Genomic DNA, 113,925 nt, shown 5'->3' on the forward strand with positions numbered 1-113,925 from the left:
GATTCTGCGTCACACGCCTTATTGGGTGTGGATCGTGTTGGGTTACCTGATTTATGCCGGCGTAAAAGCCAGCCAGCCACGGCAGCAATCGCTGGCACGGATGTTAGTTGTGCCGACCATTTTCATGGTGTGGGGCATCAGCGCGATTTTTCATACGCTGCGGCTCCCGCTTGCGGCGGCGGGAGGATTTCTGCTGGCGTTGATCATCGGGCTAGGCATCGGATGGGCGTGGGGGAAAACGTCAGGAACCTACTTGCCGGAATCGCGCCATTTTCAACGCACCGGTTCGTGGTGGTCGCTGGTCTTGATGCTGCTGACGTTTTGTTCTCACTTTTACTTTTCCGTCCAGTTGGCTCTGTTTCCCGCGTTGGCGCATGACCCTGTATTCTGCCTGCTGTCCGGCGCGGCAAGTGGGATTACTGCGGGGATATTCAGCGGCGTCAGTCTGCGTTTGCTCAACCACATGCGCAAAATAAGACCGTCTCTGACGTAACATGATAAAAAACAGTAGGTTGCTCAAACCGTCTGTCAACATTTGTCACAAAGCTTTTCTGCTGTATGAGTGCGCAGGGAAGGGCGGTAAATTATAATGCCGATGCCCATCCCTTTTATTTAACAGAATACTGTTTAAGTTATTGAAGAATGACTAAAAATTTTAAGCTTTCTCTTTTTGGCCTGTTGGTGCTATCAACCCATGCTGTGATGTTGCCTCAGGCTGTGGCGAAAGCGCCGACGTACTCCGCTGGCACTGCGCATCAGGAAATTGCTTCCGGTAGCGCCATGGTGGTGGATCTGCGTGATAACCACATCCTTTATTCCAGCAATCCTGATGTGGTGGTGCCGATTGCTTCGGTGACGAAACTGATGACGGCGCTGGTGGTGCTGGATGCCAATCAACCGCTGGATGAAATCATCTCTGTCGATATCAGCCAGACGAAAGAAATGAAAGGGGTCTACTCGCGCGTTCGTCTGAACAGTGAGATCAGTCGCCGTGACATGCTGCTACTGGCGCTGATGTCTTCAGAAAACCGCGCGGCGGCCAGTCTGGCGCACCACTATCCGGGCGGCTATCAGGCGTTTATCCGCGCGATGAATGCTAAAGCCCGTGCGTTGGGGATGGCCCACACGCGCTATGTGGAGCCGACCGGGCTGTCCATCAATAATGTCTCGACTGCCCGCGATCTCACCAAACTCCTGATTGCCAGCAAGCAATATCCGCTGCTGGGCCAGTTGAGTACCACTCAGGAGAAAACGGCGACGTTCTCCCACCCAGCGTACAGCCAGCCGTTCAGAAACACGAACCATCTGGTCTATAAAGAGGACTGGAGCATTCAGCTTACTAAAACGGGCTTCACGAATCAGGCAGGGCACTGTCTGGTGATGCGTACGGTCATTAATCAGCGGCCTGTTGCGCTGGTGGTGTTGGATGCCTTCGGTAAATACACGCACTTTGCGGATGCTAACCGCCTGCGTAAGTGGATTGAAACCGGTAAGGTCAGCGAGGTGCCTGCCGCCGCGTTGAGCTATAAGAAACAAAAATCACTGGCTTCTCGCCAACCGCAGAGCATGGCGAGTATCGAAACCGAATAATCAGTATTCCCCTTCCTGATGGTTTGGAAGGGGATGTCTTGACGGTGGCTGAACGGGCCACCGCTTGACGGGCTGTCACGCTCGAGCGCGAAAATCCTCTATCACTTCACCCGCTTTTTTCACTTCGTCATCATGCGCAGCTTCACGCCAGGTTTCCGCTAACGCATCCTGTAGCCAACGCTGCATGGCAGGCTGTGCTAACAGATGCTCACAATAGGCAGTGGCTTCCGGCGAAACGGGAAGTTGATAGGTTTTGATACGGAAGACAACCGGCGCAAAGAAGGCGTCCACGGCCGAAAACTGTTCTCCTGCCAGAAACGGTCCGCCAAAGCGCGTTAGTCCTTCCTGCCACAGTTCGCAGGTGCGGTTAATATCGTTACTGAGGGCAGGCGATATCTCATTCATTTTAACGCGCACGCCGCAACTCATGGAGCAGATATTACGCAGCTCGGTAAAGCCAGAATGCATTTCGGCAGCGGCACAGCGTGCCCAGGCGCGGGTTTTGGCATCAGCAGGCCAGACGCCGGGATGTTGTTCAGCCAGATATTCGGTAATCGCCAACGAATCCCAGACGGTGGTTTCGCCATCGATCAGGCAGGGAACTTTTGCCGTCGGCGAAAAGGCCTTAAAGGTCGGCTGTGACATGCCCGGCGCAAAGGCAACCAGTTTCTCTTCGAAAGGAATCGACAGTGCTTTCAACAGCACCCACGGACGCAGTGACCAAGAGGAATAGTTTTTATTGGCGATATACAGCTGATACATGTCTGATGCTCCTTGTGTTAACGAAGCCTTAGCATTAGCACGAAAGGTAGGAGAAATCATCCTCCTCTCCGTGGCTCGTCTATCGGTTTTGCGCATTGCTGTCAGGATGATGGTGCAAACTGAATGTGGGGAATGTGAGTTTTGCGTATCGTTTAGCATTATTCTTGCAGTTTTTATTAAATGAAACCTCAACAAATGCACTATATTACGCGCTGTGCATTTGAGTGCGTCGGTGCGGCAACCACTATCGGGAAGCCTTATTCGCTTAAGGCAGGAGAAGGTGTTTTTCGCCTTGTCAGAGAAGGGATGTGACCGTCGGAATCTTCAACCTGTCTTGTGCTTCAGCGCGCTGTTCTGACTCTGACGCCTGGATTGACTGGGTCTTTATAACGAATGAAATGGCTTACTTCACTGACTATAGCAATTGGACTTGCCTGTAATCCGGCGTTTGCGCAGGAGCTGACGTCTGCGCCTGCCTCAATATCGCCTTCACATCAACAACGTGATGCGTTTGTCACGGATCTGCTGAAGAAAATGACGTTGGAAGAGAAAATCGGCCAGCTCCGATTAATCAGCGTCGGGACGGATAACCCGAAAGAAGCCATTCGGGAAATGATCAGAAACGGCCAGGTTGGCGCGATTTTTAATACAGTGACCCGTCCAGATATCCGTGAGATGCAAGATCAGGTGATGCAGCTCAGCCGCCTGAAGATCCCGCTGTTTTTCGCCTACGATGTGGTGCATGGTCAGCGCACGATTTTCCCTATCGCGCTGGGGCTGGCTTCCAGTTGGGATATGGACGCGATTGCGAAAAGTGCGCGCGTAGCGGCGTATGAAGCGACGGAAGACGGCCTGAACATGACTTGGGCGCCGATGGTGGATATCACCCGCGATCCACGCTGGGGTCGTGTGTCAGAAGGCTTCGGTGAAGATACCTGGCTGACCAGCAAAATTGCCGGTGTGGTAGTCAAATCCTTTCAGGGCGATGACGTAACCGGACGCCACTCGCTGATGACCAGCGTAAAACACTACGCGCTCTACGGTGCGGTGGAAGGTGGACGTGACTATAACACCGTGGACATGAGCCCTCAGCGCATGTTCCAGGACTATATGCCGCCTTACAAAGCGGCGATTGACGCGGGCAGCAGCGGCGTGATGGTCGCGCTGAACTCAATCAACGGTACGCCAGCTACTTCCAACAGTTGGTTGCTGAAAGACGTTCTGCGCGATCAGTGGAATTTCAAAGGCATTACCATTACCGATCACGGCGCGATTAAAGAACTGATTAAGCACGGCGTGGCCAGCGATCCGCGTGATGCATCGCGTCTGGCGATTAAATCTGGTATCGGCATGAGCATGAGCGACGAGTATTTCGTGCGCTATCTGCCTGAGCTGGTGAAAAGCGGGGCGGTGAGCGTGCAGGAGATTGACGATGCCAGCCGTCAGGTTCTGAACGTGAAATATGATATGGGGCTGTTTGAAGATCCGTATCGTCATTTGGGGTCAGTCGGTTCCGATCCGGTAGATACTAACGCGGAAAGTCGCTTACACCGTCTGGATGCGCGTGACGTGGCGCGTAAGAGTCTGGTGCTGTTGAAAAACCGCCTGCAAACGCTGCCGTTGAAGAAAGAAGGCACGATTGCCGTTGTGGGGCCATTGGCTGACAGCCAGCGCGATACGATGGGAAGCTGGTCTGCTGCGGGCGTCACGAAACAGACGATTACCGTTTATCAGGGCCTGAAGAATGCTGTCGGCGATAAAGCCACCATTCTCTATGCTAAAGGTGCCAACGTCAGTAATCACAAGGGCATTATCGATTTCCTGAATCAGTATGAAGATGCCGTTCAGGTGGATCAACGTCCTCCGCAGGTGATGATCGATGAAGCGGTAGCAGCAGCGAAGAAGGCGGATGTCGTCGTCGCGGTTGTTGGTGAAGCGGCCGGGATGGCGCACGAAGCGTCCAGCCGTTCGAACATCGACCTGCCACAAGGCCAGCGTGACCTGATTGCCGCGCTGAAAGCCACGGGTAAACCGCTGGTTCTGGTGCTAATGAACGGACGCCCTCTGGCGCTGGTGCGTGAAGATCAGCAGGCTGATGCGTTACTGGAAACCTGGTTCAGCGGTACGGAAGGTGGCAATGCGATCGCCGATGTGCTGTTTGGTGACTATAACCCGTCTGGCAAGTTGCCGATGTCATTCCCGCGTTCCGTCGGCCAGATCCCGATTTATTACAATCACCTGCCGTCCGGCCGCCCTTACACGCCGGAAAATCCAGGCAAATATACCTCTCACTACTACGATGAGGCCAACGGGCCGCTCTATCCGTTCGGTTACGGCCTGAGCTACACCACGTTTAGCGTGTCAGACGTGCGTTTGTCCAGCCAGACGATGAAGCGTAACGGCACGATCACCGCCAGCGTAACGGTGAAAAACACCGGCAGCCGCGCAGGGGAAACGGTAGTCCAGCTGTATCTCCATGATGTGGTGGCTTCCATCAGCCGTCCGCTGAAAGAACTGCGTGGTTTTGAGAAAGTGATGCTACAGCCGGGAGAATCCCGCACGGTCACCTTCACGCTCGATCAGGACGCGCTGAAGTTCTACAATGCCCGCATGCAGCAGGTGGTGGAACCCGGTAAGTTCAATGTAATGATTGGTCTGGATTCACAGCGTGTGAAGAGCGATAGCTTCACCCTGCTATAATGATGTTTGTCTCGCCGCCGGGAATACAATACTGGCGGCGAGACGAATTGTGATGACCGTAATACAGTGTAATTGTCGGAGAATCAGGGATTGCAGGAGAAAGGTATGCCGTTGACTGAAGTGGTGCTGGTTGATGAAAATGACAGGCCAACGGGCGTAATGGAAAAGCAGGAAGCGCATGTAAAAGGAGCATTACATCGTGCGATTACCGTCTATGTTTTCAACTCTCGCCAGCAGTTGTTATTGCAGCAGCGCGCAGAGGAGAAATATCACAGCGGCGGTTTATGGAGTAACACCTGCTGTAGTCACCCTGCGCCCGGTGAAGAGACGTTGCAGGCAGCACATCGCCGCTTGTATGAGGAAATGGGGTTACGCTGTGCGCTGACGCCGATGTTTACGCTGACCTATCGTTTGCCGCTGGATAACGGGCTGATTGAACATGAACTGGGGCATGTGTATTTTGGCGTGACGGACGATGTGCCGCAGATAAATCCCGATGAAGTGTCGAACTATGTATACCAGTCGATAGACGAGATTGCCCAGCAGATGGTGGCGACGCCCGAACAGTTTACAGCCTGGTTCCAACTGACCTTCGCACGTATTCCTGAGTACTGGCAGACGTTTCAGTCAGAGCAATCATCTTAGTTAAAACAATCACATTAGTTAAAACAGTCGCATTAGTTAAAAAATCACGTTAGCTCGAACAACCACGTTAATTGCCGTGTTTCCGTGTGGCACCGTTCGTGCGTTAGTGTATTGGTGCCGTAAGAATAGAGTGCGCACGGCGGGCCGAAAGCCTCAGCCCGAGTGCACGATAATAATGTAACCCACCAGCATCATGCCGGAGATGCCACCTAAGGCAAGCAGGGCAAAGAGACTGATAATACCGATTTTTTTAAGAGTCATCAGGTTATCCTTTTGTTAATTGCCCCGAATTATAAAGCCTTCCGCCCATGAAACAAGGCTAAAACGTTCCGCGCTTTTTAACTGCCCTTCATTACCGAAATAACAATTACCGAAATAACAGCAGTAGACCGAAAAACATCAGAATGACACCGGCTCCGCGTTCAATCGGGTTAAGCCAGCGGGTTAAACGCTGCTGAATCAGCGGGCGAGCGATCAGCGCGGCGATCAACAGATCCCACACCAGAACGACAGAAAACATCCAGCTACCGCTGACGACTTGCTGCGTAGGTGTCACATGTTGCCCAAGAATACTGGTCATCAGACTGATGTAGAACAGCATGTTTTTGGGGTTCAACAGCGCCGAGCCAAGTCCCAGCAGGACTTGTTTACGCAGCGTTGGGCAGCGTTCGGACTGCTGTTCCGCCCGTAGCGATAGCACAGAACGACTTTTCACTAACTGATAGCCAACCCAGAGCAGATAAGCGGCACCGGCTAATTCGATGAGGGTAAACAGCGTGGGCGAATGTTGAATGCCTGCCCAGCCGATTGCCGCCAGCAGAATATAAACGCCGTTGCCCAGCGCGATGCCCAGACAAATTCCCGCACTGCCGCGCAGCCGGTAGCGAATGGCGTAGGCTGTCAGCAGAAAGAAGTCTGGGCCAGGGCTCAGTAGCGCCACAAAATGCGCCAGCGCCAGAGCAGGAAAGTGAGTGGGAAAGAGAGAATCGGCGGAAAAAAGGGTGCTGATAAACATGATATTTCTGACCTCGATAAGTAATCGAGGTCAGTCTAGACAAGGTGTTCGGCTATTTATTGTCAAATATTGATCGCGCGTACTGACCCGGTGTCGCGGCGGTGTATTGCACAAACGTTTTGTGAAAATGGCTTTGATCGCAGAAGCCGCTTTGATAGCTGGCATCAACCAGTGGCGTGCCCTGTTTCAGCAGCGATTTGGCATACTCAATGCGGGCATTATTCAGGAATGCCATCGGTGTAATGCCGGTATCGTGACGAAACTGTCGCACGATGGTTTCACGTCGCAGGTTCAGTTCCTCCGCCAGCGTTTCCAGCGAGGGTGACTCTTGTAAATTATTCAGCAGACGTTCGCGTACGTGTCGCGTCGTGGTTTGCGAAGCATGATGGGGTAAGGCGGGTAAACAGGATGGCGCAGGCTGGCAATATTGTCGCCAAATGGGTTCGAGCATCGCTTTGAGCTGATTATCTGCCGCTGTCATGTCTCCCCGATACAGCAGGGCAACCACGTGCTGATAACGTATAAACAGGGCGGGATCGCGCAGAATAACGCGGTTGCAATGCAAGGTCTCCGCCTGATAACCACAGTGAGCTGCGATCTGATCGAGACACCATACGGTATCCAGATAAAGCATGTGATAACTGCGTGTTTTTCCGGGAAGTGGATTACAGCTGTGCGGCTGTTGAGGATCGATGAAGATCAGATCGCCAACCTGTAAGTGATAGGTTTCGTTGCGGTAATGGCAAAGCGTTTCGCCGTGTTCTATCGCGCCAATCGAAAATTGTGCATGGCTGTGTGTTTTATAGGCGTGGCTGCTGTGACGCGTGCTGCGGCTTTCAACATGCGGTAGTCGTGGCGAAAACCAGTACGATTGGTTAATGGCGTGGACTGAAGACATAACTTACCGCTCGTGACAAATAGGGGGCTTAACCCTAATCGCTGGGCAGACGATTGTCGAGGTCGGAATGGTCACGAACGTGATATCGGCTGACGTCGCCGGGCGTCTGTGGGACAATGGCGGCCAGATTACCCAGATACAGAGTATGCATGACGCTGTCCCCCGCAATAAAATTGCAGATTGGTCAATGGTATAAGGCCCTGCAAGAGCAAATCCCGGATTTTATTTCCCGCGTTCCCCAGCGACAGATGATTGCCGAAGTGGCGAAAACGCTAGCGGGTGATTACCCGCGCCATTTGGCTATTGAAGCGCCAACCGGCGTCGGGAAAACGCTTTCTTACCTGATTCCGGGTATTGCGGTAGGGCGTGCGGAGGACAAAACGCTGGTGGTCAGCACCGCGAATGTGGCGTTGCAGGATCAGATTTACAGCAAAGATTTGCCACTGTTGCAGAAGTTTATTCCCGAACTGAAATTCACCGCTGCATTTGGCCGCCGTCGTTATATTTGCCCACGTAATTTGGCGATGCTGGCAACCGATCCCGATGCGCAGGGGGATTTACCGCTCTTTCTGGATGATGAACTGATGTCCGCCAGCAAGGAGGAAAAACGTACCTGTGTGCGGCTTGAAAAAGCGCTGCAAGGTCATGCCTGGGATGGGCTGCGCGATCATTATCAAGATTCAATTGACGATAGCCTGTGGCAGAAATTGTGTACGGACAAAGCGAACTGTCTCGCGCACAACTGTCATTATTACCGCGAGTGCCCGTTCTTTATCGCCCGGCGTGAGATCGAGCAGGCCGATGTTGTCGTCACCAACCATGCGCTGGTGATGGCGGCGATGGAAAGCGAATCGGTACTTCCTCCTCCTAAGAATCTCCTGCTGGTGCTCGACGAAGGCCACCATATCCCCGACGTTGCCCGTGATACGTTGGAGATGTCTGGCGACATTCATCCGGCGTATATGATGGCGCAACTGGAACAGCTGGTACAGCTTATCGGCCAGTGCATGGCGCAATTTGCCCCTAAGTCACCGCCGCGACTCGCTAACAGCGAGCGGTTAACCAGCCACTGTGAGGAGATCCGCGAGTGCGTGCTGTCTTTCTCGAAAATGTGCGGGCTGTTTCTTCCGCATGACGGGCAGGAAACCGAATACCGTTTTGCGATGGGCAAAATGCCGGATGAAATGCGTGAACTCTGCGTGCGGTTGTTCAAACTGACGGACACGCTGCGGGCGCTGGTGGAGTATATGCTTAACGATCTCAGCGAGAAAACCGGCAAGCATGACGTGGTGCGGGTCTATCAGGCATTACTGAAAATGAGTCGTCAACAGGGCTATCTTGAAGCGCTGAGTAAACTGTGGCGATTGGCAGCGATGGAGAAATCATCGAACGCACCGGTCTCCAAATGGATCACGCGGGAAATGCGCGATAACCAGCCGCATCTTCACCTGCACTGTGCGGGCATTCGCGTCTGCGATCAGCTTGAAAGGCTGCTGTGGGGGAAGGTATCGCACGTTGTGATGACCTCGGCAACGCTGCGCTCGCTGAACAGTTTTTCTCGTATACAGGAGCTTTCTGGCCTGAGCGAGCAGGAAGGGGACACCTTCATCGCGCTGGATTCGCCGTTCAACCACCGCGAGCAGGGGCGTCTGGTGATTCCCAAAATGCGTTATGAACCGCTGATGGAATCTGAAGCGCAGCATATTGCTGAAATGGCGCAATTTTTCCGAGCAGAGCTAAAACAGGATAAGCATAAAGGGATGTTGATGCTGTTTGCCAGCCAGCGTGCGATGCAGTTCTTTCTGACGCAGGTGACCGATTTACGCCTGATGCTGCTGGTTCAGGGAGATAAGCCGCGCTACAGGCTGGTCGAGCTACATCGTCAGCGGGTACAGGAAGGCCAGACCAGCGTGCTGATTGGTTTGCAGTCCTTTGCGGAAGGGTTGGATCTGAAAGGGGAGCTCCTTACTCAGGTGCATATCCATAAAATTGCGTTTCCGCCTATCGATAGCCCGGTCATTCTGACGGAAGGCGAATGGTTAAAAAGCCTCAAACGGCATCCGTTTATCGTACAAAGTTTGCCCAGCGCCTCGTTTAACCTCATCCAGCAGGTTGGACGCCTTATTCGTAGCCATGACTGCTTTGGTGAAATCGTCATTTACGATCGTCGCCTGTTGACTAAAGGCTATGGCGCACAGCTGCTGGCGGCGCTGCCCGTCTTCCCGATTGAACAACGGGATATGCCATAACAAATTCTTCTATATCAGTCCCCCGAATAAGGGGGTAATTAGTCCCTATTTAGCGCTATATTTTTTTATTCTTATTTGTTAGATTTGTCTCGGAACAGCAAGGATGCCGTTAATACGTGTGACAAAGTATGTCATTACGTGGCGCGGTTTTATCAACCAAGGACAGGAACCGTGATGAAAATTAACGCAGTGAATAACAATTCCTTCCTTTTCAAAAATGAATGCCGCTTGGCATCCGTTTCTCTTGCTGTCTATCTCAATACCAATAATAAAAATTAGTCACCGTGACTTTATTATTTATCATTTGATAATAACGAAAATAATTGTCGTTTTTTCTTAATTATTTCCTTATAGAGATAATTTTTATTTATATGTGTTTTTTGGATATAAATATTTTTAGTGAGCGTTATCTACCCAGGAGACGATTAGACCGCGGCCACACGCGGTACATGCAATACCGCTATTGCATGAAGGGATTTAGGATTCTGATCATCCCGATCAGACTTATGGAGAAGAAAAGATGGCTTTACGAGATTTACAAGATGAAGACACGGTAACATCCGCATTGGATGCGACTGGTACGGGATTGAACGATGTGGCTCCACTGTTTTATAACCATGTTCGTGGTGGTGATGTCGTTTTGTCGGGTAAACCTTCTTTCACCAGCGAAGAGGCTGGCTGGGAAATTGTCCGCGACGGTCTGACCTGGAATGGCACGAACGTATTCGGTAAATCCGCTAATTTGACCTATTCGTTCTTACAGAACGTGCGGTCTATCCCTTCTGGCGATCAGGGTTTTGTGAAATTCAGCGCAGCTCAGGAACAACAAGCTAAGCTGTCTCTACAATCGTGGTCAGATGTCGCTAATATCACGTTTACTCAGGTTAGCCCTACCCAAAAAGCCACCATCACGTTCGGTAACTACACCCGTGATTCAAGTGGCCGGATGGACTACGATACTCAGGCTTACGCCTATATGCCGGGTAACCATTCGGCAGCGGGCTCGACTTGGTATAACTACAACGCTGACACGGTGCGTGACCCAACGACGGAGTATGGCAAGCAGACGCTGACACATGAAATCGGCCATGCACTGGGGCTGAATCACCCTGGTGATTACAATGCGGGTGAAGGTAACCCGACCTACAACGATGTGACTTATGCGGAAGATACACGTCAATATAGCCTGATGAGCTACTGGAGTGAGCACAATACCGGTGGTGACTTCAAGGGGCACTATGCTGCTGGTCCGTTGATTGATGATATCGCAGCGATTCAACTGCTGTACGGTGCGAATATGAACACGCGTACTGGTGATACGGTATACGGTTTCAATTCCAACACTGGCCGTGACTTCTATACCACCAACAGCAATAGCCAGAAACTGATCTTCTCCGTCTGGGATGCCGGCGGTAACGATACGTTTGATTTCTCTGGTTACAGAGACAATCAGACTATCGATCTGAATGAAGGTCGTTTTTCTGATGTTGGTGGCCTGAAAGGTAACGTGTCTATTGCTCATGGCGTCACAATTGAAAACGCGATTGGCGGCTCTGGCAACGATATTATTATCGGCAACAGCGCGGATAATATTTTGCAAGGTGGTGCTGGTGCCGATACGTTGACGGGGGGGGCTGGCAGCGATACTTTCGTCTACACCAAAGCGAGCGATTCTTCATTGAAGCTCGGGAACGATACGATTACTGACTTTGAGCGCGGTATCGACAAAATCGATCTGTCTGCACTGAATACTAAAGGTGATTTGCAGTTTGTTGAAAATTATTTCACTGGCCGTGGTACAGAAGTGATTCTCAACTGGGACGAAAGTAGCAATATCAGCAAGTTGTGGATGCATTTTGAAGGGCAAAGCACCACCGATTTTTTGATCGAAATCGTTGGGCGTCCATCTGTTGAAACGGATTTTATTGTGTAAGTTAATAAGGACGGGGAAACCCGTCCTTTTCTGTTATCGACTTGGGGCCACTATGAAAAAGTTAATCATCGCGGCGCTGTTAAGTGCAATAAGCGGAGGATGTATGGCGAGTAGTTTGAAGTTGCCTTCAGCAAGTGAGCTAAGCGGCGTATGGCAATTGCGTGGCGGGGAACAGCAGTGTGAGGTTGTGCTGCACAATACGCCGTTAGTGGATAACACCTGGCGTCTTGAGGGTGATGCGCCGTGTTTAAACGCGCTGCTATCTGATGTGCCAGCGGGCTGGAGGCCTACGCCGGACGGTATCACGCTGACGAAAGAACAGGGTCAATCCGTGGCGTTCTTTAGCAAGGAAAAAGAGGGCTATACGCTGATATTGCCTGATGGCAGTACGCGTACGTTGCATAAACAGCCCTGACAGGAGAGGCAAACGCAGTGAGTCAACTAGCAAATAAGGAACGTTCGTTGTTGAGTATACTGCGTCCTTTCCGGCGCAGCTTTTGGAGCATTGGGATTTTCAGCGCCATCGTTAATCTACTGATGCTGTCGCCTTCGATTTATATGCTGCAGGTTTACGATCGTGTACTGGCTTCGGGAAATGGCACCACGTTGCTGATGCTCACTCTGCTGATTGCCGGCCTGGGGATATTCATGGCGGCACTCGAATGGGTGCGAAGTCTGGTGGTCGTGAGACTCGGTACCCGTATCGACCTACAGCTGAATCAACAGGTTTTCAACGCCGCATTTGAGCGCAATCTGGAGGCCGGTGAGGCCAAAGCGGGTCAGGCGCTGAACGATCTCACGCTACTGCGGCAGTTTATTACGGGCAACTCACTGTTTGCCTTCTTCGATATTCCCTGGTTTCCCTTCTTTTTACTGGTGCTGTTCCTGATCCATCCGGTTCTCGGCTTTCTGGCGCTGGGAGGAACTGTGGTGCTGGTGCTGCTGGCATGGCTGAATCAGTATCTCACCACGTCGCCTTTGGAAGAGGCAAACCATGAAGCGCTACAGGCAACCCATCTTGCAGATACGCAATTGCGTAATGCCGAAGTCATTGAATCAATGGGAATGCTGCCTAATCTGCGCCGCCGTTGGCTGGGGCAACACTACCGTTTTATTACGCTGCAAAATCTGGCAAGTGAACGGGCCGCGGTTGTCGGGGCCGCATCAAAACATGCGCGTATTTTTCTGCAATCGCTGATGCTCGGCGTGGGGGCCATGTTAGCGATTAAAGGCGAAATCACACCAGGGATGATGATTGCGGGATCGATTCTTGTCGGGCGCGTATTGAGCCCTATCGATCAGTTTATCGGTATTTGGAAACCGCTGAGCAGCGCGCGGCAAGCCTGGTATCGACTCAGCCGGATCATGACGGCTTATCCGCCCAAAGCGGAGGCGATGGCGCTGCCCGCACCGGTTGGCCAGCTTAGCGTCGAGAATGTGTTATTGCAGACGCCGCAAGGGGCATCACGATTGCAGGATATCCATTTCTCGCTTCAGGCGGGAGAAACGCTGGCGATTCTGGGCGCATCGGGTTCAGGGAAGTCGACGCTGGCACGTCTGTTGGTTGCGACGCAAGCACCGACGCGTGGCAAGGTTCGACTGGATGGGGCCGATCTCAGTCAGGTAGATAAAACGGCGTTTGGCCCAGCAATGGGCTACCTGCCACAGGATGTGCAGCTCTTTAAAGGCACGCTGGCGGAGAATATTTCCCGCTTTGGCGAGCATGACGCGGAAAAGATTGTCGCGGCGGCGAAGCTGGCTGGCGTCCACGAAATGATTCTTAGCCAGCCGCAGGGATATGACACGCCTCTTGGCGCTGACGGCAACGGGCTGTCGGGCGGACAGCGGCAGCGTATTGCTCTGGCGCGTGCGGTGTATGGCGATCCCTGCCTGCTGGTACTCGATGAACCGAACTCCAGCCTCGATAACGAAGGTGAAATGGCATTGGCGCAGGCGATCTCGCATCTTCAGAAGCGGGGAGCGACGGTGGTACTGATTACGCATCGTCCCGCATTAACCACGCTGGCGCATAAAATTCTGGTGCTCAATCAGGGTAAGCAACAGCGCTTTGGGCCAGCGCGCGACATTCTGAACGAATTGCAGCCGCGTCGTGCCGCCAATCAAGCACAAATGACACCTGCTGCCGCTGTCCAGCCGTAACAGGGAATGACGAATACAGGGAAAGACATGTCCGCATCAGAAATAAGTGAAGAGAGTATGAACCAGACGGCGCGACGCGATGAAAAACGTGCTGTGCGTCTGGGATGGTTGCTTGTGCTCGCTGGGTTCGGCGGTTTTCTTCTGTGGGCACTGTTTGCACCGTTGGATAAGGGCGTCATGGTGAATGGTAGCGTCGTGATTTCCGGCAACCGTAAGGTTGTGCAGCACAATCAGGGCGGCATCGTCGATAAAATCCAGGTGAAAGACGGTGACAGGGTCGAAGCTGGTCAGGTTCTGCTCACGCTGAATGAGGTTGATGCGCGTTCAGCGAGTGAAGGACTGGATGGTCAGTATTTGCAGTTGGTCGCGCGGGAAGGCCGGCTGCTTGCTGAGCAGCAGCGCCTGAGTGACATGGTAATAACGCCTCGCCTGCAACCGCTAGCGGAAAAGCCGGAGATGCGCGTGATTACGGCATTACAGCGTGATTTACTGCACAGCCGTCAGCAGTCGCTTAAGCTTGAGGCAGAAGGAATGCGCTCGAGTATCGCGGGGATGGAGGCGTCACTCAGCGCCCAGCGTCAGGTGATGTCCAGTAAGCAGAAACAGCGGGAGACGCTGGAACAACAGCTGCAAGGGCTGCGTTCACTGGCGGCGGAAAATTATGTGCCGCGCAACAAAATGCTGGAGAACGAACGTTTGCTGGCGCAGCTTAACGGCGATATCGCCCAGCTGGCGGGGGATATTAACCGTACCCGTCGTGATATTGAACAACAAACGCTGCTGATCGCCCAGCGCCAGCAGGAATACGACAAAGAAGTGAACAGCGAGCTGGCGGACGTGCGGGCGCTGCTGAGCGATGTGGGCAGCAAGAAGGAAAAAGCTGATTTCAATCTGGCGAATATCCAGATGCGCGCACCGGTTTCTGGCACGGTGGTTGGGCTGAAAGTGTTTACGGAAGGCGGTGTGATTGCGCCGGGTCAGACGCTTCTGGAGATCGTACCGGACGATCAGCCTTTATTCGTGGATGCGCGTCTTCCCGTTGAGCTGGTAGATAAAGTCTGGCCGGGATTACCCGTTGAACTTCAGTTCGTCGCGTTTAACCAGAGCACGACACCGCGCGTGGCGGGGACGGTCGAGCTGTTGTCCGCCGACCGCCTGCTGGATGAGCGAGACGGTTCACCTTATTACAGCCTGCGTGTTCAGGTGGATGAGGCTGGGAAACGTGCGCTGGAGGGGCTGGAAGTCAAGCCCGGCATGCCGGTACAAGGGTTTGTTCGTACCGGAGAGCGGTCGTTCGTCAATTATCTCTTTAAGCCTTTAATGGATCGCCTGCATCTGGCATTAACGGAAGAATAATCATGCAAAGGATCGCGATAATCGTGTTGTTTGGGCTGCTTTCTTCGGGGGCCAACGCATTAGGGCTGCTTGATGCCTGGGAATTGGCGCTGCGTAACGACGCCCAGTTTCGCGCGGCGGGGTTTGAGCATGCGGCAGGTCAGGAAGAGGAGACAATTGGGCGCGCCAATCTGCTTCCCAATCTCCAGTATGGCTATAACGCTAACCGCAGCCATTCCAAAGTCACCCAAACTGATAGCTTCACGGGTAACACGCTAAAACGCGATTATGATAGCTACACGTCAACGCTATCGCTGCGCCAGCCGCTGCTGGACTATGCGGCCTGGGCACGTTATCAGCAGGGCGTTGCCCGCACGCTGATGGCCGATCAGCGTTTTCGCGATCGCAGTCAGGATTTGATGGTGCGATTATATCAAGCTTGGAGTAATGCGCTGCTGGCACAGGAAAAGCTGCAGTTGCTGGATGCGCAGCAGCGGGCGTATCAGGAACAGCTGGCGCTGAATAAACGTCTGCTGCTGGCGGGCGAAGGCACGCTAACGGATGTGCGGGAAACGGAGGCGCGTTTTACGCTGATCGAGGCGCAGCGTATTGAGCAGCAGGACAATCTGGATGCTGCGATCACCGATCTGGAAAATATGACGGGGACGGCGCTGGATATCACGACGCTGTATCCCATGACGCTGACTCAACTGCCGTCTGCGGAATCAGGTAAGCAGACGCTGGCGCAGTGGCGCGATCTTGCCGTGCAGCACAATGCCAAACTGGCGACGCAGCGTGAAGGGCTAGCGGTCAGCCGCTATGAAATCGAACGTAGCCGTGCCGGGCATTTACCCACGCTGTCGCTGGTCGCATCGTCCCGTAACAGCCGTTCGGAAAGTGAATACAACTACAACCAGAAATACGACACGCAGAGCGTCGGTTTGCAACTGAATATCCCGCTTTACGCTGGTGGTTCCGTCTCGGCATCCATGCGGCAGGCGGCAGCGGAATATCAGCAAAGCCAGGCGGAGCTGGACGATCAAACCAAGAAAACGTTGGCGGAATTGAAAAAGTACTACAACCTGTACAATAACGGGTCGGCGAAAATTAAGGCCTGGCAAATGACGGCCTCGTCGGCGCAAGAAGCGGTCAACGCCACGCGGCTGAGTGTTGCAGGCGGAGAACGTATCAATCTGGATATTTTGCTGGCCGAACAGGATTGGTATAATGCCCGACGAGAGCTGGCAGAGGCGAAATACAGCTGGCTTCAGGCATGGCTGTTACTGCGCTATACCGCGGGTACGCTGAACGAGAAAGATATTCTGGAACTGGCGGCCTGGTTTCAGCCTGCAACAACGTAACTAGCCAACAATAAGACCATTCGCCAATAACAAGACTATCAAAAACTAAAACAGATGATAAAAATCATATACGGATAATCGGCTATGATTTTTATCAGCAGAGAAGTCTACGCACGTGTAACGTGAAGTATGAAAAGTAGAAATGCATGACGAATAGAAGGGTTCGATTTTATGTGATATCGCGCCTCAGTAATACTTAAACTCCTTTAAAATCATAAAACCCCCGCATTTTGCATAATGGCCTCCATTCTTATCAGGAGGCTTTATCGTGAAAAAAATCAAAAAACCGCGTCTTACCGGCTGGATTGTGACATCCGCTTTGCTCTTTGCTGTTATCGGGCTGATTTCACCGCAACAGCTTCCCGTCACCGTCTATAAGCTCTCGCTTATCTCACTCGCTGCGGTATTAGGTTATTGGCTGGATCGCTCGCTGTTTCCTAAAGCGCGCCCTGGTTTGTTCCTCGAACAAGGTGATGAACCTGTACCGCGTGGACGTTTCCCCGTTCGGGACGGCCACCACACCGTATTTGCTGCCTCGATGTTACGACGTGCGCTGATTGTGTCAGCCGTTTGCATCGGCGTAGCGATGGGGTTGTGATATGCGACACTTTCTCATCACGCTGCTTGTTAGCCCGATGCTTTTTAGCGCGACGGTCTGCGCCGACACGATCCCTCGTGCCGCGCAGGCGTACCGCAGTGATGTGATCCGCAGCGCACGGCTGGATTGGGGCATGAATGCCCCGATTGCTGACTTTGCGGCGCAGTTGCATCAGGAAAGCGGCTGGAATCCTCGGGCCGTTTCACCCGTCGGTGCGCAGGGGCTGGCACAGTTTATGCCGACCACCGCCGACTGGTTTAGCAGTATTGTCCCTGAACTTCGCGCCAATCAACCGTTTAATCCTGCCTGGGCTATCCGTGCCCTGACGGGCTACGATCGCTGGCTGTGGACGCGAATCAGCGCCAGCAACGACTGCGAACGTATGGCAATGACCTTGTCGTCCTACAATGGCGGGCTTGGCTGGTTACAGCGTGATAAGCAACGCGCGAAGATCGCCGAGAAGGACATACTCCGCTGGTTCGATCATGTGGAAACCGTCAATGCCGGACGCAGTGCCGCCAACTGGCGTGAAAACCGCCATTACCCCGATCGTATTTTGCATCAGTTGGCGCCACGGTATTTGAGCTGGGGGAGGGCGAGCTGTGTGGAATAGTCTGTTTATCAATAGTCTGAAATCCTTTCTTTCGCCACGTATGGTCGCCGTCCTGCTTGTCGTTGTGTTGCTACTCGCGGTCTATCTGACCGGTCGTAATCAGGGTTATCAACTGGCGCAGGCACTGGGGGATGCCGCGCTGGCGAAACAGCAGGCGGCATTCAATTTGCTACAGCAACAGCAGGTCGAAACCCAGAACCAGCTATTACGCGCGGCGGCGGAGCAATACCAGCAACAGGTAGAGCGTGGAAATCAACTCGAACAGCGCTATGTTGCAGCGCGTCAAAAACTGTCGGCGGATAACGCCGCTCTGCAACGGAAAATTGACCATGTTACTCAGCAATACATTGACGAAAAAGGCAAAGTTCAGCCTGTGCAGTGCGTGTTTACTCGTGGCTTCGTGCAGCACTACAACGCCGCTTTCGGTCTGTCCGCCAACAGTGCTTCAGACACTACCGCCGCTACCCGCCGCACTGGCGCAGCGTCCGGTGCCAGCGCAACCGCTGACGCCGAATTACAACGTTCAGGCGTCTCCCAGCGCGATATTCTCGCCAACATCAGCGACAACGGAGAGCGCTATCAAGCACTGAGTGCGCAGGTTAACGCGCTGCTGGATTACATCGAAGCGTTACAACAGGCAGGGGAGGTAACACGTGAAGATTGAAGTGGAATTCTGGTCGTTGGTCGGCCTGTTGTTGTCGTTTATGAGCTTCCTGTTTGCCGCCGGGCGGATTTTGCTCACGCAGATTGAAAAACGGCTGAACGAGCGTTTCGCCGCCCTGGAGAATGCTCGCCAGAAGAGCGAGCAGGGATGGACGCGGCTGGAGCGTGAGTTTCTGGAATTCCGCGCCGATTTACCGCTGGTTTATGTACGACGTGAGGATTACATCCGTGGTCAGACGGTCATCGAAGCCAAACTGGATGCGCTTTATAACAAGCTGGAATTGGTGCAGCAGCGCTATTCGGGAGGCAATCATGGCTGATACGCAGCGTATCCGACAGGAATCGATGCGTTGGCACTTGCTCATCGCATTAAATAAAACGCGGCCTTACACCGCGAATGAAATGTTCCTGCTAGCGCTGATGCAGCGGCTGTATGCCGATGCTTCAGAGCCGGAGCTGCGTCATGCACTGGATTATCTGGCCGATCGCAAGATGGCCGTATTGACCAAAGAGGTAGGCGGCGTCTGGTTGGCGAATCTTACCCGCCTTGGTATAGATGTCGTGGAATATGCGGTTGATTGTATGGTTGGCATCGCTCGGCCGGAAAAATATTGGGATCGGTAATCCCATTGCATTGGTTTCTTTTCTGTCTTTGCACGTTATCGATATTGTCATATTCCTTTACGCCAGCACGGTTGTGTTGGCGTTTTTTTTATCGAAATAATTTTTTATTTTTCAGTCTATTAGGTTTTTTTTATCAAATAAATCACTTCGCTGTTTTTTCTAAAACAGATTAAAAGCCGCAGCCAACCCTTATCCGGATACTAGCGCCATCAACACGATGCGCCACCAAAATAGTGTGCCATCAACACAGCGGGTGAACGGATATGAATACCAGACCAATTATCGATGCGGTGATAGCCCGCCTCCAGCAGCAATTACCGGAACGGCGGATTGCGTCCTGTCCAGAAAACATTCTGATCGGGCCAGACCTTCTGACTGTTGGCGATGTGCTGGTGGGGTATCGCGGTTCCGAATTTTCCGCACCGGAAGATGTGGATTCTCCGGTTCAGACGCAGCGACCACAGCTGATGGTTGCCGTGCTGTTACCGGAGCTGGATGGCGAAGACGGCGTACTGGCCACACTCGATACCGTCCGTCAGGCGCTGGGAGGATACCGACTGCCTGACTGTCATCGCGGTATTCGGCTAGTACGTGACCGTTACGTTGGTCACACCGAAGGACGCTGGCATTACGCCATCGATTGCACCACAGAAACCCTTTTTATCGAAGACCGCGAGCAGACGGATGGTCCGCTGCTTACCACGGTTAATTATGAGGAGAAAGACGCATGAAATACCGCTACACCGGCCCCGCCAGCGGCGTCACGCTGGCAGATGGTCAGGAAATTCTGCTTTGGCCCGCTCAGGTGACTGAACTGCCAGCAGATCATGAGTATGTGAAAACGCTGATCGCGCTGGGCTATTTGCTGCCTGTCGCGGATCAGGTTCTGGCTGATAGCGCAACGGAGGTGACCCTTGGCCGCTAATTATTTGCATGGTGTAGAAACAATTGAAGTTGAAACCGGTGCTCGTCCGGTGAAAACCGTCAAATCCGCGGTGATTGGGCTGATTGGTACGGCGCCGCAGGGTGCGGTAAATGACGTCACGCTGTGCCTGTCCGAAAAAGACGCAGCGCAGTTTGGTAGCCAGTTCGGCGGCTATACCATCCCGCAGGCGCTGGATGCAATTTACGATCATGGTGCGGGTACGGTTCTGGTCATCAACGTGCTGGATCCGGCCAAACACAAATCGTCTGTGAGCGCAGAAAAAGTCACGTTTGACAAAGCGACTGGCACGGCACAGCTGGTAAACCGTGTGGTTGCCAAGCTGGTACTGACGGCGGCAGAAGGCGGCCAGCCGTTTATCGAAGGTCAGGACTATACGCTGGATGCGCAAACCGGCGTCCTGAAAAATCTGGGTAAAAATATTGATGTTGCGGCTGTGGTCAGCGCGTCTTATGACTTTGCTGATGTCTCGAAAGTGACCGCCGCTGACATCATCGGCAGCATCAACGCCGCGGGAAAACGCACTGGTATGAAGCTGCTGAACGATACCTACAACCTGTACGGCTTCTTTGCCAAGATTCTGATTTCGCCGGTGTTCTGTACGCAAAATAGCGTAACGACCGAGCTGATTTCGCTGGCTGACAAACTGGGCGCGATTGCCTATATCGATGCGCCAATCGGTACCACCTTTGCGCAGGCGTTGAGCGGCCGTGGCCCGGAAGGCACGATCAACTTCAACACCAGCTCTGAACGCGCTCGTCTGTGCTATCCGCACGTAAAAGTGTACGACGCGGAAACCAACAGCGAACGTCTGGAGCCGCTGTCGGCGCGTGCCGCCGGTCTGCGTGCCAAAGTCGATCTGGAGAAAGGTTTCTGGTGGTCGTCGTCCAATCAGGAAATCAAAGGGATCACCGGCGTAGAGCGCCAGCTGTCCGCGATGATTGACGATCCGCAGAGTGAAGTGAACCTGCTGAACGAGCAGGGCATCAGCACCATTTTCAACAGCTATGGTTCCGGCCTGCGCCTGTGGGGCAATCGCACCGCTGCCTGGCCAACCGTGACGCATATGAAGAACTTCGAAAACGTGCGTCGTACTGGCGATGTGATTAACGAATCCATCCGCTATTTCAGTCAGCAGTACATCGATATGCCGATCAATCAGGCGCTGATCGATGCGCTGGTGGAATCCGTCAACGCCTACGGTCGCAAGCTGATCGGGGACGGCGCACTGCTGGGCTTCAAATGCTGGTTTGATGCCGCGCGTAACGAACAAACCGAACTGGCGGCAGGGCACCTGTTGCTTAACTACAAATTCACTCCGCCGCCGCCGCTTGAGCGTCTGACCTTTGAGACGGAGATCACCTCGGAATACCTGGTAACGCTGGAGGGCACTAACTGATGGCCGGGAAAATTGAAGTAAACCGTATTACCAACGCCAACATCTATATCAACGGCACCAACCTGCTGGGGCGTGCGCAGGAAATCAAGCTGCCGGATGTCTCCATGATTATGCAGGAGCACAAGGCGCTGGGCATGGTCGGCAAGATCGAACTGCCTGCGGGCTTCGATAAGCTGGAAGGCGAGATCAAATGGAACTCCTTCTACCGTGAAGCGATGCTGGCGGCGGCGAATCCGTACCAATCGTTGGCACTGCAGTGTCGCTCCAGCGTGGAACGCTACGGCTCTCAAGGTCGTATCGAAGAAGTGCCGTTGGTGACGTACATGACCATCATGTTCAAAAAGAATCCGCTGGGCACGTTCAAGCAGCACGAAAACCCAGATTTTAGCAGCGCGTTCAGCTGTACCTACATCAAGCAGGTGATGAACGGTGAAGACCTGCTGGAGCTGGATTACCTGTCCAACATCTTCATGGTAGGCGGCGTGGATCAACTGAACAGCTACCGCGCTAATATCGGCGGTTAATTTATCTTCCAAGCCCGCCAGTGGGGCGGGTTTTGCTATCAATCAGTGAGGTGACTATGTCAGCAAAAGTATTTGATATTATCGACTTGGAAAATAATATTCATTTCCAGTGCCGTGAGGATGTTTACATTTTGGATGCAGCAGAAGAAGCCAGTATTTCTCTGCCGTATTCCGGCCGAGCTGGATCAGACTCGTCATCTGTGGCTCGATTGATCTCTGGTCAGGTTGATCAGAGCGATGGTTCATTTTTAGATGATAACCAGAAGGCCGCGGGGTTTTTTCTGACAGATACCTCTTACCCACTAAGCGACTGTTTTGTTCGCTTTTTTGCAGAAGAAGAGTTGCGACGTTAATTACCTATGTTTGCGTTATCGTAATGAAAGGGGCTTCGGCCCCTTTCTTATGCCTGCGCCTTTCTTTTTCTAATTCACTTTAAAATCGTTATTCCTCGCCGCACGCGATACTGCTCCCGACATTTACTAAGGAGCCGTTATGCACACTGAAACCTATTCTCTGCAATTCCCTTACACCACCTCTGCTGGTCAACGCATGGAGTCCATTTCGCTCAAGCGTCTGAAAGTCAAAGACATTAAAGCGGTGAAAAAAATCAGCGATGACCCAAGCAACTGGGATGACGCGCTGCTGTCGCGCATGACCGGTCTGGTGCCGGAAGACATCGATGAGATGGACGCACAGGACTACATGGCGCTGCAAAAACGATTTCAGCAGCTACTTGGGTTGGATAACGCAGCCGGCGCTGCTGTGGAAAGCGCAAGCCCTGCTGGCGAGGTGGTTTCGCTTTCAGCCGAGTGAGATTGATGCGCTGGAACTGGATGACTTTGAACGCTGGCTGGATGAAGCCAGTGAACAGATAAAACGTGAGAACGGTGAGGAAGACTGATTACTGACAGGATTAATTAGCCCACTATCCACCCTAACCCGGCCAGCGATAAGGACGCTGGCCGTTTTCTCCCTCACCACCTGTCTTCTTCTCCCGTTTATCACCCGTCCTTTTCCTCGTTTTATCCCCTGTTTGTGATGGGGAAACCAAACTGGAGCGGCGCGAGCCGCCGTCTCCGATCCGCCCCGCAGGGGGCTTTTCTGAATGAGAGTGAACCGTGGATATGCTTTTAAACGGCGTCATGCTGGGCAGGACGTTTGGCGCCACGCTGGATGACACAAAAAAATCGCTGCAGTCACTTAGTGATAGCCTCAAGCAAGCTCAGGAACGGCAGCGGCAGTTTAATCAGTCGCTGGAGCGCTTTGGCGCTATTAGCACGCAAATTGTGTCTCAGTTAAACCAATCGCTGGAGCGTTTCGGTGCGGTTTGCACACAAACCGTATCCCAATTAAATCAGTCGCGGCTTGAACTGGAAATCAATCAGGAGCGGCTAGCGAGCAGTCAGCCACGTCAGGAAGCGCTACGTGAGAACCATACCGAACGCACCGAAAGCTTCCAGGAAATAAAGGAGACATTTGGTTCGGTGATGGCACCTATTGTGGCGTCGGTCACACGCTATGCGTCATTTGAGGCGCAATTGCGTGATATCCGCGTTGCACATGGGATGTCGAGCGAGCAAGAAAAAGAGATGGGGCAGCGCCTGCGTCAATATTCTCAACAGGTGAACCAAACGCCGGATGCGTTGCTCAGCAGTGCCGGAAAGCTGCTTGATAACGGGATGTCGCAGCAGCAGGCAACGGATGTTGCGGCAGTGTTGGGGAAAACCTCAACGGCATCCGGCGCGGCGTTGTCCGATCTTACCGCGCTCACGACCATGCTTGATGACAAGTTTAACCTGAAAGGCGCGAAGGCACTGGAGGAATCCTTCTCTCGCATGTTGGCGGGCACTAAACAGGGTTTCTCCATGGCATCGATGACGCAATATGCAACCGAGCTGGCTCCAGGATTTACGGCGATGGGGGCGACGGGTAATCAGGCGCTGAGCCAATTGGTTTCCAGTCTGAGTGCGACAAAAGGTGCGGATACGGAAGCGGACACGGCTGCTCGGCTGGGGAGCTTTATGAATGCCATGGGGCGAACGGACATTGCCGACAGCTACTACAACGCGGGCATGGATTATAACGCGTCACTGAAAAGCCACATGAAAGGTGGGTATTCACAGTACGACGCTTCGGTTCTGGTTGGTACTGAGCTTATCGACAGTAAAGGTAGCCAATTCAGGAAACAGTGGGACATGGCCAGCAATACGGGAAATGTGGGGGCGCAGCAAAATTTAATGCAGCGTTATGGATTGCAGGAGGTGTTCCACACGCCAGAAGCCGTCAATCATGCGCTGTCGATGAAACAAAACTGGGCGAGCTATCAAGCTAACCAGCAGGTGATGAACAGCCCCGCCGCAACCCAAACGTTGAATATCGATTTTGCCCAAAAAAACGACACATTGACCGGACGCTGGCAGAAAATGACAACGTCATTGCTGAATATTGCGCTCAACGTGGGTGAAGCGCTGCTGCCAGTATTGGTTTCCCTGAGTGATGCGCTGATCCCCATTTTGGATCAATTGGTGACCTGGACAGCCGAGAACCCCGAACTGGTTCGCCGCATTGTGGTGACCGTTGCGAGTTTCTTTATGTTCGGAAAAGCGGTGAGTGGCGCGTGGCAGGGGATTAGCACGTTGTTATCTTGGTTTCAGGCATTCAAGGACGGTATTTTACAGATTAAGACGGGCTGGCAATTATTTTCCGCAGGGCTAAGAACAACGGGATTCTTGCAGGGGCTTGGCGCAGCATTGCACTGGCTGGTTGGTGGAGCCGGAACATTAGGGCGCATGCTTGGCGGCGTGTTACGTAGCGGCTTGATGATGGCGGGGCGAGCAGTATTGTCTCTGGGGATTATGCTGATGACGACGCCTGTGGGGTGGGCGATCGCGGCGGCTGCCGCACTAGTTGGAATAGTTGCTTTGGTTTACAAATATCGGGACCAAATCAGTTCATTCTTTAGTCACCACTGGTCTGATATCAGTCAGAAAGCTAAAGCGTTTTGGGCCGATCTCAAAAATGGCACGTCTGGAGGCGTGGCTGGTGTTCTCGGTGTTCTGGTTGACTGGTCGCCATTGGGTACATGGTATTCAAACTGGGTTAAAGGTCTTAATGAGTTAGAAACCAAATGGCCTGCGAGTTTAAGCGGATTAGCCAGCAAAGTTATTGATAAATTTGTGAGCGAGTTTGAAAAAGAATATCCAAAGTTGCAGGCTGTTTTTAACAAAATCGGTGAGTTTATACCCGGTGGTGTTAAAGACTTTCTGGGTATGGGTTCAAAAACGGTGTCTATCGAAGCTGGTGGTCAACCTGTGGCTGCCAGTGCTGTAGCCACGCCAGTTCTAAAACCCACGTCGGTATCTGCACTGTCGCTACAGCCAACACTGCCTGTTGAATCACCTAGCGCTGAGAGCAATGTGTCAACCCCGCAACAGCGTGTTGCACTGACACCAACTGTCGGTGGAGCAAAAGGTAAGTTAGTCACCGCAGCCCCTTCCGAACGTGTTCAGGTTGCTTTCTCACCCACCATTTATCTCAACGGTCAGAAGGCAGCGCCAACGCCTGAAATGACGAAGACGCTGACGCTTAGCATGAATGAACTGGAAAATATGTTGAACAAGCTGCTCACCCAGCGTGAGCGCAGGGGGTATGCCTGATGTTTGCGGTATTAGGAAATATTGAATTTAAAGTGACCGCCTACTGGGACGGCTTCAATACGTCATTCGGCGCAGATTATGCCGAGCATGGCCGCATTGAGGGTAAACCCAGTCTGCAGTTCATCGGTGCGAAGTTGGACGAGATTAATATTAGCCTCGTGTTTCACAAGCAGTACTGTACGCCGGATGTGGAGCTGAAACGGTTGGTTGAGGCGATGCGGGCGCATCAGGCAATGGCGTTAGTCTTCGGCAATGGTGATTATCGTGGCTGGTTTGTGATTACGGCACTGACCTCGACCAGCGAACATACCGACGCGAAGGGCAACGTATTGGCCATGAATGCCGCGCTAACGCTGCGAGAATACATTGGCGATCCGAAGAATCCGCTCAAGCCGCCTGCGATAGAGACCCCTGTTCCTAACGTCAGCGCCATCACCACGGCGGTCCAGAAAGTGAGCAATTTTTCAGCTTCACTACGCACGGCTGTCACGTATGCCAAGAAGGCACAATCTGCCGTTAAGGCGGTGAGAACTACTGTTCAGATTGTAAAACGGATGAAGGACAATCCCGAAACCGCGCTGTTGCAAATTCCCGGACTGCTAACGCAAGTCGGGAATGTATTGACGCCGTTAAGTCAGGTGGTGCCGGCGTTTAAAACAGCGGCAGAGGCCATATCTGATACGGCGGTTCAGGCAGAGAAGATGATGCCTGAAATTACAGCGGTTAATAACGCGGCGAATGAAATGCTGAAGCAGGTCAAGCAAGTTGCCGTCTTGTTGCAGGGCGTCGACAGCAAAAATGTTATCGAGAAGCTGGAAGCCATCAGTAAACATGTTGAGGCCGCGAGCGACACATTTAAAGGCGCTGAACCTGCGATGAGCAAACTGACGGCAGAAATTGTGAAGAGGGTTGAAGCATATGCACCTTGAACATATCACTACACAGGGCGAACGCTGGGATACCTTGTCCTACCTGTATTACGGCGATCCGCTTGGCTATCCGCGGATCATTGCGGCTAACCCGCATGTACCCATCGTACCGCTGTTGCCATCGGGTGTGGTGGTGCTGATTCCGATTATTGAACAGGCAGAGGCCAGTAAAGCGGAGGACACCCCACCATGGCTGCGTTAACGGAAGAACTAACCCTGCTCTCTCCAGCGGTGTCGGAAGTACTGCAACCGGCGTTCACCCTGTGGTATCTGCAAAAGGATATCACCAATGATATCGCACCGTATGTTACCAGCGTGACGTATACCGACAGCATCAAGAATGAATCGGATTCGATCGAGGTCAGCCTCGATGATACCGATGGTCGCTGGATGGGTAAGTGGTATCCCGGCACGGGCGATACATTATCGCTCAAGCTAGGCTATCTCGGTGAAATGCTGTTTGACTGCGGTACTTTCTCGATTGATGAAATTGAGGTTAGCGCACCGCCGAGCGAAGTGATGATTCGCGGCGTCGCGACATCGGTCAATCGTGCATTGCGAACCAAATCAAACTGCGGTTTTGAAGATACGACGTTAGCTGCCATTGCGACGCGCATCGCGAAAAAGCATCAGTTGATGCTCGTAGGGATGATTCAGATCATCAAGATCGATCGCGTTACGCAATATGCGGAAACCGATGTCGCTTTTCTAAAGCGGCTCGCCAGTGAATATGGCTATGCCGTGAAAGTGGTCAGCGACCAGCTGATTTTTTCCCATCTGGCAACGCTGCGCAATCAGGCGTCTGTTCGACAAATTAAGCCAACGGACGTCGCGCGTTTTTCACTGAGCGACACGATCAGCCACGTCTATAAAAACGCCAAGACGAAATATCAGAAAGGGAGTGAAAAGAAACTGATGGTTTGTGAAGCCAACGGTGGCGCGAACGACGAAATGAAGTCTGCTGGTGCTGAGACTAGTGCGGATACGTTGAAAGTTAACGTGCGCGCGGCGGATGCTTCTGGAGCGAGGATGAAAACGGATGCTGCATTGGATGCGCACAACGAAAAGCAACAAAAGGGGTCGATGACATTGATGGGCAGCCCGCAGTTGGCGGCGGGGAATAAAGTTGAGCTGGTGTCGTTCGGCCAACTTTCTGGCCATTGGTTGATCGAATCGGCTCGCCATGTTCTGGAACGTGGCAGTGGTTACACCACGGAGATTGGGTTGATTCGTGGGCCGATTACGGCGGGCAAGCGAAAATCGGAGAGCGGAAAAACGCTGGTGACTTACCACCCGAATGGCAGCCAGACAACACGGACTGTCAGGAGTAAAAAGGAGGTGTTGCCATGAGTTTATCTCGTCGAATTGGCACGATAAGCGCGGTGGATGAGGCTCGCGTAATGGTGCGCGTTCGTCTACCAGAGTGTGACAATCTGCGTACGGCCTGGCTGCCGGTATTACAGCGCAATACGCAGAATAATAAGGATTATTGGTTGCCGGATATTGGCGAACAGGTCGAAATTCTGCTGGATGGCAACGGCGAGGACGGCTTGGTGCTGGGGGCGATTTATTCTGCCGCCGATGTGCCAACGCTGGCAGATAAGGACAAAAGGGCGGTAACGTTCGCTGACGGCGCGCATATTGAATACGATCGCCGGACGCATACGTTAACGATCAACGGCGGCGTGCAGCATATTGCGATTAGCAGCGGTACCGACGTGGTGGTTAACGCTCAGCGTGTCACTATTAATGCGCCAGAAACGAAGGTGACCGGCAAGCTACTGGTGCAAGGGCAACTCACCTACGAGAGCGGAATGTCTGGTTCCGGCGGTGCCAGCCTCAGCGGTGATGTCAGTATCTCCGGCAACGTAAGCGCCAGCGGCAGTGTCATGGATGCCAGCGGCAACTCCAACCACCACTCGCACTAGCGTTTTCCTAAACCGCTTTAATATTCCTTCCTCTCACTGGGGGCGACAATAGCCCCCTATGAAAACTCAATCTGTTTTTTGGCAACCGGCGCTGCAACGTTCTGGCGACATCGTCGAAGGAACGGCAGATATCATGCAGGCGATTCACATCATCCTGCGGACACCCTGCGGCAGCGACCCACATCGGCCTGACTTTGGTAGCAATCTACATCTGTATCTCGATTATCCGATCGAACGTGCGATCCCGCATGTCGTTAGGGAATCGGTAGAAGCGATCAAACGATGGGAACCTCGCTGCCAGTTACTGGCGGTTAAACCTTCTGTGAATGGGGCTCACCTGACGCTGCACGTTAGCTGGAAAACCGCTAATGGCGCGACACAGACCACGGAGTTGTTATGGCGCTGACAGAACCCAATTTTATTGAACGCGATGCGGCGAAGATTACCGCCGAAATGATCGCGAAATATGAAGCTGATTCGGGGAAAACACTCTATCCAGCGCAGGCCGAACGCCTGCTGATTAACCTCTTTGCTTACCGGGAAACTTTATTGCGTAGTGCGGTCCAGGAAACCGCCAAGCAAAACCTGGTTGCGTTTGCTCGTGCACCGATGCTGGATTATCTGGCGGAACTGGTTGGCGTCTACCGTTTGGCGGCGCAGCCGGCGCGTGCAGAGCTCCGCTTTACCCCTGAAACGCCTTTAGTCAGCGATCTGCTGATTCCTGCGGGCACTCGCGTTAGTGCGTCGGACAGCGTGATTTTCACCACCGACAGCGACGCGCTGCTGAGAGCGAATGGTAGCGGTGTCACCGTGCTGGCGACCTGTACCGAAAGTGGCGATGTGGGCAATGACTGGCTGCCTGCCCAAATCAGTACGCTGCTGGATGAGATTGGCGACAGTGATTTAAGCGTTGTCAACATCACCAAAAGTAGCGGCGGTTCCGCAGAAGAAGATGACGATCGCCTGCGTGAGCGTATCCAACTGGCACCGGAATCATTCAGTACGGCGGGATCGAAACTGGCGTATCGCTTCCATGCGCTGCGAGCACACCAAAACATTGTTGATGTCGCGGTGATGTCGCCTGAACCGGGTGAAGTGGTGCTTTATCCGTTGCTCAGTACTGGCCTGCCGGACAGCAGCATACTCTCGCTGGTGGAAAGTTTTTGCTCCGACGAACAGGTGCGTCCACTGACGGATTTTGTTTCCGCCAAATCCCCCACGCAGGTGGATTACGCCATCAGCGCCAAATTGACGCTGTTTAACGGCGAACAGGCTGGCGTCGTTCAGGCCGCTGCGGAGAAAGCGGTGCAGGCCTGGGTGGAAACCCGTACCGCCACGTTGGGGCGCGACATTGTTCCGAGCCAGATTATTGCCACGTTATCCATCCCCGGCGTGTATCAGGTGGAGCTGGTTTCTCCATCATTGATGGTGCTTGATGACAGCGAATGGGCGAACTGTACGGGCATCAATGTCAGCGTCGTCGGGGTGTCGAATGGCTGATTCACTACGACTGTTGCCACCGCCGCTGGCGGCTGACGCCCGCTTTCGTTCGCTGGCGGAATTGGCAGATCGCTTTGATGACATCGATCTGAATGCCTTGCTGGTTTATCTGATCGACATTGCTGACAGCAGCGTGTTGCCTTGGCTGGCAGAACAGTTCTCGTTGTTTGGCGATGGTTGGGAACTGGCAGAATCGGATGACTCCAAACGTGCGTTGATCAAAGCGGCTATCGATCTGCATCGCAGTAAAGGTACGCCCTGGAGCATTAAAGAGATCATCCGTCGTTTCGGATTCGGCGAGAGCACGCTGATCGAGAATATTGGCCGCCTGAGCTACGACGGTGAAGCCACCTACAACAACCTTTATGTGCACGGCGACAAAGCGGCGTGGGCGGTTTATCGCGTGCTGCTAAAACAACCAATTACCAACGATCAGGCCAGAATGCTGCGCAATGCCATTGGGATGTTTGCCCCGGCACGGTGTCATCTGGCCAGTATCGAATATTGGGAAGTGCCTATCCGCTACAACCGGACGGCAATATACGATAGTAACTACAATCATGGGAGCGCTTGAACATGGCGAATTTGTCAGAGAACCCGCAATGGGTTGATGGTATTTACCAAATCGAAACGTCAGATCCGGTCGTGGGTGGACCGGACGGTGTTTCAAACCGACAGGCTAAAGAATTGGCTAATCGTACCCGCTATTTGAAAAAAGAGCAGGAAAAAACAGGCAGCGATCTGGCGACACACGCTGCCGCCGCCGATCCGCATACGCAATATGCGCCGAAGGCGAACCCCACTTTCACCGGCACACCGAAAGCACCAACGCCTGCAACCGATAACAATAGCCAGCAGGTGGCGACAACGGCGTTTGTTAAATCTGTTGCTGCAACGAAACTGGCGAAAGACCAAAACGGTGCAGATATTCAGGATAGAGAACTGTTTAACCGCAATCTTGGTTCATCGCGTGCATACAGCTCATCGATCCCCATCGGAGGAAGTGCCGGTTCATGGACAACGGCTGAGTTTATTGGCTGGTTAGAAAGTCAGGGCGCTTTTGTCCATGCCTATTGGGCTTGTCGTGGTTCGTGGTCGTACACCCACAATAAAATCATTTCTGATACAGAGTGTGGTCAGATACCACTGGCTGGCTCCGTGGTTGAGGTTATGGGACAACACGATGCCACGACAATCAGGATAACTACGCCTTCAACAACGCCAGCTGGGCTTAGTGACTCAGCGAATGCACAATTCACTTATATCTATAACGGGGTTGATTATTCTCCTGGCTGGAGACGTGATTACAATACGAAAAACAAACCTACCGCAACTGATGTAGGTGCGTTACCAGAGAAGGCAGTTGCTCAGGCGGCGGCAAAACTTGCAACGCCTCGCACCATCAACGGCGTACCGTTTGATGGTTCGGCGAATATTGCCCTGACGCCAGCAAATATTGGTGCGTTGCCAGTGGCGGGAACGGCGGCAGCCGCGACAAAATTGGCCGTCGCGAGAAAGATTGCTGGTGTGGCATTTGACGGCACGGCAGATATCGATGTGAATTCTCAGGGTATTTTCTCGGCATCGTTATCTATCGGCAATGCTGTTGATTTGAATACCTATACCACACCGGGGCTATACCATCAGGCGGTAAATGCGCAGGCAGCATCGGGCAAAAATTATCCAGAAGCGCAGGCCGGTTCGCTTGAAGTGCTGAAACATGCTGGCATTACTCAGGTTTACCGTATTTACAACAACTCCCGCTGTTACAAACGAACCCAATATTCAGGAGCATGGTCTGCCTGGGTGTTGGATTACGATACGGCAAATAAGCCTACCGCAGCAGATGTTGGAGCTATAACAAAAGCAGATGCCGATAATCATTATGTCCGACAGGGCTCATCAGGTGTCGTTTATAAAAATGATGATCTTGCATGGAATAGCCCCACTGGTGCTTATTTAAAAGATAATGGAGGGGATGCCTCTCTTATTTGGCATATAGGGTTAAATACCGGTTCAACATCAGCCGCCCAGTTTCACTTCAACTATGCGAATGGTGGGTTGAAATACCGAAGTGCTCGCGATAATCACGGTTTTGAAAGGCCATGGGCGCGTATTTATACCGATCAAGATAAACCGACCGCTGCTGATATTGGGGCATTACCTATTGCTGGAACTGCGGTGGCGGCTACCAAGCTGGCGACATCTCGAAAAATTAACGGTGTTGAGTTCGATGGGTCAAAAGATATTACTCTGACTCCCGCAAACCTCGGTTTGGGGGAATTTAATTTGACACCTGTTGCGTTGCTGCAATTTTCATCGCATTTAATGCAAAGTTTAAATTTTACGGCGATTAGCAATGATACTCTTGAGGTAGTCTTTGAAATTAGATCGCATGGCCGTTTTGTTGAGGTTGGAAAGACCCTTTTATTTCTTCTGGAAAATAACGCAGTAGTCATACCGGGGAAATCGACCAGTCGATATAATCCTGTTGGGAAATTTGTTGTTACATCAATGACATTTCCAGCAGGAAATAATAATCAGGCAACCATCCGTATTCGCTATCAAAATCATGGTATCCAGGTCGGGAACAGCAAGACGTTCAGAGTGGCAGGATTTATCTATCGTGAGGTCGGCTGCTCATGGATGGGACATATAAGTACATCTGGTGCATCATATAATTCGTATTATATGACTCTTAATAAACCTGTTTCAGTACCAAACGCACCTATAGTTTCCTCATCATATTCATCTCATTATGATTTTGATGACTCATTAGATTCGGTCACTATAGGAGCAGATAATCAACCCACGTCAATTAGTGCTGCAATGTTGGGGAAAAATATAGTTTCATTTTCTGTCGCAGATACAGATATTGTTTCTCCTCGTGATACTGATATGGCAACAATCATTGTTTATGATATTAAATAAAAATCCTAAAATATATATTTAGTATGAAAAGTGGCCCAATAGGGCCACAACCTATGCTGATTTAGCAATTATATGGTAGTAAAGTGTTTTTTTGTTCCAAATACCATTTTCATTAAATCTATCCCATGAAACCAAAAAACCAGTGTTTGTTACATTAGAAATCCGTACTGTGTAAGCATTTCCACCATTGTATCCTCCGATATCATTTGCAGTGATAAAAATCATCTCCTTGATATTAATTGGAAATATAACATTTTTATTAGAACCCATTACGACATCTTCGCTGGCAAAAAGCTCTATCATCGCATCCGCATATTTTCGCCAGTAATATCCTGCACCAGCACCCGTCTCAATAATTTCTTTAAAACCGAGGTTTGCGAGAATGAGATAATAAAAATACAATCAATCATTTCATGGGGTTATGAAATGTTGATTGGCTATGCGCGAGTGTCTACTACCGATCAAAATACGGAATTACAGAAAAGAGCGCTGATTCGCGCAGAATGTGAGCTGATTTTTGAGGATACTGCCAGTGGCAAGAATGCACAGCGGCCGGGGTTAAAAAAGGCGATCAGGCGGTTGCGGCGTGGCGATACGCTGATGGTATGGAAGCTGGACAGGCTAGGGCGCAGCGTGCGTGATTTGATTGAGCTGGTATCCGCATTGCAGGCGAAAGGCATCCATTTTCGCAGCCTGACGGATAGTATTGATACTTCTACCCCCGCGGGTCGTTTCTTCTTTCATGTGATGAGTGCACTGGCGGAGATGGAACGGGAACTGATTGTCGAACGGACACGTGCTGGCCTCGATGCTGCTCGGTTAGAGGGGCGCATCGGCGGGCGTAAACGGCTTATGACGCAAAATGTGCTTTGTCGAGCCGGGGCGATGTTAGCGACAGGGGCTACGCGCCTTCAGGTAGCGAATATTATCGGCGTGTCAGAAAAAACCATCTATAAGTACTTTCCCGCGCGGGGTAAGGATGGCGTTCCTGATGCTGGCTAAAAAGCCGCGTGATAGCAATTTCCTCTGCGCCAGAGTGACCAGAAACTCGGTAAACATGTTATTTTCATTGATAAGTTCTTTACTGTGTCGCCGCAAATGAGAGGCCAACATGGATTACACCAAAATTATCAAAGAAGTGGGGCGCGGGAAAAATCATGCGCGTGATGTCGATCGGACCACGGCTTATGAACTGTATAGCGCAATGCTGCGTGGTGATGTGCCGGATCTGGAGCTCGGTGGGCTGTTGATTGCGTTTCGCATCAAAGGCGAATCGGAATCCGAGATGCTGGGTTTTTATCAGGCGATGAACGAGCATGTGTTGCGCCTGACGCCGCCTGCGGGCTTTCCTATGCCAGTCGTGGTTCCTAGCTATAACGGGGCGCGGAAGCAGGCAAACCTGACGCCGCTCTTGGCGCTGCTGTTGGCAAAACTGGGTTTTCCGGTTGTGGTTCACGGCGTCAACGAGGATCCGACCCGTGTTACCAGCGCCGAGATTTTGCGTAACCTCGGTGTGACGATTGCCGAGAGTGCCGAGCAGGCTCAGCAGGAGCTTGATAACGGTAGCCCGGTATTTATCCCTGTTTCGACGTTATGTCCGGCTATCGATCGCCAGCTACAGCTGCGCTGGCGTATGGGCGTGCGTAACAGTAGCCACACGCTGGCTAAGGTGGCGACGCCGTTTGGTGAAAGCGACGCGCTGCGTGTCGCCAGCGTTTCCCACCCTGAGTATGTTTCCCGCGTGGGGACATTTTTTAATGACATCAACGGGCGTGCGCTTTTGATGCACGGTACGGAGGGCGAGGTTTACGCCAACCCGCAGCGTTGCCCGGAAATTCATTTCATCCATCAGCAAAATACCAACGTGCTGCAACTTCGGCAGGATATCAGCGTCGCACCTGATGCGTTGCCGATTGCGAAGGATGCCGCAACCACGGCGCGCTGGACGGTACAGTGCCTGACGGGTGAAATTGCCATACCGCAGGCGATCCGTCTGCAACTGGCATGCTGTCTGGTTGCTGCTGGTGAAGCGGCGACAATGGAACAGGCTGTCGCCACGATTAAAAAACGCCTTGGCTGATCGGTTTGCCGGAGCGGATTCGGACGCGTTTATCGCGCCACTTCACGCAGCCAGACGGCTGTCATTTGAAGAGAGAAGGAATAGCATGCAACAGGTAGCGGACTATTTTAACGCCTTGAATCGCGACTATCTTGCGGTTCATCACGCGAAAGAAGAACTGTTTTGGCAACTGTATATGGGAACGGGCAACGCTGAGGTATCTGAGTGTTTCTCCGCCGCAGAAAGTGCTTATAAGCGCTTTATTTCGCAGCCACAGCGTCTGGCTGAACTCAGAGCCCATCTTACGACACTGGAAAATAGCCCGCGCGATGAGCAACAGCAGGCGCTGTCGCACGGTTTGCAAGGCTGGTATCGATTTTTCGACTGCAACGTGATTGAAGACCCGCAGGCGCAGGCGTTGATGGATGAAATTATTGCGGCCGAAAGTGCGTTATACGCCAAGCGTAAATCCTATGAAATGACGCATCTGGATGCCAAAGGGGAACGGGTTCCCGCCTCGCTCGGAGAACTGCTGACCAACCAGACGACCAATAATACCGAAGCCTATCGTCAAAGTTCCCAGCAGGCGCTGCGCGATCTTGAGCAGTGGCTGTTGCAGAATGGTTTCCCTGAGCTGATTTCATTGCGCAACCGCTTTGCCCGTCAGATAGGCTACCGTAACTATTTTGACTATAAGCTCAACAAGACGGAGCGGATGACGCCGGAGCAGCTTTTTGCCATCCTCGATCCTTTTGAAGAACAGACGCGTGAAGCGAATGCTCGTAGCCTGAAAAATCTGGCGGATGAAAAGGGCGAGGATGCTCTGCAACCGTGGAATATTCGCTATGCCAGCGCGGGTGATGTGACGCGCCAGCTCGATCCCTATTTCCCTTTCTCTGCGTCGCTGGAGCGTTGGATCAACAGCTTTAAGCGTTTGCGCATTGGGTTTAACGGTGCAGAAATGCAGCTCGATTTGCTGGTGCGCAAAGGTAAATACGAGAACGGCTTTATGCATGGCCCGGTGCCGCCGTTTGTGCAGGAAGGAAAATGGGTTCCTGCACGGATTAATTTCACCAGTCTGGCAAAACCGGATCAGATTGGCAGCGGTGCCAGCGGCATTAATACGCTGTTTCATGAAGGTGGGCACGCCGCGCATTTTGCCAATATCCGGCAGAATGCACCCTGTTTTTCACAGGAGTTTCCGCCAACCTCAATGGCTTATGCGGAAACGCAGTCCATGTTCTGCGACAGCCTGCTGGGTGATGCTGACTGGTTAAAACGCTATGCAAAGAATGCACAGGGAGAGACGATTCCTGATGAATTGATCCGCGCGGATATCAGCACGCAGCAGCCGATGCGCGCTTTCAATGAGCGGCACATCCTGCTGGTGCCGTACTTCGAGTGGCAGCTCTATTCGTGGGACGACGAGGCGCGTACGCCGGAAGCGATGACAAAACTGGCACGTGACACCGAACAGCGTATTTTGGGCATTAGCGGTAGCCCGCGCCCGACGTTGGCGATCCCTCATCTTCTGTCCATGGAGTCGGCGTGTTCTTATCAGGGATATCTGCTGGCATTGATGGCGGTTGAGCAGACGCGCAGCTATTTCCTGCAACGTGACGGCTACCTGACGGATAACCCGGCCATCGGCCCTGATTTGGCACAACACTATTGGCATCCGGGCAATAGCGTAAGTCATGACGATACGCTGCGTAGCCTGACCGGTGAGGGCTTCAATCCTGCTTATCTAGCGCAGGCCTGTAATCTAACGGTCGATGAAGCCTGGCAACAGGCGGAAAGCACCATGGCTCAGGCAACGTGTCGTCCTCAGCCTGCTGCGGATTTCGATCTGGACGCACGTATTCGCGTGGTCGATGGCAGTCGCGTGCTGGCGGATAATGAACAGGGCGATGAGAAGATGTGCCAGGATTTTGCAGCGTTTATTGAACGAGAATATCCGCGTTCGCAGGCATAACGTTCGCTGACATTGCGAGTAAGAGAAAGGGGGCGAAAGCCCCCTTGTTGATCAAGATACGTGTTGCAGGAATTCACGCAGACGATCGCTGGGTGGATTCGTAATCAGCGTTTCCGGGTCGCCATCTTCTGCGATGCGGCCTTTATCAATAAAGATCAGACGCGAAGCTACTTTATGGGCAAAGCCCACTTCGTGAGTGACGATGACCATCGTCATGCCTTCTTCGGCCAGATCTTTCATGACGGTCAGCACTTCATGGCGCAGTTCCGGGTCGAGTGCCGATGTCGGCTCATCAAACAGCATCAGTTTCGGTTTAACTGCTAAAGCGCGGGCGATGGCCACACGCTGCTGTTGACCGCCGGAAAGCTCGGAAGGGTAATGATGCGCGCGTTCTGACAGGCCCACTTTCGCCAGCAATTCCAGCGCCAGCTTCTCGGCATCGGCTTTACTCGCGCCGCGTACCCGAATAGGGCCGAACGCGACGTTTTCCAGCGCGGTAAGATGCGGGAACAGGTAAAACTGCTGGAATACCATCCCGGCTTCCTGACGGATTAAACGCTCGTCAACGCGCGGATCGTTCACTTTAAGGCCGTCAACAACCAATTCACCGCTGGTAATTTCTTCCAGCTTGTTGATGCAGCGCAGAAGCGTGGATTTACCCGAACCCGAAGGCCCGATGATGACCACAACTTCACCCTGACCGATGGTGAGATCGATATTGTGTAAGACCTGTGTCTTGCCAAAGTGTTTGGATACGTTTTTAAATTCAATCATATAATCTTAAGTCTTCTTTCCAGACGACGCAGAATAAAGCTGAGGATCAGCGTGATGCACAGGTAAATAATGGCAACCGCAGTCCAGATTTCCAGCGCACGGAAGTTGCCCGCGATGATTTCCTGGCCTGAACGCGTGAGTTCAGCCACGCCGATAACAATAAACAGTGACGTATCTTTGATGCTGATAATCCACTGGTTACCCAGCGGCGGCAGCATGCGGCGCAGGGCGAGTGGGGCAATCACATGGCGTAACGTCGCGCTGCGAGACAGCCCAAGCGCCAGACCTGCTTCACGGAAGCCGTTATGAATCGACAATACCGAACCACGGGTGATTTCCGCGATGTAAGCACCAGAGTTAATCATGATGGTGACGACGGCGGCGGCAAAAGGGTCGATTCGTACGGATGTGAAAATCATCGGCAAGGCGAAGTAAATAAACATCACCTGCACAACAATCGGGGTGCCGCGAATAATTTCAATAAAAACGAGCGAAATGCGGCTGGAAAACCAGCCGCCGTAGGCGCGGGCAAAACCCGCGACTACGCCAATCACTAGGCCGCCAAGCAGACCCAGAACAGAAATCAACAACGTCATTTTTGCCCCTTCCATCAGGAGGGGCAGAGAAGGCCAAATGGCACTCCAATCAAACTGCATGAAATATCTCCAGATTAAATCGGCAATTACTTAGGTTCTACGCCAAACCACTTCTTGTAGATCTCAGCATAAGTGCCGTTTTCACGCAGTGTTTTCAGAGCGCCATTCACTTTTTCACGCAGCTCGTTGCTGCCTTTCGGGAACGCGATGCCGTATTGCTGAGCTTTAATGGAATCACCTACCGCTTTAAACTGGCCGTTGCCTGCGGTTTTGATGAAGTAGAGGATATTTGGCGTGTCGTGCAGGACGGCATCAGCACGGTTGGTACCCAGTTCCATATAGGCGTTGTCGATGTTCGGGAACTGGCGCAGATCTTTGGTTTTGATATTGGCTTTCGCGTAATCAACGGAACCTGTGCCGCTCTTCACCGCAACCACTTTACCGGCCAAATCCTGCTCGCCTTTAATATCGTTGTTGTCCGCTTTGACCATTACCAGCAGGCCGCTGTTGTAGTAACCGTCAGAGAAATCGATTGCTTTTTTACGCTCTTCAGTAATGGTAATGCCTGCGAGCGCCAGATCAATGTTGCGCGTTTGCAGTGCAGGAATAATGCCGCCGAAGTCCATTGGCTTCAGGGTGTACTTCAGATTGAGCTGTTTAGCGATAGCATCCCAGAGGTCGATGTCAAAACCGACGTACTTGTCGCCTTGTTTGAATTCAAAAGGGACGAAAGCGGTGTCTGTCGCGACAATCAGTTCTTTCTCAGCGGCATAGCTAGATACGCTCATCATCAGCGTCAGTGCAGCCAAAGAGGCCTTAAGTAGTGATTTCATCAAACCCTTCCTATTAGCAGTTGTGGGAGCTTTTTGTTTTACAGGCGTTTTAAGCATAGTACGAAAGTGAAACCTATTTAAGCATGAGGTTAATAATCATGCGTTACACTTAACCTGTTGTTTTTATTTTATTACCTTGCCTGCGATGAAATTTTAATCGCCGATTCGCTCAGGCAAGGTACTGCTATGATTAACTGATTTATAGGAGGGAAACAACCGTTGATTAGCGTTCTGCACAATTAATGCAGGCGAAAGCTAATTTTTTGAGCGTCTTAACGGATAAAATACGTGGTTTATGCAGGTTATGCCAGAAAAGAGGGCGGTTTGAGTCGGGAGACGGGCAGAAAAAAGGCTGCCTAAGCAGTAATGCCAGTCAGTTAAGCAACTGACTGGCTGTTTTTCTTCGCTTTTCGATATTTATAAGGCCTTTCTTTCACCACTCTCGGGAAGGTTCTTTCTCTTCTTATCGGCAGCTTCACCATCTGTCCCATACTCTCCAGATCTCGCAGTAGTTCAGGGATACGACCCGGCGATGCACCCTGAAGCGTCATCAACATCCTCATGACCAGCCCGCAGGATTCTGAGAAGCTCAGCTGATTTGGCCAGTAACCTTTCAGTTGACTGGCCATTTTAATCATCTGATATCTCACGAGATTATACGCCAGCAGCACACCCCATAACTCCTGCTCCACAAGTTCCGGTTTTTTGCTTCTCAGTGTCAGTCTGCTCAGTTGCATTGTCTGTTTGATTTCACGGTAACCCAACTCGATTTCCCAACGGTGACTGTAAAGCTCAACCATTTCACCTCCCGGATAACGCATGCCATCAGTCATCGAAGTCAGTAACTGATAGATTTTTCCTTTACGGCTATAGGTCAGTAATCGGGCTGTCACTTCTGTACTCAGTCCCGGCCATTTTTTGCGGGATTGTGGCGTAGTTTTCAACTGTACCAGATGATCGCCTTTTCCCAGTTTCCGGACCTCCTCGTAACGGGTACCTTTCTTAAGCGGTATCATCCAGTGTCGGTGTTCTCCCGCACGCTTCGAGGCATTCAGCAACCCTAATGAGTAATACCCTTTATCGAGCAGCGTCAGCGTATTATCTGCGGTCTGGTCTATCAGTTGCTCAGCCAGGGTATATTCGCTGTCTTTCATCGTACCGAAGGCTGCTGCGGTTATCAGATGGCTGGTCAGCTCCATCTGACAGACCATTTTGACCTGCGGGTAGGGGCCAGGTTGGCCGCAGTAAGTCTGGCGCGGGAAGGCGGTATCATTTTCAGGTGTTTCCTGTGTGCGCCAGACGACGCCATCCATCGCCAGTAACGTCAATCCACACCAGTGGGGATGCGCCACAGCGTTGTGCCACAAGTGAGCGGTGTGCGTGAACACCCGTCGAACGGCGTCACTTCCGAGCCGCTGTCGGGCCTGGATAACCGCGCTGGGAGCAACAAAGGGACGGTTACCGGGCAGCATAATATCCAGCCGATTGACAATCTGATGAAGCGGCTCCTTACGTTCAAGCGCCATGCCGACAACGCACCAGACCATCATTTCGAGAGGAAGACGGCGTTTACGCAGGGTGACCACGCCGGACTCAGCAAGGCAACGGGCAATAAGTTCTGGGTCAAGAAAGTCGCCAAGAGAAGTCAAAGGATTACGGGTCGAATCGTAACGTGAAACGAGGTCGATGGCCTGAGAGATACGCATAAAAAATCCGGAAATGAAGAACACTTCCGGATTCTTACACAGCTATTGGATCGTTCAACTGATCCTTAACTGATCAGCATTACTGCCTAAGCAGCCTTGAACGCGTTCGCGGGATGATAACGCCGACTATTCGATGTTTGATTCAATGAACCACAGGAACTGATCCAGATCGCGTGATGCGGCGGTCAGAATGTCTGCAGAGGCCTCATCTTCCGTTTTACCAATGGCTTTACGTACGTTGTTGGCAACAATCGCATAGCGCTCGGCCAACGCTTTAAGATGATCCTGAACGTTATGGATGTTGGTTGGATAGCTTTTCAGCGAAGTTTGTTTACCCACAATTTGCACAGTACCCAGCGCAACACCGCCTATTTGTACTACGCGCTCGGCGATGGTGTCCTGGTGGTCAATAATTGACGTACGGAAGCCATCCAGCATTTCATGAACCGCGATAAAATTTGCGCCGCGCATGTTCCAGTGCGCCTGTTTGGTAATCAACGACAGGTCGATAAAATCAACAACCAGTTGGTTTAACAGCGTGATCGTCGAGGTCTTCACGCTATCATCCAAATCATTGCGAGTGTAAAGCAGTTCGGATGGTGCTGATTTCACGAGTTTGGCGGTAGACATAATCGTTATCCTCTAATTATTCATCGTTTAATGTGACTAATTATAGCAGTGATAAAAATTAATATTGAAAAGAATTGCCTATCAAATGAATAGCTCTAGCATAACGATATTCTGATTGTTTTTGGTCAGGATTTATCTGATATCAATAATATGAAAGTGACGACAAGTAACTCTTTTAACTACCTATGAAACATAATCTCATATATTAATAAATATCATCATAACTTAGATGGAAATAGTTATTATTCTCCATCTTTCTCGTTGAAAAGAATGAATGCATCGTTTTTCTCTTAAAGTATATTATGTGTTGGAAAAGAGAGCTGTTCAGAATGATAATGAATATTATTGGCACCAGCAGAAGTGGCAAATCGACGCTTGCTCGCCGTTTGTCTGGAAAATTGACTATTCCGTACATTGAAATGGATGCATTATTTTTAAATGAATGCATAGTTTTGGCTGAAGAACTGGCAAGCACAGACGGATGCCGATTTTTTTCAACGGCTTGAAAGTGTACTGGCGCCTAACTGTTGGGTACTGGATGGCAACTATAATCGAACACGTGATATCAAATGACGCAATGTTGATGTTGTGATTTGGGTCGACTACGGTTTTACCCGCACGCTCTATCAGGCGATACGGCGCGCGTATCGTCGGTCGGCATGGCGTAAAGAGGATCTCTGGAGTGGCACAGGTAATAAAAAATCTTTTATCCGCAGTTTCCTTAGCCGAGATTCGATTACCCTCTGGACAATAAAAACGTATGCGAGAAACTGTGAACGGTATTTGGCGGATTTAGCAGATCCGTGCTACCGCCATATCCGCTTTATTATTCTGCGTTCACCTCGGGAATGTGAAGCCTTTCTGCAACACTTCCCCAAGGAAATAAGCATTCATTCTGCCTGAGCTGTTGCTTTTGTTGCGCCTGCTGGTTTTATTGTCAACGTTGCACCTATTGACGCGATAATAATAAAGATAAGCGCCATCCATTGCATGAACGCCAAGTGTTCGCCGAGGAATATAATCCCCGATAAGGCGGCAATAGCAGGTTCCATACTCATCAGGGTGCTGAACGTTCTGGCGGGTAGGCGCGTTAGTGCCACCATCTCCAGAGAGTAGGGAAGCGCGGTGGACAGAATCGCGACGGCAATACCGAGCGGGAGTATCGAGAGTGAAAACAGCGTGCTTTCCGCGTAATATGCACCGATAGGGCAAAATATCAGCGCGGCTATGCAGGAGCCGATGGCAACGGTTCCCGGACCATGATTTGCCCCTGCTTTTTGCCCAAACAGAATATAGAACGCCCAGCAGGCACCGGCACCAACAGCACAGGTTGCGCCCACCAAATCAACATTGCTGATGTTGTGGCCCAGCGGCAATAAAAACCATAACCCGGCAACTGCCAGAAAAACCCAGAGAAAATCAATCGGTCTACGTGAGGCTAACATAGCAACGGCAAGCGGGCCGGTGAATTCCAGTGCGACAGCAATGCCGAGCGGCACCGTTTGTAATGAGAGGTAAAACAGAAAGTTCATCCCGCCCAGCGTAATGCCATACACCAGCAGCGGCAGGCGGTTACTGCTAAATCGCATCCGCCACGGCTTGAAGATGATGCACAGAATGATCGTACCAATTCCCAGACGCAGTGCTGTGACACCAGTGGCTCCAATGAGCGGAAACAGACTTTTGGCCAGAGCAGCACCGCTTTGGATAGAAAGCATCGAGATAATGATGAGCAAGACAGGTAAAAATGATGGCGAGCGATGGGTAAATAAGGTCATTCTTTTGGCCTTAAAACAGATACAACATTCCGTTGCTATTATATCCAATTGTAAACAATTTGTCTGGTATGAATTGACTTTTATTGACCTTTATTTACGCATCATTTAACTGGCGCGTTTTTGTGCAATACCATTAGCATACAAACTGAGCGGGGAATTAGGAATTGTCTGTTTTACTACTGTGTGGTGAATTTATTTTTAATCTAACTGTCACAATAAAAAACTCAATATAATTAGTGTGATAGATTGGTTTTGACAATATTTGTTACATCTAAAGTCTAATTGATAAATATTTATAGGGCGGCAAGTTCCGAGTTTCTTTGTTATATTTACTCCGTTAGTTAGTCTTTCATAAAATGAATTTGAGGCTGTAAATATGAAAAAAATCGCGTGTCTTTCCGCTCTGGCTTGTGTATTAGCCGTTGGCGCAGGTTCTGCATTTGCTGGTCAAAGTACTGTAACTGCAGGCTATGCTCAAGGTGATGCTCAGGGCGTACAAAATAAAGTTAAAGGCTTTAACCTGAAATATCGTTACGAGCAAGATAATAACCCACTGGGCGTTATTAGCTCATTCACCTACCTGGAAAAAAATGGTAGCGATGGCAGCGACTACAATAAAGGCCAATACATGGGCTTTACTGCTGGTCCAGCTTACCGCCTGAATGACTGGGCAAGCCTGTACGGCGTTGTTGGTTTCAGCCATGGTAAAGTAACGAACAACGCTACCAACGGCCAGAACAACAGCAGCAACGACGATTATGGCTTCACCTACGGTGCGGGTGTTCAGTTCAACCCAATGCAGGACGTTGCTCTGGATGTGGGTTACGAACAAAGCCGTATCCGCAGTGTTGACGTTGGTGCCTGGGCTGTTGGCGTAGGTTACCGCTTCTAATCTAATCCTGTAGGGGTTGTTTACCCTCCGCGTTGGTTGTTAGCTGTGTCGAAAAAATCCGCTCTTTTCAGAGCGGATTTTTTTATGGCGAATTTCCTGCCCGTCACCCTACGGGCCATCGCAAGCGACGTTTTTTATGGCTGTTTGTCTAAATCAGCGATGAGTATCATCAGTCATTTATCCAGTCACTTTCCAGTCGGTCGATATTTAGTTGTTCTTGCTAACGCTGATCAAATCAAATGCATGCGGTGTCGGCCTGTCATAAGATTTTATCTTGACGTTAAGATTCTTTATGTGAAGATAATGTTCATCAAGTCGTAGTGATTTACTCAAGCTATTGAGGTTATACATGGTAGTGACATCAACGGCCCGCACGCGGGCTTTTCTGTTCTTCTCGATTATCCTGTTGGGTCTGAATTTACGTCCTGTTCTGGCGGGGATTGGCCCATTGCTGAATCAGATTCAGGCTGCAACGGGTCTGGATGACAGCATGGCGGGGATGTTAACCACGCTCCCAGTGTTTGCTATGGGGTGGTGTGCGTTATATGGCGGCCAGTTGCAGGCGCGTCTTGGTGAATATCGGGGAATCACGTTGGGCATCGTGGTCATTGCTTTGGCGTGTAGTGCCCGCTGGTGGCTGAATAGCGGTATTGCGTTGCTGGTTAGTGCTGCGCTTGCCGGAATCGGGATTGCCTTGATTCAGGCGCTGGTGCCATCGTTTATCAAGCTTCATTTTGGTCGCCACAGCAGTCTCCTCATGGGTTTTTATACTACTGCGATTATGAGCGGTGCGGCGTTTGCGGCTTCATCGGTTTCTCCGCTGGCAAATGTGTGGGGCTGGCAAAGTGCACTGGCCTGCTGGGGAATGGTGGCGCTGGTGGCTGCGGTGGCTTGGCGATGTATCCCTAAAGCCTATACCGTGAAGCAGGATGCGGTGGCTGTCGTAGCAACGCGCCGAAGCGGAATGGACTGGCTGCTGATGGTGTTCTTCGGCATTGGTACGGGCGCGTATACGCTGGTGCTGGCATGGTTGCCGCCGTATTACATTCAACTGGGGCTAGATGCAACGCAAAGCGGCCTGATGTTGGGCGGATTAACGATGACGGAAGTGATTTCCGGCCTGCTGGTGTCAACGTTCATCAACCGTTTTCCCGATCGACGCAAGCTGCTGCTCCCTATCCTGATGGTGATGCTAGTGGGGATGATTGGATTGATTGTGGTACCGCTGACGTTCACGTATCCCATCATTATCATGCTGGGCGTTGGCATTGGTGCGCTGTTCCCTCTATCGCTGATTGTGGCGTTGGATCAGGTGACAGAAGCACATAAAACCGGTTCACTGATGGGCTTTGTGCAGGGTGGTGGCTACATCCTCGCCAGCTTGATGCCTTTGCTGGCCGGTTTTATACGTCAGCATACCGCGGGTCTGGAGCAGGCCTGGATGATTATGACCGTCGGTGTGGTCGTGTTGATTATCATGGCGACCCGTTTTGCTCCGGTGAAGAGCCCGAGTCGCTAAGCCGTTTGCTGTGTGATAAGCGAGCGGAAATCCGCTCGCTATCACCAATTTGTTGGTGGACGAGATAGCGCCATAGCCAGCGTCCGCTCATCAGGCGGCGGTAATAGAAGAACCCGCGTACAATCCAGTCAAAGAACATCCCCATCCACACGCCGATCACGCCAAAACCGAGCATCACGCCGAGGATATATCCCGCGATGACCCGACATCCCCACATGCCTGCCATTGCCACCCACATGGTGTAGCTGGCGTCTTTAGCGCCTTTTAGGCCGGCAGGGAGCACCCAGGACGCCGCCCAGATGGGCATAAATAGCGCGTTGAGCCACAGGAGATGTTTTGCCACGTCGATAACTTCCGGCTCATTGGTGTAAAACGACGCCAAAAAGCTGGCACCGGGCACCGACAGGACGGCAAGTACGCACAGCCCGATATTGGATAGCCAGAAGATGTGCTTCAACTGGCGGGTGGACTGCATGATTTGGCCTTTCCCCAGCCTTGTGCCAACGATAATGGTAGCAGCGGCACCGAGTGAATTACCGGGAAGGTTGATCAGCGTTGCGATGGAGAAAGCAATAAAGTTTCCGGCAATGACCTCGGTTCCCATATCTGCCACAAAACGCTGGGTGATCAGCTTACCGATGTTAAACATCACGGATTCAATGCTGGCGGGAATACCGATACTGAGTACTTCATAGAGGATCGACAGGGTAAAAGGCGCAAAGTAAGACTTGAAGGGAATGCGCAGCGCACCGTTAAAACCGTGCATCAGCGTCAGAATCACGAATACCGCGCCGATATAGCGCGAAATGGTAATACCAATTCCCGCGCCAACAAAGCCAAGGCCATCCCAGGAGAATGCCCCGTAAATCAGCAGACTACTGATGCCAATATTGAGAATGTTCATCCCAATGTTGATGACCATAGGCAACTTGGTATTGCCCGCGCCCCGCAACGCTCCGCAGCCTACCAGTGCGATGGCGACCGCAGGGTAGCCCCACACCGTCCAGCGAAGGAACATGAGGGCAAGTTCTTTAACCTGTATGTCGGCCTGTCCTGCGATCAGATCGATGATCGCTGAACCCGCGAATTCAACCAGCGCGACTAACAGAAATGATGACAGAACCAATAATGACATCGATTGACGGGCGGCCGATCGTGCCTGCTTTCTGTTACGCTGTCCTAGACTGAACGCGACAACAACGGCGGTCCCCAATGCGACGGCAGTAAAGAACGCGATGATGACCATATTGAAGCTATCAGCCAGACCGACGGCCGCCATGGCCTCTTTCCCCAGCCAACTGACCAGGACGGTGCTGAAAACCCCCCTCAACACGACGCAAAGGCCTTCAATAAAGATCGGGAAGGCGAGCGGTGAGATTTCTCTCCAGAAGAGAACGCGGTTGGAGTAACGCTTTTTATACCAGTCGGTGTCTTTTAATTTTTTCATGAAACGATCTTGGCAGTATCTCAAGTTTCCCAGTCGGCGCGGTAAACAGAGCCACAAGGTGGCTCGCAAATAGCATTATTTTTGCACGGTACTTATACATACCGTGACTTATCCATACCGCTATTGATCCATTTTGTGCGATCTCGGCAGTATGTCTGTTTTTTAAAATAGCGTTTCTATTTATAGAGTATCAGTCGCTAAATCGATGTCCAGTCTGGATTGCTTTCCCCGTGTGGAAAGTTGTTGCGCGTGCCCATTATTTAATTTAGATTTTACTTGATTAGATTTATCTAAATTAATGGTGACACGCAAACAATCAGCGATATCACCTTCCTTGCTGGCTGAATACCACGTTGAACGATGCATGCTGACGGATTTCAGAAGCGTAAAAAGAGGATCACGATCATGCCAACGCCACTTGCTATCTCACCCGCCCAGGCCCGTAAATTGTTAGATGAAGGTGTGGTGCTCATTGATATTCGCCAGCCGGAAGAACATGCCCGCGAGCACATCGCACAGGCAAGGTTGCACCCGCTGAACTCCTTTGCTGGGCATGTCCTTCCTGATGATGACAAAGAAGGACAGGTTGTGATTTTCCATTGTTTGTCCGGCATGCGCTCGGAACAGAATGCCGACTTGCTGGCACAGGCGGTTTCCCCCGCAACGGCATTTCTTCTTGAAGGGGGAATGAACGCATGGAAAAAGGCAGGATTCCCGACAGAAGTGAATCGTAAACAACCGATTGAACTCATGCGGCAGGTCCAAATCGCCGCTGGCGTACTTATTCTGGGTGGTGTATTACTGGGTTACAGCGTAAACAGCGCTTTCTTCCTGCTCTCTGGCTTTGTAGGTGCAGGGTTGCTGTTTGCAGGGATCACGGGTTTTTGTGGCATGGCAAGACTGTTGATGAAAATGCCGTGGAACCGTGCCGCCAAACGCTGATGTGCTGGGATGGTTTGCCGGAAGAGTAAGCGGAGTGTTAACCGATAACGTTAAAGAATAGGGGCAGTAATATGGACATGAAAAACATTCCGTTTGGTACGACTGACTGGTCACAAATAGAGCCCACCGAGCACCGGGGCGACACGGGGATAGCCTACTGGCGAACACAGCGTTTTGATAACATTCGGGTTCGTATTGTTGAGTATACGCCAGGCTATCTGGCCGACCACTGGTGCTCAAAAGGGCATGTTCTGCTGTGCCTTGAAGGTGAACTTCATACGGAATTGGACGATGGCCGTGTTTTTGTCCTCACACCGGGAATGAGCTATCAGGTTGCGGATAACGCAGAAGTTCATCGCTCCTACACTGAGACGGGTGCCAAGCTGTTTGTTGTGGATTGATGTGAAGGGCTAACCCAGAGGGTGGTTGTTAGCCTGCATTTTTCCCGACACGGCAATGTTCTCTCGTCAATATCCAAAAAATATTTCATTAAAGCTTTTTACGTTTCTCGATCTCAATGGAATATTTTGGGTAACTGCATACCTCTCCACCTCGTGAATTCGTGGGAATCATTTCCAGTTTACTGCTGTCTTGTATGAGTTCCAGCGCGGTATGAAGTGATTAGCGGCAAGGTGTGTAGTCGGCAATATTTAGATTAACGTGAGTAGATATTTCTCTAGCGAGCGCCAGATATCTTTCATAGGTGTTCTTGGCCTGTGGTTGGTGTTTTTCACTGCGTATCCGTTGACGGAGACTTTGGCGGCTTCTCGTATTTGCTTGGTACCCGCTAAATAGATTGCTGGATAACTGGCAAATGTAGTGTGTCGCGATTTTGGGTTTGTGTGTGACAATGTTAAATCATCAGTAGGTTTTAGCCGCTGTTGCTGATATTTCTGCGCATCCAGCAGATCATGTTTTCCAGAAGTCGTTGTGGCGTTATCGAATCTATTGGAACATAAAAACTTTCCCTTCCACATCCTATGGAAACTTGCAACCAATAATATCATATTGAGAGAGTTTACCGGATAGTGATATTTTCAAAGAAAGTTGGTGCAGGAAAAAGCCAGTTTGATACTAAATTGTAAAAAAAAATCCGCCGAAGCGAACTTTTGTTCAGAAAAAATCCATATGTGATATTTAACATATCGACTTTGTCAAAAGTATGGCGGTGAGGAAGGGATTCGAACCCTTGATACGTTTTCACGTATACACACTTTCCAGGCGTGCTCCTTCAGCCTCTCGGACACCTCACCGGGGGTCGCCTACAAGGGGCAACGGGGGGCTACTATAGGGAGTCGCTTAGCTTCGGTCAAGCAGTATTTAGCGCGAACGGTGCGTATGGCTAAGCATTGAACGGTAACGGATAGTCGGCGTAACTGGGTCGTTAAAATGTAGACAAACTGCATGGGGAATTGGCATAAAAAAACCACAGACCGCAATGGCCTGTGGTTTTTTTCAGCTATTGACGATTATGCCAGCAGAGTTTTGATGTAGCTGGTCAGTGCTTCGTCTTTGCTGTTAGCGAAGAAGTATTCCTGGAATTTAGGACCAGCAATCGCACCTTTAACCAGATCCTGATCGAGGCCTTTCAGGATGGTGATCAGATCGTTGTAGGTCACTGCTTTTACAGCATCCAGGATTTTCTTGTTACGTTGTTGAGGAGCAACGCGATCGCTCGGATAGCCTCGGCCGCCTTCTTCTTTGAACAGCTGGGTAAACAGGTTTTCCAGGTTCAGTTCAGCGCCCCAGCCAAAACCTTTAGCGTAAGGAACGGATACAGCGTTGCCGTTGTTGATCTGAGAGAACAGGTAAGCATCAGATGGGTCAACAACCAGACCGCAGATTACGCCTGGGAAAGAGTTACAAGCCAGCATTGCGCCCTGGCCAGTACCACAACCGGTCACAACGAAATCAGCCGCGCCAGAGTTCAGCAGGATAGCTGCCAGAATACCGTTCTGGATGTAGGTCAGCTGCGCTGCATCTTCAACGGCGTATTGACCGTAGTTGTGTACAGTGTGGCCCAACGGTGCAACCGCTTTGGTCAGAGACTCGGCGATGATGGCGTTTTTGGCAGCTTGGCTGTTCTCGTTAATCAGTGCAATTTTCATGTTCGTTCCTTTTCTGTGACGGACAAATACATTTTTTAAAACTGTATTTCAATTTGTTGTGTGCAGTATACCGTTTCAAAAATAAAGCGCAAATCGTGGAAGCAAAGAATGCGGCACAGCCCATAAACTCAGGAAAAATACGATGCAAGAAAAAGGGAGAATAAAAGCATAACATATTGAAAATGGCGCTGTATTTCAGCGCCATAGGGGAGGAGGTTATGCGTCAGGGAAGGTCAGCGTATTGCCCGGAGCCTCTCGATTAAGATGAAGAAAATTCAGGTGTCGTTCGTACTGATCCAAAATGTCGTTAATCACCTGTTCTTTGCTGTAATCCATCAGGTCATTCCCCTGACTTCCTTCTAACAGGAAGGTTTCAAGGCGGTAATAATCTGATTTACCCGAGCGGGCGCGGTAGGTAAACGCCGGGACGCTATAGCGCTGTGGCCAAATTTGGTAAAGAAAGTTCTGTTCATCACCCAAATCAACCAACAGTTCGAGATGATTCAAGCGCTCATCTTCGACAGGCGGCAAGTCGTTGACTTCAACGCTGGCACCTCTCAGGCGCAGTTCGCGCGCGACGTCATCCATGGCGGCTTTACAAACGTTATCCAGCATTTTTTGCGTATGCGTTGTACCGGGGAAATTCATGACGCGTGAGATACGTTGTTTCCAGTTCAGACGATCGTCGCCTGATATTGGCATCGGGGCTGATGTTTGTAAGGAGCTGGCTTTACGGTAATCCTCAACCCGCAGTGATTTATATAACCCCGCCATAATAAAGAACATCACAAAGCTAAACGGTAATCCCATAATGACGGTGGTGTTCTGTAAGGCTGACACGCCGTTTGTCATCAGCATGCCCAACGTCAGCAGGCCAATGGCGACTGACCAGAAAATTCGCAGCCAGTTTGGCGCATCATTGTTGATATCGCCAAGGCGAGAGGTAAAGTTGCCCAGCACCAGTGAGCCGGAATCGGCAGAGGTGACATAAAACAGTAAGCCGGTGATGGTCGCGACAGAGGCGCTCAGGCTGAAGCCGGGGTACTGTGCCAGCAGGCTGTAGAATCCGCGCTCCGGGTGCTGCATGACTTCATTGGCAAAATCCAGATTACCGTGGAGCACCTGATAAAGCGCGCTGTTGCCAAAAATGGAGAGCCACAGCAGCGTAAAGACAAACGGAATGATCAACGTGCCGACGACGAACTGTCGAATCGTTCTGCCGCGTGAGATTCGCGCCAGAAACAGCCCGACAAACGGTGCCCATGCGACCCACCATGCCCAGAAGAACAACGTCCAGCTATTCATCCACTCTGTCGGGCGATCGAACGCAAAGCTGTTGAGCGTCATACCTGTAAAGCGATTGATGTAATCCCCGACGTTCAGCACCAATGCGTTTAGCAGAAACTCGGTATCACCCCAGAAAAGTAGAAAGAGAATCAAGCCCAGCGCGAGCAGGACGTTAAGCTCGGAGAGGAAACGAATACCGCGATTGACCCCGGACGTCACGGAAACAGTCGCCATGACGACGGAAAGCAGGATGAGCGAGGCCTGAACAGTGAGATTCTCTGGGATCTGTAACAGGACTTTCAGCCCGTAGTTAAGCTGAACGACGCCGATGCCCAGTGTGGTCGCGATACCGAAGATGGTTCCGAGTACGGCCGCGATATCAACGCTGTGGCCAATCGAGCCATTAATACGTTTACCAAAGATAGGGTACAGGGCAGAGCGAATCGTCAGCGGCAGATTATACCGGTAGCTGAAGTAGCCCAGAGCAATGCCCATCAGCGCGTACATTGACCAACCCGTTAACCCGTAGTGAAACAGCGTCCAGACCATGGCTTGCCGTGCCGCTTCTATCGTCTGGCCCTGTCCTTCCGGTGGCATCATGTATTGCGTGATCGGTTCCGCAACGGAAAAGAACATTAAATCGATACCAATCCCCGCCGCAAACAGCATGGCTGCCCAACTCATCAGGCTAAATTCAGGTTTCGACTGTTCTGGCCCGAGCTTGATCGATCCAAATCGAGATGACGCAATGAAGATGACGAAAACGATGTAAAGCGTGGCGGCTAGCAGGTAGTACCAACCAAATGTGGCAGAAACCCAGTTAAGCGCGTGGGTAATCCAGGCATTCGCTTCTTGGTTAAACAACATGGTCATCAGCGAGAAGGTCAGGATGAGTCCCGCTGATGTGTAGAACACGACAGGATTCAGGCGATCCTGTTGGGTGGTCGTTTCTGATGCTGGCATGGTTATCCCTTGCGTGACGTGAACAGATACTCTGATTCCTCTCTCCACGAAGCGCGCTTAGCGCATATAAAGAATATGGCGCAGGACATCCGCTGAGTACGCTTTCCGTTGAAGAGGGTCGTCAGAACAAAAAAGAAATTATTCTTTTTAAGGTGGAGTTATCGTCTGAGCTCACACCATTTTTCATGATAATTGATACGAATTTTTAACCTTTCGGCAATAAAAGATATTCATTTTTTATTGAACGTTCAATAAAAAAAAAGTTTAATAGGACAAATCGGAGCATGAATCACCGTCGTTTATCGTGATTCATCAGGCAAAAATGAAGGGAAGAAAATGAAGAGGAAGTGCGGTGCCTAAAGTCGGAATGCAGCCTATCAGACGGCAGCAACTCATCGAGGCGACGCTGGCCGCGATTAACGATGTGGGGATGCATGATGCCTCAGTCGTACAGATTGCCCGACGTGCGGGAGTGTCTAATGGGATCATCAGTCATTACTTCCGCGATAAAAATGGCTTGCTGGAAGCGACGATGCGCTATCTGATTAGTCATCTGGGGCTGGCGGTGAAATCAAGGTTGCTGAACTTGACAGAAAATACGCCTCGTGCACGTTTGCGGGCGATTGTTCAGGGGAATTTTGATGATAGCCAGACGAATAGTGCGGCGATGAAAACTTGGCTGGCGTTTTGGGCCAGTAGCCTGCATTCCCCCATGCTCCATCGGCTACAGCAGGTTAACGATAGGCGACTTTACTCCAACCTGTGTGTCGAATTCAGCCACTGTTTGCCGAAGCACAGCGCGCGCGTTGCAGCAAAAGGATTGGCAGGTCTGATCGATGGGCTGTGGCTGCGTGGTGCGCTAAGCCATGAGGCCTTCAACCGCGAAGAAGCACTGAGTATTACCTACGACTATATCGAACAGCAGCTCGTCCGCACGTAACCCTTCCTTATCATTTTTGCCTTTTCTGCCCGGACGTGCGTTCGGGCTGCCATCAGACAGGAGAATTTATGTCTCACTACGGTTTACAACAGCTTTATATCAACGGCGCTTATGTCGATAGCACGGGTGACGATACGTTTGAGGCGATTAACCCCGCGAATGGCGACATCATTGCCCACATTCAGTCTGCCACTACTGCTGATGTTGACCGTGCGGTCAGTGCAGCAACCGCAGGGCAGAAAGTATGGGCGGCGATGACGGCGATGGAGCGTTCGCGCATTTTACGTCGCGCCGTGGATATCCTGCGTGAGCGTAACGATGAACTCGCCTTGCTTGAAACGTACGATACTGGCAAGCCGCTCTCGGAAACCCGAACCGTCGATATCGTGACTGGTGCGGATGTTCTGGAATACTACGCGGGGCTGATTCCTATGCTGGAAGGTCAGCAGATCCCGCTGCGTGATACCTCATTCGCCTACACCCGTCGTGAACCGCTTGGCGTGGTCGCGGGTATTGGTGCCTGGAACTACCCCATTCAGATCGCATTGTGGAAATCCGCCCCTGCGCTGGCGGCAGGCAATGCAATGATCTTCAAACCCAGTGAAGTCACGTCGCTCACCGCGCTAAAACTGGCGGAAATCTATACCGAGGCTGGGCTACCGGCTGGCGTATTCAACGTGCTGACAGGAACGGGGAAATCCGTTGGTCAGGCATTAACCACGCATCCAGGTATTGCCAAAGTCTCTTTCACCGGTGGGATCGCCAGCGGGAAAACGGTAATGGCCAATGCCGCGGGCTCGACCCTGAAAGACGTCACGATGGAACTGGGCGGGAAATCGCCGCTGATCATTTTTGATGATGCCGATCTGGATAAGGCGGCGGATATCGCAATGATGGCGAATTTCTTCAGCTCAGGTCAGGTGTGCACCAACGGTACACGCGTCTTCATTCCGCAGGCATTGCAGGCGCAGTTTGAGGAAAAAATTCTGGCGCGCGTTCAGCGTATCCGGATTGGCGATCCGACTGACGAGCAGGTGAATTTTGGTCCGCTGGTCAGCTTCCCGCACAGAGAATCCGTATTGCGCTACATCGAAAGCGGAAAACGCGAAGGTGCTCGCGTGCTGGTGGGCGGCGAACCGATGACTGACGAGAAGTATGCGCAAGGTGCGTTCGTTGCCCCGACGGTGTTCACCGATTGCCAGGATGATATGAAGATTGTGCGAGAGGAAATCTTTGGCCCGGTCATGAGCATTCTGACATATCAGAATGAGGATGAGGTTATCCGCCGCGCCAATGAGAGTGAGTATGGGCTGGCGGCTGGCATCGTGACCTGCGATCTGAATCGGGCACATCGGGTGATTCATCAGCTCGACGCGGGGATTTGCTGGATCAACACCTGGGGTGAGTCTCCGGCTGAAATGCCTGTGGGCGGCTACAAACATTCGGGTGTCGGACGTGAAAACGGCATCACAACATTGGAACACTATACGCAAATTAAATCGGTACAGGTTGAACTGGGTGAATTCCGCTCGGTATTTTAAACGAAGGGGAGAAAGCCTAATGGAATATGATTACATCATTATCGGAGCCGGTTCCTCCGGCAACGTGCTGGCAACGCGTCTAACAGAAGAAAGCGACGTGAGCGTGCTGCTGCTTGAAGCGGGCGGCCCAGACTATCGGCTGGATTTTCGCACGCAAATGCCCGCCGCATTGGCTTTCCCATTGCAGGGAAAACGCTATAACTGGGCTTATGAAACCGACCCGGAACCTCACATGAATAATCGCCGCATGGAATGTGGCCGCGGCAAAGGGCTGGGCGGTTCATCGCTGATTAACGGCATGTGCTACATCCGTGGCAATGCGATGGATTTTGATAACTGGGCGACCATGCCGGGTCTGGAAGACTGGAGTTACCTTGACTGCCTGCCGTATTTCCGTAAAGCGGAAACGCGGGATGTGGGATCGAATGACTATCATGGCGCAAGCGGTCCTGTTTCGGTGACAACGCCGAAGATGGGAAACAACGAACTGTTTCACGCGATGGTTGAAGCGGGCGTACAGGCGGGATATCCGCGTACGGACGATCTTAACGGCTATCAGCAGGAAGGCTTTGGGCCGATGGACAGAACCGTCACGCCGAAGGGACGTCGCGCCAGTACCGCGAGAGGTTATTTGGATCAGGCGAAAAACCGTAAGAATCTGACCATCGTGACGCATGCCTTAACCGACAAGATTCTCTTCGACGGAAAACGTGCCATTGGCGTGGCTTACTTTAAAGGGGAAAGTGCGCAGACGGCGAAGGCACGCCGTGAGGTGCTGCTGTGTGCAGGCGCGATTGCTTCGCCGCAAATTCTGCAACGTTCCGGCGTGGGGCCGAAAGACTTGCTTCAGCGTCTTGATATTCCCGTGGTGCACGATTTGCCCGGTGTCGGTGAGAATTTGCAGGACCATCTGGAAATGTATTTGCAGTATGCTTGCAAAGAGCCGGTATCGTTGTATCCGGCGTTGCAGTGGTTTAATCAGCCAAAAATCGGCGCGGAATGGTTGTTCAACGGCACTGGTGTTGGGGCTAGCAACCAGTTCGAGGCGGGGGGCTTTATTCGCAGTCGGGATGAGTTTACCTGGCCGAATATTCAATATCACTTCTTGCCCGTTGCGATTAATTACAACGGCAGCAATGCGGTGAAAGAGCACGGATTTCAGGCGCACGTCGGCTCCATGCGTTCACTCAGCCGAGGGCGTGTGCAGGTGCAATCCAAAGACGCCCGCGAGCACCCGAGTATCTTGTTCAACTATATGTCGACGGATCAGGATTGGCAGGAATTTCGCGATGCGATCCGCATTACGCGTGAAATCATGGCGCAGCCCGCACTGGATAAATACCGTGGGCGAGAGATCAGCCCCGGGCTGGAAGTTCAGACTGATGAGGAACTGGACGAGTTTATCCGCAATCACGCCGAGACGGCATTCCATCCCTCCTGTTCCTGTAAGATGGGTGAGGATGAGATGGCGGTGGTTGATGGGCAAGGCCGAGTTCACGGTATGGAAGGGCTACGCGTAGTAGATGCCTCCATCATGCCGCAAATTATTACCGGTAATCTGAACGCGACAACCATCATGATTGCCGAGAGAATTGCCGACCGAATCCGCCGGCGTCAGCCGCTGCCGCGCAGCAAAGCACGCTACTATATTTCTGGAAATACCCCAGTGAGAAAAGCGCCGCTGAAGCCAGCCTCGTGATGTTTCCTACATAGTAGGATGGATCGCCAGATGGACCGTAGAGTAAGCGCGGTCCATACTTTTCATTGCTATACACAATCTGACAAACAAACGCCTTCCGCACCATTACTATGAGTGACATCGCCATCAGTGATGTCACTTTTCCTTGAGGAATGAAAATGAATAATTGGCTGCAACAGATTCAGGGCTTATTGGGTTCCGTTAGCAAGCAGGGGAATCAGCATCAAGGGGGAAAAAACGGCAATTTGGGCGACATGCTGAAGCCTGCTGCGCTGGGTGGTTTGGCGGGTGTGCTGTTATCGAATAAATCCACGCGGAAAATCATGGGTTCATTGGGTAAAAATGCGTTGATCATTGGCGGTAGTGCAGCGGCGGGTGTGGTGTTGTGGAACCAGTATAAAAAACGCGTTCGCGACACGCATCAGGACGATCCGCAGTTTGGCACCCAGTCCTCTGGCGACACTATTCGTGCCCGCCGTCTGATTCAGGCTCTGGTTTTTGCTGCTAAGAGTGACGGCCATATTGATGCAACCGAGAAACAGCGTATTGATGAAAATATCCAGCAACTGCAACTGGGCAGTGAAGCGCACCGCTGGGTACAGGAAGCTATAGAACAACCGCTTGACCCGATTTTGCTGGCGAAAGATGTGAAGAATGAGGAAGAGGCGCTTGAGGTTTACTTCCTGAGCTGCGCGGTCATTGATGTCGATCACTTCATGGAGAAAAGCTATCTGGATGCATTAGCGACCGAATTGAAGATACCGCAAGACGTACGGCAGTCGATCACTAATGAACTGAAAAGTCCATCATGATAGGGCGAGTGGTTTAAGCTGTGGTGAGATAACATCGGATAAATAAACGGATAACGCGGGCGAAAAGGTTTTCGCCCGCAGTGCTATCTGATACTTAGAAAGCGCTGGTGTCTTTGAACAGACCCACTTTCAGTTCGTCAGCGGTATAGATTTGATGACCGTCAACCCACACTTCACCATCAGCAATACCCATCACCAAACGGCGATTGATCACGCGTTTGAAGTGAATGCGATAAGTCACTTTTTTCGCTGTCGGCAGCACTTGTCCGGTGAACTTAACTTCGCCCACGCCGAGCGCGCGGCCTTTGCCTTCGCCACCCAACCAGCCCAGATAAAATCCGACTAATTGCCACATCGCATCCAGACCGAGACAACCTGGCATCACCGGATCGCCGATGAAATGGCAGCCGAAGAACCACAGGTCAGGCGTGATATCCAATTCGGCTTCCACATAGCCTTTGCCATACTTACCGCCGTCTTCCGTCATTTTAACGACGCGGTCCATCATGAGCATGTTAGGGGCAGGCAACTGAGGGCCTTGCGGGCCGAACAGTTCACCACGACTGGAGGCAAGGAGGTCTTCTTTTGTATAGGATTCGCGTTTATCTACCATGGTCTCTGTAAGCCTTGTTTTAATGAAGCACGCAGGTTAGCGTACACCTGTACGCTGGGCAAGTCTGTTGCGTCTGGTTGAACCAGTTGGTTTAACGGAAAAACCAAGGGAAACGTCTACGTTCTTGCGGTGTAAGTTGCCCAATTCGCTCACGAATGGCGGACAGCAGGTTTGGCTGCTGTTCATCGTAATAAGCGAAATTGGTCAATAATGACAACGCTTCCGGCGCAGTTTCTACCGGGAATAAATGGAATTTCCCTTCGCGTACCGCTTCAACGACATCTTCCTGTAAACAGAGATGGCGTAAATTAGCCGCAGGTAAAATCACGCCCTGTGTTCCCGTCAATCCACGACGCTGGCAGACCTCAAAGAAACCTTCAATTTTCTCATTCACGCCGCCAATGGGTTGCACGTGACCAAATTGATCGACGGATCCGGTCACCGCGAACTGCTGATTGATTGGCCGCAAGGAGAGGGCGCTAACCAGCGCGCACAGCTCTGCCAGTGAGGCGCTGTCGCCATCAACTTCGCTGTACGATTGTTCGAAGACCATGGAAGCCGAGAAAGGCAGTTGCTGATCAAGCTCCAGTTCCGTAATCAGGAACGCCTGCATGATCATCATACCCTTGGCGTGTAAATTGCCAGCCAGTTCGGCTTTGCGTTCAACGTCGGTGAATTCACCGTCGCCAGCGTGAACCACGCAGCTGATACGCGTCGGCTCGCCAAAGGCAACGGGATAGCCTGGAAATTCCAATACGGAAAGCCCGTTAATCTGGCCGACGACTTCGCCTTCCGTTTCGATCAGGATCTGGCCTAATTCTATTTCATCCTGCATACGTTCACGAAGGTAGCCTTCACGCCATTGGCGAGCAGCAACGGCGTCAACCAGCGCCTGCTCCGTGATCTGACCATCTCTGGCGTACAGAGACGCATATTTTAACTGGCCGATTAGCCAGCGCGGACATAATGGCAAATTGCCCTGATCGCCGCTGTAGCGTACTGCAATGTTGACCAATGCCGGCCAGGCATCTGCGTCCAGCAGCGGCAGTTGATTTTCGCTGCACAGTGCATTGATGTAGGTACACCAGTGCGCCATATCATCCGTTTCAATCAGCTGTAATTGCGCTTCGAACTCGCCGTAAATAGCGTGTTCGCCTAATTCCGGTTCCATATCATGAATATCTGCCAGACTTTCGCGGTCACCGAGAATAATCAGGCGAATATCAAGCGGCATCGGTGGCACATCAACAGGAAGCGGCTTGCGCTCGTCTGGTGACTGCCAACGATAGATGCCTTCAGCCATAATCTGCTTCAGACGCAGCCACATCAGGGGCTGAGCCAGCAGTGCTCTGGCTGACAGGATCAACGTACCGCCATTAACCTGATGAATCAGCCCTGGGTGCAGCGTGATTTCATCGTGAAAACTGCGTACGCAGCCGAAGAGCTGTTCAGATTCAATCCATTCCTGATAGCCACAGAGCTGCTGTGCGGCAAAGTTGTCCGCAGGCTGTGTGGCGGGCTCGACCCGGATATGACGACCCTCAATGATATATTTACTGCCATGTATCGCCCCGGAGTCTGGCCTGATGGCGCTCAGCGCACGGGCGATCAATGACATATATTCATCATTCTCTTGCGCTTTCAACAGCATAAAGCGCGAAGGAGATCGAGGGTGGCAAAAGAGCGTCAGGCTGTCTGCCAGACGCGACTGAATAGCGGAGAATTCAGCAGGAGCAAGTTGAGCTGCCTGAGTGAATAGCGTTTGATAAGGCGCATTATTAGGCAGTAAATGCTGCCATGAGAGTCGGTTACTGGTCAAAGTATCAATGTAATCGTCTGAAGGAAAAGCGTGATTATACAAGAATAATGCGCACTTCGCATAAGGAGAGTCATCTCTCCGTCATCTTTCATATATTGAGGCTTAGACTGCGTTTGGTTAATCGTCTTAAAAGCTGCCAGAAAGCGGTCAAAATCAGGGAAAACTGTTATGCTGAAAGTCACGTTACGTGGTCACTGAAGAATTTAATATGAAATATCAACAACTAGAAAATCTTGAGTGCGGGTGGAAATGGAAATACTTGGTGAAGAAGCATCGGGAGGGAGAAGAGATTACGTGTTTTCTCGAGCAAAGCGCTGCGGATGACGCGGTACAGGCGTTGCTTAAAATGGAAAATCAGCCGGTTAAAGTACTGGAGTGGATTGCGAAATGCATGAATCCCACCTTAGAAAACCGGATGAAGCAAACGATTCGTGCACGGCGTAAACGTCATTTCAACGCAGAGCACCAGCATACACGCAAGAAATCGATCGATCTGGAATATCTGGTCTGGCAGCGCCTTGCTGCTCTCGCTCAGAGACGCGGAGTGACCTTATCAGAAACGATTGTGCAGTTAATCGAAGATGCTGAGCACAAAGAAAAATATGCCAGCCAGATGTCGCTGCTTAAACAGGATCTTAAAGCCATTTTAAATAAAGACGAGACGTGATCGGTTTTTTGTCATTTATCGCGCTAACAAGCGCGCATAAAAAACTCAGGGAACGTTTTTCAACGTTGCATAGCAATGGCCCACAGGGTGACGGGCAAGAATATCAGTTATAAAAAAACCTCGCCGGAGCGAGGTTTTTTTTCGTTAATAACTTAAGCCTGAGGCTGAGTTACAACGTCTTTGATGCCTTTAACTTCGATCTCTACGCGACGATCCGGTGCCAGGCAGTCGATCAGCGCAGCACGAGGTTTCACGTTGTCACAGGTAGAACCCGTAACTGGTTGAGATTTACCCAGACCACGAGCAGAGACTTTGTTCGCAGGGATACCTTTAGAAACCAGGTAATCAACTACGCTCTGTGCACGTTTTTCAGACAGGCCTTGGTTGTATTGCTCTGAACCTAAACGGTCAGTGAAGCCCAGAACAACAACGGAACCGTCTTTCGGATCCAGAGAGCTCAGCTGGGTGTACAGTTGATCCAGTGATTGCTGGCCTTCTGCTTTCAGCGTTGCTTTGTTGAAGTTGAACAGGACGTCAGATTTCAGTGTGAAACGCTTGGTTTCAACAACTGGAGCTGGAGCTGGGGTCGGAGCCGGAGCAACAACTGGTGCTACGCGGTCATCCTGGCCGAAACGGTAAGACAGGCCAACGCTCATCAGCAGGTTGTCTGGACGGGCACCAACGGTACCAGCATCACCAATGTTGCTTACCCATTGGTAGTCAACACGAGTAGCCCAGTTTTTGTCGATAGCGTATTCAACACCGATTGCAGCCAGCGGAGAAACGCCAGTGTCGTCGTTGTTGATGTCAGCTCTTGTACCAGTGTTTACTGACGTAGCTGCATGGCTGTCAGCGCGCCATACCATACCGCCCAGACGAGTATAAACGTCCAGATCAGGCATAACAGGGTAGCTCAGTTTGGCAGCCAGTTGGATGCCCTGTGCTTTGAAGCTTGCGCTGTCTGCTGGGTTAGCAGTAGAACCTGCATACTTCATGCGGCCCAACCAATCGTAGCCCATTTCAAAGCCCAGGTACGGGTTGGCTTGATAACCAACAAATGCACCAGCGCCTAACTTGCTTTTGATCGGGTTGTTGTTGATACCGGTGTAACCATTGCCGTAGAAACCAGTATCATGGAATTGAGACACACCCAGTTTACCACCGGTGTACCAGGTATTGTCTTTAGGAGCTGCTTGCGCGACGGTCGCGAAGCTAGCCAGTGCCACTGCAACTGCGATAGCTGTTTTTTTCATTTTACGCCTCATTATCATCCAAATCGGCAATTAACCCGGAGGGCTAATAAACCTTTGGTTAAAATCCTTTGGTCGGAGACTTTGCCCTTATTTATGACTCACTGTCAGTCAACTGACGTTATAAAAGAGCAACTCCAGCGAGTTAAAGTCTACAACGTGATGAGAAAGTTACAAGTATGATGTGATTTACGTCATAAGAAAATCGCACGATTCATACATACTTGCTAACAAATAGTAGATGCTTTTGACAGATCTTACGTCTTTTAGCTGTATTAAATATACCCAAAAATCCCGCAGAATACCGCTCTGCGGCGATCGACAAGACATATAACCTTAAGAGGCTGAGAAAATTCTTAATTTACTTAATGATACAATGTCGAATGAATTTTAAGGCTAGGAAACAGTCTATAGGCGTCACCGCCAGCACTTTCTGGCCGCATAATAAAGCCATACGTATTACCTGCCTGTGCGGCGTGCTGCAACCGAAGCTTCTCTTCTTCCGTCAATTCGTGCGGTAACCAGCATAAAACAGCGCTGTAATTCCCTGTCAGCAAGGCTCTTTCCATTGCATCAACTGTAAACAGCGGATTGATGTGGTGGAGTTGTACCATTTTATCCAGCGGGAGCCCAGATTGCTGTACCCAAGGGCGGCTCAATTTTTGCTGAGGGGAAAGCCATAACAGCCACCGAGACTGCGTGCCTAGCTGCTGTAAGAGCGGTAATAACAGATGTGTGACTATGGGCTGATCGGCGTTGTACACGATTTCGCTGATAATTCCACCTGTGGCAACCGAGGGCACCGCAGCGTGTTGATTTGCAGAAAACGATGATGGCTCGATGTTGTGAGAGCGGATTGATTGCGTACGCATAATGAGTTCTACCCATAGTGTCACTGTATAAACATACAGTATATGCTGTGTGCGTGAAAATCAACCTGATTTTTTGAAAGCGCTTCGCATATTCCTTATGCAAGAGACAGTAAACACATTTACTGTTTGAAGCCGCATCGGGGCTGTGGTTAATTATTTGTTCCTGCTACAGATATTTTTAATTGTTCAGGAAGAGATCATTTCAATACTAAGGATTATGGCAATGAAGCAATTATGCAAAAAAAGGATTTTGCAATCTCAGCAGTCTTTTTCATCTTTGGGGGACATCACTTCGCGTTCCCAATTTGGTGGCTACAGCATCGCAGCAAATAAAACGATTTTTGGACTGGTATCGGAAGGGGAGCTTTATCTTCGCGCCAGTAAGAAGGATGAAAAATATTTTCAACAGCGTGATATGCCTAATCTGATTTATACCAAGCGCGGCATGCCTGTTCCTTTGAATTACTTTCTTGTCGATGAGGCATTATGGCAAGAATCTGAGCAGCTACTATATTTCGCCCATCTGGCGCTGGGAGGCGCGCAGTATGATCAAGCAGTCAGAAGTGCCAACGGGCGGTTAAAGGATCTCCCGAATCTTAACCATGATATCGAACGGCTGCTGTGGAAAGCGGGGATCAAGAATGTCGATGAGTTACAGCATTTCGGTGCCAAAAACAGCTATCTCAAGCTGCGGAAGGTTCGCGCTAATCTGAGTGTGAATGTACTATTGGCACTTGCTGGTGCAATTTGTGGTACGCATCAGGCGGCACTCCCTCGCGGTATCCGCAATGAACTGTTGGAATGGTATAAAAACAACGCCGTCTCCAAAGGGCCAAAGCACTAAGAGATACGTCATATTTTTACTGTGCCATCATGTCATTTTTTAGCTGTACGAGTTCAGGTAAGAGACCGATCAGCAGGCCGATTTGCTGAATAATTAATGATTCTTTACTGTCTGACTCGGGTGAAAGGGATTGAAGGCTGGCGGTAATAGTTTTCAATCCCTGATTGATACGCAAACTTTCTTCTTCGCTGCAGTGTAGCGCATCATCAACATGACAAACGGCATCATCCAGCAATTGCAGCGTTTCCGTTGAGGTAATTTTCCCGCGATGTGCGCCGAGCGTCGAAATATAGCTTAGTAACGTATGATTCAGGCACATGAAGCGGAATGCGCTGTCCAGCTTACTTCTGGTTGCATGAGGTTCTGAAGACATATTCGACACAACGGATGCCAGTTCGGCATCGCAGTTATGCGCATCGCGGCGGGCAATGCGATAAGGCAGGCTATTATCTTTCCCCTGATAATATTGAACCATGATCGCATCAAGATAACGGCAGTTGGCGTCCAATGTCTTATTGATGACGGTTGGCAGACCGCGAAAACGCCAGTCCGGCCAGATAAAACTGACAGCAGCCCATGCGATGGCACACCCGAGTAGCGTATCGATAATGCGTGGCACCGCAACGTCAAAGCCTTCACCCAACAGGTTGAAACAGAGCAGGACAAGCAGCGTAATAAACATGGTCGCGTGGGCGTACTGCACGTTGCGAAAGGCGAAAAATAGTACGCCACTAATAACGATCAGCGTTAGCTGTCCTTCCAGCGAAGGAACGAAATACAGGATGGGCAAGCCGAGCAAAATACCGGTCAATGTCCCGATAATTCTCAACGTCAGCCGACGCCGAGTGGCGTTATAGTTGGGCTGACAAACAAACAGGCTGGTGAGCAAAATCCAATAACCGTGTTGCAAGCCTGTGACCTGAATCAACGCGTAGCCGCTACAGAGCAGCACGGACATACGGATGGCATGACGAAACAGTGCTGACTGCGGTGTCAGGTGGCGGCTAATGCGTAAGCAGATGTCACTCCAGCCCGTGATTTTGTCATCTGCCAGCGTGTTTTCTGGGTTGTTTTCTTGCTCAATAGCCTGTTCGGATTCGATAGTCGCCAACTGGGCATCAATGGCGCGTAAGTTATTTAAGAGATAGGTGAGCGCTTTGATTTGTGCAGCGTCTGCCATGTTGTTGGCCGCTATACGCGCAATAGCAGATTCGAGATGCACGAAAGCCCGCTCAATGCGGCTGTCATGCTGATATTTTTGGTGCAGCAGGATAGATTGCGACAACTGCTGACAGGCTTTGGCCTGCATACTCAGCAGGCGTTGAAAGCGAAATAGGACGTCGCTATAACGCAGTTTCTCACGCAATTGCGGATAGTAAACATGCGATGAGCTTGCTCGTTCGTGAATATCCTGCGCGACGAAATAGTAGTGCAGTGTTTGACGCGTTCCGCGCTGGCCGCGATCGCCACGCAGACGCGTTAACAGCGATGACTTGGTCTGATTGAGCGTCGCAACCAATTGGCTGTTTGCCATCGCGACGTCAATCAAGGGCTTGTCGGTTTCTTCTTCAATATCAGGATCGAAGAGGTTGGCTTTGGCATCCAGATAGCGGGCCAACTGTTGATAACACTGCGCGAGGTTGTCCTGCAACGGGCGGATGGGAAAGATCAGATGGCCGAATAGCGTCAGCAGATTGTACCAGGAGGCCCCGATCAACAGCATGATGGGCTGCTGATACCAGTTGTCGTAAAGGGATATGCCCAGCATGGTGTAAATCGTGATCAGCAGTGCGCCGAAAGCGATGGTTGCATAGCGTTGCCCTAACGCGCCGAGCAAAATAAAACCGCAGGTCGACACCGCCAGACCGAGGCCAAACAGCCAAGGGTGGGGGAAAAGCAGTTCGATCGAAACGGAAGCGATAAAAAAACAGGCTAGCGTAATGAACAAATTACGCAGACGCCCGGTGAGGCGGTCGTCAAGGTCAGTGAGGGCTGCCGCGACGACGCCAAGCGTGACGGGGATTGTCGATGTTGGCTGACCCAGCCACCAGGGAACTGCCGCCGCCCCACTCAGTGCAATGAGGATGCGAATGGTATACAGCCAACTGCTGTTATACACATAGCGGCGAATTCCCGGGGCGAAGGTGAGCAACGTAATATCCTTAGATGCCGTTAGCGAAAGTGGCGGCGGGCATTGTTTTCCCTTGCTGCCTGTGCCAGTTCGACGGAAACCACGCGACGCCCGACTGGCCACAGCGCGATGGCAGCAATTTTAAAATTGGCGATGCCAACAGGAATGCCAATGATCGTAATGCACTGTGCGATGCCTGTAATGATGTGCGACAGGCAAAGCCACCAGCCAAAGAAAATGAACCAGAAGATATTCAGCAGCGATCCGCCAGCGCTGAGGATCGTGCTCTTGTCATCTGGGCGTAGCTCATCAACATGGATAGCCTCATTACCATAAGGCAAGAGCGACAGCTTGGTGATTTCCCAGCATGAGCGTGTTAGCGGTAAGGTAAAAATCAGCAGCACGCTGACAACTGTCGCCAGAAGCCAGGCTAACGTGGTGAAAAAACCACCTAATACGAAATTAAGGATGTTCAACACAGTACGCATAGTTTCTCCTGCACTTGTAAGGTAACCAGATAACGTCCCAAATTCGCTGATGGTAAAAGAATTATCACATTAAGCATCAGGATATCCTAACCTGTTTTTAAGGCTAGAGCGTGAAGTCCGATAACGGGTAAACTAGAGTCAGATAAACGACAAGAAATGGACGAATATCCTCTCACATAGTCATGGCGCGAACATCATGGAACTGAAATCTACCTCGTTAGGTAAACATCTGGCCCAGCATCCTTACAACCGGGTGCGGTTACTGAATGCCGGTGTCGAAGTGAGTGGCGATAAACATCAATATCTGGTCCCCTTTAATCAGTTGCTGAGTATTCACTGTAAAAGAGGGCTGGTGTGGGGAGAGCTGGAATTTGAATTGCCAGCCGGAAAAGTGGTGCGTCTGCATGGAACAGAGTGGCAGGAAACGCAGGCTTTTTACCGCCATCTTCTTAAATCCTGGCTCGACTGGAGCGAGGAGATGAGCCTGATCAGCGCTGAAGTTTTGCAGCGCCAAACGGACAATATTCAAACGCTGACGCAGCAGGATAAATGGTTTAGCCGTCAGGCTCTGGTCACGTTGCAGAATGCCATTCGTGATTCGCTGGGGGCTTTGCCTCTGCCTGTTTCTCGCCTTGAAACTTTTGATAATTGCCGTGATAACTACCAGCATTGCTTGCGCTGGCTTGAGCAGGGCGATGAGATGCGCACTGCGGCGAATCAGGCATGGATGGATCGCACGCTGGCGGCAGAGCAGCCTTTCTTTGAAACGGTGGAGAGTTCGCCATTAAATGTGTCGCAGAGTAAAGCGGTGATCAATGGCGAAGAAGGTGTACTGGTACTGGCGGGTGCCGGCAGTGGAAAGACCTCTGTGCTGGTGGCTCGAGCGGCGTGGTTAATGCATCGACAAGAGGCCACGCCCGATCAGATTTTGCTGCTGGCATTTGGTCGTAAAGCGGCAGAAGAGATGAACGAGCGCATCTGGGAGCGGCTCAACACGGATGAAATTCAGGCTAAGACGTTCCATGCGTTGGCATTGCACATTATTCAGCAGGCTAGCCGCAAGGTCCCGATGATAAGCCAACTGGAAAGTGATACAAAACAGCGTCGCGAACTGCTGATTTCTCACTGGCAGCAGCAGTGTGCAGAGAAAAAAACGCAGGCTAACGGGTGGCGACGCTGGTTAACGGAAGAGTTGGAATGGGATGTACCAGAAGGCGATTTCTGGAACGATCCGAAGCTGGCGGGGCGGTTGGCCGGGCGACTTGAGCGCTGGTTAGGGTTGATGCGTATGCACGGCGGCAGCCAGAGCGAAATGGTTGAGCAGGCGCCAGAATCTATTCGGACAGAGTTTCAGCAACGAATTCGCCTGATGGCACCGTTATTGAAAGCCTGGAAAAAAGCGCTTAAGGATGAGAATGCCGTCGACTTCTCCGGCCTCATCCATCAGGCCGTGAACTTGCTGGATAAAGGGCGTTTTGTCAGCCCCTGGAAGCACATTCTGGTGGACGAATTTCAGGATATTTCGCCACAGCGTGCAAGCTTGCTTGCAGCACTGCGTCGACAAAATAGCCGCACCTGCCTTTTTGCCGTCGGGGATGACTGGCAGGCAATTTACCGTTTTAGCGGTGCTGAGCTGGCGTTGACGACAGCATTTGAACAGCATTTCGGCGTGGGTGAGCAGTGCGCGCTGGATACCACCTATCGCTTTAATGAACGCATTGGTGAAATTGCGAATACGTTCATACAGCAAAATCCGTATCAGCTGAAGAAATCGCTTAATAGCCTGAGCAAAGGGGATAAAAAAGCGGTGACGATTCTGCCTCAGGATCAGCTTGAACCACTTCTGGATAAACTGAGCGGCTTTGTGAAAGCGGATGAGCGCATTCTTGTGCTTGCGCGTTATCACCATTTACGCCCGGCGATTTTGGAGAAGGCGGCAACTAAATGGCCGAATTTGCAGATTGATTTCATGACGGTGCATGCCAGTAAAGGGCAGCAGGCGGAATATGTCATTATCGTGGGTATGCATGAAGGAAAAGATGGCTTCCCGGCCCCGGCAAGAGAGTCTGTGATTGAGGCGGTGCTGTTACCTGAACCGGAGGATTTCCCCGATGCGGAAGAGCGGCGTTTGCTCTATGTGGCGTTGACGAGAGCGAAACATCGCGTCTGGTTGCTACAGGATGTGGCGAATCCATCGGTGTTTATTGAACATCTTCATCGTTTAGGTGTATCGACGCAGCGTAAGCTGGGATAACGAAAAGAGAGAAGTAGAACAGAAGAGACCAGCGTCGACGGTGTAGTACGCCGCTGGTCCAGTATGATGTACGGATATTATTTCAGTCGATCTTGCAGGTAGCGCTGATAATCAGGAATGGCGATTTGAACCTGCTCGTTAAATAGCGCTGAGTTAATCAGGAAATCCGCCGTTGCCCGGTTGGTAGCAACAGGAATGTTCCAAACCGTAGCCAGTCTCAGCAGCGCCTTCACATCGGGATCGTGGGGCACGGCATTAAGCGGATCCCAAAAGAAGATCATCAAATCGATTTTCCCTTCGGAAATGAGTGCGCCAACCTGCTGGTCACCCCCCATCGGTCCACTTAGCATGCTTTTTACAGGCAGACCCGTGTTCAACTGAATCAGGTTACCGGTGGTTCCGGTAGCGTAAAGCGTGTGCTCTGTGAGCTGTTGTTTATTCGTACCAACCCAATCCAGCAAAGATTGTTTACAGTGGTCGTGTGCGACCAGCGCGATATGTTTTTGCGCAGGGATGGTACGGGTGGTGAACTCCATGGTTACGTCCTTCAATCTGGTGTAGTAAAGCTGACGCTAGGGTACAGACAGATTACGGAAACGTAGTTTCAGTGCAAAGAGATAAAAGCATGAAAAGGCGAACGGGTATCAAAAATCAGATGTGACTGCGCGTAAAATCACCAGCTTACGGATTCATTCAGTGCGGTCGCAAAGCCCGCAACCGAAGCCCCTTTTGCCGCCGCGTTGTACTCTGACATTTTTCGCTCTATATCGAGTAGCTCATTGTCTGTGATCACAAACGCATCGGTACGCACGGGGATTGTCTGATTTTTTTCATCAAGCAATTGATATTGAGGCTGGTCGGTAAAGTTCTTGCGATCCTGAAGGGTTTGCAGCGGGGGGAGCTTAAATGACACCGATGCCACTTTTTCCGTGTTAAAGGTCGCAATAAATGTTGAAGGGAAATAGGTCTCTGGTGCACCGGTCTGTGTATCGACAGTATCGACAACTTTGAACAAAATCTGGTGTTGCCCACTGCCAAGTTCGAGGCTATCGGCACCTTTCAGCAACGAGCCTGACATCTTTTGCCCGTCAACCATAAGGAGATCGATTTTCTGATCTAATTTCAACGTTGTTGCCGCCATTGCAGAGGTACTTAAACCTGCAATAAAAAGGCAGACAGTGATGAAGCCGAATTTCATAATTTTCCCAGATGGCACGTAATCCGAGTATTGTTGAGGAATTGTCTGAATGTGTCAAAGGTTTCAATTTGAAACAGGCTGTTATGGCATCTTTCGCGCTATAAGGCACAGATGGAGGTGATTTTAAGCTATTTCCTGCTATTGGTAGAATGTGAGATACACTGTAATCAATCACGCAAGAGAGGTTGAATAGTATGAATGACAGAGAGATTGAGTCTGTACTGACAACGGTAAAAATCATTGCGGTAGTGGGGGCCAGCGATAATCCGTCCCGCCCGAGCTATGGTGTGATGGCGTATTTGCTTAAGCAGGGCTACGAGGTTATCCCCGTTACTCCCAAACTGGCCGGCCAGACACTTTTAGGTCAAAAAGCGTATGCCAGCTTAGAGGACATTCCTAAACCGATTGATATGGTCGATGTTTTTCGCCAGCCGGAAGCGGCCTATGAGATTGCCAAAGAGGCCATCGCCATCGGCGCGACCGTTCTGTGGCTACAGATTGGCGTCATTAATGAGCAAGCCGCCATTTTAGCTCACGATGCCGGGCTAAAAGTCGTCATGGATCGCTGTCCAAAAATTGAAATCCCGCGGCTGGGGTTAGAGAAATAAGCTGCAGATAGTCGGCGATGCTGAATACCACAACATCGCCAATACTTGCCTTTGGTCGTCAGTATCTGCTTTTAGTGAACAACTAATGGCGCAGCTGTGGTGCGCGGCGTTGAATGACTTCGGCTAATTCGTTTAGCGAAGGGTGTTCATCCTCAGAAAGCTCTTCCTTTATCAACTGCGCTTCTGCCAGATAAGTATGGATCGGTTGGCCTTCGTCATCTTCCATCACAACGTAGTACCACGGTTCGGCGCGCGGCGTGTCATTGCCGCTAATTTCTTCCCAGGTGGGCGTGTCTAATGAGTATTCGGGATCGATATCAATAACGACCCCTGGAAATCCCAGTTGTCTATGACGAATCTGTTGTCCAAGACCGAATTTACAGATGATCATATAACCCCCTGGAAATAGATTACACTTTCTACTCGTTGCGGATGGCGTGGAGGAAAAGCAACCGCATCCGATAACGCCTTTTAGCGTATAGCGTTTTTTCAAATAATGTGTTCGTTGATGAATCGCAGGCTGAACACATTATTAACAGTATGGTGTAAATTTTTAGAAGATACAGGTCTGCTAATGAAATGTTGTGTGGTCACAGGCTGGAAAGGGGGAAGAAGATGGCAAAGATAGCGATGGCCGCCTATGTCTATGGCGTGGTCCAAGACGTTGGATTTCGTTACAGCACGCAGCATCAGGCTATGCAGCTTGGGCTAAATGGCTATGCACGCAATTGTGATGATGGCAGCGTGGAGGTGGTAGCAAGCGGCGAACCTCATGCGGTAGACGCATTGATTGAGTGGCTGAAGCAAGGAGGCCCAGGAAGCGCCAGAGTGGATAAGGTGCTTATTGAGCCACATGGTAAGACGGACTATGCCGATTTTATGATCCGCTACTGAAACGGGGGCGTGCTAGATGCATTTTACCGGTTTGGGTAAGCCAGCGATTTTGGTTGCCTGCTTGGCTGGCCCTTTCGGAAATAGTTTATACAGATAGCGGCTATTTCCTTTCTCCTCACCATACTTTTTCGCCATCGCCTTAACCAACATGCGTATCGCGGGTGACGTATTGAACTCCTGATAAAAATTCCGCACAAACCGGACGACTTCCCAATGCGGTTCTGTCAACACGATGCCTTCCTGTTCCGCTAACACGGGAGCCAATGCTTCGCTCCATTCGGTGCTGTCCATCAGGTAACCCTGCGCGTCAGTTGCGATTGTTCGCCCTTCAAACTCTAACATCTTCTCTCCGACTGCGATATCTCAGCCCGCAGTTTAACAAATATTGCCGTCTGCACCGGAATAAAAAAAGCCCCAGATGGGGCTTTCTCGGTGTGGCAATAGACGAGACTTAGTCGTTACGCATGATGCCCAGAATGCTCAACAAGCTAACGAAGATATTGTATATCGCGACATACAGGCTAACTGTCGCCCGGATGTAGTTGGTTTCGCCACCGTGAATGATGTTACTGGTTTCCCACAGGATGGCACCCGCAGAGAACAGAATAAACAGGGCACTGATTGCCAGATGCAGGGCCGGAATCTGCAAGAACAGATTGGCGATAACGGCAACAACCAGAACAACGAATCCTGCCATCATCATGCCAGACAGGAAGGACATATCCTTACGTGTCGTTAAGACATAGGCTGAACAGCAGAAGAACACCACCGCCGTGCCGCCCAGAGCCAGCATGACAATGTCGCCTGCGCCGGAGGAAATCAGCGAGCTTAAAATCGGGCCCAGCGTATAACCCATGAATCCGGTCAGTGCGAACGCCGCCAGAATACCCGCAGGGCTGTTAGCCAGCTTGTGCGTCAGGAACATCAGACCATAAAACCCAACCAGCATCAGAATTAAGCCAGGGGCAGGCAGATTAAATACGGTACTTGCCGTTGCGGTAACGGCGGAAAAACCCAGTGTCAGCGACAGCAGGAAATAAGTATTACGCAGCACTTTATGGGTGCTGAGTAGCGAGTTTTCACGGGTAGAGGAAACAACAATACGATCCATAGTCAGCGACTCTCTCTTCAGGGTGCTATTATCCAATGTCAAAGGATAAATAGTTGCAGGACGTTATTAAAGACGTTTTACCCTTCTTTACTCTGAAAGTTTTCATTTTTCGGAACAGCGTTCGTATTTTGCCCCGCTCGTCGTATTATACCGGAGATAAATTGCACTATTTTATTTGTTGCGTGGCGATTTTACGTCCAATTACGTTGTGTTAGACTATTTTTTAGGCGATTGAGCGCTGTGATGCTTTACAAGATCTCATACACTGTTTATAGTTCGCGTCATTGCGGAGGAGTGGCCGAGTGGTTGAAGGCACCGGTCTTGAAAACCGGCGACGCGAAAGTGTTCTAGAGTTCGAATCTCTACTCCTCCGCCAAAAAAATTCAACGGGTTAGCTTAGGCTAGCCCGTTTTCGTTTCTGCTATCCGAACCAGCTAGTGTTTTTACTTGCATCGCTGATGCGGCTGTTAGTCGTAACGACATTCATATTGAACCGGTGTGAGCGTGTATTGACGCTGCGATACGAATTTTTCCCTTACATAATTCATTCAGAAATGAATGTTAACGATTGGTAAAATAAATAGATGCCGCGCTCTTCGTCATTAATAAATCAATATACCCGTCATATTTCAAGTTGCATGTGCGTTGGCGACGTTCAGTCACTCGAATCACTTACTTGAGTAAGCTCATCGGGATTCCTTCGCTTGCCACCTTCCTGAAACTCGAATTATTTAGTATATAGCTGTTTGTCAGGAATAATAACGACATAAATATCTGTGCTACTTATCGTGGACATATCCATAGCCGGCTGTACGCGTTAAATAAAATGCTGGCTGAAAAAGTATAAATGTTACTGGAAAACGATAGAGTAGCGTCTGAACGTAGATTAAATCAGGAAGTCGTCCTGAGTTTTATAAACAATTAGTTCTAACAATGCTCGATATTTCTCCTGAAAAACGGCATTGGCTTCTGTTTCAATCTTGTGAATTAATTTAACAATGATGGCCTTGTTACTGATGGAATGGCCGGATTGAATGATCTCTTCCACAATGTTGCCGAGCATCTCCATGTCGCTAACCCGAGAGTAAAGGCCAAGAGCGTCAGATATCAGGAACTCATTTTGGGGCACCTCTAAATGCATTGCTTTTCCTCCCTTGCGTTGCGCGTTTTCTGACGTGATTAATGCACAGTCTTGCCAGACTGCAATGTCCGCCAGACATGAAGAAATGGTTAGTTAACTTTAGTCGATCATACGTATAAAACCAGTCAATAAGCTAAATAAACGCGGCGTGACCTGTCGATAATTCTGAACGAGAAAGGATGATGCCGATCGATGGTCAGGCGTATAAATATGAATTTATCGTTCCCCACCAATATTATGTGAGATGCACGACTTCAATAAGTTAAACATAACGAGAGGAAAAGAGGCAGGGAAAAACATTAACTGAACATAAAGACTATTAATGCATTTTGATTACATCCTATAAGATTTTGATCTGTACAGAAGATGACATTTTCCTGCGATACATGCTTTTTATCAATAAATGTCTTTTTGTCAAAAAAATTGTCCGTTTACCCCAAAGTGTCTCTTTATCAAAAATGTCTTTTTATCAAAAGAGTGCTGTAGTTTACCTGGAGCGTTGGCATGCAAAAGATCAGAGCAAAAGCAGTTTGTCTTTTCCGCAATAATGGCAAGATTCTGTTAGCAGAAGGGTATGACCCGATAAAAGATGAGCACTATGTGTTGCCGCTCGGTGGTGGCATCGATTTTGGCGAACTGTCGCAGGCTGCGGCGAAGAGGGAGGTTCAGGAGGAAATCAGTGCAGCGACCAAGGACTTTTCGCTATTGGGCGTTTCAGAGAATATTTTCTCCTACAATGGCAAGTTGGGCCATGAGATTGTCTTTGTTTATGAGGCTCGTTTTCAGGATGAGTCGCTTTATCAACAAGATATCATTCATGGTATAGAGACAAACGGTGTTCCGATCATTACCCGCTGGTTTGATATTGATTTGCTGCGCTCAGGGGAAATCAAGTTTTATCCTCATGGTATAGTGGACATGATCTAGCCGGAACTAAGGGTTGGGATGATGGCAGACTGTTACCTCCGTGATGATAATGCGTGCCGATGTTAAGCGTCGAAATAAGGAAAAAAGATGCAGGTTTTGATAGTGATTGATATGCAGAATGCGGTGTTTGCAACGCCAAGAGCGCGACAAGCGCAGACGGTTGAATTGATAAACCAGCTTTCAGCTGCCGCAGATCGGACGATTTTTATTCAGCATGAAGAAGACGGCATGTTGTCAGGCAGCGATGGGTGGCAGTTATTGCCTGAGTTGCACCAGCCTGAGGGCAGTTTGTCGATCACTAAAACGGCGTGCGACTCGTTTTATCGGACGCCGTTAGCCGATGTGCTGGCTGAGTTGAATGTTAGCCACCTGACGATTTGCGGATGCGCGACGGATTATTGCGTTGATGCAACCATTAAAAATGCAGCCAGTCGAGGCTATGCGTTGACAATTGCAGCTGATGCGCACACGACGGCCAATCGCGGCGAACTGAAAGCCGAACAGCTCATCACGCATTACAACGATGTGTGGCGGAATTTTATTATTCCGGGCAACACGATTACGGTAGAAACCACGGAGCACATCGTTGCTTCATGGAAGGTGAGTCGTTAGTTCCATGTTGAATATTATTTCTGTCAGAAATCGCCCCGAATACAAAGAGCAGGCGATCCATTATTTCCAACGCCACTGGGCATCAGATGAGACGTTGATGCTTTACGAAGACTGTATCAGCCACTGCATTGATGCGGAAAACCCATTGCCAGATTGGTATCTGCTGGAAAAGGACGGGCAGATTATTGGTGGTGCAGGGTTAATTACCAATGATTTCATCAGCCGCATGGATCTTTATCCTTGGCTGTGCGCGCTTTATGTTGAAGAAAACCATCGTGGCAAGGGTTATGCGGGGCAGTTGATTGAGCATCTTACTCAGGAAACTCGCCGTGCTGGTTTTTCTGCGCTGCATTTATGCACCGAGCTGATCGGTTTTTATGAACGGTATAGATTTCACTTTACTGGAATGGGCTATCACCCTTGGGGTGAATCGTCACGTATCTATTCACGATCGCTTTAAAGCATTCATCCGTGACCTAACGGCTCGATTTATGCGCCGATTGGGCTAAAAATTGCAGGCAACATGCGTAAAAGTGAACGGGATCATATTTTGCTGACGAGGGGCAGACTACGCTTCTTACATACTGACAGGTAATCAGTTATCCATGTAGGGGAGAGGTGATTATGTACACGAGCATCCTGGTGCCAGTAGATATAGAAGAAGATGAACTCACCAAACACGCGCTTACGCATGCAGTCCGGTTGGCTAAAATGTCGGGTGCCGCAATCCACCTCTTTCATTCCCTCCCAGATGCGTCGGCGTTTTTATCTGCTTATTCTTTTGGCATAAAAGAGTTTGAGAACGAAGCGGTGGTGAAAGCGAATGACAAGCTGAAATCACTGATGAAAACGATCGACCTTCCTGCATCGCGTTTGTCATGCAGCGTCAGCTTCGGATCGGCCAGAGACGAAGTGTTAGCGCTGGCGGAGGAGATTAATGCAGATTTAATTGTCATTGGTTCACGGAGACCGAATGTGAAAACCTATCTGCTTGGCTCAAATGCTGCCGCCATTGTTCGTCATGCGAAAATGTCGGTATTAGTTGTCCGTTAGTTTTTGCATAACGCTGCTGCTGCGTTTGGGTTTGTTTTCGGGGCAGCGGCGCATGCTATGCATTAGCATGGCGATCGCAATATTCAACACGTTCGATCAACCGCTCGATTTCGCGATCGGAAAATACTTCGATACCGTGATGACGCAGTAATTCAGCGGTGACGCCGCTGCCTGCTACTTGTGAACCATCAAAGCGCCCGCTGTATATGATGTGTGTACCACAGGATGGACTCCCTTCTGTCAGGAGAGCGAAGCGGCAGTTATTCTGTTGTGCCATTTGCAACGTTAGCCAAGCACCCAAAATATAACGCTCGGTTACATCGCCGCCAGTGGCTTCAACAACGTTGGCGCCAGCCTTGATGACCGAATGACCACCCGAAGCGGGAATAATCTCCGCAGAAGGCCTGGGTGTAGAGAAACCCGCAGCAAGTTCTGGGCAAAACGTAATCAGTCTCGCCTGTTGTCGCCACTGGGCAAGATACTCGCCGACAGATTTCTTTTCAGTACCGTTATAGCGAACGGGAAAACCAGACAGGCAGGCGCTGATCAGAATGTTACTCATCGTGGGGCATTCCCTCTAAAAGGTAAGCATAGGCGTGGCTGCATTGAGTCATCATGCTCATTGTCTGGAAGAGAAAGGCCGCTTCAAAAAATGGAAAACAGCAGGACAACGGGAAAACTCAACGGCCAGGTTAGCCCCACTATTAACGAGGCAAAGAATCGGATGAACAGGGATTTGTCTTTACTTAACAAGAATGTCACGATCAGGGAAACGACAAAGCCGATCATGTAGGTAAGTTTAATGAGTTCCCAGAGGGAGTGATGTGGCACGTTTGTTTCCTTTTATCCTCGAAGCGCCTGCATTTTATGTTGTTAATATTTTCTGATCAATTTTTTAACCCATAATGCGTCGTCGGGTGATATCGCTTTGCGGTGCGTATTTTATACTACAGTTATTATCCTCTGGTTAGAATGAGACCCTCGGTATGAAAACAACGCTGGCTGTTGCGATGGTATGTGCTGTGGCCCTGCTTTCTGTTTCTACGCCTAGTATGGCGAAAAACGTCCGAATTTCTGATGAGCAGATCAAAGAACAGATCATTCAGGAATCTATTTCGTCTTATTCTGGTAATTGTCCTTGCCCTTATAATTCAGTACGAAATGGCAGCAAGTGCGGTAAGCGTAGTGCATGGAGTCGGGCAGGAGGCTATTCGCCAATTTGTTACAAAGAGGATGTGACCCGGAAAATGATTGATGACTGGAGAATGAGAAATTGAAATACATAACATTCGACAGGGAAATAAAAATAGCAAAATAATAATCTCTTTGCTAAGAGATCAATTAAACTATTTCTGTGACAGAAATATTAAATTTTTATTTCAGTATGGACATTGTAGGCTAGCTGTCATAGCTTACTATTTTACCCCATGAGAAAGGTAATAAAATGAGTGAGATATCTAGCCTGTCCCTGAAGATTTCCCCAGAGCTGAAAGAAAAAATCAAAGCGGCTGCCCTGGAAAACGAAGTATCTATCAGTGCAGAAGTTAGTGCCCGGTTACTGAGGAGCTTTGATGAAAGCCATCAGGCTTCTGAACTGTCTTCTGAGTCGGTGGACAGCCAGGGGACAGAAGAAGTCGGTGCAGAAGTGCCGCTGACGCAGAAAGAGCTAAAGAAAGTCCGAGAATTGCTGAAAGGTAAATCTAAAGCGACTTCCAAGAAAAAGTAATGTTGGAATGTGACTTTGAATCTCAGATCGATTACAAAAAGTAAATAGCAAAATACGCACCCAGGCGTCTCGATAAAAGACATCTGGGTGCGTATTTTTGTTCAAAGCATTCTGCTTGTCATGTTGCTTGTATAGAAAGCAAAAATCACTAGAAAGTATGCGATCGCACCTTATTTGTTTAATCTCATCTATTCCCATTTCCCATGCGCGACATAATATAAATGTAGACAGTGTTTATTTAATTTTATAACGAATTGTTACCTTTTATTTTTGAATTTATTGTTACATCCTAAATGCAATATTTATCTTCTCTGAAAAAATACATATCTTATAAATAGATAGATTATAAAAAAATGATCGATTTAATAGATATTAATGTCATAAGTTAGAAAATATAAAGATTATCTACAAAAGGCCGATACCCCCCTTCGGCGTAAGGAAAAATTGTTCTGGTTTTTATTCACCCTTATTGCTGCTATTTAACCCTAATTTCAGTAGCGATAATGTTCCTGAGTTTTATGGGACATGGGGATGTAAGAAGCCACTCATGGTACGGGAACGTGCGGTGAAAGATGAGGTGTAAAGGATGACATTTTTTCCACTGCCAGTATGTGCAGATATCTGGCATCAAGCGCGGTATCTGGCTAGACCCATTCGACTGCATCGCGATGGGTGTGGTTTGATGAGCATACCTGACTACATATTTTTTATGTTTCTCACCAGGGCATATAAATAGTCTGTCCAGAGATGTGTGTTTTTTGTTATGAAAAAGGGTATTGGAGCTATCTGTATTTATTGAATAAATATTAATTTTTTAATTATATGTTTTTATACAGATAGAGAAAATTAATTAAGGAGATGTTAATGAATTTGTCCAAATGGCGTATAGGATATCGATTAGGGGCGGGGTTTTCTTTTTTGGTATTAATGCTTTTGGTAATTGGTAGTGTTGCCATCTCAAAGCTAAGTGATTTTCACGAAAAAATGGATGAGATTGTTTCGCAAAATTACCCACTCACCGTCAAAAGTAACAAGCTCATTGATGAGCTGAATAATTACCTCAATAACCAGCAGCTGCTTCTACTACTGAAATCAGAAAGCGAAATTAACAAACAGTTGGCGCTGAACAAAGAGCGTTCAGGAACGATATCTGAACTCATGGAGTATTTGAACCAATCGGTAAGCGACGATAAATCCGTTGCGATACTGCGTGATATTGGCGACATTCGCCGTGATTTCCTCGGCTCCGCGAATAAGCTCTCTTCACTGGTTTCGGCAGGAAATACCGACGCCGCTGCGGAAGAATACTTCAACGTAACGCGTGTTACTCAGGCGAAATACACCAGCAAAGTTCATGAGTTCATCGACGTACAGGATGACAAAATGTCATCCTCAGCGCGAGAGGTGGGTGACAGTTATAAAAACGCACTGATGGTTCTCGCCACGATCATTATCATCAGTGCGCTGGCCGGATTGATCATTGCTTCGTTGATTACCCGCAGCGTCACTCAGCCGATAAAGGAAGCGCTGGGGGTTGCCGAAAATGTCGCGAAAGGCGATCTGACTTCTGAAATTTACACCGATCGTAAAGATGAAACCGGCCAGCTGTTATCCGCCTTGAATAATATGAACAGCAGCTTAAGGCAGATTGTCAGCCAGGTACGTGACGGGGCAGAAACGATCTCCAGCGCTGCATCGCAAATTGCTGCGGGGAACCAGGATTTATCTGCCCGCACGGAAGAACAGGCCAGCTCGCTGGAAGAAACGGCGTCATCGATGGAACAATTGACGTCGACGATAAGAAATACCGCCGATAATACGACGCAGGCGACAGACCTTGCGGCTAGCGCGTCTGAAACCGTGAAAAAAAGCGGTATCATGATGGAAACAGTCACGCAGGAAATGCGCGGTATCCGTGATTCGTCACAGCGTATGGCGGAAATTATCGGCGTGATTGATGGCATTGCATTCCAAACTAACATTCTGGCGCTGAACGCGGCCGTTGAAGCGGCACGTGCCGGTGAACAGGGCAGAGGGTTTGCCGTTGTCGCCAGTGAGGTACGCGCGCTGGCTCAGCGAAGCGCTACGGCGGCAAAAGAAATCAAAGAACTTATCGATGACTCGTTCAAGAAAGTGCAGGATGGCATGGGGTTGGTAGAAAAAACCGGCGTCACGATGAACTCGTTGGTGACGAATGTGCAGGGCGTAACGGGAATCATCAGCGAAATTGCGCAGGCCAGCCGTGAGCAAAGTGATGGGATCAACCAAATCAACCTAGCCGTTGGACAGATTGATACAACGACCCAGCAAAATGCGGCGTTGGTTGAAGAATCTGCCGCCGCTGCGCTCTCTTTACAGGATCAGGCGAATAGCCTTGCGCGTACGGTTAGCGTATTTAATCTTGGGGCATCGTATAAAAGTGCAGCGTTAAATAGAAAAGTAGAAACGCCTGCGTTGGCTGCCCCTAAACATGGCCGTACAGAAAAAACAGCAGCCAAAGGTGAGTTAGCAGACTGGACCACGTTCTAACGTCTTGTCGTTAACTGGTATTGCTGATTGACCGCCATTGTGTGCACAAATTGTGTAGCACAATGGCGGTTTTTTATTGCCGTGTCGGGCAATGATGGCAGTACGAAAATCAGTGTTTAGCGATGGCCTGCTTAGGGTGTAATGCTGATCAGTTAAGGATCAGTTGAACGATCCAATAGCTGTGTAAGAATCCGGAAGTGTTCTTCATTTCCGGATTTTTTATGCGTATCTCTCAGGCCATCGACCTCGTTTCACGTTACGATTCGACCCGTAATCCTTTGACTTCTCTTGGCGACTTTCTTGACCCAGAACTTATTGCCCGTTGCCTTGCTGAGTCCGGCGTGGTCACCCTGCGTAAACGCCGTCTTCCTCTCGAAATGATGGTCTGGTGCGTTGTCGGCATGGCGCTTGAACGTAAGGAGCCGCTTCATCAGATTGTCAATCGGCTGGATATTATGCTGCCCGGTAACCGTCCCTTTGTTGCTCCCAGCGCGGTTATCCATACTGACAGCGGCTCGGAAGTGACGCCGTTCGACGGGTGTTCACGCACACCGCTCACTTGTGGCACAACGCTGTGGCGCATCCCCACTGGTGTGGATTGACGTTACTGGCGATGGATGGCGTCGTCTGGCGCACACAGGAAACACCTGAAAATGATACCGCCTTCCCGCGCCAGACTTACTGCGGCCAACCTGGCACCCTACCCGCAGGTCAAAATGGTCTGTCAGATGGAGCTGACCAGCCATCTGATAACCGCAGCAGCCTTCGGTACGATGAAAGACAGCGAATATACCCTACTGGCTGAGCAACTGATAGACCAGACCGCAGATAATACGCTGACGCTGCTCGATAAAGGGTATTACTCATTAGGGTTGCTGAATGCTTAAAGCGTGCGGGAGAACACCGACACTGGATGATACCGCTTAAGAAAGGTACCCGTTACGAGGAGGTCCGGAAACTGGGAAAAGGCGATCATCTGGTACAGTTGAAAACTACGCCACAATCCCGCAAAAAATGGCCGGGACTGAGTACAGAAGTGACAGCCCGATTACTGACCTATAGCCGTAAAGGAAAAATCTATCAGTTACTGACTTCGATGACTGATGGCATGCGTTATCCGGGAGGTGAAATGGTTGAGCTTTACAGTCACCGTTGGGAAATCGAGTTGGGTTACCGTGAAATCAAACAGACAATGCAACTGAGCAGACTGACACTGAGAAGCAAAAAACCGGAACTTGTGGAGCAGGAGTTATGGGGTGTGCTGCTGGCGTATAATCTCGTGAGATATCAGATGATTAAAATGGCCAGTCAACTGAAAGGTTACTGGCCAAATCAGCTGAGCTTCTCAGAATCCTGCGGGCTGGTCATGAGGATGTTGATGACGCTTCAGGGTGCATCGCCGGGTCGTATCCCTGAACTACTGCGAGATCTGGAGAGTATGGGACAGATGGTGAAGCTGCCGATAAGAAGAGAAAGAACCTTCCCGAGAGTGGTGAAAGAAAGGCCTTATAAATATCGAAAAGCGAAGAAAAACAGCCAGTCAGTTGCTTAACTGACTGGCATTACTGCTTAGGGTGATTCATATACCACCGAATAACATCAATGAGCAGGAAGATGAGCAGGCTGATCCCCATAACGGGCAAGCTTACGGCCAGTAGTAGCGTAATAAGCGCAATCAGCACGCGGTGAAAGACTGGGACCAGTAATAAGGCCGCGGTCAGCGTGTTGACCGGATTAGCGTCATGGCGAGATTTTGGACGACGTATCCACCACATCCGATAACTCCATACAATCATCGTGCAGAGCCCAAGACCAAATGCCGCGAGGATGAGCTGATTGGGTAAACCGAACAACACGCCCATGTGTGCATCCACTCCCCAGCGGGTGAGTTTGGCAGCAAGCGGGAAGGTGTTGAAATCGGTTTTGTCTATAATCTCCAGCGTATCTGGATTAACCGACACGGCATCAACCTGCGTTGGCCAGGAACGATCGATCTCACTGACGGTCCAGGCACGGTGCGGCTTGGTGGCAGGGCGGATTTCGATTTTATTGGCATCAATCCCAGCATGACGTGCGGCAGCCAGCACCTCATCAAATAACGCCGGTGAATAGGCTTCAGCATCCCCCATTGGCATTGACGCATGGTGTTCAGCATGTTCATCCGTAGCCATCGCCGCCATATCGTGACCGTGCATCATATCGTGATGAGACATCGGTGCGGGCAACTGCGTGTTCACCGATGGAGTCTGCCACCCTAGCGCGGTACGCGCGACAGAAATGTTGCTTCCCGCCCATTGCGACCAGGTTAACCCCGTTACGGAGAAAAAGAGCAAACCCAGCACAAGGGTCAGCCCCATCGTGGCGTGCCAGTGGCGCAGACGCTGCGTCTTTGCTGTCGTTGTCTGGCTATTCTTCAATTTCTGCCGTCTGGTCGCTGATGACAGGTGTCGGGTTGACCACCAGATAACAATGCCGCCCAGTGCCGCAACCCACAGCCAGGATGCTGCCAGCTCGCTGTAATTACGCCCGACATCGCCTAACAGCAGCCCGCGGTGCAGGTAATCAAGCCAGGTACGGAAGGGCAGAATGCCGCTGGTGCCGTAAACAATCTCACTGCCGCGATTTTCCAGCGAAACGGGATCGATGAAAACGGCGCGACTTTCTGATGGCCCCAATTCCGGCAAGGCAAACATGACGCGGGTGGTTTCCCCGGCGGCAGGTGCAGGACGTATCGCAAGTAATTTTGCATCCTGATGGTGAGCGAGCCCCGCCTGTGCAGCATGGATTTGATCCGCCAGAGAGTGCGTCGTCCCCTGACTTTCCGTGAAAAGCTGGTGTGAATACAGCCGATTTTCAATCTGCGGCGTAAGGACATATAGCGTCCCTGTGAGAGCGGCGACAAAAATAAAAGGACCGACAAAAATACCGATATAAAAATGAAGACGGATGAACAGGGCAACGATTGCAGCACGTGGCGATACGTTATCCATTGCGCGTTTATCCGACGCCGTTTCTCCGGCTGGGCGCGCGCCAGAGGCGGCAGCAGTGGCTGATGCCTGATTAGGGTGTGACATAGAACCCTCTGAAATCACTTAGCAAAAAAATGATCAAACGCCACACCTGAAAGGGTATAGCGCGATGCGTTATAAATGCACATAAGCATGATGATGCGTGATTCAGAAAGGCGGGGCGCGGACTACAGGGGAAGCATAACGTTCAGGAAGGACAATGCGGGAGATAAAGTGAATAACCAGCGCTTCAGATAAAGATGCGGTCAGTATGGGATTGAGAGATCCTGTTGCGAACAACGCTGGCGTATACGAAAAGAGTACGCAATAACCGCAAGCGGCATGATCCATCACCATGGACGGTGATGAGGGAGAATGGTGTGATTGCGTCGCGTGGTGCCCGGACATCTCATGTCCGGTATGATTATGATGTGGTTCGGTTATACTGCCGCTGTGGCTGGTGGACGCTGTTGTATCATGCGCGCTGGTCGTATCTACAGCAGTACTATGTGCAGCAGTGCTATGTGTAGTCGAACTATGCGGGTTTGCACCATTTTCATGAGTATGGACCCCATGAAGCACCAGTGTTTGTGAAATCACTGGGGCAATGAAAATGGTCAAAATAGCGAAGATGCCGACCCAGGCTGGGAAACTTCGCCGTCGTAGCGCGGACAAAAGCATAGCAGTCTTAATTCAATAATACCGGGTTCAGCCAAGGAGTGTACTTTACTTGCCCTGGCATTGTTACACAAATGTTTATATCCACCCGACCTCACACGTCATGTGAACTGTCGTCGCTATCCGTTACGGTTTTTATCGGTGGGGCAAAGGAAATGGCGCGGGCGTAAACGGAATAATCCTACGCACGCGCAGGTCGATATTCGCTATAGTCCGTGGCTGTTTTCCATTTTTACAACCCGGTTTATCATGCTTTATCGTTCTCGTTGTTTAAACGCTGACCTATTATGATGAACAATATCTTTATCAAGTTGTCGGAAAGCTAACTTATCCATTAATATGGATTTTAGTTGATTGAAGCACACCAACAGGGGGAGCTGTGCTGGATAATAAATTTGGGTTTAAACAGCGGGTTGCTAGCCTTCGCTGGCTGTCCGCCGCCGTTATGCTGTCTGTAAGCGCAGTGCCTGCTTGGGCATTTTCTATTGATGATGTGGCACAGCAGGCTGAAAAGCTGGCACAAAAGGGTTTTGAAGCGCCGAAAAGTAATCTGCCTGCGCAATTCCGTGATATGAAATTTGCGGACTATCAGCAGATTCGTTTCAATAACGATAAATCATACTGGAATAATGTACAGACGCCTTTTAAGCTCCAGTTTTACCATCAGGGCATGTATTTCGATACGCCGGTAAAAATTAATGAAGTGACGGCGACAACGGTTGATGAGATTAAATACTCTCCTGAGTATTTTGATTTTGGTTCCGTTAATCACGATCCTGAAACGGTTAAAAATCTCGGCTTTGCTGGTTTTAAAGTTCTCTATCCGATCAATAAAGCAGATAAGAACGATGAAATCGTCAGCATGCTGGGTGCTAGTTATTTCCGTGTGGTAGGTAAAGGCCAGATTTATGGCTTGTCAGCCCGTGGTCTGGCTATCGATACGGCTTTGCCTTCTGGTGAAGAGTTCCCGCGCTTCCGTGAGTTCTGGATTGAACGTCCAAAACAAAATGATAAACACCTGGTGATTTATGCGCTGTTGGATTCGCCGCGTGCCGCAGGGGCTTACCGTTTTACCGTTTATCCAGGTCGTGACAGCGTCGTAGATGTTCAGGCTAAAGTCTTCCTGCGTGATAAAGTGGGCAAGCTGGGTATCGCTCCGCTGACCAGTATGTATCTGTTTGGGCCGAACCAGCCGTCACCAACGCTGAATTATCGTCCAGCGCTGAACGACTCTAACGGTCTGTCAATCCATGCCGGTAATGGCGAATGGATTTGGCGTCCGCTGAATAATCCTAAGCATCTGTCCGTGAGCACGTATGCGGTAGAAAATCCGAAAGGGTTTGGTCTGCTACAGCGTGGCCGTGATTTCGCTGCCTACGAAGATCTTGACGACCGTTACGATCTGCGTCCAAGCGGCTGGATTGAGCCGAAAGGCGAATGGGGCAAAGGGAAAGTTGAACTGGTTGAAATCCCTACCGCGGATGAAACCAATGACAACATCGTTGCCTTCTGGACGCCGGATGTGTTGCCTGAAACGGGCAAACCGTTGGATATCAAATATCGTCTGCACTTTACGCGCGACGAAGATCAACTGCACTCCCCGAACATTGCCTATGTTCAACAAACTCGCCGTTCTGCCGGTGATGTTAAACAATCTAACCTGATCCGCCAGCCTGACGGCACGATCGCTTACATTGTGGATTTTGTTGGACCGAATTTAAAAGAGTTGGATGAGAACGCGCCGGTAGTCTCTCAGGTCAGCATTGGCGACAACGGCGAGATTGTAGAAAATAATGTTCGCTATAACCCGGTAACTCATGGCTGGCGTCTGACGCTGCGTTTGCGTGTGAAGGATGCGAAACAGCCGACTGAAATGAGAGCTGCGTTGGTTAATGGCGAGACGACATTGACTGAAACCTGGAGCAATCAGCTGCCTGCTAATGAATAAGTCAACTTCTTCTCTCGATTACATTGAGAAACTTCCTCTGCCTGCTCCGCAGGCAGAGGTTCTTCGCGAAAAATTACCGCAAGCGGCCTGGAACGATCAGGCCGTTTTGCATCAGGCCTTGTCTGAAGGTAGCCAAGTCAATGTTCAGTCTGAAGAGGATGCAGCGTTGCATTCCGTGCAGGCTCGTCTTGAAATGGCTTGGGCTGATGGCCTGGCCAGCGGTAAGCAGCTCGGAACAGACAGGGAAGGGCGGACGGCATTAAAAGCGATGCCCGTCATTACCCGTGCCTCTATGTTCCCTGATGTTTGGCGGACGAACCCACTGATTCGCTGGTGGGAAAGTCTGCTGGGCCGTACCGTACCGCCTCGTCCTCATTACAGCCCAGAAGAGAAAATTTCCGAAAACCGCTGGCGTCTGGTGGGGACAATCCGCCGCTATATTCTGCTGGCGTTGACGCTGTTCCAGACGGCGATCGCAACCTGGTATATGAAAACCATCCTGCCTTATCAGGGGTGGGCGCTGATCGATCCGTTTGAAATGGCGGGTCAGCCTTGGACGCGCTCGGTGATGCAGTTGCTGCCTTATGTGTTACAAAGCGGCATACTCGTTCTGTTTGCGGTGCTGTTCTGTTGGGTGTCGGCTGGGTTCTGGACCGCGCTGATGGGGTTCCTGCAACTGCTGATTGGTCGAGACAAATACAGTATCTCTTCCACGACGGTGGGTAACGAGGCGCTGAATCCCGAGCATCGCACGGCGTTAATCATGCCGATTTGTAACGAAGACGTAGAACGCGTGTTTGCGGGATTACGTGCGACGTATGAATCAGTTGAAGCGACGGGCAACCTTGAGCATTTTGATATTTACGTCCTGAGTGACAGTAATGATCCCGATATCTGCGTAGCAGAGCAAAAAGCCTGGATGGAACTGTGCCGTGATGTTGGTGGAGCAGGGCGTATCTTCTATCGCCGTCGCCGTCGTCGCGTCAAACGTAAGAGCGGCAATATCGATGACTTCTGCCGCCGCTGGGGTAATCAGTATAGCTATATGGTGATACTGGATGCCGATAGCGTAATGAGCGGTGAATGTCTGACGTCTTTGGTCAGACTGATGGAAGCGAACCCGAACGCCGGTATCATCCAGTCCTCGCCGAAAGCCTCTGGCATGGATACGCTGTATGCACGCTGCCAGCAGTTTGCAACGCGTGTTTACGGCCCGTTGTTCACCGCTGGCCTGCATTTTTGGCAACTGGGTGAGTCGCATTACTGGGGGCATAACGCGATTATCCGCGTTAAACCGTTCATCGAGCACTGTGCCTTGGCACCGCTGCCGGGTGAAGGTTCGTTTGCTGGTGCGATTCTGTCTCACGACTTCGTTGAAGCGGCGCTGATGCGTCGTGCAGGATGGGGAGTGTGGATCGCATACGACCTGCCGGGAAGTTATGAAGAGCTGCCGCCTAACCTGTTGGATGAACTGAAACGTGACCGCCGCTGGTGCCATGGTAACCTGATGAATTTCCGGTTGTTCCTGGTGAAAGGCATGCATCCGGTTCACCGTGCTGTTTTCCTTACTGGTGTGATGTCTTATCTGTCTGCACCGCTGTGGTTTATGTTCCTGGTGCTCTCTACAGCTTTACAGGTTGTGCATACGCTGATGGAACCACAATACTTCTTGCAGCCTCGACAGCTGTTCCCCGTCTGGCCACAGTGGCGGCCGGAACTGGCTATCGCACTCTTTTCAACGACATTAGTCTTGCTGTTCTTGCCAAAATTATTGAGCGTGATTCTTGTGTGGGCGAAAGGAGCAAAAGAGTACGGCGGCGCTGTCCGAGTCTTCCTTTCTCTGTTGCTGGAAATGCTGTTCTCGGTTCTGCTGGCACCGGTTCGTATGCTGTTCCACACGGTGTTTGTAGTCAGTGCGTTTCTCGGCTGGTCAGTACAGTGGAATTCTCCACAGCGTGACGATGATGCGACACCGTGGAGCGAAGCATTTGTGCGCCATGGTTCCCAGCTGATTCTCGGACTGGTCTGGGCGATTGGCATGGCATGGTTGGATCTGCGCTTCTTATGGTGGCTGTCACCGATTGTCTTCTCACTGATTCTGTCGCCGTTCGTATCGGTTTATTCGAGCCGTGCAGCATTGGGTTTGGGCTGTAAGCGTGCGAAGCTGTTGATGATCCCTGAAGAGTTTAATCCGCCACGCGAACTGGTCGCTACGGATGAATATTGCCGATTGAACCACCAACGTAGACTCGATAACGGGTTTATGCAGGCTGTCTTTGATCCGTCAGTTAACGCCCTTGCCAGTGCAATGGCAACGGCCCGTCATCGCTTCAGCCAGGCAATTGAAGACGTACGTGAGCAAAATGTGCGTGATGCCTTGAGTCGTAAGCCAGAAGAGGTGAGCAATAATCAGCGTCTGGCATTGCTTAGCGATCCCGTTACGATCTCGCGCTTGCACTACCATGTGTGGCAAAAACCGGAAGCGTATGCTGCGTGGGTTGAGTCTTACCAAAAACTTCCCGCACCTCATATCAAAAGCTAACTGCTTGTAGTATAGAAAATTAGTGGTGTGAAAGATAAAGCAACGGCAATCAATGCCGTTGCTTTTTTTCGTCTGTCATAAGGTGTCGCAATGCCTGAAACTACAGGAGTACATTCGTTAATAAAGGTACGGTTCACCTTCTGGGCGGGTTTTGAAACGGCGATGTAGCCACATGTATTGATCCGGGGCGAACAGAATATTCTTTTCAACAATCTTGTTCATCCAGGCAGCGGTCACGGTTTCATTATCTACAGGTGCACCCTGTTCAGCAGGCTGAATCAGTAATTCATAACCTTTTCCTTCGGGCAGTCGGCGTGGCACAAATGGGATGATTGCCGGAAGCGCCGTTTTTATCAGCATATAGCTCCCGCGGGTGGTTGCCGCGGTGTCTACGGCAAACAACGGGGCGAATACGCTACTGCGCGGGCCATAATCATGATCTGGGGCATACCAGATGATGTCACCCTGTTTGAGGGCGCGTATCATGCCCTTAAGATCTTTCCGGTCCAGCATGGATTTATTGGAACGCAGTCTTCCCCATGTCTGTAACCAGTCAATCAGCTTGTTATCATTCGGACGATACACGCCGATTCCCGGATTGTGCATCCCAAAAACGCGCGCACCGAGTTCCAACGTTAAAAAATGTAGCCCGATCAGTAATACGCCTTGCTCCCGCTCGTTCTCAGGGCGTATGTGCTCAAGGCCTGTAACCGTAAACCAGCGTTCGAGACGCCAATTTGGCCAAAACCAGGCCATACCTGTTTCAACTACGCCCATGCCGACCGATTCAAAATTCTTCCTAACTAATACATCACGCTCGGCCTGTGGCATGTCGGGGAAACACAGTTCAAGGTTGCGAGTGGCGATCTTGACGCGCTTTGGTAGCAGGTGTATAGCCAGACAGCCGAGCGCAGTACCGATACGATAAATAACGGGGTAGGGCAGCAAAACGATCAGGTAAAGGATACCGATGCCCAACCAGGTGAGCCAGTAGCGCGGATGTAGCAATGAACGATTAAAAGAAGGGATTTGGGTCATGGCCTCAGTATCAACATTTTGGTGCTGGTCAGCACGCGAACCGTTAAAAAAATCGATTTAATGACTAACTGCAAGATAGATTATTGCGGTGCTTTGCCAATAAAACAAATTATCGCCGCCTTATTGGCTGATTTTTATGCAAAAAACGGTCTTAATCGTATCATTCCCAGAGAATGAGTTTTGACATTTGGTGGCATGCCGCATGCTGAGAGAGGGACGCGGCGACCCTGATTGGGTCGCCTGGCACATCATACTTATCGCTATTGTTTGAAAATACCTCTGGCGTAACGTGGCTCGCTGCGCCAGTACTGTGGGGGAGCAGATACTTGTGCGCCCAGTCGGGCGGCGGCATGCCACGGCCAGCGTGGATCGAAAAGTATAGCGCGAGCCAGCCCGATAGCGTCTGCCTCACCGGTTGCAACGATCGCTTCAGCCTGTTCCGGTTCGGTGATCAATCCAACAGCGATGGTCGTAATACCAACCTCTTGCTTAATTCGCTGCGCATACGGCACCTGATAATTAGGTGCAGGATGAATCTGTTGTAACGGCGATAGCCCGCCGCTGGAAACATGGATGAAGTCGCAGCCTAATTCGTGTAGCGCTTTACTGAGCTGTACAGATTGTTCCAGATCCCAGCCTTCTTTCACACCATCTGTTGCAGAAATACGCACGCCGACGGCTTTATGTGCAGGGAAAACGTCGCGTATCGCGCGGTAAATTTCAATGACCAGACGCATACGATTCTGAAGCGAGCTGCCATAGCGATCTGTGCGCTGATTTGTCAGCGGTGAAAGGAACTGGTGCAGTAAATAGCCGTGAGCCGCGTGAATCTCTATCAGGTCAAAGCCCAGACGGTCCGCACGTTTAGCGGAGTCAACGAACGAGTCAATTAGCGCACGGATTTGCGGTTCTGACATGGCCTGTGGTGTCGCATCGCTGGCGTTATAAGGAACAGCCGATGGTGCGATAGTTTGCCACCCCCCCTGTTCCGGGCGCAGAAATGCCCGCCCGCTCCACGGAACGCCTGTTGATGCTTTGCGACCTGCATGCCCCAACTGTATGCCGAGAGGTATGGCAGAATAGGTTTTTACCGCGTGAATCGCACCAGCAAGAGCGTGTTCGGTCGCGTCATCCCACAAACCAAGGTCGTGCGGGGAAATCCGCCCTTCTGGTGAGACTGCGGTCGCCTCAATAATAAGTAGCCCTGCTCCAGAATGTGACAGATTACCTAAATGCATGGTATGCCAGGCTGTTGCCTTGCCGTCCTCAGCTGAATACTGACACATAGGTGCAATGATAATTCGGTTGGGCAGTTCGAGTTTACCGAGCGATACGGGAGAGAAAAGCTGACTCATAATGACAAATCCTTCGATGATGGTGCTTCATGAAAGCGAAAATGAATCCCAGAAGCTATTGGTTTACGGTAAGATCATGGGTTTACGGTAGATCACTCTTTGTCGTTGCGCTATCCATTTCATGCCCTGACAGGCTTGGCGCTATCAGGTATGATGCCGGGCGATTCAGTATGTCGAGCCATAGCTCGATGATAAACGTCACACGCTAACCTCAATGAAGACAGGAACGTACACCATGCCAGTGTTACATAACCGAATTTCTAATGAGGAACTGAAGGCGCGTATGCTTGCGGAAACCGAGCCGCGTACCACAGTTTCCTTCTATAAATATTTTATGATTGACGATCCAAAAGCCTTTCGCGATCGTCTGTATATTCAGCTTGAGCAATATAAGGTCTTCGGGCGCATTTATATTGCTACTGAAGGGATTAATGCCCAAATCAGCGTGCCCAATAATCAGTTCGATGCCTTTAAAGCCGCATTGTTCAGTGCGCATCCGGCACTCGATCAGATTCGCTTAAATATCGCTTTGGAAGATGACGGGAAATCGTTCTGGGTATTGCGTATGAAAGTACGCGAACGGATTGTTGCCGATGGCATTGACGATCCTACCTTTAACCCAGCGAATGTCGGGCAATACCTGAAAGCCGATCAGGTTAATGCGATGGCCGACGATCCTGATACCGTATTCGTCGATATGCGTAATCATTACGAATACGAAGTCGGACATTTCGAGAATGCGCTGGAAGTACCGTCGGATACTTTTCGTGAGCAGTTACCGATGGCCGTGGATATGCTGGATGAGGCGCGTGATAAAAATATTGTCATGTACTGCACGGGCGGTATCCGCTGCGAAAAGGCCAGCGCCTACATGCTGCATCACGGTTTTAAAAACGTGTATCACGTAGAGGGCGGTATCATTGAATATGCTCGCCAGGCTAAAGCTCAAGGGCTACCGCTGAAGTTTATCGGCAAGAATTTCGTGTTTGATGAGCGAATGGGAGAGCGTATCTCTGATGACGTTATCGCGCATTGCCATCAGTGCGGAGTATCGTGTGACAGTCACACTAACTGCCGTAATGAAGGATGCCATCTTCTGTTTATCCAATGTCCGAGCTGTGCTGAAAAATACGAAGGTTGCTGTAGCACGCCGTGTCAGGAAGAGATGAAGCTGCCGCTGGAAGAACAAAGAGCGATACGCAGCGGGCGTGAAAATGGGATGAAAATCTTCAATAAATCCAAAGGGTTATTGCAGTCAACGTTGCACATTCCGGTACCCGCAGCAAAAGATAAGGCTAAATAGCCAACGGCTTATCGTGCAATATAAAAGCCCTTTCCAACGGAAAGGGCTGTGTATTGTTGATGCGCAGTGCCGCCTTATTTCTGGCGAACGCCTTCAACGGCAATAATCAATTCTACATCCTGTGAAGCTGGACCCAAATCGGTTGTAATGTTGAAGTCTTTCAGCTTGATAGTGCCTTCGGCTTGGAATCCTGCACGATAGTTACCCCAAGGATCATCACCCTGACCAATGAGTTTGGCATCCAGCTTAACGGGCTTGGTGACGCCATTTAAGGTCAGGTTGCCGGTAATATCGTAATCTTCGCCATCTTTCTTCACTTCAGTGGACGTAAACGTTGCCTGCGGATGCTTGGTAACGTTTAAAAATTCTGCACTGCGAAGGTGCTTGTCACGTTCAGCGTGGTTAGTGTCAACGCTGTTGGTGTTGATAGTGACATTCACTTTATCCGCTGATGGGTTTTTCTCATCAAAGGTAAAAGCGCCATCGAAGTCGTTAAAGCTGCCGTAAAGCCAGCTATAACCGAGGTGTTTAATGCGGAATTCGATAAACGCGTGCTGGCCTTCTTTATCGAACTTGTACTCTGCTGACAGTGCGGAACCGGCAGAGGTAAGCATGGATACTGCAGTCAGGCTCAGTAGTGTTTTCTTCAGCATTGGTATTTCTCCATAAATCCAGAAAGTTAAGGAACGTTGCGACCCAACATCCGTTTCAACGTGTTATCACCATCGATAAAGTGGTGTTTTAATGCGGCTAAACCGTGCAGCGCTGATAAGGCAACCACCGCCCATGCAAGATAAAGATGCACGTCGCCTGCTATATCGGCCTGATCCGTCAAGCCGCTGACAATGGCCGGAATAGAAAACCAGCCAAAAACTGAGATGGAATGCCCTTCGGCAGTGGAAATGAGATATCCACTAATGAGAATGGCGAAAAGAATGACATAAAGTGCAATATGAGCCAGCATCGCGCTGACGCGGGTTAATGTGGAGTAACTTTTCAACGCCGGAGGCGGTGGGGAGATAAAACGCCACACCACGCGAAAGATTAAGATGGCAAAGAACAGCACGCCAATCGCTTTGTGAATCTCTGGGGCACGGTGATACCAAATATTGTAGTACCCTAATGTGACCATCCACAGCCCTAAAGCGAACATGCCATAAACGGTTAACGCTGCAATCCAGTGCAACAGAATGCTGATATGGCCATAACGAGAAGAGGTATTACGCCAAAGCATGGTGATAACTCCTTATCAGATCGGTAACGCAGTCAATTCGGCGAAATTTAACAGGAAGAAACATAAAATCAATATAAACTTTCAAATTGTAACATTATCATAAACATGAACAATTTTTTTGAATTTAAATTCATAATTTATTCAGTTTGGTTATGGAAGATCTTTACTAGAAATAGATATTTCTGATACCTGTTTTCAGGTGAAAGATGAATAAAGATGGCGGCTAATTAAATTAATTGTGCCGGAAAGACACTCGATTAGTTGAATAATTATGTAGCGGGTGATTATTGGTATAAAATCAGGCGAGTGTGACGTAGTCTATATATGCTATAAAAAGAAATGAGAACAAACCTAAAATAACAACACCGCCAATAAGGCGGTGTTGTTATTTTAACAATTGTCATTAACGTAAATCATTGGGTATTGAATATAATATTAATAACGTTATCAATTACTAATGTTTTCGATAATCACTGGCGTCACAGTCTGTTGATTCGATTTTTGCAATACCGGCTTCGAGTATGTGTATCAACTGCCTTGCAACATCTGTCGTTAGCCAGAGCGTCCGGTCTACATGTGCTTCATCTGGTGCTTGGTCCGAGGTGGATAAGTAGTGCAAACGGATCATCATGGCGTCATAACTGTCAACGGTGCTGATGTCCCAACCTACAAGAGGATGTGTCTGAATAACTTCATTTTTTCTATCCATAAATACCCCTTATTGACTAGTTACTAACATGAGTGACTAACGAGGCTTCAGGTGGATCATTATTTTTAAACAAGCATTATCAGTATACTGTGGCTTATTTAATTTATTGGAAATATTTTCAATTTTTCGTAAAACACATTAGACATGCAGGTATGACTAAGGGATAAGCGATGCGTCAGATAAAATATCGGGACGAATAGGCTTTCATCCCGAAGGTGTTGTTACAGGGCAATCGAACATTATTCTACAGCAGGCCCCGAATTTTTCTCTAATGCGGCAGCAAGTCGGGTAAGGTATTTCTTCATTGCTGGATCCCGATTTTCATTTTGAGATTCCAGTGTCAGATTGTGAATCATCAGCTTATTTGCTTTCTCATCAAGGCAGAATGCCAGGGATGAAAAGGCGAGTTCCAGAGCATCGATCTTGCGTTGTTGCTCGCCAATCAGCTCCAGCAATTCCCCGAATGTCATTGCCTCTTCTGGTTTTTCTACCGTCATAACAGATACCCTCGGTCATAGCACATGGCGAAATGCCGCTTTAAACTGCCATTACAGCCTATATCTTCGTTATCTTTCAAGCTTTAGATTACTCTGCCGTAAACCAGTCATCGGCACTTTCCCACGTTTCCTGCAAGATTTCAGAGATACGATCTTTGTCCTCTTTGCCAGCTCCCATTACCGTCAGGCTGTTTGCGGATGTATAACGAACCTGAATGGGGGTATCGGGATAAATTTTATGAATACGTTTTTCCAACTCATGCCTGAGCGCGTCGATGGCACCGACGGGTAAAGGCGTTGTCTTTGCAAGAGTGATTTCTACGCGCATGCTGACCTCCAAACTTTAAACTGTTTATTTATACAGCCATTGCAAGTGGAGAACAAGACGCGCAATAAAATTTAGCCCATCGGCATAATGCGGTTGGGCTTGTCGACTAACGGACTGACCAGTTGAGGCTTTGTCCGGCGAGGAAGGGGATTAGCGACTCGTCGCCGAGAGGGATTTCTTCTGGGAATGTGACGGTTTCACGGTGAAGCTCAATCCAACTGTCGTTCACCGGCAGGCCATAAAAACGCGGGCCGTTTAGGGAGCAGAATGCTTCGAGTTTATCCAACGCGTTCATTTCTTCAAAAACGGTGGCGTATGTACTTAATGCCGCCTGAGCATTGAACACACCGGCACAGCCGCAGCTGGACTCTTTTCTGTGTTTGGCATGCGGTGCGGAGTCCGTGCCGAGGAAAAGCCGGTCACAGCCGCTGGCGACGGCTTCACGTAGCGCCTGCTGATGCGTATTGCGTTTTAAGATAGGCAGGCAATACAGGTGAGGACGAACGCCACCAACCAGCATATGATTGCGATTAAACATCAGGTGCTGCGGCGTAATGGTTGCGGCGAGGTAATCATTACCGTCAACAACATACTGTGCGGCTTCTTTCGTTGTAATGTGCTCAAGGACGACTTTCAGTTCAGGGAACTGTTGGCGTAATGGTTCCAGCACGGTTTCGATGAAGCGTGCTTCCCGATCGAAAATATCCACGGCGGAATCGGTAACTTCACCGTGGATGAGTAACGGCATGCCAATTTTCTGCATTTGTTCCAGAATGCCGAAAATATTGGCGATGCTGGTCACCCCATGGCTGGAGTTCGTTGTGGCGTTGGCTGGATAGAGTTTGGCCGCGGTAAAAACGCCTTGCTCAAAACCACTCACGACTTCGTTAGCATCAAGCGCATCGGTCAGGTAGCACGTCATCAGCGGATGAAAATCATCACCCTGCGGGACCGCGGCTAAAATACGCTGACGATACGCGATAGCGCTGGCTACGCTGGTAATCGGCGGCGTCAGGTTAGGCATAACAATCGCACGGCCAAAGAAACGACTGGTATAGGGGAGAACGGTTTCCAGCATCCGATCGTCACGCAGGTGAATGTGCCAATCGTCAGGGCGACGGATTTTAAGAATAGTGGGCTGTGCGGTCATGGAATTGCGCTCCGGCGGTCAGTAGAAAAACAGCATCTTTCGGTTGGTTTTGGGACTGATACGGCGGGGGATAAGGATAAGCGTAAAGCCATTTGAATGCATCCGTTTGTTGATGAATGCTTGAAATTAACCGTGGATTGGCATTTGATAGCATTATCTTTTCATTGATAAATAAGGGATGTATATGGAAATTCGTATTGTGGCCACTATTCAGGCAAAAGCAGAGTTCATTGCAGATGTTACTGAAACGCTAAAACGGTTGGTATCGCCAAGCCGACAGGAAGTAGGCAATGTGCAGTATGATCTGCATGAAGTTGTGGATAAACCGGGTTTGTTTGTGTTCTTCGAGCGTTGGAAGAATCAAGATGCTGTGGCATCACATGGGCAGAGTGAGCACTTTAAACGCTTCTTGGTGGAACTGGATGGCAAAACAGACAGCGTAGATATTAAGACGTTGAGCTTTTTAGGCTAACGACAGTTTCTGAATAAAAAAACACCCGCCAATTGGCGGGTGTTTATCTATAGAAGCCAGAATTACTCGCTGACGGGTGTAGGTTTGGTTGCTGGTGCAGTTGATTGGTTAACTGCCGCATGACCGCCTGCCGAACCTTTTCCTAAGAACGGATAGTCTGGACGTACCCAATCACTGTGTCGAGCAGGCTCAGCATGGTATGCCGGCGCTGGCGCTTTAGTCATTGGTGCTGTCGCATGGAGCTTATAACGAGGCTGATCAACATCAGCAACCGCAGCTGCTTTTGTTTCGCTCAATACCGGCTCTTCCGCAATCTGCTGTTCGTTGGTCGTGGTTACAGGCTTATCCTGAACGCTCAGTGTTGCGCTAATTTCCTGAACTGCGGAAACCGCCGGAGTAGAAACAGGTTCTGTCACATCTGCTTTCTCGGTTGTATCAGCGATGTTGTCCGTCTGCTTGTCTTCTGCAACTGCTTCCATTGCGACATCGTCAGTCACGATAGTTTCAGCCACTACAGCTTCAACTAATGTGTTTTCAGTAGCAATAGGTTCAACGATCTGTACGTCTTCAGCAGCCTTTGCTTCCTCAACGGCACTTACGGCAACTGCAGCGATAGCATCATCGATAGCGGTGTTCTCGGTAACGGGTTCGACGACGGTTTCTTCGTCTGCGGCACTTACCTCGACATCTGCGACATTGCTATCCTGAATCACGTCGGCAGACTGTGCTGTTGCGGTTACAGCGACTTCTTCCTGAACCACTGCTTCAATAATCGCAACGTTTTCAACCGCGTTGGATTCCACTGTATCTGCTTGTGCAGTCACTGCGGCTTCAACGACGGCAGGTAACAGCGGTGTTTCAATCGCTGCAACGTTTTCGTCCTGTGGTTGGCTTTCAGCCTGCTGTGTCTGTACAAGAGGATAGCTGACCCATACTTTTCCTGATGCCATTTCCGGTGATGCGGCGGCAAATTCCAACTGCATAGGAGACTGAGACGGGTAACGCTCATCACGATAGCGACGGCGACGTTGACCGCTAACGCGCAGGTGACGCGGTGAGCGACGTGAACGACGTGGCATACCGCTATTCTCGGCGTTGGCACGATTTGCGTCATTTTGCTCGCTATCGACTTCGTTATTGTCTACCGCAGCATTGTTTGGTTTGACGTAAGCTTGAGTCTGCTCGGATGCTTCAGCAACAGGCACAGTGTTACCAGAGAGAGTATCCTGCTCAGTTTCAGACTGGACACGTACTTTCTGCGTCAACTGACGGCGTTGACGGCGTGGCATAACCTGAGTCGGTGTATCCTGCTCGGCTACATTGTCATCAATGACTGGTTGTGCTTTTGCCTCAGCCGGAGCCTGTCGGCGCTCATCCTGACGACGACGCTGACGCTCGGCACGTGGTTCACGACGCGGCTGCTCTTCCGATCCAGCTTTCTCAGCATCTTCTGCAACGCGGGTTTCAACAACTGCTTCCTCGTTTTGTCGCTTATTACGGCGCTGGTCATCGCGTTGTTCACGTGAGCCACGGTCACGGCGATTATTACCCTGACGGCGTGAGTTCCGACGTTCAGACCGCTGACCCTCAGTAGATTTCTCTTCTTCTGCTTTCTTATCGTCAGCAGCATCCACTGTTTTTTCAACAGGTTCAGAAGCGAATACGCCTTTCAAGGCACTGAGGAAACGGCTAATGAGGCCCGGTTGAGCATCCTCTGTGGCTTTCGCTACAGCAGGAGCCTCTTTGGCAACTGGAGGCGTGGTTTCCTCTGGCATTTCAGTCATGCTAAATGTTGCTAAAGCCGGTTGTTCAGGCTGTTTACGCTCGATCGTTTGTTCGTCTTGCAACTGCTGCGTTTCCGTTTCCAAACGCTGAGGCAGCAAATAGCTGAGCGTCGGTTTTTCTTCGCCTTTACGGACGCGAACAACGGAGTAGTGCGGTGTCTGCATACCGTCGTGTGGCACGATGATCGCGCGCACGCCGCCTTGACGTTTCTCAATGGCGTTAACGGCATCACGCTTTTCGTTCAGCAGATAAGACGCAATCTGAACTGGAACAATCGCGTGGACTTCTTTGGTATTTTCTTTCAGCGCTTCTTCTTCGATCAGACGAAGAATAGACAGTGAAAGTGATTCATTGTCACGAACTGTGCCTGTGCCGCTACAGCGTGGGCAGACGTGGTGGCTGGATTCACCCAGCGAAGGGCTCAGACGCTGACGCGACATTTCCAGCAAGCCAAAGCGGGAAATCCGGCCGATCTGAATACGTGCACGATCCTGGCGTACAGAGTCGCGCAGGCGGTTTTCAACTTCACGTTGGTGACGAACTGGTGTCATATCGATGAAGTCGATAACGATCAGGCCACCGAGGTCACGCAAGCGCAACTGACGGGCAATTTCGTCTGCGGCTTCAAGGTTGGTATTGAACGCAGTTTCTTCAATATCACCACCGCGCGTTGCACGGGCGGAGTTGATATCGATTGCTGTCAGCGCTTCGGTCGTATCGATAACGATAGAGCCACCGGACGGCAGGCGAACTTCACGCTGGAAAGCCGATTCGATCTGCGATTCGATTTGATAGTGGCTGAAAAGCGGAATTTCGCCACTGTACAATTTGATTTTGCTGCTGAAATCGGGGCGACCTAGCGCAGAAATGTGTTCTTTCGCCAGATCGAGAATTTTTGGGTTGTCGATCAGGATTTCGCCAATGTCCGGGCGCAGATAGTCACGGAAAGCACGGACGATCACATTACTTTCCTGATGGATCAGGAACGGTGCAGAGCGGCCTTCGGCGGCTTTTTTGATCGCGTCCCAGTGTTTCAGACGGAAAGCCAGATCCCATTGCAGCGCTTCAGCGGATTTGCCCACGCCAGCGGTACGAACAATAAGCCCCATGCCATCGGGCAGTTGCAACGATCCCAACGCTTCTTTGAGCTCGGTACGATCGTCACCTTCGATACGGCGTGAAATACCGCCTGCACGAGGATTATTCGGCATTAAGACCAGATAGCTGCCTGCCAGACTGATAAAGGTGGTCAGTGCCGCGCCTTTGTTGCCACGCTCTTCTTTGTCTACCTGAACAATGACTTCCTGACCTTCACGTAACACGTCTTTGATGTTAGGACGACCGTGGGAAGAATAGTTGCTAGGGAAGTATTCGCGGGCGATTTCTTTAAGAGGGAGGAAACCGTGTCTTTCAGCGCCGTAATCAACAAAAGCCGCTTCAAGACTGGGTTCGATACGAGTGATTTTACCTTTGTAGATATTTGCTTTCTTCTGCTCATGGCCTGGACTTTCGATATCCAAATCATACAGCCGTTGACCATCAACCAAGGCAACACGCAACTCTTCTTGCTGAGTTGCGTTAATTAACATTCTTTTCATCTTCAACTTACTCGTTATTTTTACTTGCATTATTGATAGAGCTGCGGACAAAAGAACCGCATGACCGGAGTGAACCGATGGTCTCGTGGCTTATCGCAGGGACGTCAACCTCCCGGTTGTCGCCTGCATAGAGACGCATGTTTCGGTAGCCTGTGTTTCCTGATGGAAAACAGCGCATTTACTGAGGGAACAGCTTCTGAATTATGTCGCCAGATCTGATTCCATTTGCCGGCCAAGCTGCAATCCGCAGCCCGCTAACTGCTTGATATCACATTACGTCTTACGCCATTGCTGCGTGTGTGTGTCATCAGGCAAACTTAATAATTTCGCAATTTCCCCTTGTTCTATCGGAAATCCGCGTGGGAAACGCAAAAGCATTATTCCACTGCTGATACCGTTATAGCAAGGTGACTTTACCTGTCTGTATAAAGATAGTTCTGTTGTTATCACTAAAACGGACAGGGTTTGATGCTATAGCCCAACTCACCCGCCCACTTATTCGATAGTGCAACAATATCTTCATAAGTCAGACACACAGTTAAGCACAGAAAAAGAAGTGGCGCTATCGGGTTGCTCTATTTAGAATCGCGCATCATGAAAACAGATAATCCTTCAGTACAATTTGTGACGATCTCCGCAGATGAAGCGGGGCAGCGCATCGATAATTTTTTACATACCCACTTAAAGGGTGTGCCTAAAAGCATGGTTTACCGTATCTTGCGAAAAGGTGAGGTAAGGATAAATAAGAAACGGGTCAAACCTGAGTATAAATTGCTCGATGGTGATGTCATTCGTATTCCGCCTGTTCGACAGGCAGAACGCGATGAAACCCCTGTTTCTGCCAGTCTTGGTAAAGTGGCGGCGTTGGCCGAGTGCATTATTTATGAAGATGATTACCTGCTGGTGCTAAATAAGCCCTCAGGTACAGCCGTGCATGGCGGCAGTGGCTTAAGTTTTGGCGTGATTGAAGGGTTACGGGCTTTACGCCCTGAAGCGCGTTTTCTGGAATTAGTACACCGCCTCGATCGCGATACCTCTGGCGTTTTGCTGGTCGCCAAAAAACGTTCGGCCTTACGTTCTCTGCATGAACAACTACGGCTGAAAGGCATGCAAAAAGACTATCTGGCGCTGGTTCGCGGCCAGTGGCAGTCTCACTGCAAGGTCGTTCAGGCTCCACTGTTAAAAAATATCCTGCAAAGCGGTGAACGCATCGTACGGGTAAACAGCGACGGTAAACCGTCAGAAACTCGCTTTAAAATAGAAGAGCGTTTTGAACACGCGACGCTGGTGCGGGCTAGCCCTGTTACTGGGCGTACGCACCAAATTCGTGTACACGCGCAGTATGCCGGGCATCCTATAGCATTCGATGACCGCTACGGCGATCGTGAGTTCGATCAGCAACTGGTAGGCACAGGCCTAAAACGTCTGTTCCTGCATGCACAAGCGCTGCGTTTTGAGCACCCGAACACAGGTGAGACGCTGAGGGTCGAAGCCCCATTGGATAGTGGATTGCGTCGCTGTCTGCAAGCGTTGCGCAAGACAAAAGCATAACCTCGCATACCTACATGCCTTATTTGTCGGGATAGTGCTTCATCGTGCTATCCCGATTCATTTCACATCGTCAGTGGATTCACGCCTTCCTTTTGTAACATCTGTGTTAGCGCGATCAGTGGCAACCCAATGAGCGTATTAGGATCGCGCCCAGATAGCCGCTCAAAGAGGGTAATGCCCAATCCTTCGCTTTTAAAACTGCCCGCGCAGTTCCACGGCTGTTCTTTCTCCAGATAACCGTCAATTTCCGCTTCCGTTAGCGTACGAAAATGCACGTCAAATGGCTCTGCGAGGCTCTGTATTTCTTGGGTCGCGCTATTGAAGAGCGCTAAACCCGTAAAGAAGGAAACACACTTTCCGCTGGCCTGCTGTAACTGGCGTGTTGCGTTACCCTTGTTATGTGGTTTTCCTGTTATCGCGTTCCCAAGGACGCAAACCTGATCGGAACCGATAATCAGGTGATTAGGGTAGTGAGCGGCCAGCACTCGTGCTTTGCTTTCAGCAAGGCGGATCACGAGATCGACGGCGTTTTCTCCGGGGTGAGGGGTTTCATCAATGTCTGGCGATGCGCAAACAAAGGGGATCGCCAGCTTTTCCAACAAGGCTCGGCGGTAAGGTGACGTTGAGGCGAGAACAATCTGCTGCATAATTTTTTGATAAACCGTAGCGTAATGATGAAAGGCATTTTAAACTATGCGCCGCTCTGGAAGCGAATATTGGTGAAAGGTGGTGTATCACTGCCTTTTTCTTTGACTCTATGTCGTTACGACGTTAATATGCGCGCCCTATGCAAAAGGTAAAATTACCCTTAACCCTTGATGCGGTCCGCACTGCTCAGAAGCGTTTAGATTACGTTGGTATCTATTCAGCTGAACAAGTAGAGCGTGTTGCCGAATCAGTGGTGAGTGTGGATGGTGATGTTCAGGCCTCTTTATCTTTCAATATTGATAATCAGCGTCTGGCGGTGATTGACGGTAACGCTGACGTTACTGTCACTCTGATGTGTCAGCGTTGCGGAAAGCCGTTTGAACATCAAGTCCATGCGACATTCTGTTTCAGCCCGGTCGTCAATGATGAGCAGGCCGAAGCGTTACCGGAAGCGTATGAGCCGATCGGCGTCGATGGTTTTGGCGAAGTCGATCTGCTGGCAATGATTGAAGATGAAATTATTCTGATGTTGCCTATCGCCCCGGTGCATGATTCTGAACACTGTGAAGTGTCCGAAGCGGATATGGTATTTGGTCAACTGCCTGCAGAGGCGGAAAAACCAAATCCATTTGCCGTATTAGCCAGTTTAAAGCATAAGCAATAAGGAGTAAGGTCCATGGCCGTACAACAAAACAAACCTAGCCGTTCCAAACGTGGTATGCGTCGTTCACATGATGCGCTGACTACCGCTTCTGTATCCGTAGATAAAGTTTCTGGCGAAACTCACCTGCGTCACCACATCACTGCGGATGGTTACTACCGCGGTCGCAAGGTCATTGCTAAGTAATTCTTGCGAATTATTTGCAAGGCAATACCTTGACACGCCTAACTCTGGCGTTAGATGCGATGGGCGGGGATTTTGGTCCCTGCGTAACAGTGCCTGCTGCATTGCAGGCACTGGCTTCTAATCCAGCTCTCAATTTGTTATTAGTCGGCGATCCTGCTGCGATTACTCCATTACTTGCCAAAGTCGATTCAGATTTACTTTCCCGCTTAGAAGTTATACCGGCGGAGTCGGTTATTGCTAGTGATGCGAGGCCGTCGCAGGCTATTCGTGCGAGCCGTGGTACCTCAATGCGCATAGCGCTTGAGTTGATTAAAGACGGCAGGGCACAGGCCTGTGTAAGTGCAGGCAACACCGGTGCGCTTATGGGGCTGGCAAAGCTCCTGATTAAGCCACTGGACGGAATTGAGCGACCCGCGTTGGTATCAGTATTACCTCACCAGCAACACGGAAAAACAGTCGTGTTGGATCTGGGGGCAAATGTTGACTGTGACAGCACGATGCTGGTTCAGTTTGCCGTGATGGGCTCAGTGATGGCAGAAGAAGTGCTGGAACTGACTAATCCTCGGGTCGCGTTGTTGAATATCGGTGAAGAAGAAAGCAAAGGGCTGAGCACTATCCGTGAAGCAGCGGCACAGCTAAAAGAGGCACCATCAATAAATTATATCGGTTATCTGGAAGGCAACGATCTGCTGACTGGGAAAACGGATGTGATGGTCTGTGACGGCTTTGTGGGCAATGTCACCCTGAAAACGGTGGAAGGCGTGGTAAGGATGTTCCTGTCACTGCTGAAATCTCCAACTTCAGACCCTGGGCAAAAACAAAAGCGATCCTGGTGGCTGAAATGGCTAGGGCGTTTGTTACAAAAACGCTTATCAAAGCGTTTCGGTCATTTGAATCCCGATCAATATAATGGCGCATGCCTGCTAGGGTTACGGGGAACTGTAATCAAAAGCCATGGTGCAGCAAACCAGAGAGCGTTTGCGGTTGCTATTGAACAGGCAATGCAGACGGTACGGCGGCAGCTTCCCGAGCGGATTGCCGCTCGTCTAGAAGCGGTATTACCCAAGAGTGATTAAGCGTACATGTATACAAAAATAATCGGAACGGGCAGCTACCTGCCTGAAGAAATCAGGACGAACGCTGATTTAGAAAAGATGGTGGAAACGACGGACAACTGGATCGTCACACGTACTGGAATCCGTGAGCGCCGTATTGCTGCGCCGGATGAAAACGTGGCGACCATGGGATACCGTGCCGCGCAAAAAGCGCTGGAAATGGCGAATGTCGATCCTTCTGAAGTCGGTCTTCTGATTGTTGCTACAACATCATCAAGCCATGCTTTCCCTAGCTCAGCCTGTCAGGTTCAGCAACTGCTAGGGATCAAAGATACGATCGCCTTCGATCTGGCCGCTGCGTGTGCAGGTTTTACCTACGCTCTGAGCGTTGCCGATCAATATGTTAAAAGTGGTGCGGTAAAATACGCACTGGTGATCGGTTCTGATACGTTGTCTCGTACATTGGATCCTGAAGATCGCGGCACGCTGATTCTATTCGGTGATGGTGCGGGTGCTGTCCTGTTAACGACGTCAGAGCAACCGGGTATTCTTTCTACCCATCTGCATGCCGATGGCCGTTATGGCGAACTGCTGACGTTGCCACATCAGGATCGTAATCATACGGATACGCCTGCTTACCTGACGATGGCGGGTAATGAAGTCTTTAAAGTGGCCGTGACTGAACTGGCACATATCGTTGAAGAAACGCTGCAAGCGGCTCAACTGGATAAAAGTGAATTAGACTGGCTGGTGCCTCATCAGGCTAACCTGCGCATCATCAGCGCCACGGCGAAAAAGCTGGGTATGGGGATGGACAAGGTGGTTGTGACGCTGGATCGTCATGGTAATACCTCCGCAGCCTCTGTGCCTTCAGCGCTTGATGAAGCGGTGCGCGATGGGCGTATTAAACCAGGGCAACTGGTGCTGCTTGAAGCCTTCGGTGGCGGTTTTACCTGGGGTTCTGCACTGGTTCGTTTTTAATTAAACAGGATTGTGATATGACGCAATTTGCAATGGTGTTCCCAGGTCAGGGATCGCAGACGGTAGGGATGTTGGCTGAACTTGCTGCAGAATACCCGATCGTCACTGAAACGTTTGCTCAGGCTTCTGAAGCGTTAGGTTATGATTTGTGGCAATTGACCCAGCAAGGGCCGGCTGAAGAGTTGAATAAAACTTGGCAGACGCAGCCTGCATTACTGACCGCTTCTGTCGCTATCTGGCGCGCCTGGCAGCAGCAGGGCGGCAAAACACCTGCTCTGATGTCTGGTCATAGCCTTGGTGAGTATTCAGCACTGGTTTGTGCCGGTGTTCTGGATTTCCAACAGGCTGTTCGTCTGGTTGAATTGCGTGGCAAACTGATGCAGGAAGCGGTGCCGGAAGGTACGGGTGCGATGTATGCCATTATCGGGCTTGATAACGATGCCATTGCTAAAGCGTGTGAAGAATCCGCGCAGGGGCAGGTGGTGTCTCCGGTAAACTTCAACTCACCGGGTCAGGTGGTGATCGCGGGCAATAAAGACGCCGTTGAGCGTGCTGGTGCTGCGTGTAAAGCAGCGGGTGCGAAGCGTGCGCTGCCGCTGCCTGTCAGCGTACCGTCACACTGTGCGCTGATGGAGCCAGCAGCGAAGAAACTCGCTGTCGCGCTGGAATCCGTGACGTTTAATTCTCCGGTCATCCCCGTTGTGAATAATGTTGATGCTCGCATCGAAACCACGCCGGAAGCCATTCGCGATGCGCTGGTGCGCCAGCTTCATTGCCCAGTGCGCTGGACTGACTGTGTTGAATTTATGGCTTCTCAGGGCATTGAGTCGCTGCTAGAAGTCGGGCCGGGTAAAGTATTGACTGGCTTAACCAAACGAATCGTCGATACCCTGACAGCAGCAGCGGTGAACGATCCTGCTTCTCTATCAGCGGCGATTGAGAAATAAGAACGGAGAAGACAATGAGTTTTGAGGGGAAAATTGCACTGGTTACCGGTGCAAGCCGTGGTATTGGGCGTGCCATCGCCGAGACGTTGGTTGCCCGCGGGGCAAAAGTCATTGGTACCGCAACCAGCGAAAAAGGTGCTGAAGCCATTAGTGGCTGGCTGGGTGAGAACGGTAAAGGTTATATGCTGAATGTTGCCGATGCAGCATCAGTAGAAAGCGTATTAGCAGAAATTCGCGCAGAATTCGGGGAAATTGATATTCTTATCAATAACGCGGGTATCACCCGTGATAACCTGCTGATGCGTATGAAAGATGATGAGTGGCACGATATTCTGGATACCAATTTAACGTCGGTATTCCGCATGTCTAAAGCAGTGATGCGTGCCATGATGAAGAAACGTTTTGGCCGGATCATTACCATCGGTTCCGTTGTGGGAACGATGGGCAATGCAGGACAAGCTAACTACGCGGCAGCGAAGGCGGGACTGATTGGTTTCAGTAAATCCCTCGCGCGTGAAGTGGCTTCTCGTGGTATTACGGTCAACGTTGTCGCGCCTGGTTTTATCGAAACAGATATGACTCAGGCATTGACAGAAGAACAGCGAGCAGGCATTTTGACGTCGGTTCCAGCTAACCGACTCGGTGATGCTAAAGAAATCGCCAGTGCTGTTGTATTTTTAGCCTCTGATGAAGCTGCTTACATTACTGGCGAAACATTGCATGTCAATGGCGGCATGTATATGATCTAAAAAGCTCGAAAACTATTTGCATTATTTGCGGTGATAACCGCAAAATAGCACAAAATCGTGGTTCAACCAGCCGAGATTTTGTTGCATCTTTTCAAACATTTTATACACTACGAAAACCATCGCGAAAGCGAGTTTTGATAGGAAATTTAAGAGTATGAGCACTATCGAAGAACGCGTTAAGAAAATCATCGTTGAACAGCTTGGTGTTAAGCAGGAAGAAGTCGTAAACAATGCTTCTTTCGTTGACGACCTCGGCGCTGATTCTCTTGACACTGTTGAGCTGGTAATGGCTCTGGAAGAAGAATTTGATACTGAGATTCCAGACGAAGAAGCTGAAAAAATCACGACTGTTCAAGCAGCCATTGATTTCATTCAGGCTAACCAGCAGTAAGCGAACATATCTAGGCGGTCATTCGACCGCCTAAGTTTTTTTGTCCCGCAGTGTCTTTTTTTCCCTCCCTGGAGGATAAGCGTGTCTAAGCGTCGAGTAGTTGTGACCGGACTGGGCATGTTATCTCCTGTCGGCAATACAGTTGAGTCTACCTGGAGTGCTCTTCTTGCCGGTCAGAGTGGTATCAGCCTGATCGACCATTTCGATACTAGTGCCTACGCAACGCGTTTTGCTGGCTTAGTAAAGAATTTTAATTCTGAGGAATTCATTTCGCGTAAAGAAGCACGCAAAATGGATGCCTTTATTCAATACGGTGTTGCTGCTGGCGTTCAAGCTATGCAGGATTCCGGTTTGGAAATCACGGAAGAAAACGCTCCGCGTATCGGTGCGGCGATTGGTTCCGGCATCGGCGGTCTGGGTCTTATTGAAGAGAACCACACTGCGCTGGTGAATGGCGGCCCGCGTAAAATCAGCCCGTTCTTCGTGCCATCAACCATCGTCAATATGGTGGCTGGGCATCTTACTATCATGTACGGAATGCGTGGCCCGAGCATCTCTATCGCTACGGCCTGTACGTCTGGCGTACACAATATTGGTCAAGCCGCTCGCATTATTGCTTACAACGATGCGGATGTGATGTTGGCTGGTGGTGCAGAAAAAGCCAGTACGCCATTGGGTGTCGGTGGATTCGGTGCCGCTCGTGCATTGTCTACGCGCAATGATAATCCTCAGGCGGCAAGCCGTCCGTGGGATAAAGACCGTGATGGCTTTGTACTGGGTGACGGTGCTGGCCTTATGGTGCTGGAAGAGTATGAACACGCGAAAAAGCGCGGTGCAAAAATCTATGCAGAAATTGTTGGATTTGGCATGAGCAGCGATGCGTATCATATGACGTCTCCACCAGAGAACGGTTCTGGTGCTGCGTTGGCGATGGAAAATGCGCTGCGTGACGCGGGTCTGGCAACGAGCCAGATCGGTTATATCAACGCGCATGGCACCTCTACGCCTGCGGGTGATAAAGCTGAAACGCAGGCAGTGAAATCCGTATTTGGCGCAGACGCCAGCAGTGTGCTGGTGAGCTCGACAAAATCCATGACGGGTCACTTGCTCGGTGCTGCAGGCGCAGTAGAGTCTATTTTCAGTATTCTTGCTCTGCGCGATCAGTCTGTTCCGCCAACGCTCAATCTGGACAATCCAGATGAAGGCTGCGATCTGGATTTCGTGCCCCATGAGGCGCGTCAGGTCAGCAACCTGGAATACGTACTCTGCAACTCTTTCGGCTTCGGTGGAACCAACGGTTCTCTGATCTTCCGTAAAGTTTGATTGCGATAGCGTTTTTAAAAAACCCGGTTTCCGGGTTTTTTTTTGCCTGCATAAAATCAGACACACCTGCTTGTCTGCAACGCCGCTTTGCTGGCAAGCTGACGACGATGAATGATGCGGAGCTTATATGCTGTGGATTAATGGTCAGTTACAGGAACAGCTTTCGGTACTCGATCGGGGTACACAGTACGGTGACGGCTGTTTTACGACAGCCAGAGTATGCGATGGCGAGATTGTCTGGCTTGATCGGCACGTCGTGCGTCTGCAACAGGCCGCTACGCGCTTATTATTTCCGACGCTTGATTGGGAAAGCCTAATCGCTGAAATGAAACAGGCTGCGCTGGGGCGGGCGGACGGCGTAGTGAAAGTGATGCTAACGCGGGGTGTCGGCGGGCGAGGTTATAGTGCTCAAGGCTGTGCGCAGCCAACCCGAGTCGTCATGCAGGTAAGTTATCCTGCGCACTATGCCGGCTGGCGTGAGCACGGTATTAGCCTGAATCTCAGCCCGGTGGCGCTCGCTAAAAGTCCGCTGTTGGCGGGGATAAAGCATCTGAATCGGCTCGAACAAGTGCTGATCCGCGCGCATCTTGACCAGACCTCAGCCGATGAGACCCTCGTGCTTGACACTTCTGGTGCGCTAGTGGAATGCTGTGCCGCGAATTTATTCTGGCGTAAGGGGCATCGGGTTTATACGCCGGATTTATCCGAGTCAGGTGTGGATGGCGTTGCCCGGCAGCATATTATTGCCTTGCTGGCAGATTCTGATTTCGAGCTACAGATCGTCAGCGAACCCCAGACCGCACTGTCTGATGCGGATGAAGTGCTGGTTTGTAATGCATTAATGCCGATTGTCCCTGTAAATCAGGCGCACATCTGGCGTTATCACTCCCGAGAGCTTTATCAATTCCTAAGTCCTGACTGCTAGTAGATGGTTGATTTATGAAGAAAAAGAAAATTGGTTTGCTGATTATCGCTGCTGTTGTGCTGATATTACTGGTCGCATGGCAGAAAATGCAGCGTTTTGCTGGTTCTCCATTGGCTATCGAAAAGGAGGCTATCTTTACGCTTCCTGCCGGTACGGGAAGGGAAGGGCTGGAAACGCTGCTTCTCGATCAGAAAATCATTACTGATGACACATTTTTTCCGTGGCTGCTGCGTGTTGAACCTGAGTTGGCAAAATTCAAAGCGGGTACGTATCGCTTTACTGCGGGCATGACCGTGCGCGAGATGCTGGCGCTGCTGTCCAGCGGAAAGGAAGCGCAATTCTCCATTCGTTTTGTCGAAGGCTCACGTTTGAAAGAGTGGCTTGCCACGCTGCAACAAGCACCTTACATCAAGCATTCACTGGCCGATAAAACCGAACAGGACGTCGCCACCCAGTTGGAAATCAAAGATAAGACGAACCCAGAAGGCTGGTTTTATCCTGATACCTACTCATACACGGCCGGTACGAGCGATAGCGCCCTGTTGCAGCGTGCGCATCAGCGCATGAAAAAAACGGTGGATGAGGTATGGAAAGGGCGCGAAGAAGAATTACCGTATAAGACACCGGACGAATTGCTGACGATGGCGTCAATCATTGAAAAAGAAACGGCGATCAATGAAGAACGTACTCAAGTTGCTTCCGTTTTTGTCAATCGCTTACGGCTTGGTATGCGCTTGCAGACTGACCCCACGGTGATTTATGGCATGGGTGATGACTATAAAGGCGTGATAACTCGTAAAGCATTAGACACGCCGACGCCTTACAATACGTATGTTATTTCCGGCCTGCCGCCGACGCCAATCGCGATGCCGGGGAAAGCCTCATTGGATGCGGCTGCGCACCCAGCCAAAACGTCATACCTGTATTTTGTGGCGGATGGAAAAGGCGGACACAGTTTTACCACTAACCTTGCAGACCATAATCGTGCTGTGAGGGTATACCGCTCAGCGTTAAAGGAACGGGATGAACAGTAAATTTATCGTCATTGAAGGATTGGAAGGCGCAGGGAAGACCACCGCACGCAATATCGTGGTGGAAACGCTGCGCTCACATGGCGTGAAAGACGTGGTGTTCACGCGAGAGCCCGGTGGTACGCCGCTGGCGGAGAAGCTGCGTGAGCTTATCAAGCAAGGCATAGCCGATGAGAAGGTCACCGACAAAGCAGAAGTCCTGATGTTATACGCGGCCAGAGTTCAGCTGGTGGATAACGTCATCAAACCGGCGTTGGAGAATGGAAACTGGGTCATCGGCGATCGTCACGATCTCTCTTCACAGGCTTATCAGGGCGGTGGACGTGGGATCGATCAACAACTGTTGCGCTCACTGCGCGATACTGTGCTAGGTGATTTTCGCCCTGACCTGACGCTCTATCTTGATCTTCCTCCAGCCATCGGCTTGCAGCGTGCGCGTCAGCGCGGCGAGCTGGATCGGATTGAGCAGGAGTCGCTGGCTTTCTTTGATCGCACCCGTTCCCGCTATCAGGAACTGGCGGCGGAGGATGACAGCATCCTGACGATCGATGCCTCACAGTCTATTGATGCCGTCAGTGCGGATATTCAGGCGACGTTACAGCAATGGTTGCAGCAACAAGGGTTGCAGCCTGTCGTACAGAGGCAGGGCTGATGGATTGGTATCCGTGGCTGAATGCATCCTATCGGCAGCTTATCGGCCAATATCAGGCGGGTAGGGGGCATCATGCGCTGTTGCTGCATGCGCTGCCGGGCATGGGCGATGAATCGCTGATTTATGCGCTGAGCCGTTGGCTGATCTGTCAGCGTCCTGATGGGATGAAAAGCTGCGGTCAGTGCCACTCTTGTAACCTGATGACCGCAGGAACGCATCCGGACTGGCATGTGCTGAGCCCGGAGAAAGGCAAGCAAAGTCTGGGCGTCGATCCGGTGCGTGATGTCGTGGAAAAAGTGTATCAACACTCCCGACAAGGCGGAGCAAAAGTGATCTGGCTGTCTGCTGCTGAGCTGCTGACAGAGGCTGCCGCGAACGCACTGCTGAAAACGCTGGAAGAGCCGCCGCAGAATACCTTCTTTTTATTTGGCTGCCGCGAACCAGCCCGGTTATTGGTTACGTTGCGCAGCCGTTGCCTGTATCACTATCTGGATGTCCCGAGTGAGACGCAGAGTGTGCTGTGGCTGAATGCTCGCCATCGCCATGACAGCAAGGCATTGCGCACGGCATTGAGATTGCAATCGGGCGCGCCGCTAGCCGCCGAGGCGTTATTGCAGCCAGAGCGTTGGAAACAACGTAGCGCGCTGTGTCAGGCGTTTTCTACCGTGCTGACTTCACGAGATCAGCTCTCGTTGATACCACAGCTGAATCATGACGATGCTGATGTTCGTATTCACTGGTTGGCTGCGCTACTGCTGGATGCCATGAAATGGCAGCAGGGGGCAAGCGAGCATTGGGTGAATCAGGATCAGATTGAATTGGTTGAGCGTCTGGCGCGCGAACCTTCCGCACATTTGCAGTATGAGCTGCAAATGTGGCTGGCTTGTCGGCAAAAATTGCTGACCGTCACGGGTGTTAACCGTGAACTGCTGCTGACGGAACGCCTGCTTGATGGAGAGCGCACGTTTGCTTCATCGGTTAAGCGCGACAGCCACCCTTTTTCTGTTTAATTACTATCGAGTAAATATCATGTTGTTAGTGGATTCCCACTGTCATCTTGACGGTTTGGATTATGAGTCATTGCATAAAGATGTCTCCGATGTGCTGGATAAAGCGAAAAGCCGTGATGTCGGTTTCCTTCTGGCGGTGGCGACAACGCTGCCCGGCTATCGTGCCATGGTTGACCTAATCGGCGAGCGCGATAACGTGGCCTTTTCCTGCGGCGTTCATCCGCTCAATCAGGAAGCCCCTTATGATTATGCCGAACTGCGTGAGCTAGCCAGTGCCAGCCGTGTGGTGGCGATGGGGGAAACGGGCCTGGACTATTTCTATCAGCAAGAGACGAAAGCCCAGCAGCAAGAATCGTTTCGTGAACACATCCGTATTGGCAATGATCTGAACAAGCCGGTCATTGTGCATACGCGCGCTGCCCGTGAAGATACGCTTGCAATTCTACGTGACGAGCAGGCGGAGAAATGTAGCGGTGTGCTGCACTGCTTTACGGAAGATTTGATCACGGCAAAAGCGCTGCTGGACATGGGGTTCTATATCTCGTTTTCTGGGATTGTCACGTTCCGTAATGCAGAAGAGTTGCGTGACGTCGCGCGTTACGTGCCACTGGATCGGATGCTGATTGAGACGGATTCCCCTTGGCTCGCGCCAGTTCCGTTTCGGGGGCAGGAAAACCAGCCTGCGTACGTACGCGATGTAGCAGAATATCTCGCTGTACTGAAAGGCACATCGTTGGAAACCCTCGCTGCCGCCACGACAGAAAACTTCTCCCGCCTGTTTCACATCGATCCGGCTCGGTTGACCGCTGCGCAATAGTGGCTGAGAATAGCTGAGTTTTTTTTATCCGTGTAATTAATAGCGCTTCATAATCCCCTTGATTAGGTTTTTCCTCTTCAGGGGGACGTGTTTTTTAGCGATATATCACAGAAAAGTGCAATATCTGTTCGATCTTAGCCTGTTGGCTTGTGGAAACGTGATAGCAATCAAACATTGTGAACGCTATTTATTTTACTCTGCGTAAAAATTAAAGGGGGCTAAGACACCCCAACTCGCAAAGGTCATCCTCCCCGTCTTTGCTTATATGAAGTATCAGAAGTAAAAGCACTATTACTCAGGAGCACACTCAATTATGTTCAAGAATGCATTCGCAAACCTGCAAAAAGTAGGTAAGTCGCTAATGCTGCCCGTATCCGTACTCCCTATCGCAGGTATCCTGCTGGGTGTCGGTTCGGCCAATTTTAGCTGGTTGCCTGAAATTGTCTCCAGCGTCATGGCACAGGCCGGTGACTCGGTGTTTGCCAACATGCCGTTGATTTTTGCTATTGGTGTTGCCCTGGGCTTCACTAATAACGACGGTGTTTCCGCACTGGCGGCGGTGGTGGCTTATGGCATCATGGTCAAAACCATGGCTGCGATTGCGCCGCTGGTTCTTAATCTACCAGCTGCCGAGATCACGGCGAAGCATCTGGCAGATACCGGTGTTCTGGGCGGGATCATTGCCGGTGCGATTGCCGCGTATATGTTTAACCGTTTCTACCGTATTCAGCTGCCTGAGTATCTGGGCTTCTTTGCCGGTAAACGTTTTGTGCCGATTATTTCCGGCCTGACGGCAATCATTGTCGGTACGCTGTTGTCGTTCATCTGGCCACCGGTTGGTAGCGCGATCCAGGTATTCTCTCACTGGGCAGCGAATGAGAACCCAATGCTGGCATTCGGTATCTATGGGGTCGTTGAACGTTCTCTGGTACCGTTTGGTCTGCACCATATCTGGAACGTACCTTTCCAAATGCAGGTTGGTGAGTTCACCAATGCGGCGGGTCAGGTTTTCCACGGCGATATCCCTCGTTACATTGCAGGTGACCCGACTGCGGGTAAACTGTCCGGCGGTTTCCTGTTTAAAATGTACGGCTTGCCAGCAGCAGCTATTGCTATCTGGCATTCAGCGAAGCCAGAAAACCGCGCGAAAGTGGGCGGT

113 protein-coding genes, 2 tRNA genes and 2 pseudogenes (2 of these 117 running past the window's edge) are annotated in these 113,925 nt (G+C 50.5%); 76 read left to right on the forward strand and 41 right to left on the reverse strand.

Features of this window, described 5'->3' with window-relative positions; genetic code table 11:
• Together LOZ86_RS08530 and pbpG are read left to right on the forward strand one after the other, a co-directional pair.
• Positions 1-493, forward strand: partial view of a DUF6622 family protein gene (locus LOZ86_RS08530; RefSeq protein ID WP_039480134.1) — the 3' portion only. 17 nt of this gene lie to the left of the window's left edge; 493 of the gene's 510 nt are visible here — the last part of the coding sequence; the start codon falls outside the window, past its left edge; the stop codon is at positions 491-493.
• 149 nt (positions 494-642) lie between these two features.
• Positions 643-1,590 (forward strand): D-alanyl-D-alanine endopeptidase, encoded by a 948-nt coding sequence (gene pbpG, locus LOZ86_RS08535; RefSeq protein ID WP_039480136.1) that lies wholly within the window; start codon positions 643-645, stop codon positions 1,588-1,590.
• A 75-nt stretch (positions 1,591-1,665) separates the two neighbouring features.
• On the opposite strand, the gene LOZ86_RS08540 is transcribed toward pbpG, so the two are convergent.
• Positions 1,666-2,352 carry a glutathione S-transferase family protein gene (locus LOZ86_RS08540; RefSeq protein ID WP_039513768.1) on the reverse strand — a complete coding sequence of 229 codons (687 nt, stop codon included), beginning with the start codon at positions 2,350-2,352 and terminating at the stop codon, positions 1,666-1,668.
• Between the two features lie 393 nt (positions 2,353-2,745).
• Here LOZ86_RS08540 and bglX point away from each other — a divergent pair, with 393 nt between their 5' ends.
• Positions 2,746-5,052: a beta-glucosidase BglX gene (gene bglX, locus LOZ86_RS08545; RefSeq protein WP_039480139.1), complete on the forward strand. Its 2,307-nt coding sequence runs from the start codon at positions 2,746-2,748 to the stop codon at positions 5,050-5,052.
• A gap of 105 nt (positions 5,053-5,157) precedes the next feature.
• Positions 5,158-5,697: an isopentenyl-diphosphate Delta-isomerase gene (idi, locus tag LOZ86_RS08550; protein WP_039513769.1), complete on the forward strand. Its 540-nt coding sequence runs from the start codon at positions 5,158-5,160 to the stop codon at positions 5,695-5,697.
• A gap of 153 nt (positions 5,698-5,850) precedes the next feature.
• On the opposite strand, the gene LOZ86_RS08555 is transcribed toward idi, so the two are convergent.
• The 3 genes from LOZ86_RS08555 to LOZ86_RS08565 all read right to left on the reverse strand — a co-directional run bounded on the left by LOZ86_RS08555 (position 5,851) and on the right by LOZ86_RS08565 (position 7,610).
• On the reverse strand, positions 5,851-5,958 hold the full coding sequence (locus LOZ86_RS08555; RefSeq protein ID WP_039480143.1) for a membrane protein: 108 nt from the start codon (positions 5,956-5,958) through the stop codon (positions 5,851-5,853).
• A 106-nt stretch (positions 5,959-6,064) separates the two neighbouring features.
• A complete protein-coding gene (locus LOZ86_RS08560; RefSeq protein ID WP_039480144.1) occupies positions 6,065-6,712 on the reverse strand; it encodes a LysE family translocator in 648 nt (215 codons plus the stop codon).
• Between the two features lie 52 nt (positions 6,713-6,764).
• On the reverse strand, positions 6,765-7,610 hold the full coding sequence (locus LOZ86_RS08565) for a helix-turn-helix domain-containing protein (RefSeq protein ID WP_039480146.1): 846 nt from the start codon (positions 7,608-7,610) through the stop codon (positions 6,765-6,767).
• A 149-nt stretch (positions 7,611-7,759) separates the two neighbouring features.
• Here LOZ86_RS08565 and dinG point away from each other — a divergent pair, with 149 nt between their 5' ends.
• The 27 genes from dinG (at position 7,760) to LOZ86_RS08695 (ending at position 32,956) form a co-directional block, all read left to right on the forward strand.
• Positions 7,760-9,859: an ATP-dependent DNA helicase DinG gene (dinG, locus tag LOZ86_RS08570; protein ID WP_039480148.1), complete on the forward strand. Its 2,100-nt coding sequence runs from the start codon at positions 7,760-7,762 to the stop codon at positions 9,857-9,859.
• A gap of 520 nt (positions 9,860-10,379) precedes the next feature.
• Entirely contained in the window at positions 10,380-11,792 is a 1,413-nt protein-coding gene (locus tag LOZ86_RS08575) for a serralysin family metalloprotease (protein WP_039513770.1), read from the forward strand.
• Positions 11,793-11,895: 103 nt separating this feature from the next.
• A complete protein-coding gene (locus tag LOZ86_RS08580) occupies positions 11,896-12,207 on the forward strand; it encodes a protease inhibitor Inh/omp19 family protein (RefSeq protein WP_039513773.1) in 312 nt (103 codons plus the stop codon).
• Positions 12,208-12,224: 17 nt separating this feature from the next.
• On the forward strand, positions 12,225-13,952 hold the full coding sequence (locus LOZ86_RS08585) for a type I secretion system permease/ATPase (RefSeq protein WP_039513774.1): 1,728 nt from the start codon (positions 12,225-12,227) through the stop codon (positions 13,950-13,952).
• 27 nt (positions 13,953-13,979) lie between these two features.
• Complete coding sequence (locus tag LOZ86_RS08590; protein WP_039273062.1) at positions 13,980-15,308, forward strand: HlyD family type I secretion periplasmic adaptor subunit; 1,329 nt, start codon at positions 13,980-13,982, stop codon at positions 15,306-15,308.
• A 2-nt stretch (positions 15,309-15,310) separates the two neighbouring features.
• Positions 15,311-16,648, forward strand: a complete 1,338-nt coding sequence (locus tag LOZ86_RS08595; protein ID WP_230243072.1) for a TolC family outer membrane protein — start codon at positions 15,311-15,313, stop codon at positions 16,646-16,648.
• A gap of 268 nt (positions 16,649-16,916) precedes the next feature.
• Positions 16,917-17,246, forward strand: coding sequence for a putative holin (locus LOZ86_RS08600; RefSeq protein WP_039273066.1), 330 nt, complete (start codon positions 16,917-16,919; stop codon positions 17,244-17,246).
• Position 17,247: 1 nt separating this feature from the next.
• A complete protein-coding gene (locus LOZ86_RS08605; protein WP_039273067.1) occupies positions 17,248-17,859 on the forward strand; it encodes a transglycosylase SLT domain-containing protein in 612 nt (203 codons plus the stop codon).
• Entirely contained in the window at positions 17,849-18,523 is a 675-nt protein-coding gene (locus LOZ86_RS08610) for a hypothetical protein (RefSeq protein ID WP_230243073.1), read from the forward strand. The genes LOZ86_RS08605 and LOZ86_RS08610 overlap by 11 nt, the downstream gene beginning before the upstream one ends.
• Complete coding sequence (locus tag LOZ86_RS08615) at positions 18,513-18,842, forward strand: hypothetical protein (RefSeq protein WP_010294923.1); 330 nt, start codon at positions 18,513-18,515, stop codon at positions 18,840-18,842. The genes LOZ86_RS08610 and LOZ86_RS08615 overlap by 11 nt, the downstream gene beginning before the upstream one ends.
• Positions 18,835-19,146: a hypothetical protein gene (locus LOZ86_RS08620; RefSeq protein WP_103941275.1), complete on the forward strand. Its 312-nt coding sequence runs from the start codon at positions 18,835-18,837 to the stop codon at positions 19,144-19,146. Before LOZ86_RS08615 ends, LOZ86_RS08620 begins: the two co-directional genes overlap by 8 nt.
• A gap of 263 nt (positions 19,147-19,409) precedes the next feature.
• Positions 19,410-19,877 (forward strand): Gp37 family protein, encoded by a 468-nt coding sequence (locus LOZ86_RS08625; RefSeq protein ID WP_230243074.1) that lies wholly within the window; start codon positions 19,410-19,412, stop codon positions 19,875-19,877.
• Positions 19,874-20,071: a hypothetical protein gene (locus LOZ86_RS08630; protein WP_010281040.1), complete on the forward strand. Its 198-nt coding sequence runs from the start codon at positions 19,874-19,876 to the stop codon at positions 20,069-20,071. The genes LOZ86_RS08625 and LOZ86_RS08630 overlap by 4 nt, the downstream gene beginning before the upstream one ends.
• Positions 20,061-21,488, forward strand: coding sequence for a phage tail sheath subtilisin-like domain-containing protein (locus LOZ86_RS08635; protein ID WP_230243075.1), 1,428 nt, complete (start codon positions 20,061-20,063; stop codon positions 21,486-21,488). The genes LOZ86_RS08630 and LOZ86_RS08635 overlap by 11 nt, the downstream gene beginning before the upstream one ends.
• On the forward strand, positions 21,488-22,012 hold the full coding sequence (locus LOZ86_RS08640) for a phage major tail tube protein (RefSeq protein ID WP_225586214.1): 525 nt from the start codon (positions 21,488-21,490) through the stop codon (positions 22,010-22,012). The genes LOZ86_RS08635 and LOZ86_RS08640 overlap by 1 nt, the downstream gene beginning before the upstream one ends.
• A 56-nt stretch (positions 22,013-22,068) precedes the next feature.
• Positions 22,069-22,365, forward strand: coding sequence for a 2Fe-2S iron-sulfur cluster-binding protein (locus LOZ86_RS08645; protein WP_103160571.1), 297 nt, complete (start codon positions 22,069-22,071; stop codon positions 22,363-22,365).
• A gap of 139 nt (positions 22,366-22,504) precedes the next feature.
• The gene (locus LOZ86_RS08650) at positions 22,505-22,825 is read left to right on the forward strand and encodes a phage tail assembly protein (protein WP_111778405.1); all 321 of its coding nucleotides are present in this window, start codon (positions 22,505-22,507) and stop codon (positions 22,823-22,825) included.
• Positions 22,770-22,913 (forward strand): GpE family phage tail protein, encoded by a 144-nt coding sequence (locus tag LOZ86_RS21405; protein WP_094431851.1) that lies wholly within the window; start codon positions 22,770-22,772, stop codon positions 22,911-22,913. Before LOZ86_RS08650 ends, LOZ86_RS21405 begins: the two co-directional genes overlap by 56 nt.
• 223 nt (positions 22,914-23,136) lie before the next feature.
• A complete protein-coding gene (locus tag LOZ86_RS08655) occupies positions 23,137-25,668 on the forward strand; it encodes a phage tail tape measure protein (protein WP_039480155.1) in 2,532 nt (843 codons plus the stop codon).
• Entirely contained in the window at positions 25,668-26,597 is a 930-nt protein-coding gene (locus tag LOZ86_RS08660) for a phage tail protein (RefSeq protein ID WP_039480157.1), read from the forward strand. The genes LOZ86_RS08655 and LOZ86_RS08660 overlap by 1 nt, the downstream gene beginning before the upstream one ends.
• A complete protein-coding gene (locus LOZ86_RS08665; RefSeq protein ID WP_014914964.1) occupies positions 26,587-26,799 on the forward strand; it encodes a tail protein X in 213 nt (70 codons plus the stop codon). Before LOZ86_RS08660 ends, LOZ86_RS08665 begins: the two co-directional genes overlap by 11 nt.
• Entirely contained in the window at positions 26,787-27,947 is a 1,161-nt protein-coding gene (locus LOZ86_RS08670) for a phage late control D family protein (protein WP_039480159.1), read from the forward strand. Before LOZ86_RS08665 ends, LOZ86_RS08670 begins: the two co-directional genes overlap by 13 nt.
• Positions 27,944-28,525, forward strand: a complete 582-nt coding sequence (locus LOZ86_RS08675; RefSeq protein ID WP_039273096.1) for a phage baseplate assembly protein V — start codon at positions 27,944-27,946, stop codon at positions 28,523-28,525. The genes LOZ86_RS08670 and LOZ86_RS08675 overlap by 4 nt, the downstream gene beginning before the upstream one ends.
• A 58-nt stretch (positions 28,526-28,583) precedes the next feature.
• The gene (locus LOZ86_RS08680) at positions 28,584-28,931 is read left to right on the forward strand and encodes a GPW/gp25 family protein (RefSeq protein ID WP_039273098.1); all 348 of its coding nucleotides are present in this window, start codon (positions 28,584-28,586) and stop codon (positions 28,929-28,931) included.
• Positions 28,922-30,025: a baseplate assembly protein gene (locus LOZ86_RS08685; RefSeq protein ID WP_111778406.1), complete on the forward strand. Its 1,104-nt coding sequence runs from the start codon at positions 28,922-28,924 to the stop codon at positions 30,023-30,025. The genes LOZ86_RS08680 and LOZ86_RS08685 overlap by 10 nt, the downstream gene beginning before the upstream one ends.
• Complete coding sequence (locus LOZ86_RS08690) at positions 30,018-30,599, forward strand: phage tail protein I (RefSeq protein ID WP_039273102.1); 582 nt, start codon at positions 30,018-30,020, stop codon at positions 30,597-30,599. The genes LOZ86_RS08685 and LOZ86_RS08690 overlap by 8 nt, the downstream gene beginning before the upstream one ends.
• A gap of 2 nt (positions 30,600-30,601) precedes the next feature.
• The gene (locus LOZ86_RS08695; protein WP_230243076.1) at positions 30,602-32,956 is read left to right on the forward strand and encodes a pyocin knob domain-containing protein; all 2,355 of its coding nucleotides are present in this window, start codon (positions 30,602-30,604) and stop codon (positions 32,954-32,956) included.
• Between the two features lie 51 nt (positions 32,957-33,007).
• Here LOZ86_RS08695 and LOZ86_RS08700 read toward each other — a convergent pair whose 3' ends face one another.
• Positions 33,008-33,358 carry a hypothetical protein gene (locus LOZ86_RS08700; protein WP_230243077.1) on the reverse strand — a complete coding sequence of 117 codons (351 nt, stop codon included), beginning with the start codon at positions 33,356-33,358 and terminating at the stop codon, positions 33,008-33,010.
• 24 nt (positions 33,359-33,382) lie between these two features.
• On the opposite strand from LOZ86_RS08700, the gene LOZ86_RS08705 reads away from it, so the two are divergent.
• The 3 genes from LOZ86_RS08705 to LOZ86_RS08715 all read left to right on the forward strand — a co-directional run bounded on the left by LOZ86_RS08705 (position 33,383) and on the right by LOZ86_RS08715 (position 36,990).
• Entirely contained in the window at positions 33,383-33,958 is a 576-nt protein-coding gene (locus tag LOZ86_RS08705) for a recombinase family protein (RefSeq protein WP_230243078.1), read from the forward strand.
• A 109-nt stretch (positions 33,959-34,067) separates the two neighbouring features.
• Positions 34,068-35,036 (forward strand): DNA-binding protein YbiB, encoded by a 969-nt coding sequence (ybiB, locus tag LOZ86_RS08710; RefSeq protein WP_230243079.1) that lies wholly within the window; start codon positions 34,068-34,070, stop codon positions 35,034-35,036.
• A gap of 85 nt (positions 35,037-35,121) precedes the next feature.
• On the forward strand, positions 35,122-36,990 hold the full coding sequence (locus LOZ86_RS08715; protein WP_230243080.1) for a M3 family metallopeptidase: 1,869 nt from the start codon (positions 35,122-35,124) through the stop codon (positions 36,988-36,990).
• 51 nt (positions 36,991-37,041) lie between these two features.
• Here LOZ86_RS08715 and glnQ read toward each other — a convergent pair whose 3' ends face one another.
• The 5 genes from glnQ to dps all read right to left on the reverse strand — a co-directional run bounded on the left by glnQ (position 37,042) and on the right by dps (position 41,529).
• Complete coding sequence (gene glnQ / locus LOZ86_RS08720; RefSeq protein ID WP_014914973.1) at positions 37,042-37,764, reverse strand: glutamine ABC transporter ATP-binding protein GlnQ; 723 nt, start codon at positions 37,762-37,764, stop codon at positions 37,042-37,044.
• Positions 37,761-38,420, reverse strand: coding sequence for a glutamine ABC transporter permease GlnP (glnP, locus tag LOZ86_RS08725; protein ID WP_010294864.1), 660 nt, complete (start codon positions 38,418-38,420; stop codon positions 37,761-37,763). Before glnP ends, glnQ begins: the two co-directional genes overlap by 4 nt.
• 26 nt (positions 38,421-38,446) lie before the next feature.
• Positions 38,447-39,193 carry a glutamine ABC transporter substrate-binding protein GlnH gene (gene glnH, locus LOZ86_RS08730; RefSeq protein WP_039480175.1) on the reverse strand — a complete coding sequence of 249 codons (747 nt, stop codon included), beginning with the start codon at positions 39,191-39,193 and terminating at the stop codon, positions 38,447-38,449.
• Positions 39,194-39,570: 377 nt separating this feature from the next.
• A complete protein-coding gene (locus LOZ86_RS08735) occupies positions 39,571-40,899 on the reverse strand; it encodes an IS4 family transposase (RefSeq protein WP_230243081.1) in 1,329 nt (442 codons plus the stop codon).
• A 126-nt stretch (positions 40,900-41,025) separates the two neighbouring features.
• The gene (gene dps / locus LOZ86_RS08740) at positions 41,026-41,529 is read right to left on the reverse strand and encodes a DNA starvation/stationary phase protection protein Dps (RefSeq protein ID WP_230243082.1); all 504 of its coding nucleotides are present in this window, start codon (positions 41,527-41,529) and stop codon (positions 41,026-41,028) included.
• 329 nt (positions 41,530-41,858) lie between these two features.
• Here dps and LOZ86_RS08745 point away from each other — a divergent pair.
• Positions 41,859-42,432 (forward strand): annotated as a pseudogene (locus LOZ86_RS08745) (P-loop NTPase family protein).
• On the opposite strand, the gene rhtA reads toward LOZ86_RS08745, so the two are convergent.
• A complete protein-coding gene (gene rhtA / locus LOZ86_RS08750; protein WP_230243084.1) occupies positions 42,420-43,307 on the reverse strand; it encodes a threonine/homoserine exporter RhtA in 888 nt (295 codons plus the stop codon). The pseudogene LOZ86_RS08745 and the gene rhtA sit on opposite strands and share 13 nt — an antisense overlap.
• 376 nt (positions 43,308-43,683) lie before the next feature.
• Here rhtA and ompX point away from each other — a divergent pair, with 376 nt between their 5' ends.
• Both ompX and LOZ86_RS08760 read left to right on the forward strand, forming a co-directional pair.
• Positions 43,684-44,199, forward strand: a complete 516-nt coding sequence (ompX, locus tag LOZ86_RS08755) for an outer membrane protein OmpX (protein ID WP_010294853.1) — start codon at positions 43,684-43,686, stop codon at positions 44,197-44,199.
• A gap of 349 nt (positions 44,200-44,548) precedes the next feature.
• Positions 44,549-45,718, forward strand: coding sequence for an MFS transporter (locus LOZ86_RS08760; protein WP_039480182.1), 1,170 nt, complete (start codon positions 44,549-44,551; stop codon positions 45,716-45,718).
• On the opposite strand, the gene LOZ86_RS08765 is transcribed toward LOZ86_RS08760, so the two are convergent.
• The gene (locus LOZ86_RS08765) at positions 45,675-47,165 is read right to left on the reverse strand and encodes an EmmdR/YeeO family multidrug/toxin efflux MATE transporter (RefSeq protein ID WP_284145704.1); all 1,491 of its coding nucleotides are present in this window, start codon (positions 47,163-47,165) and stop codon (positions 45,675-45,677) included. The two genes, LOZ86_RS08760 and LOZ86_RS08765, sit on opposite strands and share 44 nt — an antisense overlap.
• A 405-nt stretch (positions 47,166-47,570) precedes the next feature.
• Here LOZ86_RS08765 and LOZ86_RS08770 point away from each other — a divergent pair, with 405 nt between their 5' ends.
• Both LOZ86_RS08770 and LOZ86_RS08775 read left to right on the forward strand, forming a co-directional pair.
• On the forward strand, positions 47,571-48,107 hold the full coding sequence (locus tag LOZ86_RS08770; RefSeq protein WP_039480183.1) for a rhodanese family protein: 537 nt from the start codon (positions 47,571-47,573) through the stop codon (positions 48,105-48,107).
• Positions 48,108-48,178: 71 nt separating this feature from the next.
• Entirely contained in the window at positions 48,179-48,508 is a 330-nt protein-coding gene (locus LOZ86_RS08775; RefSeq protein ID WP_039480186.1) for a DHCW motif cupin fold protein, read from the forward strand.
• Between the two features lie 762 nt (positions 48,509-49,270).
• Here LOZ86_RS08775 and LOZ86_RS08780 read toward each other — a convergent pair.
• The 3 genes from LOZ86_RS08780 to LOZ86_RS08790 all read right to left on the reverse strand — a co-directional run bounded on the left by LOZ86_RS08780 (position 49,271) and on the right by LOZ86_RS08790 (position 52,465).
• Positions 49,271-49,360: transfer RNA gene (locus tag LOZ86_RS08780), tRNA-Ser, on the reverse strand.
• A gap of 216 nt (positions 49,361-49,576) precedes the next feature.
• On the reverse strand, positions 49,577-50,215 hold the full coding sequence (locus LOZ86_RS08785) for an RpiB/LacA/LacB family sugar-phosphate isomerase (RefSeq protein WP_010287191.1): 639 nt from the start codon (positions 50,213-50,215) through the stop codon (positions 49,577-49,579).
• Between the two features lie 216 nt (positions 50,216-50,431).
• Positions 50,432-52,465, reverse strand: a complete 2,034-nt coding sequence (locus LOZ86_RS08790; RefSeq protein ID WP_039480188.1) for a choline transporter — start codon at positions 52,463-52,465, stop codon at positions 50,432-50,434.
• A 352-nt stretch (positions 52,466-52,817) separates the two neighbouring features.
• Here LOZ86_RS08790 and betI point away from each other — a divergent pair, with 352 nt between their 5' ends.
• From betI to LOZ86_RS08810, 4 genes are all read left to right on the forward strand, one after another.
• A complete protein-coding gene (gene betI / locus LOZ86_RS08795; RefSeq protein WP_039480190.1) occupies positions 52,818-53,405 on the forward strand; it encodes a transcriptional regulator BetI in 588 nt (195 codons plus the stop codon).
• A gap of 68 nt (positions 53,406-53,473) precedes the next feature.
• Positions 53,474-54,946 carry a betaine-aldehyde dehydrogenase gene (betB, locus tag LOZ86_RS08800; protein WP_039480192.1) on the forward strand — a complete coding sequence of 491 codons (1,473 nt, stop codon included), beginning with the start codon at positions 53,474-53,476 and terminating at the stop codon, positions 54,944-54,946.
• Positions 54,947-54,965: 19 nt separating this feature from the next.
• Positions 54,966-56,645 carry a choline dehydrogenase gene (gene betA, locus LOZ86_RS08805; RefSeq protein ID WP_039480193.1) on the forward strand — a complete coding sequence of 560 codons (1,680 nt, stop codon included), beginning with the start codon at positions 54,966-54,968 and terminating at the stop codon, positions 56,643-56,645.
• 158 nt (positions 56,646-56,803) lie between these two features.
• The gene (locus LOZ86_RS08810) at positions 56,804-57,457 is read left to right on the forward strand and encodes a tellurite resistance TerB family protein (protein WP_080728024.1); all 654 of its coding nucleotides are present in this window, start codon (positions 56,804-56,806) and stop codon (positions 57,455-57,457) included.
• Positions 57,458-57,551: 94 nt separating this feature from the next.
• Here LOZ86_RS08810 and fabA read toward each other — a convergent pair whose 3' ends face one another.
• Both fabA and LOZ86_RS08820 read right to left on the reverse strand, forming a co-directional pair.
• A complete protein-coding gene (fabA, locus tag LOZ86_RS08815; protein ID WP_039480199.1) occupies positions 57,552-58,070 on the reverse strand; it encodes a bifunctional 3-hydroxydecanoyl-ACP dehydratase/trans-2-decenoyl-ACP isomerase in 519 nt (172 codons plus the stop codon).
• A gap of 91 nt (positions 58,071-58,161) precedes the next feature.
• Positions 58,162-59,931, reverse strand: coding sequence for an AAA family ATPase (locus tag LOZ86_RS08820; protein ID WP_039480200.1), 1,770 nt, complete (start codon positions 59,929-59,931; stop codon positions 58,162-58,164).
• A gap of 166 nt (positions 59,932-60,097) precedes the next feature.
• On the opposite strand from LOZ86_RS08820, the gene matP reads away from it, so the two are divergent.
• Positions 60,098-60,556: a macrodomain Ter protein MatP gene (gene matP, locus LOZ86_RS08825; protein WP_039480203.1), complete on the forward strand. Its 459-nt coding sequence runs from the start codon at positions 60,098-60,100 to the stop codon at positions 60,554-60,556.
• Between the two features lie 152 nt (positions 60,557-60,708).
• Here matP and ompA read toward each other — a convergent pair whose 3' ends face one another.
• The gene (gene ompA, locus LOZ86_RS08830; RefSeq protein ID WP_039480205.1) at positions 60,709-61,809 is read right to left on the reverse strand and encodes a porin OmpA; all 1,101 of its coding nucleotides are present in this window, start codon (positions 61,807-61,809) and stop codon (positions 60,709-60,711) included.
• A gap of 362 nt (positions 61,810-62,171) precedes the next feature.
• Positions 62,172-62,678 (reverse strand): SOS-induced cell division inhibitor SulA, encoded by a 507-nt coding sequence (sulA, locus tag LOZ86_RS08835; protein WP_230243085.1) that lies wholly within the window; start codon positions 62,676-62,678, stop codon positions 62,172-62,174.
• Between the two features lie 223 nt (positions 62,679-62,901).
• Between sulA and LOZ86_RS08840 the strand changes: the two genes are divergently transcribed.
• A complete protein-coding gene (locus LOZ86_RS08840) occupies positions 62,902-63,522 on the forward strand; it encodes a TfoX/Sxy family DNA transformation protein (RefSeq protein WP_039480210.1) in 621 nt (206 codons plus the stop codon).
• Positions 63,523-63,538: 16 nt separating this feature from the next.
• On the opposite strand, the gene yccS is transcribed toward LOZ86_RS08840, so the two are convergent.
• Together yccS and LOZ86_RS08850 are read right to left on the reverse strand one after the other, a co-directional pair.
• Positions 63,539-65,674: a YccS family putative transporter gene (gene yccS / locus LOZ86_RS08845; protein WP_230243087.1), complete on the reverse strand. Its 2,136-nt coding sequence runs from the start codon at positions 65,672-65,674 to the stop codon at positions 63,539-63,541.
• 20 nt (positions 65,675-65,694) lie between these two features.
• Positions 65,695-66,141 (reverse strand): YccF domain-containing protein, encoded by a 447-nt coding sequence (locus LOZ86_RS08850; protein ID WP_039480214.1) that lies wholly within the window; start codon positions 66,139-66,141, stop codon positions 65,695-65,697.
• Between the two features lie 196 nt (positions 66,142-66,337).
• Here LOZ86_RS08850 and helD point away from each other — a divergent pair, with 196 nt between their 5' ends.
• A complete protein-coding gene (gene helD, locus LOZ86_RS08855) occupies positions 66,338-68,395 on the forward strand; it encodes a DNA helicase IV (RefSeq protein WP_039480217.1) in 2,058 nt (685 codons plus the stop codon).
• Positions 68,396-68,472: 77 nt separating this feature from the next.
• On the opposite strand, the gene LOZ86_RS08860 is transcribed toward helD, so the two are convergent.
• Together LOZ86_RS08860 and LOZ86_RS08865 are read right to left on the reverse strand one after the other, a co-directional pair.
• The gene (locus tag LOZ86_RS08860) at positions 68,473-68,931 is read right to left on the reverse strand and encodes a methylglyoxal synthase (protein WP_039480219.1); all 459 of its coding nucleotides are present in this window, start codon (positions 68,929-68,931) and stop codon (positions 68,473-68,475) included.
• Positions 68,932-69,068: 137 nt separating this feature from the next.
• On the reverse strand, positions 69,069-69,593 hold the full coding sequence (locus LOZ86_RS08865) for a DUF2057 family protein (protein ID WP_039480222.1): 525 nt from the start codon (positions 69,591-69,593) through the stop codon (positions 69,069-69,071).
• A gap of 194 nt (positions 69,594-69,787) precedes the next feature.
• Between LOZ86_RS08865 and LOZ86_RS08870 the strand changes: the two genes are divergently transcribed.
• The gene (locus LOZ86_RS08870; RefSeq protein WP_039480225.1) at positions 69,788-70,201 is read left to right on the forward strand and encodes a CoA-binding protein; all 414 of its coding nucleotides are present in this window, start codon (positions 69,788-69,790) and stop codon (positions 70,199-70,201) included.
• Positions 70,202-70,283: 82 nt separating this feature from the next.
• On the opposite strand, the gene hspQ is transcribed toward LOZ86_RS08870, so the two are convergent.
• On the reverse strand, positions 70,284-70,592 hold the full coding sequence (gene hspQ, locus LOZ86_RS08875; RefSeq protein WP_039480229.1) for a heat shock protein HspQ: 309 nt from the start codon (positions 70,590-70,592) through the stop codon (positions 70,284-70,286).
• A 224-nt stretch (positions 70,593-70,816) separates the two neighbouring features.
• On the opposite strand from hspQ, the gene yccX reads away from it, so the two are divergent.
• Entirely contained in the window at positions 70,817-71,095 is a 279-nt protein-coding gene (yccX, locus tag LOZ86_RS08880; RefSeq protein ID WP_039480232.1) for an acylphosphatase, read from the forward strand.
• A gap of 12 nt (positions 71,096-71,107) precedes the next feature.
• On the opposite strand, the gene tusE is transcribed toward yccX, so the two are convergent.
• Positions 71,108-71,437 (reverse strand): sulfurtransferase TusE, encoded by a 330-nt coding sequence (gene tusE / locus LOZ86_RS08885; protein ID WP_039512636.1) that lies wholly within the window; start codon positions 71,435-71,437, stop codon positions 71,108-71,110.
• A gap of 109 nt (positions 71,438-71,546) precedes the next feature.
• Complete coding sequence (gene yccA, locus LOZ86_RS08890) at positions 71,547-72,206, reverse strand: FtsH protease modulator YccA (RefSeq protein ID WP_039480237.1); 660 nt, start codon at positions 72,204-72,206, stop codon at positions 71,547-71,549.
• A gap of 288 nt (positions 72,207-72,494) precedes the next feature.
• Between yccA and LOZ86_RS08895 the strand changes: the two genes are divergently transcribed.
• Positions 72,495-72,582: transfer RNA gene (locus tag LOZ86_RS08895), tRNA-Ser, on the forward strand.
• 510 nt (positions 72,583-73,092) lie between these two features.
• Here the strand turns inward: LOZ86_RS08895 and LOZ86_RS08900 are convergent.
• A complete protein-coding gene (locus tag LOZ86_RS08900; RefSeq protein WP_039480240.1) occupies positions 73,093-73,347 on the reverse strand; it encodes a biofilm/acid-resistance regulator YmgB/AriR in 255 nt (84 codons plus the stop codon).
• 504 nt (positions 73,348-73,851) lie between these two features.
• On the opposite strand from LOZ86_RS08900, the gene LOZ86_RS08905 reads away from it, so the two are divergent.
• The 4 genes from LOZ86_RS08905 (at position 73,852) to LOZ86_RS08920 (ending at position 75,939) form a co-directional block, all read left to right on the forward strand.
• Entirely contained in the window at positions 73,852-74,274 is a 423-nt protein-coding gene (locus LOZ86_RS08905; protein ID WP_039480243.1) for an NUDIX hydrolase, read from the forward strand.
• Positions 74,275-74,361: 87 nt separating this feature from the next.
• A complete protein-coding gene (locus tag LOZ86_RS08910) occupies positions 74,362-74,886 on the forward strand; it encodes an isochorismatase family protein (protein ID WP_039480246.1) in 525 nt (174 codons plus the stop codon).
• A 4-nt stretch (positions 74,887-74,890) separates the two neighbouring features.
• Entirely contained in the window at positions 74,891-75,346 is a 456-nt protein-coding gene (locus LOZ86_RS08915; protein WP_230243089.1) for a GNAT family N-acetyltransferase, read from the forward strand.
• Positions 75,347-75,510: 164 nt separating this feature from the next.
• Positions 75,511-75,939 carry a universal stress protein gene (locus LOZ86_RS08920; protein WP_039480252.1) on the forward strand — a complete coding sequence of 143 codons (429 nt, stop codon included), beginning with the start codon at positions 75,511-75,513 and terminating at the stop codon, positions 75,937-75,939.
• Positions 75,940-75,994: 55 nt separating this feature from the next.
• On the opposite strand, the gene LOZ86_RS08925 is transcribed toward LOZ86_RS08920, so the two are convergent.
• Together LOZ86_RS08925 and LOZ86_RS08930 are read right to left on the reverse strand one after the other, a co-directional pair.
• Positions 75,995-76,501, reverse strand: coding sequence for a 2-thiouracil desulfurase family protein (locus LOZ86_RS08925; protein ID WP_039480254.1), 507 nt, complete (start codon positions 76,499-76,501; stop codon positions 75,995-75,997).
• A gap of 83 nt (positions 76,502-76,584) precedes the next feature.
• Positions 76,585-76,770 (reverse strand): GhoT/OrtT family toxin, encoded by a 186-nt coding sequence (locus LOZ86_RS08930; protein ID WP_005970574.1) that lies wholly within the window; start codon positions 76,768-76,770, stop codon positions 76,585-76,587.
• 155 nt (positions 76,771-76,925) lie between these two features.
• Here LOZ86_RS08930 and LOZ86_RS08935 point away from each other — a divergent pair, with 155 nt between their 5' ends.
• From LOZ86_RS08935 to LOZ86_RS08950, 4 genes and pseudogenes are all read left to right on the forward strand, one after another.
• Positions 76,926-77,216: a hypothetical protein gene (locus LOZ86_RS08935; RefSeq protein ID WP_230243090.1), complete on the forward strand. Its 291-nt coding sequence runs from the start codon at positions 76,926-76,928 to the stop codon at positions 77,214-77,216.
• 167 nt (positions 77,217-77,383) lie between these two features.
• On the forward strand, positions 77,384-77,665 hold the full coding sequence (locus LOZ86_RS08940) for a hypothetical protein (protein ID WP_039480258.1): 282 nt from the start codon (positions 77,384-77,386) through the stop codon (positions 77,663-77,665).
• Between the two features lie 864 nt (positions 77,666-78,529).
• Positions 78,530-80,194, forward strand: coding sequence for a methyl-accepting chemotaxis protein (locus LOZ86_RS08945; RefSeq protein WP_039480260.1), 1,665 nt, complete (start codon positions 78,530-78,532; stop codon positions 80,192-80,194).
• A gap of 221 nt (positions 80,195-80,415) precedes the next feature.
• Positions 80,416-81,746 (forward strand): annotated as a pseudogene (locus LOZ86_RS08950) (IS4 family transposase).
• Positions 81,747-81,756: 10 nt separating this feature from the next.
• Here the strand turns inward: LOZ86_RS08950 and LOZ86_RS08955 are convergent.
• Together LOZ86_RS08955 and LOZ86_RS08960 are read right to left on the reverse strand one after the other, a co-directional pair.
• Complete coding sequence (locus LOZ86_RS08955) at positions 81,757-83,268, reverse strand: PepSY-associated TM helix domain-containing protein (RefSeq protein WP_230243092.1); 1,512 nt, start codon at positions 83,266-83,268, stop codon at positions 81,757-81,759.
• Between the two features lie 102 nt (positions 83,269-83,370).
• Positions 83,371-83,883, reverse strand: a complete 513-nt coding sequence (locus LOZ86_RS08960; RefSeq protein ID WP_230243094.1) for a DUF2946 domain-containing protein — start codon at positions 83,881-83,883, stop codon at positions 83,371-83,373.
• A 442-nt stretch (positions 83,884-84,325) separates the two neighbouring features.
• On the opposite strand from LOZ86_RS08960, the gene LOZ86_RS08965 reads away from it, so the two are divergent.
• Both LOZ86_RS08965 and mdoH read left to right on the forward strand, forming a co-directional pair.
• Entirely contained in the window at positions 84,326-85,828 is a 1,503-nt protein-coding gene (locus LOZ86_RS08965) for a glucan biosynthesis protein G (protein ID WP_106389038.1), read from the forward strand.
• Entirely contained in the window at positions 85,821-88,370 is a 2,550-nt protein-coding gene (gene mdoH, locus LOZ86_RS08970) for a glucans biosynthesis glucosyltransferase MdoH (RefSeq protein ID WP_039480269.1), read from the forward strand. Before LOZ86_RS08965 ends, mdoH begins: the two co-directional genes overlap by 8 nt.
• Positions 88,371-88,487: 117 nt before the next feature.
• Here mdoH and LOZ86_RS08975 read toward each other — a convergent pair whose 3' ends face one another.
• Both LOZ86_RS08975 and LOZ86_RS08980 read right to left on the reverse strand, forming a co-directional pair.
• A complete protein-coding gene (locus LOZ86_RS08975; protein WP_111778413.1) occupies positions 88,488-89,408 on the reverse strand; it encodes a Kdo(2)-lipid IV(A) acyltransferase in 921 nt (306 codons plus the stop codon).
• Positions 89,409-89,668: 260 nt separating this feature from the next.
• Complete coding sequence (locus tag LOZ86_RS08980) at positions 89,669-90,763, reverse strand: NADH:flavin oxidoreductase/NADH oxidase (protein ID WP_039480276.1); 1,095 nt, start codon at positions 90,761-90,763, stop codon at positions 89,669-89,671.
• A gap of 235 nt (positions 90,764-90,998) precedes the next feature.
• On the opposite strand from LOZ86_RS08980, the gene trhO reads away from it, so the two are divergent.
• Positions 90,999-92,066 (forward strand): oxygen-dependent tRNA uridine(34) hydroxylase TrhO, encoded by a 1,068-nt coding sequence (gene trhO, locus LOZ86_RS08985; protein WP_039480277.1) that lies wholly within the window; start codon positions 90,999-91,001, stop codon positions 92,064-92,066.
• Between the two features lie 74 nt (positions 92,067-92,140).
• Here the strand turns inward: trhO and LOZ86_RS08990 are convergent, their stop codons facing one another.
• From LOZ86_RS08990 to pyrC, 6 genes are all read right to left on the reverse strand, one after another.
• Positions 92,141-92,716, reverse strand: coding sequence for a YceI family protein (locus LOZ86_RS08990; RefSeq protein ID WP_165707374.1), 576 nt, complete (start codon positions 92,714-92,716; stop codon positions 92,141-92,143).
• Positions 92,717-92,745: 29 nt separating this feature from the next.
• Entirely contained in the window at positions 92,746-93,300 is a 555-nt protein-coding gene (locus tag LOZ86_RS08995) for a cytochrome b (RefSeq protein WP_039480281.1), read from the reverse strand.
• A gap of 454 nt (positions 93,301-93,754) precedes the next feature.
• Complete coding sequence (gene bssS / locus LOZ86_RS09000; protein ID WP_010276127.1) at positions 93,755-94,009, reverse strand: biofilm formation regulator BssS; 255 nt, start codon at positions 94,007-94,009, stop codon at positions 93,755-93,757.
• Between the two features lie 239 nt (positions 94,010-94,248).
• Positions 94,249-94,506: a hypothetical protein gene (locus LOZ86_RS09005; protein ID WP_039480282.1), complete on the reverse strand. Its 258-nt coding sequence runs from the start codon at positions 94,504-94,506 to the stop codon at positions 94,249-94,251.
• A gap of 88 nt (positions 94,507-94,594) precedes the next feature.
• Positions 94,595-94,834, reverse strand: a complete 240-nt coding sequence (dinI, locus tag LOZ86_RS09010; RefSeq protein WP_039480284.1) for a DNA damage-inducible protein I — start codon at positions 94,832-94,834, stop codon at positions 94,595-94,597.
• Between the two features lie 106 nt (positions 94,835-94,940).
• Positions 94,941-95,984, reverse strand: a complete 1,044-nt coding sequence (gene pyrC, locus LOZ86_RS09015) for a dihydroorotase (protein ID WP_039512633.1) — start codon at positions 95,982-95,984, stop codon at positions 94,941-94,943.
• A gap of 184 nt (positions 95,985-96,168) precedes the next feature.
• Here pyrC and LOZ86_RS09020 point away from each other — a divergent pair, with 184 nt between their 5' ends.
• Complete coding sequence (locus tag LOZ86_RS09020) at positions 96,169-96,456, forward strand: putative quinol monooxygenase (protein ID WP_039480289.1); 288 nt, start codon at positions 96,169-96,171, stop codon at positions 96,454-96,456.
• Positions 96,457-96,518: 62 nt separating this feature from the next.
• On the opposite strand, the gene rne is transcribed toward LOZ86_RS09020, so the two are convergent.
• Complete coding sequence (gene rne / locus LOZ86_RS09025) at positions 96,519-99,839, reverse strand: ribonuclease E (RefSeq protein WP_039480291.1); 3,321 nt, start codon at positions 99,837-99,839, stop codon at positions 96,519-96,521.
• Positions 99,840-100,433: 594 nt separating this feature from the next.
• Between rne and rluC the strand changes: the two genes are divergently transcribed.
• Positions 100,434-101,390 carry a 23S rRNA pseudouridine(955/2504/2580) synthase RluC gene (gene rluC / locus LOZ86_RS09030; RefSeq protein ID WP_039480293.1) on the forward strand — a complete coding sequence of 319 codons (957 nt, stop codon included), beginning with the start codon at positions 100,434-100,436 and terminating at the stop codon, positions 101,388-101,390.
• 62 nt (positions 101,391-101,452) lie between these two features.
• On the opposite strand, the gene LOZ86_RS09035 is transcribed toward rluC, so the two are convergent.
• Positions 101,453-102,037, reverse strand: coding sequence for a Maf family protein (locus LOZ86_RS09035; protein WP_039480296.1), 585 nt, complete (start codon positions 102,035-102,037; stop codon positions 101,453-101,455).
• 140 nt (positions 102,038-102,177) lie between these two features.
• On the opposite strand from LOZ86_RS09035, the gene yceD reads away from it, so the two are divergent.
• From yceD to ptsG, 14 genes are all read left to right on the forward strand, one after another.
• Positions 102,178-102,702, forward strand: a complete 525-nt coding sequence (yceD, locus tag LOZ86_RS09040; RefSeq protein ID WP_039480298.1) for a 23S rRNA accumulation protein YceD — start codon at positions 102,178-102,180, stop codon at positions 102,700-102,702.
• Between the two features lie 12 nt (positions 102,703-102,714).
• Positions 102,715-102,885, forward strand: a complete 171-nt coding sequence (gene rpmF / locus LOZ86_RS09045; protein WP_005970518.1) for a 50S ribosomal protein L32 — start codon at positions 102,715-102,717, stop codon at positions 102,883-102,885.
• A gap of 29 nt (positions 102,886-102,914) precedes the next feature.
• The gene (plsX, locus tag LOZ86_RS09050; protein ID WP_039480301.1) at positions 102,915-103,961 is read left to right on the forward strand and encodes a phosphate acyltransferase PlsX; all 1,047 of its coding nucleotides are present in this window, start codon (positions 102,915-102,917) and stop codon (positions 103,959-103,961) included.
• A gap of 6 nt (positions 103,962-103,967) precedes the next feature.
• Positions 103,968-104,921: a beta-ketoacyl-ACP synthase III gene (locus LOZ86_RS09055; RefSeq protein WP_111778415.1), complete on the forward strand. Its 954-nt coding sequence runs from the start codon at positions 103,968-103,970 to the stop codon at positions 104,919-104,921.
• A gap of 17 nt (positions 104,922-104,938) precedes the next feature.
• A complete protein-coding gene (gene fabD, locus LOZ86_RS09060; RefSeq protein ID WP_039480306.1) occupies positions 104,939-105,868 on the forward strand; it encodes an ACP S-malonyltransferase in 930 nt (309 codons plus the stop codon).
• Between the two features lie 14 nt (positions 105,869-105,882).
• Positions 105,883-106,617 carry a 3-oxoacyl-ACP reductase FabG gene (gene fabG / locus LOZ86_RS09065; RefSeq protein WP_010276180.1) on the forward strand — a complete coding sequence of 245 codons (735 nt, stop codon included), beginning with the start codon at positions 105,883-105,885 and terminating at the stop codon, positions 106,615-106,617.
• Between the two features lie 154 nt (positions 106,618-106,771).
• Positions 106,772-107,008, forward strand: a complete 237-nt coding sequence (acpP, locus tag LOZ86_RS09070; RefSeq protein WP_005970506.1) for an acyl carrier protein — start codon at positions 106,772-106,774, stop codon at positions 107,006-107,008.
• Positions 107,009-107,089: 81 nt separating this feature from the next.
• Positions 107,090-108,331 (forward strand): beta-ketoacyl-ACP synthase II, encoded by a 1,242-nt coding sequence (gene fabF, locus LOZ86_RS09075; protein WP_039480309.1) that lies wholly within the window; start codon positions 107,090-107,092, stop codon positions 108,329-108,331.
• Between the two features lie 127 nt (positions 108,332-108,458).
• Entirely contained in the window at positions 108,459-109,256 is a 798-nt protein-coding gene (pabC, locus tag LOZ86_RS09080; protein ID WP_039512629.1) for an aminodeoxychorismate lyase, read from the forward strand.
• Positions 109,257-109,270: 14 nt separating this feature from the next.
• Positions 109,271-110,290 carry an endolytic transglycosylase MltG gene (mltG, locus tag LOZ86_RS09085; RefSeq protein ID WP_039480313.1) on the forward strand — a complete coding sequence of 340 codons (1,020 nt, stop codon included), beginning with the start codon at positions 109,271-109,273 and terminating at the stop codon, positions 110,288-110,290.
• Entirely contained in the window at positions 110,280-110,939 is a 660-nt protein-coding gene (tmk, locus tag LOZ86_RS09090) for a dTMP kinase (protein ID WP_039480316.1), read from the forward strand. The genes mltG and tmk overlap by 11 nt, the downstream gene beginning before the upstream one ends.
• Positions 110,939-111,949, forward strand: coding sequence for a DNA polymerase III subunit delta' (holB, locus tag LOZ86_RS09095; RefSeq protein WP_039480318.1), 1,011 nt, complete (start codon positions 110,939-110,941; stop codon positions 111,947-111,949). The genes tmk and holB overlap by 1 nt, the downstream gene beginning before the upstream one ends.
• Positions 111,950-111,968: 19 nt before the next feature.
• Positions 111,969-112,766, forward strand: a complete 798-nt coding sequence (locus LOZ86_RS09100; protein ID WP_039480320.1) for a metal-dependent hydrolase — start codon at positions 111,969-111,971, stop codon at positions 112,764-112,766.
• Between the two features lie 313 nt (positions 112,767-113,079).
• On the forward strand, positions 113,080-113,925 hold the 5' portion of the coding sequence (gene ptsG, locus LOZ86_RS09105; RefSeq protein WP_039480322.1) for a PTS glucose transporter subunit IIBC. Its footprint extends 588 nt past the window's final position; the window shows 846 of its 1,434 coding nt (coding positions 1-846); its start codon is at positions 113,080-113,082; its stop codon lies off the right edge, out of view.

This window comes from Pectobacterium parvum (assembly GCF_020971565.1).
GTDB classification, from domain to species: Bacteria; Pseudomonadota; Gammaproteobacteria; order Enterobacterales; family Enterobacteriaceae; genus Pectobacterium; species Pectobacterium polare.

What these genes read in the sequence shown, in the direction of transcription:
- LOZ86_RS08900 (WP_039480240.1), bottom strand. Translation starts at nt 73,347, where the DNA reads ATGCATTTAGAGGTGCCCCAAAATGAGTTCCTGATATCTGACGCTCTT.
- LOZ86_RS09020 (WP_039480289.1), top strand. Translation starts at nt 96,169, where the DNA reads ATGGAAATTCGTATTGTGGCCACTATTCAGGCAAAAGCAGAGTTCATT.
- bssS (WP_010276127.1), bottom strand. Translation starts at nt 94,009, where the DNA reads ATGGATAGAAAAAATGAAGTTATTCAGACACATCCTCTTGTAGGTTGG.
- LOZ86_RS08925 (WP_039480254.1), bottom strand. Translation starts at nt 76,501, where the DNA reads ATGAGTAACATTCTGATCAGCGCCTGCCTGTCTGGTTTTCCCGTTCGC.
- LOZ86_RS08580 (WP_039513773.1), top strand. Translation starts at nt 11,896, where the DNA reads ATGGCGAGTAGTTTGAAGTTGCCTTCAGCAAGTGAGCTAAGCGGCGTA.
- LOZ86_RS09055 (WP_111778415.1), top strand. Translation starts at nt 103,968, where the DNA reads ATGTATACAAAAATAATCGGAACGGGCAGCTACCTGCCTGAAGAAATC.
- matP (WP_039480203.1), top strand. Translation starts at nt 60,098, where the DNA reads ATGAAATATCAACAACTAGAAAATCTTGAGTGCGGGTGGAAATGGAAA.
- idi (WP_039513769.1), top strand. Translation starts at nt 5,158, where the DNA reads ATGCCGTTGACTGAAGTGGTGCTGGTTGATGAAAATGACAGGCCAACG.
- LOZ86_RS09100 (WP_039480320.1), top strand. Translation starts at nt 111,969, where the DNA reads ATGTTGTTAGTGGATTCCCACTGTCATCTTGACGGTTTGGATTATGAG.
- LOZ86_RS08920 (WP_039480252.1), top strand. Translation starts at nt 75,511, where the DNA reads ATGTACACGAGCATCCTGGTGCCAGTAGATATAGAAGAAGATGAACTC.
- LOZ86_RS08625 (WP_230243074.1), top strand. Translation starts at nt 19,410, where the DNA reads ATGAATACCAGACCAATTATCGATGCGGTGATAGCCCGCCTCCAGCAG.
- holB (WP_039480318.1), top strand. Translation starts at nt 110,939, where the DNA reads ATGGATTGGTATCCGTGGCTGAATGCATCCTATCGGCAGCTTATCGGC.
- yccX (WP_039480232.1), top strand. Translation starts at nt 70,817, where the DNA reads ATGGCAAAGATAGCGATGGCCGCCTATGTCTATGGCGTGGTCCAAGAC.
- pabC (WP_039512629.1), top strand. Translation starts at nt 108,459, where the DNA reads ATGCTGTGGATTAATGGTCAGTTACAGGAACAGCTTTCGGTACTCGAT.
- LOZ86_RS08965 (WP_106389038.1), top strand. Translation starts at nt 84,326, where the DNA reads ATGCTGTCTGTAAGCGCAGTGCCTGCTTGGGCATTTTCTATTGATGAT.
- rluC (WP_039480293.1), top strand. Translation starts at nt 100,434, where the DNA reads ATGAAAACAGATAATCCTTCAGTACAATTTGTGACGATCTCCGCAGAT.
- mdoH (WP_039480269.1), top strand. Translation starts at nt 85,821, where the DNA reads ATGAATAAGTCAACTTCTTCTCTCGATTACATTGAGAAACTTCCTCTG.
- helD (WP_039480217.1), top strand. Translation starts at nt 66,338, where the DNA reads ATGGAACTGAAATCTACCTCGTTAGGTAAACATCTGGCCCAGCATCCT.
- LOZ86_RS08955 (WP_230243092.1), bottom strand. Translation starts at nt 83,268, where the DNA reads ATGTCACACCCTAATCAGGCATCAGCCACTGCTGCCGCCTCTGGCGCG.
- pyrC (WP_039512633.1), bottom strand. Translation starts at nt 95,984, where the DNA reads ATGACCGCACAGCCCACTATTCTTAAAATCCGTCGCCCTGACGATTGG.
- LOZ86_RS08860 (WP_039480219.1), bottom strand. Translation starts at nt 68,931, where the DNA reads ATGGAGTTCACCACCCGTACCATCCCTGCGCAAAAACATATCGCGCTG.
- LOZ86_RS08645 (WP_103160571.1), top strand. Translation starts at nt 22,069, where the DNA reads ATGTCAGCAAAAGTATTTGATATTATCGACTTGGAAAATAATATTCAT.
- ompX (WP_010294853.1), top strand. Translation starts at nt 43,684, where the DNA reads ATGAAAAAAATCGCGTGTCTTTCCGCTCTGGCTTGTGTATTAGCCGTT.
- LOZ86_RS08770 (WP_039480183.1), top strand. Translation starts at nt 47,571, where the DNA reads ATGCCAACGCCACTTGCTATCTCACCCGCCCAGGCCCGTAAATTGTTA.
- LOZ86_RS08850 (WP_039480214.1), bottom strand. Translation starts at nt 66,141, where the DNA reads ATGCGTACTGTGTTGAACATCCTTAATTTCGTATTAGGTGGTTTTTTC.
- ompA (WP_039480205.1), bottom strand. Translation starts at nt 61,809, where the DNA reads ATGAAAAAAACAGCTATCGCAGTTGCAGTGGCACTGGCTAGCTTCGCG.
- LOZ86_RS08775 (WP_039480186.1), top strand. Translation starts at nt 48,179, where the DNA reads ATGGACATGAAAAACATTCCGTTTGGTACGACTGACTGGTCACAAATA.
- LOZ86_RS08595 (WP_230243072.1), top strand. Translation starts at nt 15,311, where the DNA reads ATGCAAAGGATCGCGATAATCGTGTTGTTTGGGCTGCTTTCTTCGGGG.
- LOZ86_RS08765 (WP_284145704.1), bottom strand. Translation starts at nt 47,165, where the DNA reads ATGAAAAAATTAAAAGACACCGACTGGTATAAAAAGCGTTACTCCAAC.
- mltG (WP_039480313.1), top strand. Translation starts at nt 109,271, where the DNA reads ATGAAGAAAAAGAAAATTGGTTTGCTGATTATCGCTGCTGTTGTGCTG.
- LOZ86_RS08905 (WP_039480243.1), top strand. Translation starts at nt 73,852, where the DNA reads ATGCAAAAGATCAGAGCAAAAGCAGTTTGTCTTTTCCGCAATAATGGC.
- LOZ86_RS08620 (WP_103941275.1), top strand. Translation starts at nt 18,835, where the DNA reads ATGGCTGATACGCAGCGTATCCGACAGGAATCGATGCGTTGGCACTTG.
- LOZ86_RS08675 (WP_039273096.1), top strand. Translation starts at nt 27,944, where the DNA reads ATGAGTTTATCTCGTCGAATTGGCACGATAAGCGCGGTGGATGAGGCT.
- glnP (WP_010294864.1), bottom strand. Translation starts at nt 38,420, where the DNA reads ATGCAGTTTGATTGGAGTGCCATTTGGCCTTCTCTGCCCCTCCTGATG.
- ybiB (WP_230243079.1), top strand. Translation starts at nt 34,068, where the DNA reads ATGGATTACACCAAAATTATCAAAGAAGTGGGGCGCGGGAAAAATCAT.
- yccA (WP_039480237.1), bottom strand. Translation starts at nt 72,206, where the DNA reads ATGGATCGTATTGTTGTTTCCTCTACCCGTGAAAACTCGCTACTCAGC.
- LOZ86_RS08915 (WP_230243089.1), top strand. Translation starts at nt 74,891, where the DNA reads ATGTTGAATATTATTTCTGTCAGAAATCGCCCCGAATACAAAGAGCAG.
- bglX (WP_039480139.1), top strand. Translation starts at nt 2,746, where the DNA reads ATGAAATGGCTTACTTCACTGACTATAGCAATTGGACTTGCCTGTAAT.
- dinG (WP_039480148.1), top strand. Translation starts at nt 7,760, where the DNA reads ATGACGCTGTCCCCCGCAATAAAATTGCAGATTGGTCAATGGTATAAG.
- LOZ86_RS08995 (WP_039480281.1), bottom strand. Translation starts at nt 93,300, where the DNA reads ATGCTTTGGCGTAATACCTCTTCTCGTTATGGCCATATCAGCATTCTG.
- LOZ86_RS08690 (WP_039273102.1), top strand. Translation starts at nt 30,018, where the DNA reads ATGGCTGATTCACTACGACTGTTGCCACCGCCGCTGGCGGCTGACGCC.
- betB (WP_039480192.1), top strand. Translation starts at nt 53,474, where the DNA reads ATGTCTCACTACGGTTTACAACAGCTTTATATCAACGGCGCTTATGTC.
- LOZ86_RS08735 (WP_230243081.1), bottom strand. Translation starts at nt 40,899, where the DNA reads ATGCGTATCTCTCAGGCCATCGACCTCGTTTCACGTTACGATTCGACC.
- glnH (WP_039480175.1), bottom strand. Translation starts at nt 39,193, where the DNA reads ATGAAATCACTACTTAAGGCCTCTTTGGCTGCACTGACGCTGATGATG.
- fabA (WP_039480199.1), bottom strand. Translation starts at nt 58,070, where the DNA reads ATGGTAGATAAACGCGAATCCTATACAAAAGAAGACCTCCTTGCCTCC.
- LOZ86_RS08605 (WP_039273067.1), top strand. Translation starts at nt 17,248, where the DNA reads ATGCGACACTTTCTCATCACGCTGCTTGTTAGCCCGATGCTTTTTAGC.
- LOZ86_RS08590 (WP_039273062.1), top strand. Translation starts at nt 13,980, where the DNA reads ATGTCCGCATCAGAAATAAGTGAAGAGAGTATGAACCAGACGGCGCGA.
- LOZ86_RS08575 (WP_039513770.1), top strand. Translation starts at nt 10,380, where the DNA reads ATGGCTTTACGAGATTTACAAGATGAAGACACGGTAACATCCGCATTG.
- rpmF (WP_005970518.1), top strand. Translation starts at nt 102,715, where the DNA reads ATGGCCGTACAACAAAACAAACCTAGCCGTTCCAAACGTGGTATGCGT.
- dps (WP_230243082.1), bottom strand. Translation starts at nt 41,529, where the DNA reads ATGTCTACCGCCAAACTCGTGAAATCAGCACCATCCGAACTGCTTTAC.
- LOZ86_RS08540 (WP_039513768.1), bottom strand. Translation starts at nt 2,352, where the DNA reads ATGTATCAGCTGTATATCGCCAATAAAAACTATTCCTCTTGGTCACTG.
- LOZ86_RS08975 (WP_111778413.1), bottom strand. Translation starts at nt 89,408, where the DNA reads ATGACCCAAATCCCTTCTTTTAATCGTTCATTGCTACATCCGCGCTAC.
- LOZ86_RS08980 (WP_039480276.1), bottom strand. Translation starts at nt 90,763, where the DNA reads ATGAGTCAGCTTTTCTCTCCCGTATCGCTCGGTAAACTCGAACTGCCC.
- trhO (WP_039480277.1), top strand. Translation starts at nt 90,999, where the DNA reads ATGCCAGTGTTACATAACCGAATTTCTAATGAGGAACTGAAGGCGCGT.
- LOZ86_RS08660 (WP_039480157.1), top strand. Translation starts at nt 25,668, where the DNA reads ATGTTTGCGGTATTAGGAAATATTGAATTTAAAGTGACCGCCTACTGG.
- rhtA (WP_230243084.1), bottom strand. Translation starts at nt 43,307, where the DNA reads ATGACCTTATTTACCCATCGCTCGCCATCATTTTTACCTGTCTTGCTC.
- LOZ86_RS08940 (WP_039480258.1), top strand. Translation starts at nt 77,384, where the DNA reads ATGAGTGAGATATCTAGCCTGTCCCTGAAGATTTCCCCAGAGCTGAAA.
- sulA (WP_230243085.1), bottom strand. Translation starts at nt 62,678, where the DNA reads ATGCGTACGCAATCAATCCGCTCTCACAACATCGAGCCATCATCGTTT.
- LOZ86_RS08705 (WP_230243078.1), top strand. Translation starts at nt 33,383, where the DNA reads ATGTTGATTGGCTATGCGCGAGTGTCTACTACCGATCAAAATACGGAA.
- tusE (WP_039512636.1), bottom strand. Translation starts at nt 71,437, where the DNA reads ATGTTAGAGTTTGAAGGGCGAACAATCGCAACTGACGCGCAGGGTTAC.
- LOZ86_RS08680 (WP_039273098.1), top strand. Translation starts at nt 28,584, where the DNA reads ATGAAAACTCAATCTGTTTTTTGGCAACCGGCGCTGCAACGTTCTGGC.
- LOZ86_RS08840 (WP_039480210.1), top strand. Translation starts at nt 62,902, where the DNA reads ATGAAGCAATTATGCAAAAAAAGGATTTTGCAATCTCAGCAGTCTTTT.
- fabD (WP_039480306.1), top strand. Translation starts at nt 104,939, where the DNA reads ATGACGCAATTTGCAATGGTGTTCCCAGGTCAGGGATCGCAGACGGTA.
- LOZ86_RS08870 (WP_039480225.1), top strand. Translation starts at nt 69,788, where the DNA reads ATGAATGACAGAGAGATTGAGTCTGTACTGACAACGGTAAAAATCATT.
- LOZ86_RS08960 (WP_230243094.1), bottom strand. Translation starts at nt 83,883, where the DNA reads ATGCTTTTGTCCGCGCTACGACGGCGAAGTTTCCCAGCCTGGGTCGGC.
- LOZ86_RS08560 (WP_039480144.1), bottom strand. Translation starts at nt 6,712, where the DNA reads ATGTTTATCAGCACCCTTTTTTCCGCCGATTCTCTCTTTCCCACTCAC.
- LOZ86_RS09005 (WP_039480282.1), bottom strand. Translation starts at nt 94,506, where the DNA reads ATGACGGTAGAAAAACCAGAAGAGGCAATGACATTCGGGGAATTGCTG.
- LOZ86_RS09035 (WP_039480296.1), bottom strand. Translation starts at nt 102,037, where the DNA reads ATGCAGCAGATTGTTCTCGCCTCAACGTCACCTTACCGCCGAGCCTTG.
- LOZ86_RS08810 (WP_080728024.1), top strand. Translation starts at nt 56,804, where the DNA reads ATGAATAATTGGCTGCAACAGATTCAGGGCTTATTGGGTTCCGTTAGC.
- LOZ86_RS08910 (WP_039480246.1), top strand. Translation starts at nt 74,362, where the DNA reads ATGCAGGTTTTGATAGTGATTGATATGCAGAATGCGGTGTTTGCAACG.
- LOZ86_RS08790 (WP_039480188.1), bottom strand. Translation starts at nt 52,465, where the DNA reads ATGCCAGCATCAGAAACGACCACCCAACAGGATCGCCTGAATCCTGTC.
- LOZ86_RS08865 (WP_039480222.1), bottom strand. Translation starts at nt 69,593, where the DNA reads ATGAAATTCGGCTTCATCACTGTCTGCCTTTTTATTGCAGGTTTAAGT.
- pbpG (WP_039480136.1), top strand. Translation starts at nt 643, where the DNA reads ATGACTAAAAATTTTAAGCTTTCTCTTTTTGGCCTGTTGGTGCTATCA.
- LOZ86_RS08785 (WP_010287191.1), bottom strand. Translation starts at nt 50,215, where the DNA reads ATGAAAATTGCACTGATTAACGAGAACAGCCAAGCTGCCAAAAACGCC.
- acpP (WP_005970506.1), top strand. Translation starts at nt 106,772, where the DNA reads ATGAGCACTATCGAAGAACGCGTTAAGAAAATCATCGTTGAACAGCTT.
- hspQ (WP_039480229.1), bottom strand. Translation starts at nt 70,592, where the DNA reads ATGATCATCTGTAAATTCGGTCTTGGACAACAGATTCGTCATAGACAA.
- LOZ86_RS08935 (WP_230243090.1), top strand. Translation starts at nt 76,926, where the DNA reads ATGAAAACAACGCTGGCTGTTGCGATGGTATGTGCTGTGGCCCTGCTT.
- glnQ (WP_014914973.1), bottom strand. Translation starts at nt 37,764, where the DNA reads ATGATTGAATTTAAAAACGTATCCAAACACTTTGGCAAGACACAGGTC.
- LOZ86_RS08685 (WP_111778406.1), top strand. Translation starts at nt 28,922, where the DNA reads ATGGCGCTGACAGAACCCAATTTTATTGAACGCGATGCGGCGAAGATT.
- LOZ86_RS08715 (WP_230243080.1), top strand. Translation starts at nt 35,122, where the DNA reads ATGCAACAGGTAGCGGACTATTTTAACGCCTTGAATCGCGACTATCTT.
- LOZ86_RS08670 (WP_039480159.1), top strand. Translation starts at nt 26,787, where the DNA reads ATGGCTGCGTTAACGGAAGAACTAACCCTGCTCTCTCCAGCGGTGTCG.
- LOZ86_RS08650 (WP_111778405.1), top strand. Translation starts at nt 22,505, where the DNA reads ATGCACACTGAAACCTATTCTCTGCAATTCCCTTACACCACCTCTGCT.
- tmk (WP_039480316.1), top strand. Translation starts at nt 110,280, where the DNA reads ATGAACAGTAAATTTATCGTCATTGAAGGATTGGAAGGCGCAGGGAAG.
- dinI (WP_039480284.1), bottom strand. Translation starts at nt 94,834, where the DNA reads ATGCGCGTAGAAATCACTCTTGCAAAGACAACGCCTTTACCCGTCGGT.
- LOZ86_RS08760 (WP_039480182.1), top strand. Translation starts at nt 44,549, where the DNA reads ATGGTAGTGACATCAACGGCCCGCACGCGGGCTTTTCTGTTCTTCTCG.
- LOZ86_RS08640 (WP_225586214.1), top strand. Translation starts at nt 21,488, where the DNA reads ATGGCCGGGAAAATTGAAGTAAACCGTATTACCAACGCCAACATCTAT.
- LOZ86_RS08665 (WP_014914964.1), top strand. Translation starts at nt 26,587, where the DNA reads ATGCACCTTGAACATATCACTACACAGGGCGAACGCTGGGATACCTTG.
- betA (WP_039480193.1), top strand. Translation starts at nt 54,966, where the DNA reads ATGGAATATGATTACATCATTATCGGAGCCGGTTCCTCCGGCAACGTG.
- rne (WP_039480291.1), bottom strand. Translation starts at nt 99,839, where the DNA reads ATGAAAAGAATGTTAATTAACGCAACTCAGCAAGAAGAGTTGCGTGTT.
- LOZ86_RS08695 (WP_230243076.1), top strand. Translation starts at nt 30,602, where the DNA reads ATGGCGAATTTGTCAGAGAACCCGCAATGGGTTGATGGTATTTACCAA.
- LOZ86_RS08555 (WP_039480143.1), bottom strand. Translation starts at nt 5,958, where the DNA reads ATGACTCTTAAAAAAATCGGTATTATCAGTCTCTTTGCCCTGCTTGCC.
- LOZ86_RS08655 (WP_039480155.1), top strand. Translation starts at nt 23,137, where the DNA reads ATGCTTTTAAACGGCGTCATGCTGGGCAGGACGTTTGGCGCCACGCTG.
- fabG (WP_010276180.1), top strand. Translation starts at nt 105,883, where the DNA reads ATGAGTTTTGAGGGGAAAATTGCACTGGTTACCGGTGCAAGCCGTGGT.
- LOZ86_RS08945 (WP_039480260.1), top strand. Translation starts at nt 78,530, where the DNA reads ATGAATTTGTCCAAATGGCGTATAGGATATCGATTAGGGGCGGGGTTT.
- yceD (WP_039480298.1), top strand. Translation starts at nt 102,178, where the DNA reads ATGCAAAAGGTAAAATTACCCTTAACCCTTGATGCGGTCCGCACTGCT.
- LOZ86_RS08565 (WP_039480146.1), bottom strand. Translation starts at nt 7,610, where the DNA reads ATGTCTTCAGTCCACGCCATTAACCAATCGTACTGGTTTTCGCCACGA.
- LOZ86_RS08630 (WP_010281040.1), top strand. Translation starts at nt 19,874, where the DNA reads ATGAAATACCGCTACACCGGCCCCGCCAGCGGCGTCACGCTGGCAGAT.